Origin of the sequence: Microcoleus sp. CAWBG640 (assembly GCF_020883015.1) — a bacterium.
Classification (GTDB): Bacteria; Cyanobacteriota; Cyanobacteriia; order Cyanobacteriales; family Microcoleaceae; genus Microcoleus; species Microcoleus anatoxicus.
This window is the reverse complement of sequence record NZ_JAHRFC010000005.1, coordinates 57672-173014: the sequence shown is the minus strand read 5'-3', so window position 1 is coordinate 173014 and position 115343 is coordinate 57672. Positions and strand designations below refer to the sequence as shown.

Annotated in this window: 82 protein-coding genes, 23 tRNA genes and 1 pseudogene (2 of these 106 cut by a window edge); 38 read left to right on the top strand and 68 right to left on the bottom strand. The window is 44.6% G+C overall.

Going from position 1 to position 115343, the window contains the following annotated elements; translation table 11 throughout:
• The 5 genes from AAFP11_RS04805 to AAFP11_RS04785 form a co-directional block, all read left to right on the top strand.
• Nucleotides 1–313 carry the final stretch of a nitrate ABC transporter ATP-binding protein gene (locus tag AAFP11_RS04805; RefSeq protein WP_341735989.1) on the top strand. Its footprint begins 1739 nt before the window's first position, so the window shows 313 of its 2052 coding nt (coding positions 1740–2052); its start codon lies beyond the left edge, outside the window; the stop codon is at nucleotides 311–313.
• 205 nt (nucleotides 314–518) lie between these two features.
• On the top strand, nucleotides 519–2489 hold the full coding sequence (locus tag AAFP11_RS04800; protein ID WP_341735988.1) for a nitrate ABC transporter ATP-binding protein: 1971 nt from the start codon (nucleotides 519–521) through the stop codon (nucleotides 2487–2489).
• A gap of 90 nt (nucleotides 2490–2579) precedes the next feature.
• Nucleotides 2580–4763 (top strand): nitrate reductase, encoded by a 2184-nt coding sequence (locus tag AAFP11_RS04795; protein WP_341735987.1) that lies wholly within the window; start codon nucleotides 2580–2582, stop codon nucleotides 4761–4763.
• 373 nt (nucleotides 4764–5136) lie between these two features.
• Entirely contained in the window at nucleotides 5137–5448 is a 312-nt protein-coding gene (locus AAFP11_RS04790; RefSeq protein WP_341735986.1) for an RNA-binding protein, read from the top strand.
• A 259-nt stretch (nucleotides 5449–5707) separates the two neighbouring features.
• On the top strand, nucleotides 5708–6166 hold the full coding sequence (locus AAFP11_RS04785) for a phosphate-starvation-inducible PsiE family protein (protein ID WP_341735985.1): 459 nt from the start codon (nucleotides 5708–5710) through the stop codon (nucleotides 6164–6166).
• Nucleotides 6167–6381: 215 nt separating this feature from the next.
• Here AAFP11_RS04785 and rimM read toward each other — a convergent pair whose 3' ends face one another.
• The 3 genes from rimM to glp all read right to left on the bottom strand — a co-directional run bounded on the left by rimM (nucleotide 6382) and on the right by glp (nucleotide 9020).
• On the bottom strand, nucleotides 6382–7023 hold the full coding sequence (gene rimM / locus AAFP11_RS04780) for a ribosome maturation factor RimM (protein ID WP_341735984.1): 642 nt from the start codon (nucleotides 7021–7023) through the stop codon (nucleotides 6382–6384).
• Between the two features lie 79 nt (nucleotides 7024–7102).
• A complete protein-coding gene (locus tag AAFP11_RS04775) occupies nucleotides 7103–7735 on the bottom strand; it encodes a response regulator transcription factor (RefSeq protein ID WP_341735983.1) in 633 nt (210 codons plus the stop codon).
• A gap of 10 nt (nucleotides 7736–7745) precedes the next feature.
• Nucleotides 7746–9020: a gephyrin-like molybdotransferase Glp gene (gene glp, locus AAFP11_RS04770; RefSeq protein WP_341735982.1), complete on the bottom strand. Its 1275-nt coding sequence runs from the start codon at nucleotides 9018–9020 to the stop codon at nucleotides 7746–7748.
• Nucleotides 9021–9312: 292 nt separating this feature from the next.
• On the opposite strand from glp, the gene AAFP11_RS04765 reads away from it, so the two are divergent.
• From AAFP11_RS04765 to cobO, 3 genes are all read left to right on the top strand, one after another.
• Nucleotides 9313–9747, top strand: coding sequence for a hypothetical protein (locus tag AAFP11_RS04765; protein ID WP_341735981.1), 435 nt, complete (start codon nucleotides 9313–9315; stop codon nucleotides 9745–9747).
• A gap of 143 nt (nucleotides 9748–9890) precedes the next feature.
• On the top strand, nucleotides 9891–10469 hold the full coding sequence (locus tag AAFP11_RS04760) for a Uma2 family endonuclease (protein ID WP_341735980.1): 579 nt from the start codon (nucleotides 9891–9893) through the stop codon (nucleotides 10467–10469).
• 236 nt (nucleotides 10470–10705) lie between these two features.
• Entirely contained in the window at nucleotides 10706–11329 is a 624-nt protein-coding gene (gene cobO, locus AAFP11_RS04755) for a cob(I)yrinic acid a,c-diamide adenosyltransferase (RefSeq protein ID WP_341735979.1), read from the top strand.
• Between the two features lie 35 nt (nucleotides 11330–11364).
• On the opposite strand, the gene AAFP11_RS04750 is transcribed toward cobO, so the two are convergent.
• From AAFP11_RS04750 to AAFP11_RS04735, 4 genes are all read right to left on the bottom strand, one after another.
• The gene (locus AAFP11_RS04750; protein WP_341735978.1) at nucleotides 11365–13944 is read right to left on the bottom strand and encodes a CHASE4 domain-containing protein; all 2580 of its coding nucleotides are present in this window, start codon (nucleotides 13942–13944) and stop codon (nucleotides 11365–11367) included.
• 246 nt (nucleotides 13945–14190) lie between these two features.
• Nucleotides 14191–14874: a hypothetical protein gene (locus tag AAFP11_RS04745; protein ID WP_341735977.1), complete on the bottom strand. Its 684-nt coding sequence runs from the start codon at nucleotides 14872–14874 to the stop codon at nucleotides 14191–14193.
• Nucleotides 14875–15178: 304 nt separating this feature from the next.
• Complete coding sequence (locus tag AAFP11_RS04740) at nucleotides 15179–16183, bottom strand: RNA polymerase sigma factor, RpoD/SigA family (protein ID WP_341735976.1); 1005 nt, start codon at nucleotides 16181–16183, stop codon at nucleotides 15179–15181.
• Nucleotides 16184–16957: 774 nt separating this feature from the next.
• Nucleotides 16958–17698: a hypothetical protein gene (locus tag AAFP11_RS04735; RefSeq protein WP_341735975.1), complete on the bottom strand. Its 741-nt coding sequence runs from the start codon at nucleotides 17696–17698 to the stop codon at nucleotides 16958–16960.
• Between the two features lie 226 nt (nucleotides 17699–17924).
• On the opposite strand from AAFP11_RS04735, the gene AAFP11_RS04730 reads away from it, so the two are divergent.
• The 3 genes from AAFP11_RS04730 (at nucleotide 17925) to AAFP11_RS04720 (ending at nucleotide 19862) form a co-directional block, all read left to right on the top strand.
• On the top strand, nucleotides 17925–18764 hold the full coding sequence (locus tag AAFP11_RS04730; protein WP_341735974.1) for a pentapeptide repeat-containing protein: 840 nt from the start codon (nucleotides 17925–17927) through the stop codon (nucleotides 18762–18764).
• Nucleotides 18765–18897: 133 nt separating this feature from the next.
• Nucleotides 18898–19326 carry a hypothetical protein gene (locus AAFP11_RS04725; RefSeq protein WP_341735973.1) on the top strand — a complete coding sequence of 143 codons (429 nt, stop codon included), beginning with the start codon at nucleotides 18898–18900 and terminating at the stop codon, nucleotides 19324–19326.
• Nucleotides 19323–19862: an IS630 family transposase gene (locus tag AAFP11_RS04720; RefSeq protein WP_341735972.1), complete on the top strand. Its 540-nt coding sequence runs from the start codon at nucleotides 19323–19325 to the stop codon at nucleotides 19860–19862. Before AAFP11_RS04725 ends, AAFP11_RS04720 begins: the two co-directional genes overlap by 4 nt.
• A gap of 234 nt (nucleotides 19863–20096) precedes the next feature.
• On the opposite strand, the gene AAFP11_RS04715 is transcribed toward AAFP11_RS04720, so the two are convergent.
• Together AAFP11_RS04715 and AAFP11_RS04710 are read right to left on the bottom strand one after the other, a co-directional pair.
• Complete coding sequence (locus AAFP11_RS04715) at nucleotides 20097–20735, bottom strand: hypothetical protein (RefSeq protein ID WP_341735971.1); 639 nt, start codon at nucleotides 20733–20735, stop codon at nucleotides 20097–20099.
• 56 nt (nucleotides 20736–20791) lie between these two features.
• A complete protein-coding gene (locus AAFP11_RS04710) occupies nucleotides 20792–27640 on the bottom strand; it encodes a DUF4114 domain-containing protein (RefSeq protein ID WP_341735970.1) in 6849 nt (2282 codons plus the stop codon).
• Nucleotides 27641–27945: 305 nt separating this feature from the next.
• On the opposite strand from AAFP11_RS04710, the gene AAFP11_RS04705 reads away from it, so the two are divergent.
• Both AAFP11_RS04705 and AAFP11_RS04700 read left to right on the top strand, forming a co-directional pair.
• Entirely contained in the window at nucleotides 27946–28659 is a 714-nt protein-coding gene (locus AAFP11_RS04705) for a hypothetical protein (RefSeq protein ID WP_341735969.1), read from the top strand.
• A gap of 50 nt (nucleotides 28660–28709) precedes the next feature.
• Nucleotides 28710–29390 (top strand): OmpA family protein, encoded by a 681-nt coding sequence (locus AAFP11_RS04700; protein ID WP_341735968.1) that lies wholly within the window; start codon nucleotides 28710–28712, stop codon nucleotides 29388–29390.
• 76 nt (nucleotides 29391–29466) lie between these two features.
• On the opposite strand, the gene AAFP11_RS04695 is transcribed toward AAFP11_RS04700, so the two are convergent.
• The 28 genes and pseudogenes from AAFP11_RS04695 to AAFP11_RS04560 form a co-directional block, all read right to left on the bottom strand.
• Entirely contained in the window at nucleotides 29467–31203 is a 1737-nt protein-coding gene (locus tag AAFP11_RS04695; RefSeq protein WP_341735967.1) for an ATP-binding protein, read from the bottom strand.
• Between the two features lie 259 nt (nucleotides 31204–31462).
• On the bottom strand, nucleotides 31463–32902 hold the full coding sequence (locus AAFP11_RS04690) for a pentapeptide repeat-containing protein (RefSeq protein ID WP_341735966.1): 1440 nt from the start codon (nucleotides 32900–32902) through the stop codon (nucleotides 31463–31465).
• A 214-nt stretch (nucleotides 32903–33116) separates the two neighbouring features.
• Complete coding sequence (gene ribBA / locus AAFP11_RS04685) at nucleotides 33117–34892, bottom strand: bifunctional 3,4-dihydroxy-2-butanone-4-phosphate synthase/GTP cyclohydrolase II (protein WP_341735965.1); 1776 nt, start codon at nucleotides 34890–34892, stop codon at nucleotides 33117–33119.
• An 84-nt stretch (nucleotides 34893–34976) separates the two neighbouring features.
• Nucleotides 34977–36171 (bottom strand): annotated as a pseudogene (locus AAFP11_RS04680) (transposase).
• A 205-nt stretch (nucleotides 36172–36376) separates the two neighbouring features.
• Nucleotides 36377–36450: transfer RNA gene (locus tag AAFP11_RS04675), tRNA-Lys, on the bottom strand.
• A 170-nt stretch (nucleotides 36451–36620) separates the two neighbouring features.
• On the bottom strand, nucleotides 36621–37187 hold the full coding sequence (locus tag AAFP11_RS04670) for a 3'-5' exonuclease (RefSeq protein WP_341735964.1): 567 nt from the start codon (nucleotides 37185–37187) through the stop codon (nucleotides 36621–36623).
• 419 nt (nucleotides 37188–37606) lie between these two features.
• Nucleotides 37607–37679 (bottom strand) — tRNA-Ala (locus AAFP11_RS04665).
• Between the two features lie 5 nt (nucleotides 37680–37684).
• Nucleotides 37685–37761: transfer RNA gene (locus tag AAFP11_RS04660), tRNA-Ala, on the bottom strand.
• Between the two features lie 5 nt (nucleotides 37762–37766).
• Nucleotides 37767–37843, bottom strand: a tRNA-Ala gene (locus AAFP11_RS04655).
• A 6-nt stretch (nucleotides 37844–37849) separates the two neighbouring features.
• Nucleotides 37850–37923: transfer RNA gene (locus AAFP11_RS04650), tRNA-Arg, on the bottom strand.
• Between the two features lie 618 nt (nucleotides 37924–38541).
• Nucleotides 38542–38613 (bottom strand) — tRNA-Thr (locus AAFP11_RS04645).
• Nucleotides 38614–38708: 95 nt separating this feature from the next.
• Nucleotides 38709–38782 (bottom strand) — tRNA-Leu (locus AAFP11_RS04640).
• A gap of 112 nt (nucleotides 38783–38894) precedes the next feature.
• Nucleotides 38895–38967, bottom strand: a tRNA-Pro gene (locus AAFP11_RS04635).
• Nucleotides 38968–38971: 4 nt separating this feature from the next.
• Nucleotides 38972–39046, bottom strand: a tRNA-Leu gene (locus AAFP11_RS04630).
• A 6-nt stretch (nucleotides 39047–39052) separates the two neighbouring features.
• A tRNA-Leu gene (locus AAFP11_RS04625) sits at nucleotides 39053–39129 on the bottom strand.
• A gap of 29 nt (nucleotides 39130–39158) precedes the next feature.
• Nucleotides 39159–39232, bottom strand: a tRNA-Gln gene (locus tag AAFP11_RS04620).
• Nucleotides 39233–39237: 5 nt separating this feature from the next.
• Nucleotides 39238–39316: transfer RNA gene (locus AAFP11_RS04615), tRNA-Gln, on the bottom strand.
• 10 nt (nucleotides 39317–39326) lie between these two features.
• Nucleotides 39327–39401: transfer RNA gene (locus tag AAFP11_RS04610), tRNA-Asn, on the bottom strand.
• A 6-nt stretch (nucleotides 39402–39407) separates the two neighbouring features.
• Nucleotides 39408–39480: transfer RNA gene (locus AAFP11_RS04605), tRNA-Phe, on the bottom strand.
• A gap of 3 nt (nucleotides 39481–39483) precedes the next feature.
• Nucleotides 39484–39570 (bottom strand) — tRNA-Ser (locus AAFP11_RS04600).
• A 219-nt stretch (nucleotides 39571–39789) separates the two neighbouring features.
• Nucleotides 39790–39871, bottom strand: a tRNA-Tyr gene (locus AAFP11_RS04595).
• Nucleotides 39872–39884: 13 nt separating this feature from the next.
• Nucleotides 39885–39959: transfer RNA gene (locus AAFP11_RS04590), tRNA-Lys, on the bottom strand.
• Nucleotides 39960–39964: 5 nt separating this feature from the next.
• Nucleotides 39965–40038: transfer RNA gene (locus AAFP11_RS04585), tRNA-Glu, on the bottom strand.
• Nucleotides 40039–40044: 6 nt separating this feature from the next.
• A tRNA-Trp gene (locus AAFP11_RS04580) sits at nucleotides 40045–40119 on the bottom strand.
• 3 nt (nucleotides 40120–40122) lie between these two features.
• A tRNA-Met gene (locus AAFP11_RS04575) sits at nucleotides 40123–40197 on the bottom strand.
• Nucleotides 40198–40255: 58 nt separating this feature from the next.
• Nucleotides 40256–40329 (bottom strand) — tRNA-Cys (locus AAFP11_RS04570).
• A tRNA-OTHER gene (locus AAFP11_RS04565) sits at nucleotides 40330–40408 on the bottom strand.
• A gap of 5 nt (nucleotides 40409–40413) precedes the next feature.
• Nucleotides 40414–40486, bottom strand: a tRNA-Asp gene (locus tag AAFP11_RS04560).
• A gap of 666 nt (nucleotides 40487–41152) precedes the next feature.
• Here AAFP11_RS04560 and AAFP11_RS04555 point away from each other — a divergent pair.
• The 4 genes from AAFP11_RS04555 to AAFP11_RS04540 all read left to right on the top strand — a co-directional run bounded on the left by AAFP11_RS04555 (nucleotide 41153) and on the right by AAFP11_RS04540 (nucleotide 45547).
• The gene (locus AAFP11_RS04555; protein WP_341735963.1) at nucleotides 41153–42082 is read left to right on the top strand and encodes a polysaccharide deacetylase family protein; all 930 of its coding nucleotides are present in this window, start codon (nucleotides 41153–41155) and stop codon (nucleotides 42080–42082) included.
• Between the two features lie 406 nt (nucleotides 42083–42488).
• A complete protein-coding gene (locus AAFP11_RS04550) occupies nucleotides 42489–43463 on the top strand; it encodes an Npun_R2821/Npun_R2822 family protein (RefSeq protein ID WP_341735962.1) in 975 nt (324 codons plus the stop codon).
• On the top strand, nucleotides 43460–44332 hold the full coding sequence (locus tag AAFP11_RS04545; RefSeq protein ID WP_341735961.1) for an Npun_R2821/Npun_R2822 family protein: 873 nt from the start codon (nucleotides 43460–43462) through the stop codon (nucleotides 44330–44332). Before AAFP11_RS04550 ends, AAFP11_RS04545 begins: the two co-directional genes overlap by 4 nt.
• 192 nt (nucleotides 44333–44524) lie before the next feature.
• Nucleotides 44525–45547, top strand: coding sequence for an Npun_R2821/Npun_R2822 family protein (locus AAFP11_RS04540; protein WP_341735960.1), 1023 nt, complete (start codon nucleotides 44525–44527; stop codon nucleotides 45545–45547).
• Nucleotides 45548–45791: 244 nt separating this feature from the next.
• Here AAFP11_RS04540 and AAFP11_RS04535 read toward each other — a convergent pair whose 3' ends face one another.
• From AAFP11_RS04535 to AAFP11_RS04520, 4 genes are all read right to left on the bottom strand, one after another.
• Nucleotides 45792–46742 (bottom strand): NAD-dependent epimerase/dehydratase family protein, encoded by a 951-nt coding sequence (locus tag AAFP11_RS04535; protein WP_341735959.1) that lies wholly within the window; start codon nucleotides 46740–46742, stop codon nucleotides 45792–45794.
• Between the two features lie 182 nt (nucleotides 46743–46924).
• Nucleotides 46925–47266, bottom strand: a complete 342-nt coding sequence (locus AAFP11_RS04530; RefSeq protein WP_340517878.1) for a hypothetical protein — start codon at nucleotides 47264–47266, stop codon at nucleotides 46925–46927.
• 206 nt (nucleotides 47267–47472) lie between these two features.
• Nucleotides 47473–49149: an AarF/ABC1/UbiB kinase family protein gene (locus tag AAFP11_RS04525; protein ID WP_341735958.1), complete on the bottom strand. Its 1677-nt coding sequence runs from the start codon at nucleotides 49147–49149 to the stop codon at nucleotides 47473–47475.
• A 170-nt stretch (nucleotides 49150–49319) separates the two neighbouring features.
• Nucleotides 49320–50489 carry a DegT/DnrJ/EryC1/StrS family aminotransferase gene (locus AAFP11_RS04520; protein ID WP_341735957.1) on the bottom strand — a complete coding sequence of 390 codons (1170 nt, stop codon included), beginning with the start codon at nucleotides 50487–50489 and terminating at the stop codon, nucleotides 49320–49322.
• Nucleotides 50490–50616: 127 nt separating this feature from the next.
• Here AAFP11_RS04520 and fetB point away from each other — a divergent pair, with 127 nt between their 5' ends.
• Complete coding sequence (gene fetB, locus AAFP11_RS04515; protein ID WP_341735996.1) at nucleotides 50617–51396, top strand: iron export ABC transporter permease subunit FetB; 780 nt, start codon at nucleotides 50617–50619, stop codon at nucleotides 51394–51396.
• A 448-nt stretch (nucleotides 51397–51844) separates the two neighbouring features.
• Nucleotides 51845–52486: a Uma2 family endonuclease gene (locus AAFP11_RS04510; RefSeq protein WP_341735956.1), complete on the top strand. Its 642-nt coding sequence runs from the start codon at nucleotides 51845–51847 to the stop codon at nucleotides 52484–52486.
• Nucleotides 52487–52561: 75 nt separating this feature from the next.
• Here AAFP11_RS04510 and AAFP11_RS04505 read toward each other — a convergent pair whose 3' ends face one another.
• The 7 genes from AAFP11_RS04505 to AAFP11_RS04475 all read right to left on the bottom strand — a co-directional run bounded on the left by AAFP11_RS04505 (nucleotide 52562) and on the right by AAFP11_RS04475 (nucleotide 61714).
• The gene (locus tag AAFP11_RS04505) at nucleotides 52562–53329 is read right to left on the bottom strand and encodes a hypothetical protein (RefSeq protein WP_341735955.1); all 768 of its coding nucleotides are present in this window, start codon (nucleotides 53327–53329) and stop codon (nucleotides 52562–52564) included.
• Nucleotides 53322–54458 carry an AAA family ATPase gene (locus AAFP11_RS04500; RefSeq protein ID WP_341735954.1) on the bottom strand — a complete coding sequence of 379 codons (1137 nt, stop codon included), beginning with the start codon at nucleotides 54456–54458 and terminating at the stop codon, nucleotides 53322–53324. Before AAFP11_RS04500 ends, AAFP11_RS04505 begins: the two co-directional genes overlap by 8 nt.
• A 147-nt stretch (nucleotides 54459–54605) precedes the next feature.
• Nucleotides 54606–56519 carry a hypothetical protein gene (locus AAFP11_RS04495; protein ID WP_341735953.1) on the bottom strand — a complete coding sequence of 638 codons (1914 nt, stop codon included), beginning with the start codon at nucleotides 56517–56519 and terminating at the stop codon, nucleotides 54606–54608.
• Nucleotides 56520–56745: 226 nt separating this feature from the next.
• A complete protein-coding gene (locus AAFP11_RS04490) occupies nucleotides 56746–57408 on the bottom strand; it encodes a nitroreductase family protein (RefSeq protein WP_341735952.1) in 663 nt (220 codons plus the stop codon).
• Between the two features lie 85 nt (nucleotides 57409–57493).
• Entirely contained in the window at nucleotides 57494–58477 is a 984-nt protein-coding gene (locus AAFP11_RS04485) for a GntR family transcriptional regulator (protein ID WP_341730758.1), read from the bottom strand.
• 76 nt (nucleotides 58478–58553) lie between these two features.
• Entirely contained in the window at nucleotides 58554–60245 is a 1692-nt protein-coding gene (locus tag AAFP11_RS04480; RefSeq protein ID WP_341735951.1) for an adenylate/guanylate cyclase domain-containing protein, read from the bottom strand.
• A gap of 59 nt (nucleotides 60246–60304) precedes the next feature.
• On the bottom strand, nucleotides 60305–61714 hold the full coding sequence (locus tag AAFP11_RS04475; RefSeq protein WP_341735950.1) for an aminopeptidase P family protein: 1410 nt from the start codon (nucleotides 61712–61714) through the stop codon (nucleotides 60305–60307).
• A gap of 67 nt (nucleotides 61715–61781) precedes the next feature.
• On the opposite strand from AAFP11_RS04475, the gene AAFP11_RS04470 reads away from it, so the two are divergent.
• Complete coding sequence (locus AAFP11_RS04470; protein ID WP_341735949.1) at nucleotides 61782–62225, top strand: DUF4332 domain-containing protein; 444 nt, start codon at nucleotides 61782–61784, stop codon at nucleotides 62223–62225.
• 175 nt (nucleotides 62226–62400) lie between these two features.
• Nucleotides 62401–62763: a Spx/MgsR family RNA polymerase-binding regulatory protein gene (locus tag AAFP11_RS04465; protein ID WP_341735948.1), complete on the top strand. Its 363-nt coding sequence runs from the start codon at nucleotides 62401–62403 to the stop codon at nucleotides 62761–62763.
• A 2-nt stretch (nucleotides 62764–62765) separates the two neighbouring features.
• On the opposite strand, the gene AAFP11_RS04460 is transcribed toward AAFP11_RS04465, so the two are convergent.
• The 5 genes from AAFP11_RS04460 to AAFP11_RS04440 all read right to left on the bottom strand — a co-directional run bounded on the left by AAFP11_RS04460 (nucleotide 62766) and on the right by AAFP11_RS04440 (nucleotide 64739).
• Nucleotides 62766–63194 (bottom strand): GNAT family N-acetyltransferase, encoded by a 429-nt coding sequence (locus tag AAFP11_RS04460; RefSeq protein WP_341735947.1) that lies wholly within the window; start codon nucleotides 63192–63194, stop codon nucleotides 62766–62768.
• The gene (locus tag AAFP11_RS04455; protein ID WP_341735946.1) at nucleotides 63175–63402 is read right to left on the bottom strand and encodes a hypothetical protein; all 228 of its coding nucleotides are present in this window, start codon (nucleotides 63400–63402) and stop codon (nucleotides 63175–63177) included. Before AAFP11_RS04455 ends, AAFP11_RS04460 begins: the two co-directional genes overlap by 20 nt.
• Nucleotides 63403–63493: 91 nt before the next feature.
• Entirely contained in the window at nucleotides 63494–64093 is a 600-nt protein-coding gene (locus tag AAFP11_RS04450; protein ID WP_341735945.1) for a Uma2 family endonuclease, read from the bottom strand.
• Entirely contained in the window at nucleotides 64077–64340 is a 264-nt protein-coding gene (locus AAFP11_RS04445; RefSeq protein ID WP_341735944.1) for a hypothetical protein, read from the bottom strand. Before AAFP11_RS04445 ends, AAFP11_RS04450 begins: the two co-directional genes overlap by 17 nt.
• Before the next feature lie 216 nt (nucleotides 64341–64556).
• Nucleotides 64557–64739, bottom strand: a complete 183-nt coding sequence (locus AAFP11_RS04440; RefSeq protein ID WP_341735943.1) for a hypothetical protein — start codon at nucleotides 64737–64739, stop codon at nucleotides 64557–64559.
• Between the two features lie 66 nt (nucleotides 64740–64805).
• On the opposite strand from AAFP11_RS04440, the gene AAFP11_RS04435 reads away from it, so the two are divergent.
• The gene (locus AAFP11_RS04435; protein ID WP_341735942.1) at nucleotides 64806–65417 is read left to right on the top strand and encodes a Uma2 family endonuclease; all 612 of its coding nucleotides are present in this window, start codon (nucleotides 64806–64808) and stop codon (nucleotides 65415–65417) included.
• 154 nt (nucleotides 65418–65571) lie between these two features.
• Here the strand turns inward: AAFP11_RS04435 and AAFP11_RS04430 are convergent, their stop codons facing one another.
• The 3 genes from AAFP11_RS04430 to AAFP11_RS04420 form a co-directional block, all read right to left on the bottom strand.
• Complete coding sequence (locus AAFP11_RS04430; RefSeq protein ID WP_341735941.1) at nucleotides 65572–67146, bottom strand: NAD(P)H-quinone oxidoreductase subunit N; 1575 nt, start codon at nucleotides 67144–67146, stop codon at nucleotides 65572–65574.
• Between the two features lie 334 nt (nucleotides 67147–67480).
• The gene (locus tag AAFP11_RS04425; protein WP_341735940.1) at nucleotides 67481–67777 is read right to left on the bottom strand and encodes a hypothetical protein; all 297 of its coding nucleotides are present in this window, start codon (nucleotides 67775–67777) and stop codon (nucleotides 67481–67483) included.
• Nucleotides 67770–68057 carry a BrnT family toxin gene (locus AAFP11_RS04420; protein WP_341735939.1) on the bottom strand — a complete coding sequence of 96 codons (288 nt, stop codon included), beginning with the start codon at nucleotides 68055–68057 and terminating at the stop codon, nucleotides 67770–67772. The genes AAFP11_RS04425 and AAFP11_RS04420 overlap by 8 nt, the downstream gene beginning before the upstream one ends.
• A gap of 58 nt (nucleotides 68058–68115) precedes the next feature.
• Between AAFP11_RS04420 and AAFP11_RS04415 the strand changes: the two genes are divergently transcribed.
• From AAFP11_RS04415 to AAFP11_RS04395, 5 genes are all read left to right on the top strand, one after another.
• Complete coding sequence (locus AAFP11_RS04415) at nucleotides 68116–71211, top strand: tetratricopeptide repeat protein (protein WP_341735938.1); 3096 nt, start codon at nucleotides 68116–68118, stop codon at nucleotides 71209–71211.
• A gap of 923 nt (nucleotides 71212–72134) precedes the next feature.
• Nucleotides 72135–75008 (top strand): type I DNA topoisomerase, encoded by a 2874-nt coding sequence (topA, locus tag AAFP11_RS04410; RefSeq protein ID WP_341735937.1) that lies wholly within the window; start codon nucleotides 72135–72137, stop codon nucleotides 75006–75008.
• A gap of 242 nt (nucleotides 75009–75250) precedes the next feature.
• Nucleotides 75251–76321, top strand: coding sequence for an AAA family ATPase (locus tag AAFP11_RS04405; protein WP_341735936.1), 1071 nt, complete (start codon nucleotides 75251–75253; stop codon nucleotides 76319–76321).
• Nucleotides 76305–77054: a HEPN domain-containing protein gene (locus AAFP11_RS04400; protein ID WP_341735935.1), complete on the top strand. Its 750-nt coding sequence runs from the start codon at nucleotides 76305–76307 to the stop codon at nucleotides 77052–77054. The genes AAFP11_RS04405 and AAFP11_RS04400 overlap by 17 nt, the downstream gene beginning before the upstream one ends.
• 487 nt (nucleotides 77055–77541) lie before the next feature.
• Nucleotides 77542–78417, top strand: a complete 876-nt coding sequence (locus AAFP11_RS04395; RefSeq protein ID WP_341735934.1) for an Rpn family recombination-promoting nuclease/putative transposase — start codon at nucleotides 77542–77544, stop codon at nucleotides 78415–78417.
• Between the two features lie 53 nt (nucleotides 78418–78470).
• Here the strand turns inward: AAFP11_RS04395 and AAFP11_RS04390 are convergent, their stop codons facing one another.
• The 3 genes from AAFP11_RS04390 to AAFP11_RS04380 all read right to left on the bottom strand — a co-directional run bounded on the left by AAFP11_RS04390 (nucleotide 78471) and on the right by AAFP11_RS04380 (nucleotide 83414).
• The gene (locus AAFP11_RS04390; protein WP_341735933.1) at nucleotides 78471–78818 is read right to left on the bottom strand and encodes a DUF5615 family PIN-like protein; all 348 of its coding nucleotides are present in this window, start codon (nucleotides 78816–78818) and stop codon (nucleotides 78471–78473) included.
• A gap of 4 nt (nucleotides 78819–78822) precedes the next feature.
• Complete coding sequence (locus tag AAFP11_RS04385) at nucleotides 78823–79182, bottom strand: DUF433 domain-containing protein (protein ID WP_341735932.1); 360 nt, start codon at nucleotides 79180–79182, stop codon at nucleotides 78823–78825.
• A 422-nt stretch (nucleotides 79183–79604) separates the two neighbouring features.
• Nucleotides 79605–83414: a phytase gene (locus AAFP11_RS04380; protein ID WP_341735931.1), complete on the bottom strand. Its 3810-nt coding sequence runs from the start codon at nucleotides 83412–83414 to the stop codon at nucleotides 79605–79607.
• A gap of 971 nt (nucleotides 83415–84385) precedes the next feature.
• Between AAFP11_RS04380 and AAFP11_RS04375 the strand changes: the two genes are divergently transcribed.
• Nucleotides 84386–86863, top strand: a complete 2478-nt coding sequence (locus tag AAFP11_RS04375; RefSeq protein ID WP_341735930.1) for a phosphoketolase family protein — start codon at nucleotides 84386–84388, stop codon at nucleotides 86861–86863.
• Nucleotides 86864–87065: 202 nt separating this feature from the next.
• Here AAFP11_RS04375 and AAFP11_RS04370 read toward each other — a convergent pair whose 3' ends face one another.
• Complete coding sequence (locus AAFP11_RS04370; RefSeq protein WP_341735929.1) at nucleotides 87066–87290, bottom strand: DUF433 domain-containing protein; 225 nt, start codon at nucleotides 87288–87290, stop codon at nucleotides 87066–87068.
• Nucleotides 87291–87393: 103 nt separating this feature from the next.
• Between AAFP11_RS04370 and AAFP11_RS04365 the strand changes: the two genes are divergently transcribed.
• The 3 genes from AAFP11_RS04365 (at nucleotide 87394) to AAFP11_RS04355 (ending at nucleotide 89927) form a co-directional block, all read left to right on the top strand.
• Nucleotides 87394–88491, top strand: coding sequence for an AAA family ATPase (locus AAFP11_RS04365; protein WP_341735928.1), 1098 nt, complete (start codon nucleotides 87394–87396; stop codon nucleotides 88489–88491).
• Nucleotides 88484–89170: a DUF3226 domain-containing protein gene (locus tag AAFP11_RS04360; protein WP_341735927.1), complete on the top strand. Its 687-nt coding sequence runs from the start codon at nucleotides 88484–88486 to the stop codon at nucleotides 89168–89170. The genes AAFP11_RS04365 and AAFP11_RS04360 overlap by 8 nt, the downstream gene beginning before the upstream one ends.
• A 118-nt stretch (nucleotides 89171–89288) precedes the next feature.
• Nucleotides 89289–89927: a histidine phosphatase family protein gene (locus tag AAFP11_RS04355; protein ID WP_341735926.1), complete on the top strand. Its 639-nt coding sequence runs from the start codon at nucleotides 89289–89291 to the stop codon at nucleotides 89925–89927.
• A 36-nt stretch (nucleotides 89928–89963) separates the two neighbouring features.
• Here AAFP11_RS04355 and psaK read toward each other — a convergent pair whose 3' ends face one another.
• A complete protein-coding gene (psaK, locus tag AAFP11_RS04350) occupies nucleotides 89964–90224 on the bottom strand; it encodes a photosystem I reaction center subunit PsaK (RefSeq protein ID WP_341735925.1) in 261 nt (86 codons plus the stop codon).
• A gap of 302 nt (nucleotides 90225–90526) precedes the next feature.
• Between psaK and AAFP11_RS04345 the strand changes: the two genes are divergently transcribed.
• The gene (locus tag AAFP11_RS04345) at nucleotides 90527–91732 is read left to right on the top strand and encodes an acetate kinase (protein WP_341735924.1); all 1206 of its coding nucleotides are present in this window, start codon (nucleotides 90527–90529) and stop codon (nucleotides 91730–91732) included.
• A 5-nt stretch (nucleotides 91733–91737) separates the two neighbouring features.
• On the opposite strand, the gene AAFP11_RS04340 is transcribed toward AAFP11_RS04345, so the two are convergent.
• The 6 genes from AAFP11_RS04340 to AAFP11_RS04315 all read right to left on the bottom strand — a co-directional run bounded on the left by AAFP11_RS04340 (nucleotide 91738) and on the right by AAFP11_RS04315 (nucleotide 100749).
• On the bottom strand, nucleotides 91738–94431 hold the full coding sequence (locus AAFP11_RS04340; protein WP_341735923.1) for a hypothetical protein: 2694 nt from the start codon (nucleotides 94429–94431) through the stop codon (nucleotides 91738–91740).
• Between the two features lie 228 nt (nucleotides 94432–94659).
• On the bottom strand, nucleotides 94660–95229 hold the full coding sequence (locus AAFP11_RS04335; protein WP_341735922.1) for a Uma2 family endonuclease: 570 nt from the start codon (nucleotides 95227–95229) through the stop codon (nucleotides 94660–94662).
• Between the two features lie 184 nt (nucleotides 95230–95413).
• Entirely contained in the window at nucleotides 95414–98803 is a 3390-nt protein-coding gene (locus tag AAFP11_RS04330; RefSeq protein WP_341735921.1) for a helicase-related protein, read from the bottom strand.
• 97 nt (nucleotides 98804–98900) lie between these two features.
• On the bottom strand, nucleotides 98901–99734 hold the full coding sequence (locus AAFP11_RS04325; RefSeq protein ID WP_341735920.1) for a Uma2 family endonuclease: 834 nt from the start codon (nucleotides 99732–99734) through the stop codon (nucleotides 98901–98903).
• Nucleotides 99735–99803: 69 nt separating this feature from the next.
• A complete protein-coding gene (locus AAFP11_RS04320) occupies nucleotides 99804–100574 on the bottom strand; it encodes a Uma2 family endonuclease (protein WP_341735919.1) in 771 nt (256 codons plus the stop codon).
• 7 nt (nucleotides 100575–100581) lie between these two features.
• A complete protein-coding gene (locus AAFP11_RS04315) occupies nucleotides 100582–100749 on the bottom strand; it encodes a hypothetical protein (protein ID WP_341735918.1) in 168 nt (55 codons plus the stop codon).
• Nucleotides 100750–100803: 54 nt separating this feature from the next.
• Between AAFP11_RS04315 and dnaK the strand changes: the two genes are divergently transcribed.
• From dnaK to AAFP11_RS04290, 5 genes are all read left to right on the top strand, one after another.
• Nucleotides 100804–102918, top strand: coding sequence for a molecular chaperone DnaK (dnaK, locus tag AAFP11_RS04310; protein ID WP_341735917.1), 2115 nt, complete (start codon nucleotides 100804–100806; stop codon nucleotides 102916–102918).
• 246 nt (nucleotides 102919–103164) lie between these two features.
• Nucleotides 103165–103494 (top strand): four helix bundle protein, encoded by a 330-nt coding sequence (locus AAFP11_RS04305; RefSeq protein WP_341735995.1) that lies wholly within the window; start codon nucleotides 103165–103167, stop codon nucleotides 103492–103494.
• Between the two features lie 64 nt (nucleotides 103495–103558).
• Complete coding sequence (locus AAFP11_RS04300; RefSeq protein ID WP_341735916.1) at nucleotides 103559–104620, top strand: DnaJ C-terminal domain-containing protein; 1062 nt, start codon at nucleotides 103559–103561, stop codon at nucleotides 104618–104620.
• A gap of 260 nt (nucleotides 104621–104880) precedes the next feature.
• Nucleotides 104881–107349, top strand: a complete 2469-nt coding sequence (locus tag AAFP11_RS04295) for a dynamin-like GTPase family protein (protein WP_341735915.1) — start codon at nucleotides 104881–104883, stop codon at nucleotides 107347–107349.
• Nucleotides 107350–107559: 210 nt separating this feature from the next.
• Nucleotides 107560–107805, top strand: a complete 246-nt coding sequence (locus AAFP11_RS04290; RefSeq protein WP_341735914.1) for an HNH endonuclease — start codon at nucleotides 107560–107562, stop codon at nucleotides 107803–107805.
• A 289-nt stretch (nucleotides 107806–108094) separates the two neighbouring features.
• Here AAFP11_RS04290 and AAFP11_RS04285 read toward each other — a convergent pair whose 3' ends face one another.
• Nucleotides 108095–111952 carry a sugar-binding domain-containing protein gene (locus AAFP11_RS04285; RefSeq protein ID WP_341735913.1) on the bottom strand — a complete coding sequence of 1286 codons (3858 nt, stop codon included), beginning with the start codon at nucleotides 111950–111952 and terminating at the stop codon, nucleotides 108095–108097.
• Nucleotides 111953–112204: 252 nt separating this feature from the next.
• Between AAFP11_RS04285 and AAFP11_RS04280 the strand changes: the two genes are divergently transcribed.
• Nucleotides 112205–115343: the 5' portion of a PAS domain S-box protein gene (locus AAFP11_RS04280; protein ID WP_341735912.1), read on the top strand. 1256 nt of this gene lie beyond the right edge of the window; only the first 3139 of its 4395 coding nucleotides appear in the window; its start codon is at nucleotides 112205–112207; its stop codon lies beyond the right edge, outside the window.

The window sequence follows — 115343 nt, the reverse complement described above, 5'->3', positions numbered from 1 at the left end:
CGATCGCCTGGAAATGCTCTGGGTGACGGCGCAAATGGCCAGGTGGGGCATGATTCCATTCCCGAAAAACTGGGTGGAAGTAGTCGATCGAGTTTTGCGCCCGGATGTGTTTGGTCAAGCAGTCAGAGAATTAGGTTTGCCAGATGTCGGTCGCGATCGTCGTAGCATTGAACTATTTGATGGTAGTGTCTTTAATCTAGACGACCCGATCGAGTATCTAGAAAACGTCAAAATCAAGCGTAACGTCCGCATTGAAGAAATCTTAATTGAACCCGTAGGCAGTCAGTGTTCAATCAAACTGCCTGTCGCATAATCAGGAAGTCAGTAGTCAGTAGTCAGTAGTCAGTAGTCAGTAGTCAGTAGTCAGTAGTCAGTAGTCATTAGTCAGTAGTCATTAGTCAGTAGTCAGTAGTCATTAGTCAGTAGTCATTTGTTATTTGTTGCCGATGCTATAAAGGCCCGATGCCCATTCCAATTCTTCAACTTAAAACTCTTGCACTATTTTCATCCCATTTCCTATGCCTAATCCAGAAAACCCTAACCCCCATTCTGAAAATATGCAAACTCTCCCAAATCAAAAAACAACTAAAGCTAGCAACGACAAAACCTCGACACCATTTTTGTCGATTAAAGACGTATCAAAAGTCTACCAAACTCCCAAAGGCCCTGCCGTAATTCTCGACGGTGTAGACCTCCAGATTAATGAAGGTGAATTTATTTGCTTGATCGGTCACTCCGGCTGTGGCAAATCTACTTTACTCAACATGATCGCCGGATTCAACGGGCCGACAGAAGGAGAGATTACACTCGAAGGTGCGCGGATTACTGAACCTGGACCCGATCGCATGGTAGTGTTTCAAAACTACTCGCTGCTACCTTGGCTGACTGCTACTGAAAACATCCACCTCGGCGTTGAAACTGTTTACGCCGAAAAGTCCCCAGAGGAACACAATGCGATCGTTCAGCAACACCTAGAATTGGTGGGACTTACCGAAGCTAGCAACAAAAGACCAGGCCAGTTGTCTGGGGGGATGAAACAAAGAGTTGCGATCGCCCGCGCCCTAGCAACTCGCCCCAAACTGTTGATTTTAGACGAACCCTTCGGAGCTCTAGACCCGATTACGCGGGAAGAGTTGCAAGAAGAATTGCTCAAAATTTGGCGGGAGTACAAAATTACCGTCATCATGATTACCCACGATATCGATGAAGCTTTGTTTTTGGCCGATCGCATCGTGATGATGACCAACGGTCCAGCCGCTAAAATCGGGGAAGATATGCACATTCCCTTCAGCCGTCCCCGCAACCGCACGCGGATCATGGAAGATCCGAAATACTACGAACTGCGGAACTTTGCTTTAGAGTTCTTGTTCTCCCGCTACGCCCACACAGAAGGCGAGGAAGAAACCGAAACCGCCCTCCCACCCTTGCCCGAATCAGCCCTCAGACCCGCCGCTGTTCCGCAGGAAAAGTCGAGAACCAAGTTGGCGCCCGCAGAATTTGTACCTCACGCTTCGGAGCCCTCAGAAGCATCACGAATCAAAGGCGCTGTACTAGGAGTGTCTTGGCTATTCGCGATGAGTATTTTAGCTGCGGTCAATATGTCTCATGTTGGTAGTCAGCAAAAACAAAAATTAGCAGAAACTGCACCGACTGCGCCGGCGGCTGCGGTAATTAGTTCTCCTCCCACTCCGGCTGCACCAATTGCTGCGACAACCGCACCGAGTGCTGCTGCTACCACCGCGCCGAGTCCTGCTGCTACCACTGCACCGAGTGCTGCTGCTACCACTGCACCGAGTGCTGCTGCTACCACTGCACCGAGTGCTGCTGCGACAACCGCACCAATTGCTGCTACGACAACCGCGCCTAGTGCTGCTGCGACCACTGCGCCCAGTCCTGTTGCGACTACTGCACCAATTGCTGCTACGACAACCGCGCCTAGTGCTGCTGCGACCACTGCGCCCAGTCCTGTTGCAACCACTGCACCGAGTGCTGCTGGGACTACTGCACCGAGTGCTGTTGCGACCACTGCACCGAGTGCTGCTGCTACCACCGCACCGAGTGCTGTTGCGACCACTGCACCGAGTGCTGTTGCGACTACTGCACCGAGTGCTGCTGCTACCACCGCACCTAGTGCTGCTAAGACCACTGCGCCGAGTGCTGCTGCTACCACCAGCCCTACCTCACAGATTGCGGACAAAGCGCAACTCGATGCGATCGGACAGCAGTTATATGCACAAATTGACCAAAATTGGAGCACAACTCCCACCTTTACTGAAAGTTTGACTTATCGAGTCAAAGTGAAGCAAAACGGGGACATAGTGCAGTTCGAGCCTACAAATAAAGCAGCTAAAGATTTCGTCAAAGAAACTCCTCTGCCCGTTTTGCAAATTCCGGCCGGTGCCCCAGCAGGTGCTGAAAAAACTGCTGAATTTCAAGTAACTTTTAGCCCCAGTAATGGTGGTAAATTAGAAGTTAAAACTGGCAAATAGCTAATTGGTAAGATATACCGGGTTTTTTGCAAAAATTCGGTTTATCAATTACCTATTAGCTTAAAAAAACAAGCATCTATAAATTAGCAGATGGAAACTATCAAAACTCTTTGCCCTTACTGCGGTGTAGGTTGTGGTCTAGAAGTTGTTCCCGACAAAAACCAAGGTTGGAAAGTCCGGGGCGATCGCAACCACCCATCCAGTCAGGGCATGGTTTGTGTCAAGGGAGCAACGGTAGCAGAGTCAATTCGCACCGATCGACTACTTTATCCGATGATGCGAGATACTCTCGATCGACCGTTCCGCCGCGCTAGCTGGGACGAAGCACTAGATGCGATCGTCAACCGCATCCAAACAATTCGCAGCACTACCGGCACCGATGGTATCTGCGTTTATGGTTCCGGTCAATTCATCACAGAAGATTATTATGTGGCCCAGAAATTGGTTAAAGGTTGTCTGGGAACTAATAATTTTGATGCCAATTCTCGTCTGTGTATGTCTTCAGCAGTGTCTGGATACGTGCAAAGTTTTGGTGCTGACGGGCCGCCTTGCTGTTACGACGATTTAGAATTAACAGATTGCGCTTTTATTATTGGTAGCAATACCGCAGAATGCCATCCAATTGTTTTCAATCGCTTAGCAAAATACCATAAAAAAAATCCCCATGTCAAGATGATTGTGGTAGATCCGAGGCGGACTCCGACGGCGGAAGCAGCGGATTTGCACTTGGCAATCAAACCAGGTACTGATATAGACTTACTCAATGGAATTGCCTATTTACTGTTGCAAAGCGACAGCATAGATCCAAAATTTATTCAAGAATCCACAGTTCATTTCGAGCAGTTTGTGCAAGTTGTCAACACCTATACGCCGGAATTCGTAGCCTCGCGCTGTGGCATTTCTGTGGGAGACTTGGAAACCGCGGCTAAGTATTGGCAACAGTCCCAGCGGGTTTTGTCTCTGTGGTCTATGGGCATTAACCAGTCCTCTGAAGGCACGGCAAAGGTGCGATCGCTAATTAATTTGCACTTGATGACCGGTCAAATCGGCAAACCGGGATGCGGCCCGTTTTCCCTCACAGGCCAGCCAAACGCCATGGGAGGGCGGGAAGCAGGGGGACTTTCTCACCTATTACCGGGATATCGAACTGTGAAAAATGCCCAACACAGAACCCAAGTAGAGCAATTGTGGGGTCTGACACCCGGAAGTATTTCGCCCAATCCAGGCCGCACTGCTTGGGAGATGATTTTGGGTTTGGAAACCGGCCAAGTAGAGATGTTGTGGATTGCAGCTACCAATCCGGTAGTGAGTATGCCGGATTTGGAACGGACAAAAGCGGCTTTATTGCGATCGCCCTTTACAGTTTATCAAGAAGCTTACTATCCCACCGAAACCTCCGCCTACGCTCACATCCTCTTACCGGCAACTCAGTGGAGTGAAAAAACGGGAGTGATGACCAATTCCGAACGTCGCGTTAGTCTTTGTATCGGTTTCGACACACCTTTAGGGGAAGCCCGCGACGACTGGAGTATTTTCGCTGAGGTGGGACGCAGGTTGGGTTTTGCCGAACAGTTTGCTTTCAATAACAGTGGTGATGTTTACCAAGAGTTCGTACAGTTAACGCGGGGCCAGCCCTGCGACGTCACAGGCCTCAGTCACGAATACTTGCACCAAGAAGGCCCTCAGCAGTGGCCTTGTCGGGAAAATGAACCCAAGCATTCAGCCAAAGAAGCTAAGCGGCTTTACACTGATGCACGTTTCCCAACTCCCGACCAGCGGGCGAGATTTTCAGCTTATCATTCCCGTGGACTGGCTGAACCTCCAGACCCCAATTATCCTTTTGTGTTAACCACGGGCAGAGTTTATGGACACTGGCACACCATGACGCGCACTGGTAGAACCGACAAAATTAATCAATTGCACCCGGAACCCTTTTTGGAAATTCATCCCCGCGATGCTGCTAATTTGAAGATTAAGGAAGGGGATTTGTTGGAAGTTCGATCGCGCCGTGGTAAAGGAGTGTTTCCCGCAAAAGTGACTAAGGCGATCGCCCCTGGTACTCTATTTGTACCAATGCACTGGGGTTCTCTGTGGGCCCAAGGCGCCGAAGCCAACGCCATGACTCATGCTGAAAGTTGTCCTGATTCTAAACAACCGGAGTTAAAAGCTTGTGCAGTCCAGTTGGTGAGGGTTGGGGCGGAAATTGAAGCGGAAGTAGGTGAGTTTAATTGGACCCAATCTCCCATTCCAGTCAGTTCTCGATCGCGGAGTTAATTTTTTCAGCTCAATTTTTTCCGCTTTACACCTTTAAGTCCGATCGAAGCAACCAGGTTTTCGATCGGCCTGACTCTAATTTATAGGCACAAAAATTTGCTGTTTAAACCCACAACGTTGAGTCAGAAACCCTATTTATTCATAGCTTTTGCCTCAGTTCTGTTTGCTTTTTTATTGGTTGTGTTTGATTGATTTTTGGTGGTTTTTGGTGGTTTTTGGTTTTGCCTTTCGATCGACTATCACCAAATAATTGCAGTATGGAGCGATAGGTGCTATGATCTATTCATAAGGCTTATTTTCGGCAGTATAGTTCGTTCGATCGGCGTTCCTCCGGATTTAATTCTCTACACCCTCTAATTCTGGAGAATGTTTAATGTCAATTTATGTCGGCAATTTATCCTACGAAGTTACGCAGGAGCACCTCAACCAAACTTTCGGAGAATACGGCACTGTTAAGCGCGTTCAGTTACCTGCCGATCGGGAAACAGGTCGGATGCGCGGCTTTGCTTTCGTAGAAATGTCCACAGAAGCCGAAGAAACAGCAGCTATTGAAGCCCTTGACGGTGCTGAATGGATGGGTCGTGACCTTAAGGTCAACAAGGCAAAACCCCGCGAAGAACGTGGTGGTTCTAATGCCGGTGGTAACTGGGGCGGCGGCAACAATCGCTCTTCTCGTCGCTACTAAAGCATCCAAGCTAAATTTTTAGCTTCCTTGCTTGTCCCTAGGCTGGCCGCGAGTTAGGAGTCAATAATCCTTCTCTATTGACGAAAGAAAACTGTCTCCGCGATCGCACCCAGTCTTCAAATCCTCAAAATATTGTCGTTTAGCAATAGTTTGAGGATTTTTTATGGCAAAAATTCATCAAGCAACCCCAGACACAGGGGATTGCCAAGAACAGCAGACAATGACATTATCAATAATAAATCATCATTAAGTCACGGGTATGCTGAAAAAAATACTGAGGCAACTTTCTAAATTCGGCAGCGATGAACAATTTCTGCACTTTACTGAAAATGTAGAAGTAGTCGTATCGAAAGTTTTATCTCTGGCGATGATTATGGTAATTATCATCAGCGTTTGTGATTTGCTAATTTATGTAGCAAAAGAATTAATCAATGACCCCCAGACTTTGTTAAAAGACACGCTATTTGTCATCTTTGGGTTATTTTTAAATGTTTTAATCGCGCTAGAAATCTTAGAAAATATTACAGCTTACCTGAAAAAGCACGTCATTCAAGTAGAATTAGTCATTGTCACTTCTTTAATCGCCGTCTCTCGTAAAATAATTATTCTCGATTTAGAAAAGAAAACTGCCGCCGACTTAATCGGTTTAGCTACAGCAATTTTCGCTCTTTCCATTAGTTATTTGATAGTCCGATACACGAATAAAGGAAATAATTAATATTCCGGGAATTAGGTCTAGGGAACTTTAAACCTTATTCCTTATTCCTTATTCCTTATTCCTTATTCCTTAAATCCGTTATATCAAATCCTCTCTTCATCTGAATTATTCATCTATGTATTCTCTCTCTGTGTCCTCTGTGTTCTCTGCGGTTAAATCATTCCGATGCAACGGTCAACAATATTACAAAATCCGTCACTTAACTTTCTGATTCCTTAAATTTCATCCAACAAACCAGAAGGAGGAACAATTTCAATTCGACCTTTTTCTAAATCAACAATTGGAACTATCTCTTTCACAAAAGGAATCAAAACCTTTTTTGTTTGGAGTGGTTTAACACGAGGAATTTTACGTTTTTTGCGACGACTATCTTTGTGTTCAACCTGTACAGACACAGTTTCTGCTACTTCCGATTCTGCCGCCTTTATCGCCTCAGTGGGATTTAATTCAACTTCCAAAAGGTCATTTCCGGCGGGAATAATATCACTGACTTTCCCCAACAGTTCTCCGGTTAATTGATTGAAAACCTCCATCCCAAACAAATCTTGCACATAAAACTCATCTGGTTCTAGGTAAGGTCTCGATCCTTTTTGCACAAAAAGTTTGCAGCCCCGCAGCGCCTCAGCAGCATCCCGGTCTTCCACCCCAGCCACCTCTACAGCATACAATCCTTTGCCCGGAATGTAGCGACCGCCCAAAAATTCGATCGCTTCTGGTTCTGTTTTATTAGGAAACAACAGCCACCGCTTTCCCGGTTCGACAAACCTTTCCGGGAAATCAGAATCGGGATATACTCGCACTTCCCCGTATAAACCTTGAGCTGCTACAATTGTACCGATTTCTATCCACTCAGACATAGATTATTTGTGATGTGTTATTTGTTAGTAGTTATTTGTGATTGTTGGTTAGCCAACGGACAACTGCCAACTGCCAACTTTAAACCAATCCAGTTCTAAGCGCCACAACTGCTGCTTGCACCCGATCGTCTACAGCCAACTTATTCATAATACCACGAACATGAGTTTTAATAGTATTTGGACTCAAATAAAGCGCCGCAGCAATTTCAGGATTAGTATTACCTTCCACCATCAACCTTAACACCTCCAATTCCCGCTGCGACAATTGACCAAAAGTAGTTGTAGACACAGGCGCTGGAGGTTTAAGATGTTCAATCACAGTGCGAGCGATTTGAGGATCGAGGTATGTAGCCCCCTCTGCCGCGGCCGCGATGGCTGCTAACAACCTATCCACAGAAGCACCTTTAATACAATAAGCATCAGCACCGCTAGAAAGAGATGCAATAATTTCAGTTTCTGCCATATGGGAAGTCAACATCACTACTCGAACATCGGGTAATTGCGCTTTAATTTGTTGCGTCGCCGCTATCCCATCCAGCCGTGGCAAACCGATATCCATGACAATAATATCAGGTTTGAGTTTCAGTGCGGCTGCTACTCCTAAATAGCCGTCTTCTGCTTGTCCTACTATTTCTATATCTGGGGCATCCGCTAAAACTTGCTCTAGCCCCAGTTGCATCATCGGATCGTCTTCAATAATTAAAATTTTCATAGTTAAATAACTAATGACTAACTTTTAAAACATCAACAAATTCCCCTGCTAAAACCCAGGTTTCCGTTGGTGGCAAAACTGCCAAACCAGTCGTATTTGCCAAGTTAATTAAATTCGCTGAATTTTGGCTGCCACTGGCTGGTTCAAATTCCCATACTCCGGCCACTAAATACAATTTACCCCAAACATAGGTCTCCCGCTGACCTTGCGATCGCAATTCAACATGACATCGAGCCCGCACCAACTCCGGCCCCCAAGCATCCGCGCCCATTCCAGCAATCTTTCTCAAAGCAGGTACCACAAACCGCCAACAACATACTAACGCTGAAACCGGATTTCCCGGCAAACCAAAATAAAGACAATCAGAACTCATCATCGCCGAATCCGATTTGTTTTCATCTCCTTTAAACTTAGCAACAGTTAAAGGTTTACCAGGTTTAATCGCTACAGCACGAATGTAAATTTCTCCTCCCAAATTCGCCAATATTTTCTCAACATAATCATATTCTCCCACCGAAACTCCACCAGTAGAAAGCACTACATCGGCTGTTAAAATAGCTTTACTGATTGCCTTTGCTAGTTCCTGCTGATTATCGGCAACTATCCCCAATCTTATCACTTCACATCCCATTTGCGTCAACAAAACGGTTAAAGCATACTGGTTTGAGTCTACCAGTTTTCCTGGTGACAAAGGTTGGTCTGGTGATACCAATTCGTCCCCAGTAGAAAAAACAGCCACCCGCACTCGCCGATACATCGGCACTTGAATACACTGTGCAGTTGCTAACACTGCCATTTCCGAAGCATTGATAACAGTACCTGGATTTAATAAAGGAGTTCCTGCTTGATAAAAAGCGCCTTTGTGGCGGACAAAAGCTTGAGGTTTACCAGGGGCAACCAGGATTAAAATGCGATCGCCCTCACGCCTAGTTTCCTCCTGCATTACCACCGTATCAGCACCTGCGGGCATCATCCCACCCGTAAAAATCCGCGCCGCTTGTCCCGGTTGTACAGCATATTGAGGCTGATATCCCGCCGGAATCTCTTCAACTATCTCAAGGGCGACAGGTTTGTCACTGTTGCAATTTTCCACATCAGCAAACCGCACCGCATAGCCATCCATTGCCGAATTATCCCAATAGGGAAAATCCAGGGAACTTGTGACAGTTGCGGCCAAAACTCGCCCCGATGCAGCCAGCAAGTCTACAGTTTCTACATCCCGCTGATTGTCAAGGGGTTGGGCTAAATTTAGTACGATCGCTTCTGCTTCTTTCACTGACAGCATCACTGTCTCCTGGTTTTGATAACACTCTCATTAGTTTAGCAAAAAAACGACCTAGTGGAGTGATATAATTTTTTTGTACTTCGACGGTCAAATCGCAGTTTTCTGTAAAGTGCTTATGACTATCTCTCGCTCTGTTGTCAAACTAAACTGTTTATCATTATTGCTGGTTGTAGGGCTGATAATTATCACTCAATATTCGGGTTTTAAAGTCAGCGATTTATTCTTTAACCCTTATTTTTCCCCCAATCCAAATGTCGCATTACTAACTCGGACATTCCAGATTTTATGCGCAGTGCCAGTCATTGTTTGTACTTTCACCTATGGATTAGCAAAAAGTAGCCACCCCCGCAATTTAGGAAATAAATTTATTTTATTTTCTGCCTTGTTAACTGGTGGATTTTTGCTAAATGAAATTTACCGAATCCATATATATATGATAGGGGTAGGGATTCCCAAACTGGGAGTATGTCTTCTGTATGCTATTGTTTTGTCTTCCTATGGATGGTTTTTTCAGCGAGAACTTCAGTTGACTCCCTACAAAATATTGTTAGTTGGTTTGGGATTGTTGTTTTTGGCGATCGGGATTGATACTCTCAAATTAAAAAACCAGATACTTGCCAGTTTACTAGAAGGAGTTCCTAAATTGTTTAGTGAAATCAACATTGCCTTTTATTATTGGTATGTCTGTAAGTGTTTACTGCAAAAAACTGCTCTATCAATCGACTGAAAACAAAGTATAATCATGTGATACAATAGAATAGGTAAGGACAAAAAGTCAACTCAAAACCTTTTTACCAGATTAATATTTACAGTATCTGCATCGTCATTCATCTGCGTCCCAAAAAATCCAACGCATCCCTATAAAATACCATGATAGCAGCCACCATCAACTTTAATGCGATCGCCCAAATCACCGATGACCAATTTTATCAACTGTGTCGCCAAAACCCCGATGTCAAATTTGAACGCAACGCCCAAGGAGAAATAATCGTCATGTCACCGACTGGAGGAGAAACCGGAAGTTACAATTTTGAAATAGCAACGGATTTTGGAATTTGGAACCGACAAACCAAACTGGGAATTTGTTTCGATTCTTCAACTTGCTTCAAATTACCAAGCGGTGCAAATCGTTCTCCCGATGTCTCTTGGATTAAACAAGAAAGATGGGACGCACTAACTGCCGAAGAAAAACAAAAATTTCCTCCGATAGCCCCAGATTTTGTCTTGGAATTAATGTCACCGACAGACAGTCTCAAACAAACCCAAGACAAAATGCAAGAATACATGAATAATAGAGTAAAATTAGGCTGGTTAATTAACCGCAAAACCCGCAGAGTCGAAATCTACCGTCAAGGACAAGCAGTAGAAATACTGGAATCTCCCGCAGAACTATCAGGAGAGGATGTTCTGCCCGGTTTCGTGCTAAACTTGCAGCTAGTGTGGCAATAACCATAAATCTGGCATCTATAATAGACCTCTCCCATAATTAATTGTTGTGGAACAGGCATCCTGCCTGTTATTGACTATCTTTTTGGGATATATCTAGTGAGTCGTGAAACTCTATTCTCTTTCCGTTCTTCGCGTTCTTCGCGTCTTCGCGGTTCGTTTAAAACTTTTTTTTCACAACTCCTGCAAGACTGGCTGTATCAGCATTTATTTGCATTCATCTGCGTTAAAAAAATCCAATGGAAACTAAAGACACAAATTCCCTAACAGCGGAACAATACAAGCAGAAAATGCGCCGCCGCCAAGAAGTCCAATCTGAGCGCATCGCTAATTCATCAAAAGAAAAAGGTTTAATTATAGTCAATACTGGTAACGGGAAAGGGAAAACTACCGCTGCTTTGGGTATGGTAGTGCGATCGCTCGGTCACGGATATCGCGTCGCCATAGTACAATTTATCAAGGGAGCCTGGGAACCAGCAGAAAAAGCCGTGTTTGAAATGTGGGAAAATCAGCTAGAATTTCATGCCATGGGAGAAGGCTTTACCTGGGATACGCAAGACAGGGACAGAGATATCGAAACAGCTCAAAAAGCCTGGAATAAAGCTCTAACTTTTATCTGCAATCCCGAATTCCGATTAGTCCTCCTAGATGAAGTTAATATAGCATTAAAGCTGGGTTATTTGCAAATAGAACAAGTATTAGCAGGATTAGAACAAAAACCCGAAAATACTCATGTTATTTTGACAGGTAGAGGTGCGCCTTCTGCACTCATTGAATGTGCGGATTTAGTGACAGAAATGAGTTTAGTTAAGCATCCATTTCGAGAACAAGGAATTAAAGCTCAGGCAGGTATTGAGTATTAATCAATGTGGGATAAATTCTGCTATCTCCACTCGATTTATAACCCAGCGGATAACATTACAGTAAAAGTTGAACCCTTACCAAGCTCACTCTGCACCGTAATTTCTCCCCCCAGCATCTGAGCATATTTCTGGCCTATGGCTAAACCCAAACCAGTACCTCCGTACTTGCGGGTAGTCGAAGTATCAGCTTGAGTAAAAGGTTGAAATAACTTCTTTACCTGTTGGGCATTCATCCCAATCCCAGTATCGATACACTTAAAAATTAAACAGTCATAATCCCATGGATTTTCTGCGTTTTTAATTCTTTCCACCCTGAGTGTCACTGTCCCATTCTGCGTAAACTTAGCTGCATTACTAAGTAAATTTAATAAAATTTGAATAAGTTTAGTTCGGTCAGAGTTGATGACACCTATATTGACTTCAAATTCTATGTTTAAGCGATTTTTGTTCTTCAAAAATAAAGGCTCAATAGTTGTTTTTACTTGTTGAATAGCAGCCGACAAGTCAAAAGTTTCTAAAACAAGTTCCATGCGCCCTGCTTCAATTTTTGATAAATCCAGAATATCATTGATTAATCCTAATAAATGATTCCCTGCACTGTGAATTTTTTCCAAATCTATCACAAAATCATCTTCCCCCAATTCCAAGGCATCTTCTTGTAGAATTTCACTGTAGCCAATAATTGCATTTAGAGGAGTTCGCAGTTCGTGGCTCATATTAGCCAAAAACTGACTCTTAGCCAAATTAGCTGCTTCTGCGGCTTCCTTCGCCTGATAAAGTTCTGTCTCAGCTTGCAAGCGCTCCGTAACGTCCTGAGCTAACACTAACTCAGCTTTCCTGTTGTCAAATACTAACTCGTAAGAATTAATTTCTACATCAATAATCTCACCATTTTTCTTTTGGTGTTGACCGACGCTTATCGAAGTTATTTCCCCATCTACTAGAGGTAGATTTTCGAGAAATTTAGGTGAATTTTCAGGAGCCATAATTTCCACAACTGTCATGGTGAGAAACTCCTCGCGAGTGTAACCGTAGTGTTCAATAGCCGCCTGATTGACAGCTATAAATTCAAGAGTTTTTAAATCGTAAACCCACATCGGATGGGGATTTTTTTTAAATAAAAGTCGGTAGCGTTCTTCCGATGCTCGCAGTTCGGCTTCAGCCTGTTTGCGTTCGGTAATGTCGCGGACAACGGTGCAAATAATCTCCCGGCCACCGTAGGAAATCACACTCCCGCTTACTTCTACATCCACGCAGGAACCGTCTCGGCGACGGTAGAGAACTTCGCCAATTCGGAATTGTTTGTCCGCTAGTAGGAACTCAATATTGGTGTCAATCAGCTCTTTCGAGTAGGCCACTATATCGTAAATAGTCAGTTGCGAAATCACATCGGGGCTGTAATCTAGCAATTTTCTAAATGCTGTATTCGCTTCCAAAAGGCGTTGGGTTTTAGCATCCCACAGGAAAATACAGTCTGTAGCCTGCTCGACTACGGCTCGATACCGTGCTTTTTCCTCTATTTGCTCGTTTTCAGCGGTGGCGATCGCGCTGAGCATTCCATTGATATTATAAGCAAGGTCGGACAACTCATCTTCACCAACCACCGGTAGTCGCAGCGACAAATCTTGGCTAGCACTGACGCGATTCACTCCTTTCCCCAAATCGCTCAGCCGAGAAAGCACCAGATACTCCAACAGCAGGAGAGTGCAGCCGATAAAACCGATTCCCGCCAACCCTACAGACACCAGAAGATATAGCAGACTTTTTTGACCTTGGCGATAGGTTTCTCTGGGGATGTCCACCCGTAATATCAGCGCGGGTTGGTTGTAAATATCATGGACTAAAGCGTAACCCGCGATCGAGTCTTCGTTCACAGCACGCACAAAAATCGATTTTTTTCCCGAAAATTTCGCCCGCGCTTTTTGGAAGTCAGCAGGCAAGTCCGGCTCATTAATACTGTGTACAATCAACGGTAGGCGAGTTATTTTAGAAAGCTTCGCAATGCCAACAGCGTCCAAATTTCGCCCAAACAGCAGGGTCCCTCGAATCGGTCCTGTGCTTTTAGTAGTAACAATTGGTCGGGAACTAATCAGCATTGGCCCGGAAGGCACCAACATGACACCAGCTAGGCTGCTGTCGGCGTTGGGGTGCTGCAACAATGGGTCTTTTAGAGAAATGTGCTGTTTTAATGTCTCTGGAACAGGTCTTAGTTGCAGCTTTTTGGTGTCTAAACCAGTACCGTAGACAATCTTGCCAGAAGTATTGACAAATATGGCAATATTAACTCTCAAATTAGCCAACCCTTCTGGTACTAGATTTGAGGCAATGAATTCTTTGTTGCGATTTTGGATGAAAACATAGGTATCATCCCACGCTGACCAGTCTGCAAAGCGGGAGTTGAAGTCATCTGCGGTTTGACTGAAGACATTGAGCACTCCTTGGACAACCTGAGTGGCTTCTTGTTCTTCGGCTTTGACTAAGCTGCGCAACAGGATGGTTGAGGATGTGGCGTACAGAACACCAGTCAATCCAGCAATGGTAATCCCAACTATAGATAGTGTCTTCCGACGCAGTTTCATGTTGCCGAGTATAGTTTGTCGGTCTGAAAGTTTCAACTTAGGAGCAACTTTACCGCAGTTAGTTGAACTATGACTGCTGGTTTGCCCAAGTTTGACTTGTTAAGCAGTATACAGTTTAAATATTGTGACTTCAGGTATTCCCATGAGAGCGATTATATCGATCGAGAAAGCCGTTTTTAGGAAAAATCAGGAATTTGACCAGGAAGCATCCAGGAATTAACGGGGTTTGTCAGCATTTTTGAGAGAACCAACTTTCCGCTGACTCAGATGGTAATGCCGGGGCTACTTTCCCCACACTTCGTCCTGGTGAGCTCTCTTGCAAATGCCCAAGATTCGCCGATCGTTGTCACTGACGGTGGAAATGTGGTGATACTGTTGCAGGTTTACCGAGTAGGGAGAGCGACTCCCATCGTAGGTATCTACTACTGTTAAATTTAACTGATTTACCTCTATACTGCCGTAAAAACAGTAAAAAGCAGAGCGAGGTAGGTAAAAAGCGCCGACTAACTTGCCCTGACGCACTTCAAATACAAAATACTCTTGTTTAATTTGTTCTGGCTCAGCAGACTGACCGTAGAGGTAAATACTCTGTGTGGCGTCTATCCTAGCTGCATCGGGCGTTGAATTTGGGACAGTTCGATCGCCCACAACGGGTTTTAACTCCCTCTCCTGTGCCCCATCTGGAGTTGACTGGCCTACTAGGAGTTGCGCAGCAGGGAATGGGTGGCTGAAGTTACTGGGGGAAAAGGCAAGGGCGATCGCCCATAGTTGTAGACTGACACTGTAGCAGAATGCCGAAGGCAAAAGTCGATTTGAAAATGCAATAAAATTAATGATTTCAGGAAGTAAAAATGTCTTAATTACCGACAAGGTGGCTATAAGTATCACATTTAAAATAAGTGCAAGATTTGGGTTGACAAATTTGGCGATATAAGTAGAAGGAAGAAGGAAGAAGGAAGAAGTCATATCGTTTCCGGCTGCATCGGAATGATTTAACCTTACTAGAACGCAGAGAACACAGAGGGAGATAAGAGAGATGAATACAGGACGATGTTACCGGATTTGATATCACCCCCCCCTACCCCCCCCAAGGGGGGATGGGGGAAATTCAGGAAGAAGGAAGAAGACTTATGCAGTCAGCTTTTCGGTCATCCGTATTTTACGTTTAATTAAGTGGATTTACTTACCATTGAAATAACAATATCCCAACCCCAGCACCCATCGGTAAAAAGAGTTTAGATTTTGGGGATAATCTAAACTCTTTTAGGTGCTAGCTAGCTAGGTATTCTCGGACTTGAGCTTGGCGGCGTCGGAGGTGGGCGAGGGCTTGATGTTCTAGTTGCCTCACCCGTTCCCGGCTGAGATTGAGCCGTTCTCCAACTTTTGCTAGAGACATTTCTATGCCGTCTTCTAAACCGAAGCGCAGAATTATGACATCTCGTTGCTGAGGCGTAAGTTCTGATATCAAAGTATCGAGGTCTTGCCGCAACAATTCTGAAGTAATGTAATTGTCGGGAGATGCGGTTTCGTCTTCTAGAAGTTCTTGCAGTTCGGTATCTTGGTTGTCTCCTACCCGCAAGTCCAAGGAAACTGGATGCCTAGACATTAGTAGGTATTCCCGAATCTGGGATGGGTGCAGTTCCAACAAGTCGGCAATTTCTGTTGGTGTGGGAGACCGGCCCAATTGTTGGGTGAGTTCCCGCTGCACTTTTTTGATTTTGTTGAGTTTTTCGGTGATGTGAATGGGTAAGCGAATGGTGCGGGCGTGTTGGGCGATCGCACGGGTAATTGCTTGCCGAATCCACCAGTAGGCGTAGGTAGAAAATTTGTATCCCCGCATCGGGTCAAATTTTTCGACTCCTCGTTCTAAACCGAGGGTGCCTTCTTGAATTAAATCCAAGAATTCCATGTTGCGTTTCTGGTATTTTTTGGCGATCGCGACTACTAGACGCAAATTCGCTTCAATCATCTTTTGTTTGGCGCGCCGTCCTACGTGCAATATCCGGCTCAGTTCAGCTTCGGTCAACTCCATTTCGGCGGCCCACTCTTCGGGAGTCAGATCCCGCTGCCATTCTTTAGCAAGTGCTTGTTTTGCTTCAATTAATTTCATCATTTGCTGCACTTGCTTCCCTAAAATGATTTCTTCTTCTCGGGTGAGTAGTGGCACGCGACCGATCTCGTGCAGATAGGTACGAACCGTATCCGTTGAGGAGTATGACCGAGTGCTAGTGCGATCGGCTTTCACTGTTTTGGTTTTAGGGGTCGTGGTGGACATGGTGAGTATTGCACTCCTTGTAACAACAGATAAAAAGTTGGTGATACCCTGTCCCACTTTTGCAAGTGGGATACGGACTGCTACAGGGGGAGATGTTTCCCCTCCTGTTCATCGGTAACGATCGGTAGAAGCTTTTTGTTGGGGATTACTTTTAAGCTTGATTTTCCAGCAATCCTCGTTGATTTTCGGTAACTCGCTAGCTTTAACGGCTAGTTCAAGGCGAAGTGAATTTCAGTTTACTTTGCTCAATATTATTCCAAATTTTGAGGTTAGTAAAGGGCGAAAACCTCTGTCTTAAGGTGAACATTCTACATTTTTCCTTAAGGTTTTAAATTCCCTGCTACTTTTGACCGTAATTCCACTTCACAATACTCATGCAAACAGACTCATGCAAATCGAGAGGTTTTTTTTGCTCTATGTATCTATCATCGCTTGAAATTTTCGTGCTGCCTAGATGCTGGGATGTGAGATAACCGAACCCGATCGCGTCGTAGTATGGCAAGAATGGGTGAGGGGGTGAAGGGGTGAGGGGGTGAAACAGGGTGAGGGGGTGAGGGGGTGAGACTAAGATCAATATGAAAGCTAGCTGTTGAGTTGTTTAAGTTTAATTATGGCGATCGGCTCAACAATACTTAACTTTATTCAAACATTTATGGATGAGGGGTGAGAGGGTGAGGGGTAAAAGCTCCTTACACCTCCCTTGGGAATCATTTTATTTTACTTTTTCAGTTAGTAGGCACTTTGGTAAAAAAAGCCATCCTTATGGAGGAAGTTTTAAACCGAATTTTTTGATATTAATTCTAATGCACTAATTCGCAGAGGGTGATCTACCGCTAAATTTGTTAATTCGGCGATCGCCCGCTGCTGCACTTCTCCTCTGCCCAACATCCTCAACCATAGAGTTTCCGATATTTCTGGCAATTCATGAATGACGACAATTGCCGATCGAAAAGCAGATGGCAAAAAATACATTCCCTTCATCCAATTTGCTTCGTCTGGGAAAGCCCCAAATCCTGTTAAAAAATTGTCTGAAGCCGTAGGAGTCAGAATCCAAAGCATTGGGAATGCAGATAGATCCCAGGGAATATTTTCTTTTTTGAATTTCTCTTCTAATTCAACACGTAGCTTGAGGTATTTGCCCATACAATCCCACATATCATTTTTGATAATTGGGTTGCCCAAAGGTTCAAAAATTGCTGTCTGGCTGGCCATTGTCCCCAATAGTCCCAAATTTTCGATATGTTGCGGTTGGGAAGTGGTTTGAGTAAAGTAAATAGGGATTTCGCGGATTTCTGAAATGACATCGCGCTTAACATTAACCGTTCCCAGGGGAGACAATAATTCCTGTAATAAGTTTTTGGCAAAGCGATTGTGAATCACTTCTGTTTCTGGTTTTTCTTGATTTATTTCCCCATCATTTGAATTGGTGCATCGATGGACATGAACCGTGCCGATGGTAGATAGTAAAGTTGTGAGATATTCTTTGGCAAAGCGATCGTGAATTAATTCTATCATTGGATTTGTGATTTGAGATTACTGCGGTATATCAATTAAGCTGTTACGCATTTAAACCACTAACGAGGTCTGTAGGGTGCCACGGCTGGAGCGCTTACTATACAAGGGAAACGTTTGTTTTCCGGTGTATTACCGCTCACAAGCGAATTTCCATTTCAGAGTAGGAGTCAGGTCAGAGGATGATTGTACTATAATTCAGAAGTTAAATTAATTGAATAGATAATTTATGAATGCTGAAGAATTGCTCCGACTATATGCTGCTGGAGAAAGAATTTTTGCTGGGGTTGACCTCAGTGGTGTCGATTTGAACAAGGCAAATCTCCTTGAGATCAATCTCGCCAATGCTAATTTGATTAATGCCAACTTGAGTGGCGTTAATCTGAGGGAAGCGAATCTTAGTGGAGCCAACCTAGAGAGGGCGAACTTGAGCGCTGCCAGCCTCATTCACTCCAACCTCAGCAACGCTAACCTGGAACACGCTGACCTAAATGATGCTGATTTACTAGAAATTAACCTGAGCGGTGCCAATCTCAGTCATGCTAATTTGTGGGGAGCTGATTTGAGTAATGTATATTTTCTTGAAACTAATTGTACAGGAGCTAATTTCAGCAACACATTCTTGGTGGATGCGGTTATCGAAGGTGCTAACTTTCAGGGCGCACAAATAGATACTGCTATTTTCAAAATGCCAAAGATTCGATTTCGAGAAATCATCAGTCGATATGCCGCAGGGGAAAGAAATTTTAGCGGTTTTATGGTGGAGAGGGATGATATTGCTCCCGGCGAGCATTGGGATCTCGGACAATTTAAAGGCTTGGATTTAAGTGGCATTATTTTGCGTAACAGTAGCATCCAAGATATTGGTCTCTACATGGAGGGAGTGATTTTGCGCGGGGCTGACTTGACTAGGGTCGATTTGGGTGAGAGTCATTTTGAAGGAGCAGATTTGAGTAATGCTATTTTGCGGGAAACCCGCATTTTCCAATCGGTTTTTGAGTTTGCCAATTTGAGTGGAGCTGACTTGACGGGAGCTGGGTTAACCGAGAGTATAGCCTTTCTCAGGTAGATGAGGTACAATATGACCAACGCGAATTAGCTGGAAAATATAAAATAACAAAAATCAGTTCGCTATAATTCAATCGGTGAGTATACGCCCCGCGTGGACGCGAACCAGGGTTGACTAGCAGCCAATCGGATTAGTGCAGTCGATCGGGCTAGTGCAGTCGATCGGGCTAGTGCAGTCGATCGGGCTAGTGCAGTTGATCGGGCTAGTGCAGTTGATCGGGCTAGTGCAGTTGATCGGGCTAGTGCAGTTGATCGGGCTAGTGCAGTCGATCGGGCTAGTGCAGTCGATCGCGCAGATCACAAAAAATATCAGACATCAATCAAAAATGAAATTTTACTCTGTTGACTTGCGGCAAAAAATAATTAATGTTTACGAAAACGATGCTACTCTCGAAGAACTCTGCGAATTACTCCACGAAAAAATCGGTGTTACTGTCAGCCGAGCCACAATGGGAAGAATGACCCAACGGTTGAAAATGACTTTCAAAAAAAAACGCTCTTTCCGTCAGCCAAGGGCAGTGAAAGAGTTCAAAACCTCCGATATGAGTTCTGGAAACAAGTGAACAACCTGAACGTACAGGACTTAATCTTTATTGATGAGTCCGGGGTGAATCTAGCTATGGTTAGGTTGTATGCCCGATCGTTAAAAGGTTCAAGAGCTAGGGGACCCAAACCGAATAGACGTGGCAAAAATGTATCGATATTGGGAGCAATATCCGTCAAAAAAGTTTTAACATCCGTGAATTTAGTAGGTTCAATAGATGGCATTACTTTCGAGGCTTTTATTATCAGAAAACTCGTTCCCCAACTCTGGAAAGGTGCTTGTGTATTAATGGACAACTATGGCATTCACAAAGGGGAAGAAATAGAAAAAGCCATTAAAAAAGCGGGGGCAAGGTTAATATTTTTACCCCCATATTCTCCGGATTTCTCCCCAATTGAAAATTTCTGGTCTAAGGTTAAAGGCATTCTCCGTACTTTGGGTGCGAGAACTTATAAAGCATTGTCTGAAGCAATAACGAGAGCCTTTGAGCAAGTTGAGGAGCAAGACTTCTGGAATTGGTTTACTCACTGCTGTTATTGTACCTCATCTACCTGAGAAAGGCTATATAATTCAAGATGTAAACTAATTTAGACAATAATTATGAATATTCAAGAAATTGCTAAGGGACTCATCGCTGGCTCTGATATGATTCAACGGTATAGAGCCGGAGAGCGAAACTTTATAGGGATTGATTTAAAATACGCTCGTCTTGACTGGCCTTGTTTCATTGATATTAATCTCAGCCGGGCAGATCTGAGATGGGCTAACTTTAAGTTGGGGCGGACTCGTCTAATTAACGCCAAGACTCCAAGTATTGTCAACTTGCCAACTAACCCAGTTAGGTAATCCAGTGACAGCATTATGAGACGATGTGTACTGTGGTTTCTCAAGCAATAAATTGGTTTGATAAGGATTTTGAGCAGGTTCGTTCATATCCCATCTAGCTTCAGTGGGATTACCAAAATTAAGAGAATCGCTCTTAAAGAAAACATTATCTAGGTAAACGGGTTCACCCCCTTCTAATTCAAACCTCAAAATAGCTGGTTGTCCTCGATACTGTTTTGTGATATCGTTTCTAGTTTGCAAGTTCATCTGAAAAGTTTCAAAACCGTCTCGACCAAATCCTACTGCATTAACGTTATTTAAGTAGGCGCTCGTAACCTGAGAAACATCAGTCATACCGTTAGGTGTAGGTATTTGAAGTTCTTTGGCTAGGTATATTTCGTTTGTCTCTTTATATTTACCATCAAGTGTTTCCAGTGTAACACGCAGTTTACCACGAGCAACTGGGGCATGAATATCAAATCGTAAATTTCCCCAATCAGGTACAACAAAGCGATTGTGCGTAATGCTCTCGCCCGCACCTAATTTTAGAGCATAATTGGGTTGATAATTTTGAGCTTGAGAGTTAATACCTAATAAGCTCAAGTAATTGGAAAAATTGGGAGATTGTTGAGCAATTTGACTCCACTCTACAAGGTTGTTTAATCGCCATTAGTTTTAGGAAAATTCAGTCCAGCAGGTTTGGGATTCTTATCCAATTCCTCTTGTGGAAGTAGACCCAAAGCACGACCATTAGGAGTAGCAGTAACACCATTCGGGTCAGCCACAGTCTGATAATAGTTATCAGCCCATGTCACATTATTCCAAACCTGAACTTTGGGTTCGTAGAAATCGCTGAAATTTGTGCTGATAAAACCAGGTAATTGTAAATTCAAACTAGGTTGGTAAAAGTCGTGCGGGTCGATTGTTGTCATTTGCAAGTCACGATTGTTAGAACCCTGTACCCCGCCAGCTTGGGGGAAGAAAGTCCCTAAACGCTGTAGGATTTCGCTATTGACAACAGTGCCCCGACTGAAACCCATGAAGTGCATGGGCGAATTGAACAAATCTCCCTGCTGGCGAATCAGCTTCCCTTGGCTATCGTACAACCGCTTTAATTGATTGCCTTCATACTCTCCAACGCCACCCCCCAACGCCAAATCTAACTGCACCATAGAAGCAAATATTGCATCAGCCGCGCCCTCAGAAAAGCCAACGTCAGGAATAACTGATTCTCTGTCCAACGACCATTCATTCAGCAATACTAACGGTTTGTTCTTGTTGAGGTATTTAATCTCCTTTCCATCTATAAATACCCCGGCTTTTAAGTTATTGACCAAAGTAGACAGATAATTAGGTTCGCTGGTGTTAAGCCCCCCCGTCAAATTAGTTATCACCCGTCCCTGTAAATCTATAGGAATCCAGTTACCTGTAGGCTTGTCGTAGCGCATAATTAACCCGCTGTTTTCCGGTGTATTGCCGCTAACAGTGGCAATTTTATTTGCCATTTGGAAAAAGGAATCAGGAATCCCAGATTGGTTAGGCAAAAGTGTAAAACCATGAGTCAATACGCTCACGCTGCTGAAAGGACTGTTGCTATCAGGAGGTATGGTTTTAAACTGCCCCAAATCTTTGGTCACAGCGCCGCTATTACTCACAGCTTCAACAGCAAAATTGTAGTTCTGCCCCGCAGTAAGACTCCTCGGTAGCGTGAAGTTAGTGCTAGTATTTGCGGGGTCATTTAAAGGTTGGTCAAGAGGCGTAATCCCGTCATGACCGTACCACTTACCAGTATCTTTCTTCCAAGTCGCAGTCAGAATTCGGTTGGGATTGAAATCGTCATAACCGTTCCAAGGCTTGGAAAGAAGTTGACGCTTTTGTGTTTCCGAGAATCCGGGAAGGAGTGCCGAATCTGATAAATTGACAACCTTATCCCAAGGCAATAAGCCCTTCCCTTGCTCGAAGGTACTGACAAAAAGATTAACCTCTTTCACATCCTCCCAACCAGGAGCAAACTGCCATTGAAAAGTAGGAGTCAGGTCACTTGTAGTTGCACCAGGCCCCTTCAAATTCAGCCAGTCAGTCGGTGCAGAACTCAAATCCCGTAAATTACCTCCAGTACCGACTGGTGCGCGTTTTGTACCCAACGGCACCCCATAAGTAAACTGATTAGCAGGTCGGTTCTCCTGAAGAATCCCATAATCAGCAGCAATACTAATAGCCGGATTTATATCATCAATAGGAACCCTTGTGAAATCAGCCGCAGTCACAGACCTCGCCGTAGTAGCATTGAAGAAAGGAGACTTAACACCCCTGTCAAGACTATCAATTTTGAATTGACCAGGATTGTCCAGAGTTTTAATCATTTCCTCAACATCGAAAGCATAAACGCTCCCGCTACCACTCAGAGAAGGATAAGAGCCATAAAGGTATTTGTTGTCATTAGAAAGCACTAAATCGTTAGTAAGAGTCTCTGGAATAGGTCTGGTAGCACCGATTAATTGAGGATTTGGCCCCAAGGGGTCTTTAATAATCCCAATATTTCCCCCAGAACGCACATCTGCAGAAGGGCCAAGACTTCCAGAATTGCGACCAGCCACAAACCCATACCGCCCATCCCGCGTTACAGTGACAGATACCCCCTCATTCACATCAAAATAATCAGTAGGAAAACCCAAACTTAAAGGGGCATAACTCACAGAAGCAGTAAAGTTAAGAGGATCGTCCGAAGTAATTTCCAACACCCCAAAACCAGGCCCGTCATTCTGGTCAGGATTAATCCGATTCAATCCGTTTGTGAACACCATTTTCGTCGGCTCATTCGTAGCTGATATTCCCTCGGTCTCCGAAATAGTAGGAATAACTCCGATTTGTTGATGCCACTTACGAGGATTAGAATCTTCATCCTTCGGTCGATCTTTCGAGTCAATATTGATTGCATAAATCCGACGATTAGGCACTTGCTCATTATTATCAGAACCCGTGCCGAACAGCCGCCGCCCGTCACTACTAATTGCCAACTGACTCAACCCTAATGGTGAAGTGACGTTAATAGTCTCAACTACTTTGTGATAAGTTGCCGAGTTAGGGTTGATGTCAAGGACGTAAATTTTCGCTTGATTCAAGTCGCCAATGTAAGCATAATCGTCTCTAGGACTGATGACTATTGACTTGGGTCTAGCGCCCGCCGGCAGAACAATGGGATTGACGCCTGGGGTATTTGGCTGAGTATCTACCTGTCGCAGTACCATTGCATCGACCAATGCCACTTGACCTGAATTCCTCAAGGTTGCGTAAACGCGATTTCCGTCGCTAGTCACGGCTGTTGCTTCTGCCCAATCCGTGACACCGCTAGTCCCCACAGGAATTTGAGCCAACAGCAAGTCCTTGCTGTTTGTAGTATTAACCACTGATTCGGGGTTTTTACCGTTGAGAACCGCTACTCGGTCAGAACCGCCCAAGGCTGCAAAGACGTACTCTGCCCCCTCTGGCAGCCGAATTGGATTGCTGTTGTACTGGATTTCTTTGTATACTTGTGTAACGCCTTTTTGCTCGACGATCTGGTTCTGCTTCCTCTCCAGCACTACGTTTGAAGCGCCCAGCACTACTGTATCAGGCACTTTAACTGCTACTTCATACTGATTGCCTCCAAGAGAGCGACTGCGTGTCGGTACTACAGTCCCCTCATACATAGAGTTGCCTGCATAGAACTTAACTGTCAAATCTTCAAACTTACTGCCTTTGGAGTCGCTGGCATTGTTGACCAGAATGTTGCCCCCCGTCAGGAATAAGAGGGGCTCATTGTTCTCAAATTGCTGGTTGTTCTCATCCTTGAATTTCAGCTCAGCTTTTTGGAGGACAGGAGGTGTTGTGGGGTCAGAAGAAGTCGGGGCTGGCATATTCAAAGCTGCCTTAAATGTGGCGGTGCCGTCGTCGTTTCGCTGGACACCTACCTCTGTTATGACGGGAAGTCCCACCTTGGGGATTGCTACTACCTGTACTGAAGATATGTCGCGAGTTACGGTAAAGGCTGGGGTGGTAACGAATTTGTCCGGGTCGATTAACTGACCGATATTTCCCAGGGGGTCAATGATGCCAAAAAATGCTAGGGGGAAGTTGTAGTTGAGGGTAAGCTGACCTTTGACTAAGGTGGCGCTGCCTGTCGGACTGGCGTAGACTACTGCGTATTCGCCCGGTCTGACCACACCTGGATAGGGAGGAGACTGGGTGCGAATGTTGCCGTCATCTCCGACTATGCCTGATTCTTCTTGCAGCCAAATCGGATTCCAAGTGCCGGTTGCGTCAGGAATTGCTCCTTTTCGCAGGAAGTATGCCACAGTTCCTGGTGCTAATCCGGCTGGTGCTGGTATTGCTAACTGGGCGGGTATATTCAGGGAGTTATCGCTAAAGTTTAAGTTGAAGGCTCCTGCAAATTCAAATCCCGGTGGTAGCGGTAGGGACAAGTTTTGTTGGTTGACTGGGGCAATGCTGACGGTTGCATTCTGTTTGAGAGCGCCCGGAGGTATCATGACTGCTAGGGTTCCGTCGCTTGAGTTGATGATGCCACCGTCGGTTCCCAAGGCTGTTGTGCCGATTTTCGGTGCTTCGACTCGAACTGGAATGGTGGCGGATGCGGTGCCGTGAATGGCTGTGACGGTGGCATCGCCAAGGCCTACTGCTGTAATGGTGCCGTCGGGACTGACGTTTAGGATGGTGCTGTTGTTGCTAAAGTAGCGCGTACCCGTGCTGGCTGCGGTTAGGTTAGCTTCGGTGAAGTTGGAGTTTAAGCCGAGGGACAGTTTCCGCGTTGAACCTGGTGTCAGGGAGACGGCATCTGGGTATGGGTCTAGTCCGTACATTTCGGCTAGTATCTGATGCAGTTGAGCGTCTGTTGTCGGTGCTGGCATCGTCCCAATCCGAATTGGGGTCACTGCTTGCAGGTTATTTCGAGATGCGCTCAAAATCGAAGTGCCCTTGGTTAAACCTGTCACTTTACCAGTTGGATCAATTGGTGCTACTTCTGGATTTATTGAAGTGTAAGTTAGATAAGAATCTGGCAGCACTACACCTTTTTGGTCGGCAAAATCTCCGAGCACAACTAATTCCGTATTTTCTCCTGCATTGAGTCGCGGATTTCGCTTCACAAAATCTAGATTCAGCAGGGGAACGTCGCTGACATTGACTGTCACTCGCGCGGGAGTAGAACTCCCAAAAGCGTCGCTGGCAAGGAAATCAAAGCTGGCAATTCCAGAGAAGCCGATTGCTGGTTTAAAGGATGCTTTGTTAGTTAAGGGATTGAAAATTACGGTGCCGTTTACTGGATTGAGGACGCTAATTGTCAGAGGGTCGCCCTCTGCATCTGTGGCAAGATTTTCTAATGAAATAGTTGTCTCTAATTCTGTATAAGTTCGAGCGCTTGTCGGTGAAACAACGGGCGGATTGTTGTCAGAATTCGGGGGATTGGCTTCGCCGAGCAATTGTTGTCCTAGGGTCGTATTGCGCCATTCTCTATCAGGATTAATTACTGTATCTAGCAGCGGTGCGTTTCCTGTTGCGCCACTAATTTTAAAGATTAGGTCATTGTAATCTCTGTCTGAGTTAGGAGGCGACATATCTTCCAGGGCGAAGGTGTTGCCGGTGCCGGTAATGTCGGCTATTTGTAGCAGATGAGCGGTATCGTTGGGATTGGCTGTGGCGATACTGAATAAGGGACGGTTTTCGGGAAACAAATTTCCCGAATATGAGGATTGGAAGGATGATTGTATTGTAGCGTTGGGGACTAACATGACGGCAAAGGTGTCGCCTGGTAGCATGGAGAAAGTTTTGATACCCTGATATTCGCCGCTGCCCCAATCCCCGTCGAAGGGCATCGCACCGGTGAATTTGGCTCCTTCTGTACTGTCGCTGATGACAATATGTCCGTCGGTGGAATTGCTTAAAACTCTACGGGATGCTTCGGCGATGAATTCTGGAGTTCCGGGTATAAATGCTTCCATTCCGGCTAGGCTGAAAATGCCGACTTCGCCAGTAAAGTAGCCGCCGTCAAACTGATAGTCAAATTTGACTTGTCCTTGGTCATCTACAAGGAAAGTGCCACTGGGTGAGTTGGCTGCTGCTGTTATTGATAGATTTGTTGGGGAATTTGTATGGCTTTGAAAGTCGCCAGTACGCTGTGTTGAATTGGGTTGAAATTCTGCAATATAGTCGGGGAATAGTGCTGGTATTGAGTTATCGGTTTCTAATTGGGCTGTTATTTCAGCGACAGTGATATCATGTTCAACCGTATCAGCAGCTTCAGGTACGGCAATAATTGACTCAGTTTTTGTTGGCAGTTGTTCGGTTTCAAGTTCTCCTGTTATTTCAGCGACCGGGATGTCCAGAACCACCGTGCCAGAATTGATTTCTGCGGTAATAGTAGTTGCAGTTGTGTCGGTTTTTTTAATTAATTCAGCACCTACTGATTGGTTGACAATAGATTCTGTTTTAACTGGCTGTTTAATTTCCGAAACTGAGTCAGTATTATTCGGAGAGCTTTCTGGGGTTTTAACTGCTGCTATAGCTGTTGTCACCGCTACATTTTCACTGGCTGCTGTTTTTGGTATTGCAGCAGGTTCGGTTTTTAATGGGTCAACTTTTTGTGAATCATTCGGTTTGTCAGTTAAAGATTGAGTAGGGGTTTGTACTGGGTTTTTTGAATCGGTTGATTTGACTTCTGCGCTGATATTACCGTCAGGTTTTACTGGGTTAGATGTGGCTAGAATTAATGGGGCTGTTGGGGGCTGTGTTGTCGGCAGTTGAGAATTTGAAGTGGGTTTTTCGGTCGCTATTGCATTGACTGTTGGGGATTTTTTGTCTGAGTCTATTTTGGTGGTAGCTTCGGCAACTGGAAGCTGTTTGTCTGAGTTTTTTGTTTCTGAAGTCGGGGCAATTGGAGCTTTTTTATCGGAGTCTATTTTGTTGGAAACTTCGGCAGTACGAGATTGTTCGTCTGAGTTGGCTTTCTCTACAATTGTGGAGTTTTGAGATTGCTTGGCTGAGTCTATCTTGTCGGAAGCTGTGGTAACTGGGGACTGTTTTTCTGTAGGGGTTTTATCAGTCGAGGGTATGTTTGGGCTAGCTGCAACTGTTTGGGTTGAATTTGTTACTGCAATTTTATCGGATTTTTCGGATGAATTTGTACTGCGCTCTGGTATTATGGTTGATACAGTTGCGGGTGCTGTTTTGTTCGGTTCTAGTTTATCAGTCGGCGATACAGTTATAGGTACTGTTTTGTTCGGTTCTAATTTATCAGTCGGTGATACAGTTACAGGTGCTGTTTTATTTGGTTCTAGTTTATCAGTCGGCGATACAGTTATAGGTACTGTTTTGTTCGGTTCTAGTTTATCAGTCGGTGATACAGTTACAGGTGCTGTTTTATTTGGTTCTAGTTTATCAGTCGGTGATACAGTTGCAGGTGCTGTTTTATTTGGTTCTGATAACAACGCTATGATGCGGGTTCCGACTTGCGACATGACTTCGGCGTCGATGCCGATTCAATCAATATAAAAGCTAGCTATTGGGCTGTTTAAGTTTAATTATGGCGATCGGCTTAATAATACTTAACTTTATTCAAACATTTATGAATGAGGGGTGAGAGGGTGAGGGGAGGGGACTCCTTACAGAAAACTATGACTAATTTTTTTGATAGTCGATAGTTAGAGATGTTACTGCGCGATCGCACTTTGTCGCTTATGTAATTTTCAAGCCTAAATTAAATTCGTAACAAAAGCTACCACTCTATATTAAAATTAGCGCAAAAGCTCGATCGAGTGCAGCAATGAAAGCTAAAAATTTCCTACAATTAGCATTACTATCGCTGGTGTGTGTCGCCTGTGTGCAAAACCCATTGGCACAAGCACCCGCCGCGTCCGCACCCAATACCTCAACTCCTACGCCAATTCAAACTCCATCCATTTCACCTCCCGCTCAAACACCAATAGCACAAGAACCCGCCGCATCGCCCGCACCCAATACCCCAACTCCTACGCCAATTCAAACTCCATCCATTTCACCTCCTGCTCAAACACCAATAGCACAAAAAACTCAAATTTCCACACCAATTCCGACTCAAACGAGTTTAGAGGTTGCCCAAAAACCTACAAACTCTCTGCCACCTGCACAAACTTACGACCTGCGCGTTATTGATAAACAACTATGGAGGCGGCTGACAAAAATCACCTTTGGTGAAGATAGCATTATAGTGACTATGGCGATTACAAATGGTAGCAAGGAAGTTGTAATACTTAATGGTGAAAATGGTATGTATCTCTACGACGAATATGGACAAAAATATAATTTATTACCTCCCTTAAATAATACCCAAATTATGATTAAACCAGGTACTACGCTCAAAGGGCAGTTTGTATTCGTAGGTTGGTTACAACCGAAAGCAAATAATTTGGGGATACATTCCACTATCAATTATTCTGGGCGCTCTATTACCCTATTCGACAATATTCCAATTAACAAGACATCTCCCAAAAAGAAATAGTTGGTTGATCGCTCTTACATTATAATGAGATGTCTACAGGTAATTGAGAAATGACAAAGCTAATTAGACTAATTAATACTACGATAATCTCATCATTGTTTTTCGCGACCTTATCCTCTCAGTTGGCGGCCAGTAACTCTACAAAAGTCGATACTGTTGAATCAGAATCAACAGCAGTTACAACCTTAGAAGTAATACCAATTAGTCCTACTACCGTAAAAGTTGAAATTATTGCTCAGACTACAGTAAAAATTGAGAATATCACCGCTAATCAAACTGCCACAGAGGAGCAGCTACCAACTCAAATAACAACCGAGACTGTCAAAAAGATTGAAACAGAGTTGAATGCCGAAAAAGTACCTGAAGGCATCAGAATTAATGTACCAGAAACTATTTTATTTGATTTTGACAAATATAACGTCCGCGCCCAAGCTAAACCCACTCTCACCAAGATCAATCTACTGCTGAGACATTACAAAAATGCCCAAATATTCATCAACGGACACACCGACAACCACGGGGAAGATTCCTATAATCTAGAACTTTCTCAGAAGCGATCCGCAGCGGTAAAATATTATTTTATAAACGTTTTCAAGGTACAGAATACCCGAATGCAAACTAAAGGGTACGGCAAAACTAAACCGATTTCTCCTAATAATAATTTAGACGGCTCAGACAACCCCACGGGGAGGGAGAAAAACCGCCGCGTTGAATTAATTATTAAAACATAGGAATTAGATTTTTTTACCACAGATGCACGCAGATTAACGCTGATAAAGAGGGATTTTATAATGGTTTAATCTCTTGTTAAAACCCCAGATCCATCTTAGCAGCTTCAGCCTCTGCAAACACCTCTGCGTCAGGCATTTCTTGCCAATCAATATCACCGATTTCCCTGTAAAATTGTTCATCATAAGGACGAGTTTGCACAACCACCGGCATCGGTACAGCGTGCCCCAAAACTAATGCTTGCTGCTTCGAGTCCAGTTTCGACAAAACCGATCGCAAACTTTGGCCTCCCGAAACACCCGTAAAGATAGCATCGATGTCCTTATCGTCGTTTAACAACGCTGTGATACGGGTTCCAACTTGCGACATGACTTCGCCGTCGATACCGGATGGACGTTGGTCTACAATTAACAGAGTTACGAAGTATTTTCGCATTTCACGGGCGATCGTACCGAAAATAGTCGATCGCACGATCGCCGGATCGAGAAAACGGTGAGCTTCCTCAATGGTAATCACTAACGGCTGCGGGCGATCGCACGGATTCTTACTCTGCAAAAACTTCTCAGCTTTCCGCACATAAGCTTGGTGAATGCGGCGAGTAATCACATTTGCTGCTAACATATAAGATAGCAAATCCGAGTGGGAACCAAACTCAATTACCACATTTTTGCCACCATCCAAACACTGCAAAACTTCACTCACATAATTTTTGGGACAGCGTTTGCGAATATATTTTAAATCATTTAATCTCTCTAATTTCCGCTGCAAAGCCATGATCGAAGACTTATTTCCCCGCTTCTCATCGCAAAACATGGAAATATCTTCATTGCTCATTTCCAGCAACTTATTAATCCAACCAGCGCCCAACTCGTTCCTTAAAATAATCGCATTTTCGATACTAGCTTCAGACAGATTCAACTCCCGCTGTACCAAAGAGATATCTTCCACTTCAATCTGATCGAAACTCAAATACAACTCTTGAGCATCGCGGACTCCTCGGCGTTTTGTCGATTCTGGATCGAGGGTATAAATCTGAATTTGACTGGGAAATAACTGCCGTAAACCTTTGACAGTGCTAAATTGTTTCCCTTCCGAAACGGCTTCCCAGCCGTATTCGGAGTGCATATCAAAAATTAGATTAACCGCAGCTTGCTTCCGAATAATTCCCGACAATAGCAAGCGCGCTAGAAAAGATTTTCCGGTTCCAGATTTGCCAAAAATTCCGTTACTGCGTTCGACAAACCTATCTAAATCTAAGCATACTGGAACGTCCATGTCAATGGGTTTGCCGATCGCAAAATTGCGGCGATACGGGTCATCTTCCCAGCCAAAAACTGCCCGAAAATCGGTTTCTTTGGCATCAAACACCTGAGAAAAGTGGCTGGGAATAGTTTTAACTGGCAATAGTTCCATGTCAGCGCTGCTTTGTGGCTGCAAAGATCCTAAGTTTTGGGTACTGGATTTTTTACCGTTAGTTTTGCTGGAGTTTGGATTGAAAATTGCCTGCTGTTTTTCTCGTTCCGCAGTCAACATTAGCATCGGCGCTAGTTGAATTGTACCGTAGGTGCTGCTGCCGGCGAGGACTGCAATCAGAAAATCGTCGTTGGGGTTGGGAGGATTGGATAAAATGCGATCGCTGGATGTTCCGAGAGACACGTCGGTGAGCATACAGAAAAAGTGCGATCGGACTCCGCGCACTACTAAAAATTTCCCTACTCTCATATCTTCTACCGAAACGTCGGCGTGCAGTCGCACTTCCAATCCCTTGCTGAGGGAACCTTGAATAACAGAGCCTAAAGGTTTGTCAGTAGTCATTAGTCATTAGTCATTAGTTATTGGTCATTAGTCAGTAGTCATTAGTCATTAGTCAGTAGTCAGTAGTTATTGGTCAGTAGTTATTGGTCAGTAGTCATTAGTTATTGGTCAGTAGTCATTAGTTATTGGTCATTAGTTATTAGTTATTAGTTATTAGTCATTAGTCATTGGTTATTAATATTTAGTTTTTAAGAAGTAGCATTAGTTATTGATCCTTAACTTCTTAGCTAATGACTAATGACTGCTGACTAATGACTAATTACTCTTCTGATTCCCATGGCAGTTCAAAGAAACTCGGACTCAGATGGATATCAGTCAAATCCGTTTCGCTCAAATGAGCATCAGTTAAAAATACTACCTTAAAATTTGCCCCTTTCAGGTTTGCCCCTTTTAGATTAGCACCTTTGAGATTAACTCGAAATAAATGAGCATCGCTCAAATCTACCTCAGTTAAATCGGCTCCTTCTAAATTTACCCTCACTAAATCTGCTTTTCTGAGGTCGGCTTCGTTCAACTTAGCGCCACTGAGATCGGCTTTTGTCAAGTCTACACCTCTCAAGTCGGCTCCGCTTAAATTAGCAAACAACAAAGTCGCCCCGGTTAAATCTGTCTCCCTCAAATCGGCATCGCTCAAATTAGCACCGCTGAGGTCAGCCCTAGTTAAGTCTACACCTCGGAGGTCTGCTGACCTCAAGTTTACTTCGTGCAAAATTGCGCCGCTTAAATCTGCTCCTCTCAAATCGGTTCCCTCCAAGTTGGCACCTTTGAGGTAAGCTTTTTTCAGGCTAGCTCTGCTGAGGTCTACATTTTTGAGGTTGACTGAACTTAAGTTAGTTCCGCTCAAATTAGCTCCGCTTAAATCCAATCCGTTCAAGTCGGCTCCGGTCAAATTTAAACCTTGTAGCGATGCATTGGGAGCAATTAAATAAGCGCCGGCAATCCTGGGGTCAATACCTTCTGAAAATAATGTTTTGTTGCTATAAACAGCTTTTTCCAAAATCGCGCCATTCAAATTAGCTTCTCTCAAGTCTGCTCCGCTGAGGTTGGCTCCTGTTAAGTTGGCTCGCTCCAGTTTGGCTCCAAATAATATAGCTTGGCACAGGTTTGTCCGGCGCAAATCCGAGCCTTTTAAATCAACTCCAGTTAAATCTACCATAGACAGATTTAAGCCTGGGAGTGAAGCATTGGGAGCTAGTAAAAATGCTCCCATGGCACTGGGGTCAATATCGTAGGGAAAAACCGTCCGATTGTTGTAGACAGCTTTGTCTAAAATTGTGTCGATCAACTGGGCACCGCGCAAATCTGCCCCACTGAGGTTGGCTCTGGTGAAGTTGGCTTCTTGGAGATTCGCTCCAACTAAATTGGCTTTAATTAAACTTGCTTGTTGGAGGTTGGCTCCCAACAGTTCAGCTCCTACTAGAGTAGCTTCTCTAAGCACCGCACCAGTCAAGTCGGCTTTGGTGAGGTTGGCTAAATTAAGAAATGATTCTGCTAAATCGGCCCCCCTGAGATTGGCAAGGGTGAGGTCGGCTTCTATTAGGTCTGCATACCTCAGAATAGCATCGCTGAGGTTGGTTTCTCTGAGGTCAGTTCCTCTGAGGTTTGCTCCTTTGAGTTCTGCACCGCTGAGGTTGATGCCTTTGAGGGCCTGTCCTCTGAGGTCGAGCCGATTGAGAAAGTCACCAACGTTCATTTCCATTAGCGATAAGTAGTCTGGTCTGCTGTTTTTTGACACCAGGAATATGCTGGCATCAACTAGCATTATTCTGGAACTTACACTTATTTTTGCTGGATTTTTGCCTAGATTCTGCTATACAAAGATTTGTCTACAAGTGTACCACCTTGTCTATTTAATCGCTAGCTAGGTACTAGCTCCCCTGGGCGGGAGGGGAGTTTCATTCTACATTCTCGGTTCAGGGAACAGGGGCAAAACTGTAAATTTTTTGAGGTTTGAGCCGATCGCAAATTCCGACTAATTCTGACCAAGGGAATGTCTCGCGATCGAGCTGGACTTGCAGGATTTTGAGCGGATCGGAACCGGAGGAAACCATGAATTCTAATGTTTGCAAGTCTTCCCAGGTACTGATTTCGCTGAGAATTTGGGCGATCGCCTTGACATAAGGGTGACTTGGTTCTTTGTACCAGTCGGTGGCCGCGAGTCCAGCTTGGTCGAAGCCGAGGTGAAAGATTAAGGAACCTTCTCCAAACAGGGCTATCCCCACGGGGCGCGCTTCTTCTTGCAACAATAAATCCCGATTTGCCGCCAGATGTCGCAGTTTTGCCAGGTGTTCGTACCTCCTGGCAATTCGAGATTGCAGTCCTGGAATTAAAGCTTCTTCTCCTTCCTGCTTCTTCCCTCGATGTACCGTTGGCGTAGTCGAAGGGCTTTCTTCCTTCTTCCCTCTACCTTCTTCCTTGGTTTCGTCCCACTGAATTGCCACTGTGACTAGATAAGTTTGCAATAGCATATGACCTAGTTTTTCAGCTTTTGTTGCCAGATAGATAGAGTTATAATCTGTGGCTTCAATTAATAGGGGAAGGCGATCGACAACTTCTATGCCATAACCTTTCAAACCTGCTATTTTTCGTGGGTTATTGGTAATTAACCGGATTTTTTGAACTCCCAAGTCATTGAGCATTTGTGCTCCCACGCCGTAGTTCCGCAAGTCGGCAGCAAAACCCAAGCGCTCGTTGGCTTCTACGGTATCAAACCCGATATCTTGTAGCGAGTAAGCTTTGAGTTTATTCACCAGTCCAATGCCCCTACCTTCTTGGCGCAAGTAAACTACGATGCCAGAACCCGCATTTTCAATCATTTTCAGTGCGGCTTGCAGTTGCATTCGGCAGTCACAGCGCAGGGAACCCAAGGCATCGCCGGTCAGGCATTCGGAATGCACCCGCACCATCACGGGTTTGTCTTTAAATTCTGCTGGATCGCCCTTGACAACGGCAACGTGTTCGGAGTTGTCTTGAGTATCGCAATAGGCGTAAATCATAAATTCGCCGAATTGAGTTGGCAATTTGGCGACGGTTTCGCGACGGACAAATCGATCGTGCTTCAGTCGGTAGCTAATTAAATCAGCAATGCTGATGATTTTCAGGTTATGGGTTTTGGAATACTCGATTAATTCTGGCAACCTGGCCATGGAACCGTCGGGGTTTTGAATTTCGCAGATGACACCGCTGGGATAGAGGCCTGCGAGTCTGGCGAGGTCAACGGAGGCTTCGGTGTGGCCGGCGCGTTTAAGGACGCCACCATCGATCGCCCGCAGGGGAAAAATATGACCGGGACGACGCAAATCTTGAGGTTTGGTGTCGGGGTGAATGGCTACTTGGATGGTGCGAGCTCTGTCTTCGGCGGAGATGCCGGTACTAACGCCATGGACTGCATCAATGCTGACGGTAAATGCGGTTTGGTTGTTGTCGGTATTTTTGGTGACCATCAGGGGCAGTTCCAGGCGATCGAGTCGATCGCCCGTCAAGGCTAGACAAATCAAACCCCGTGCGTTCACTGCCATGAAATTGATATTGTCTGGGGTGGCGAATTGGGCGGCACAAATGACGTCGCCTTCGTTTTCGCGGTTTTCGTCATCGACTACTACCAGGGCGCGACCTGCTTTGAGGTCTGCGAGAGCGCTGTCGATGGAGTCAAATTGAAAGGATTGAGTTGAGGTGTGGTTATTGGGCACTGAGAAGTTCAAACTATAAACAGTAATATTATGGAATCAGAATTTGACACTCCGGGTGCGTGAACGCACAGGGATTCTTTAAATCTACGAGTCAACTTGCTTGCCACTAGATTTCTCCAGCTCAAGTAGAGGTCGATTCTCAAGAGAGCGTTGCTTGCATAAGCGTGCAAAGGTTCCGGTATGCCCTACCGTACCCAATCCCCGACTTAAGATATTTCTAGCTGCATTGAAGTCTCTATCAAGCGTACAGCCACATTTACAAATATGAGTTCTTGTGGATAGAGTTTTTTTGACCATAGCACCGCAGCTAGAGCATTCAGAGCTGGTATATTGCGGATTTACCGCAACAGTTACTCTCTCAAATACCTTTCCAAAGTATTCAAGCCAGAGCCGGAACTGATACCAAGAAGCATCGTTAATCGACTTAGCTAGACAGTGATTTTTAACCATATTTTTAATTCTCAAATCTACGCACAGCTATCAAGTCGTTAGACTGAACTACGCACCGTGCTAATTTCACAGCATGGTCTTTACGCTGCCTACTTATTTTGAGATGGCGATTACCTAAAATTTGCCTAGCTTTGCCTCTATTTTTTGAACCTTTTACTTTTCTAGATATTCGGCGCTGACACCGCTTCAGAACTTTTTCGCCGGCTCTGAGGAACTTGGGATTTTCAACCATTACTCCCTTTGAATCGGTGTAATATTCCTTCAATCCCATGTCTAAACCGACAGTCTTTCCTGTGGGTTCAGTATTCTCTTTTCGCTCAGCGTCAATACAAAACTGAACGTATACGCCTTCCGCCCTTTTTACCAATCTCACCCGTTTGATTTGGCTAATTTGGTAGAAATGCAGGTCGCGAGTACCTTTCAATTTAAGTTTCCCAATCCCTTTTTTGTCGCTAAAGGTTATAGACTTTCTATCTTCAGCGAGTTTCCATCCGCTAGTTTTATACTCGACAGAACGACAGTCTTTTTGAAACTGGGGATACCCTTTTTTGCCGGGAGTTTTCTTTTTGCAGTTGTCGTAAAATCGAGAGATGGCAGACCATGCCCTTTCGGCACTAGCTTGTCTGGCCATTGAGTTGAGTTCTGATGCAAACTGGAATTCATGAGCCAGTACGGCACAGTATTTCTGCAAGTCGTATTGCCCAATCTTTTGATTATCCATCCACAGCCGAATACAGCTATTTCGGACAAATTGCGCTGTACGAATTGCTTCATCTACCGCAGAGAACTGATCGGATTTCCCGTAGGCTTTAAACTCAAAAACTAGCATGATTTTACCTCCTACCTTATACTAATCTATTCGATATAATATTTGATCGAGGTTTGCAAAACTTTATGAAGCCGTCCTCCAAAGACGGGGCTTTATAGCCAATTTTCCGGTAAACTTGCGATGGAAGCGCCACGCTCAAATCAGGAATAAGCGAAAGATGAGACAATAAACCTGAAACTATTGACTCGCCAAGCCTAGAAATTGATGGGAGTAGAAGGACTTGAACCTTCGACCTTGAGATTAAGAGTCACCTGCTCTAACCAACTGAGCTATACTCCCGCATCTTCGTTAAGATAACATAGCTAGTTTATTTTGGCAATACTTTTTCAAATTTAGTGCGATCGCCCCGCAGAGAATTGCCCTATCTAGCTGTGCTTGAGAGTCTGATAGGGTGATGGGCATTAGGTTTGCGGAAGTGCGATCGGGCAAACACCTCCTTTGATAGCAAATCAGGAAATCCGTTTTGGCTCCAGAATATAAGGCAACAATTTAGCAATATTTCTCGCATCATCTATACCTCGGTGATGAGTTCCTGCTAGCGGTAAACCCACAATTTGCAAAGCTTTCGCCATGCCAAGTCGTTTTTGCAAACCTTGTTTTTCCGAAAACAATTGTTTGAGATTGACATGAGGATAAGCAATGGGAAAAGGTACTTTGTGAAAGTTGCTGTCTTGTTGGAATTGTTTGCGATCGTAATCGCCCCAGGAACCAAACACGCCATTTGAGTAACCAGACAGCCATTTTTTCAGAAGTGCGATCGCCTCCTGGTAAGTCGGAGCTCGATCGACTTGTGCTTGAGAAATAGATGTTAGCGACTTGCAGAATTCAGTAAGAATGGGATGGCGAATCGGTTTAATAAAGCTTTGAAACTCATCAATAATACTTAAAGATTCTGGATGCACCATCACCGCTCCAATTTCGATGATTTCCATTTCCTCTCTTCTGAGATTTCCGCGATCGCAGCAAGTCGCTTCGAGGTCAAGCACCAGATAGTAATTATAATGTTGTAAATTCATCTAAATTTAACCTTAAATAATCTCTAGTGAATTTCAATGAGTTGTGAAACTCTCTTCTCTTTCCAATCTTCGCGTTCTTTGCGTCTTCGCGGTTCGTTTAAAACTATTTTTAATGACTGATATAGTTTTTATGTTGAATAACTAGCAAATCTAAACTTATTATAAACCAACCAATCCACCAGGGAGGTACTGCCCCTCCTATCCCCGCGTTATCAGCACGGAATCTCGCTTTTCGACTTCTGGTGGTTGGAAGGAAGATGAAGGAATCGAACCCTTACAGTCACCTGTACCCTGGTTTTCTTGCGCCAGTTGCCGGCCATTCAGCGGCATCTTCCGAGGGGTGTCTGACGGGACTTGAACCCGCTAATAACTAGCTTCACGGGCTAGAGTCTGGACCGCTTCGACTTCAGACACCGCAGTGGAATCAAGGAGAATTGAACTCCTAACCTCTTGCGTGCAAAGCAAGCGCTCTACCAATTGAGCTATGACCCCTTTTTTGGTGGATACTGGTCAGAGTCGAACTGACATTTTCCTAGTTGCGAACTAGGTGCTTTTCCCATTAAGCTACAGACCCAAATTTGGTGGATTGCGATCGGATTTGAACCGATATCTTTCTAACAGCCAGTTAGATGCTTTACCAATTAAGCTACGAACCCATTCAGCAGGAGCGGTAGGACTCGAACCCACAACTTTCGAGGTAGAAGCTCGACACTCTGTCCAGTTGAGTTACACTCCCGTATTGTTTGTTAATAGAACTTGAGAATTGGCTCCAAGGGTAACATTATGCGATCGCACTTGGCGTACAAGTTATCAGAGCATTGCGTTTTCTCAGTTACTAGAGGGACTGGGCCGATGAGTTACTACACACTCTTTAAAGGATGGCTACTTTCAAGCCAACCTGCCGGGTTCAACGCACTCCTCGTTCGCAAACGCCCGCTGCACAAGACAGCGTTACCTTTCCTCTCGTACTAAAGTATGTAGGCTCCCAAGATTGGGATACGCAAAGGGCGATCGCTGTTACTATAAAAAACTAATCATGCAATGGAATCAACCTCCTTAAATCAAAGCAAAAACAACGAGAGAGGTAGGACTCGAACCCACAACATCCGCGTCCGTTAGCGAAGCGTGCGCGGTAGCGCATAGCGCGGCGCTCTAAGAGTGTCGTTTGTCCGGGTTTAGGAACTGGAATCGGCAGAGTTCCTTATCGCGAAGCCGCGCGACAAATGGCGCTAGCTTACGATTATTTTGTTTATCCCACGCCGTATGTTAACTGTTTTGTTGCAGCAGAAAGACAACTGCAAATTTGGGAAGGTGGCGATCGCACTTCTGCCTAAAGAGCGATCGTATTTACCCAAGCAGGTGACAGGAGTTGAACCTGCAAGAAAGCTTTACAAGAGCCTCATGTTGCCAGTTACATCACACCTGCAATTTTGGTGGCGGGGATAGGAGTTGAACCTACTAAAAAGAGGCTTATGAGACCTCCAAGCCTACCCAGGCTACTTCACCCGCGATGTCACCAAATACTCCTGACTGGCATCGAACCAGCACTAACTAGATCCTAAGTCTAGCGCCTCTACCAATTGGGCTACAGGAGCAAAATCCATCGCACTTTTGGGTTTTGATACCCAATACCCCTAGTTGGATTTGCACCAACAAAACTCTTGCACTCAACAAGAGATGTCTACTAATTGCATCACAGGGGTAAAGTCGGGATGGTTGGATTTGAACCAACGACTCCATGCTCCCAAAGCATGGCTTCTGGCCGCTGAATTACATCCCGTTGATGCTCCTGGCTGGATTTGAACCAGCATCATCCGATTTTTAAGACCGGCGCCTCTTTCCAGTTGGGCTACAAGAGCAATTTTTGGTACTCCTGGTGAGATTTGAACTCACACAACACAATTTTTGAAATTGCGGCCTCTACCAATTGGGCTACAGGAGTATAATTGATCTGCTTTGGTAATAGCAGAACTCGGAAGGCAGGGCTTGAACCTGCATTTGTCCGCTTTCAAAGAGCGGTGCCATACCGATTAGGCGACTTCCGAATAATTGGATGCCAGGGTAGGCTTTGAACCTACATAAATTCCTGTTTCAGAGACAGGTGACTTTACCAATTTGTCTACCCGGCAATTTAGAAAATGGCTGCCTCAGTAGGACTCGAACCTACAACCTAGCGGTTAACAGCCGCTTGCTCTACCATTGAGCTATGAGGCAACGCAATCCCCCAAGTCAGTATCGAACTGACGACTTCTTGTTCTTCAAACAAGCACTCTACCAACTGAGTTATCGGGGGAAACGGAGAAGGTGGGATTTGAACCCACGACGGGTGTTAAACCGCTCTTTCTTAGCAGGAAAGCGCCATAAGCCGCTCGGCCACTTCTCCATAGCGAGAACGGAGGGATTTGAACCCTCAAATCTTCAGTCGCGCTAACTGAGTTGTTGTCCTGTCACAACACATTCTCAAGATTGCAACTATATATTAAATACACAAGACTCACCCACGGGGGTCCAAAACCCGTTTTCTATCTCAATATCTCTGGTAGAGATGCAAGATTTTTCTCAGAAACCGGGTTTTTTGTGTACGTCATAATACAGTTACAAATGGGTCGGGCTGGAATCGAACCAGCAACGCTTTAAGCTACTATTTTACAGACAGCTACCCACACCAATAGGAGGGCCGGCCCAAGATAGAAGGTTTGGTAGGTCGCCGAGGAATTGAACCTCGATCCATCCGCTTAAAAGGCGGCTGCAAAACCATTCTGCCAACGACCCACGCAAAGTGCTGACGGGATTTGAACCCGCAATCACTTGGTTGAAAATCAAGCGGCTTATACCGTTTGCCTACAGCACTATAAATTGGCACAGGGACTGAGATTTGAACTCAGAAAATCAGTTTTGGAGACTGAGATGTTGCCAGTTACATCATCCCTGCATTTGGTGGCAGTGGCGGGATTTGAACCCGCATTAACCAAGGTATGAACTTGGGGCTTTACCGTTAAGCTACGCTGCAATTTTATCTGATTTGAAATTTCAGATTTGAGGTTGTTCCTATTAATAAATAGGAACAAAGGTTAGAGTGAGATTTGAACTCACGAAAATCGCTTTTGCAGAGCGATGCCTTAAACCACTCGGCCATCTAACCTGGGAGTCCCGACGAGGTTTGAACTCGCAATCTTCACGCCAGAGAGGGTGACGGCTTCAACCAATTTGCCTACGGGACTATCGACGGGGCTGACGGGTTTCGATCCCGCTACCTTCGCTGTGACAGAGCGACGCTCTCCCAATTGAGCTACAACCCCACAGATTTTTGTTGGGAATTTCTGTTTGGACGGGGTGGCGGTTGATTCCGCGTACTACAACTCAAGGGAGTTATTGTTGCCGGAGTCTACACCGCCAAGGTCCAAAAGTCTGTGACATGATTAATTATCTATTTGGTTGTCAAGGTTCATATTGCTCTTGAGATAAAGCTTTGAGGCTCTTTCCCCTTCGCCATACATTTATACTACATTATGTATTACAAAACTGTCAAGGGGGTAATACAATTTTTTTTTCGATCTGCTGCTTGGCGGGAAAGCCGAGGGGCTGTTTTGGGGCTGAACCTCTGATAAATCAAGAGATGTGGGAGCTAAAGTGGTAGTGTCACGGGAGGTAAATTCAATGCTGAAGCTGTACTACACTCCCATTTCTCTGAATTCTCGCCGCCTGTGGGTGGCCCCTTCTGGAAAAGCAGATGGCTTGTGAGCCGATCGAACTTAACCTAGATAGGATGTTTGGGATATTTTGCGATCGGTGTCGGAACTTGCAGGCTTGGTGCGATCGAGCCGGCAGTAGACACAGGATATTGCTGTTAGCACTGCGACTGGTTACAGAAGTCGGGGTTCTGAGATCTATATAGATCGGCTTTAGATTTTTTCGCCACAATTCCCTTTATCATATTGGGCATTGTGGAGTGAAAGGAATCTGAAGTGAGCGGAAATCATTTATTTCAAATACTAAGAAAAAAATGGCGTTTTGTGGCGATCTTACTGACAGGAGCAGCCATTAGCTTGGTCCTGGGTGCCCTACTGCCGGAGTTCCAGCCGAATGACCATCCGGGCACTGCTGTGGCTCAGGTGCAAAATCTTAACCAATCTTTAACCTCCAATCCTTTATTTCATGAGGTAGGAGACAATCAAACAGGGTTTAATCTCGATCGCCAGATTCAACAACTTCTCACTGTATTAGAATCGAAAGAAAAACTGCTGACCTTTGTACCGCCAGAAAAATTTCAAGGAACCACTATTTTTGAGGGACAAGTCAACAAGTCAGATAAAGTTATTGCCTTAACCGTTGATGACGGGCCATGGCCGGAAACGACGGCACAAATGCTAGATATTTTTCAGCAAAATGATGTGAAAGCCACATTTTTTTGGATAGGTAAATCTCTGGAAAGTTCGCCGGAAATTGCTCGGAGAGTTGTGGCCGAAGGTCATGCGATCGGCAATCATACATGGCATCATCCCTACGATCCAATGGATGCGGCGACGGCTGCTGACGAAATCGATCGCACGGCCAAACTGATTTACGAAACAACGGGAGTTAAGACAACTTACTTTCGCCCACCTGGGGGAGTTTTGAATAACGGCTTGGCCAAGTATGCCAAAGAGCACAATTATTCTGTGGTAATGTGGTCTGTAACTTCCGCAGATACCGATCGGCGGGCTCAACCAGAAGCTTTTGTGGAGAATGTGCTCAAGGGTGCGAAACCGGGTGCGATTGTGTTGATGCACGACGGCGGGGGCGATCGATCTCGTACTATTAAAGCCTTACCTGATATGATTGCTGGTTTGAAAAAGCAGGGATATCGGTTTGTGACGATTCCTGAGTTGCTGGAAATGCCAGAGCAACAAGCGTAGCTCAAACCATGAGAATTCTCCCATAATTGTGGAACAGGCATCCTGCCTGTTCTTCACGGACTGTTTAGTTAAACAGACTCGAATCCCTCCTACGGCTGCGGTAGGAACGTCTAAATAGGCGATCGTTTCTGGTTGGAGGGGGATTTTTTTAACCGCAGAGGGCGCAGAGGACGCAGAGAGATTTCTGAGATTATTTTTTGGTCGATACGTGCTTGTTTCTGGTTGGATTGGGATTTTTTTACCGCAGAGGGCGCAGAGGACGCAGAGAGATTTCTGAGATTATTTGTTGGTCGATACGCGATCGTTTCTGGTTGGATTGGGATTTTTTTACCGCAGAGGGCGCAGAGGACGCAGAGAGATTTCTGAGACTATTTTGCGATCGAGAGGGGAATTGAGAGGTGCTTTTATGAATGGAATTTGCACGTTAGCTAATGATACAGTTTACGACCAACTTGTTGCTTTGCTCAACAGTATTGAAGTTATTTTAGGTTCAAGTATTCCCGTTTGTATTTATCCTTTCGATGACAAAATCCAGCAAATTAAAGGGGAAATTGTTAACCGTCCCAATGTTTTTATTTATGAAGATAGCGCTTCTATTGAGCGATGGGACAAATTTATGGAAGCTGCTGCGCCAGAGCGTTTGAACCGCAAAAAGTTTCGGCTTTACGGCGCACACCGACGCTTTTGTGCTTTCGACGGTCCGTTTGCAAAGTTTATTTATATGGATGCTGATACTTTGCTGATGAATTCCCTTGATGCAGTTTTTCGGCAGTTAGATAAATCGGATTTTGTAGTTTATGATTTTCAATTTAGCGACCCTACTAAAGTCTACAACATTAACTCACCCAAACTGGTTAAAGTATTTGAGCAAAAGCGGATAGAATTGGAAATATTTTGTTCTGGATTTTATGGCAGTAAGCAAGGATTTTTTGAGCAAAATACTAGAGCATGGCTGGTATCTCAACTGCAATCTGGCGATGGGGAAATGCTCTATGAAGGTGCGGGAGAACAGCCTTTGCTCAATTATATGGTGATGAAAACTGGCATGAGTAGTTATAATTTTGCTTATAGTTTACCGGAGGATGCAAAAACTGGGTGTTGTGTCAGTTCTCAACATTTTGAAGAGCAAGATAAAATTTTGTATGATAAGGGAAACCGACTGACTTACATTCATTATATTGGGGTGCCGCCGGATTTAATTCGGAGAGTTTGTGCGGGGGAAAATATTGATTTTCCCTATCGCGATTTGTTTCTGCATTATCGCTATCTCCGGGAACCCTCCCAGAGTCCAGTTTTTCGGGAAGCGCCGAAGTCTTATACTGAGGTTTCTAGGTCGAATTTGTTAACAAGGGTATGGAGAAGGTTGAGGATAAATACATGAATCGCGGTATTTATATTGTGGCGAACGATCGGGTGATGGAAAGTGCGATCGCACTTATGAACAGCATAGGTTTGTACAATTGTCAAGTACCAATTTTTCTGATCCCCTTCGATGAGAATTATCAGCAAGTCGCCGCCACACTCAGCCATCTCCACGGAGTCCAATTGTTCCCAAATCTGGAGTTTGTCGAACAGTTTACCAGAGAAATTGGGCAAATATTCGATCGCAATTTTTTGGCCCTCCCTAACAAAATGCGAAAACTCGTCGCCTGGTTTGGCCCTCTCGACGAATTTCTGTACATCGATACCGATATCATCGTCTTTGAAGACATCGCAGCCAACCTCAACAAACTATCGGAAGTAGACTTTTTTTGCTGCGACTACCACCACCTCAGCGAAAAACTGCGGAATGTATTTTCACCCATTGTCAAAGCACAAAATATTTTCACAGATTCCGAACTTCAAGATGTCTTCAACAGCGGCTTTTGGGCTTCGCGGAAAGGAACTATTTCAGAATCGCAAATGTACGAAATATTGCGCGAATGTTCGCAGCATCGAGAATATTTCGACTTCACTCAAAATGTCACTGACCAACCTATACTAAATTACCTGATTCTTAAACTAATTCCCAAACGCTGTAACCTGGTGAAATCGACCGAATCAGAACCGGGAAGCTGGGCTGGTTCCAAGCATTTTCAGGAAAGAGATTATGTGCTTTATGACAAAGGTAAAAGGTTAAAATATATTCATTGGGCCGGAATACCGATTAAATCTGGTAGTCCTTACTGGAAACTGTGGAAACATTATCGTTATCTGAATGAGGAAAAACCAAATTTAGTGCAAAGAATATTTCGATATTTGCATGGATAATATTGTTTGTAGCATGGGAGGGGGCGGGTTTACGAGATAGTTAATTTTCCCCATAACTGGTTCCCAGGCTCTGCCTGGGAACCGATATCCAGAGGCTCTGCCTCGCTTATTGCGGAGTGAAATTGGAGGTAGATCCTCCGGATCAGCGTTACCAGCCAATCAACAGAACCTGATATAATTTATTTTCAAATTATGACCAATGGTATTTATATACTAGCAAATGATGTGGTTTTCGACCACTTAGTCGCCTTATTAAACAGTCTGGAAGTGAATGGGGCAAAAGATATTCCAGTTTGCATCATTCCCTATGATGAGAGACTGCAAAAAGTGCGCGTAGAAATTGCAACTCGTCCTCATGTCACCTTGTTTGAAAATACCGATTCAATCATGTTTTGGGAAAAATTTGCCACTCAAGTTTGGCAAACTCATGGAAAAGCTCAAAAAGTTTGGAAATCTAAAGGTTGGAAACCAGTTCAATGTTTGGAAATGCACCGAAAGTTATGTTGTTTTGACGGCGATTTTGATAAATTTATCTATTTTGACGCAGACACTCTGTTAATGGGAACTCTGGATTACATATATCAAAAACTTGATGACTTTGATTGGGTAGCTAACGATTTTCAATACAAATCAGACCTCAATTATATATTTGATTTATCGTCTCCCAAATTGCCACAAATTTTAAATATTGACCAACTGCAATCTCATACTTTTTGTGCGGGTTGGTTTGCGTCAAAATCAGGGATTTTAAATCGTAATAATTGCTCTCAATATTTAGAATATTTAACATCAGGAGAAGCGGAAATTATGTCCTTGCGGGGGGCTGACCAATCTTTACTTAACTATTTAGTCGCCCGCAGCCAAATCTCTTTTTACAACTTTGCCTATGCTCAACCAGAACAGGTGACGGGGAATCATTGGTCTTCTCAATTTGATGTGATAGATAATGTTCTATACGATAAAGGACGGCGGCTGACTTATTTGCACTACATGAGTATTTCGGCGGCCAGAATTAATAGATTGTGTGCTGGCGAAGATGTGGAGATTCCCTACCGAGATATATTTCTGCACTACCGTTATTTGAAGTCGCCGGAAACCCAGCCAAAACTCACCCCTCCAAATTTGCTAGTTCGCTTCCACAGAAATCTCAAAAGTTGGGGAAATCAAAAAGTTAATAATGTTCAATTTAAGTTGCGGAATTTCTGGGATAAATAGTATAATATCAAATCCTCTCATCATCGTAATTATTAATCTCTCTCTCTTCTCTTCCTTCGCGTCCTTTGCGCCTTCGCGGTTAAATCATATCAAATCCAGTTGTATCGGAATGATATAGAGGACACAGCAATGCCGTGTCCCTACTTGATAAACCGGTCAAAAACCCGGTTTCTGCATCAATATCTCTCGGATATAGCGACGATTTTTCCAAGAAACCGGGTTTTTTGGGTAAGTGTTATAGGATTTAACCGTACAAAGACTGAATCCACTCCCATTCGCGCCTTAAACCTGCTTCTAAACTAACTTGTGGCTGATAACCCAATATTTTCTTAGCTTTAGATACATCAGCGCTAGTGTGTCGCGCGTCACCCCGCGCCGTTTCGGTAAATTCGATCCGAAGGGGTCGATCGACAATCTGCTCTATTGTATCAATAACTTCTTTCAAAACCACCCGACTTCCCCCACCAATATTAAAAACTTCCCCCGCAGCTTCTGCAACCTCAGCCGCCGCTAAATTAGCAGCAACGCAATCGCTGATAAAAGTAAAATCCCGCGTTTGTAATCCATCGCCAAAAATAGAAATCGGCTGGTCCAACAAAATCGACTTAAAAAACTTGTGAAAAGCCATATCAGGGCGCTGTCGAGGCCCATAAACAGTAAAATAACGCAGCGAAGTTGTGGGAACACCAAAATTCTGATAGTAAAGCCCGCACAAACGTTCACCAGCTAACTTGGTAATTCCGTAGGGAGAAACGGGCTGGGGACAAGCATTTTCACTCGTGGGGAAAGATTCAGCATTTCCGTAAATTGAGGAAGAAGAAGCGTAGACAAACTTTTGCAGTCTTGGTGCATTTTTAGCAGCTTCTAATAATACTTGAGTGCTGTTAATATTGCGATCGGTATAGCTGCGAAAACCCTCGCCCCAGCTAGCACGAACTCCCGCCTGGGCGGCTTGATGAAAAATCACCTTAGCATCGGACAAAAGCGATGACCAATTTAGAGACAAAATATCTCCTTCCACTAATTCAAAACCAGGATAGTTTTCAAATCGTGCAATATTCTTACGTTTTAGCGAAGGATCGTAATAATCGTTGAACTCATCAACACCTATTACTGTCTCCCCTCTATTTAAAAGAGTTTCTACTAAGTTAGAACCAATAAATCCCGCGGCACCCGTAACAATAAAAATACTCATTCTATTTTAGATTTTAAAGCTTTTACAAAAATTATTGAATAAATTGCGAGTCTCTTCTGCCTCTAACTCTGCGTTCTCTGCGTCCTCTGCGGTTCAAAAATCATCTAAATTAATTAGGCTCAAAGATTAGAGAACAATTAACCCCCTTTTTTATCTAAAAAAAGGGGGGTAATTGTTAACTATCATCCTTCATAGGAATCTAAGTCAAGGGCTTGGGAGCCTCCCCGTTCTAACTCCAACAATAGCTTACCTAGCTGTCTCCAAATTAGCCAGCCGGTGAGTACGGTTAGTGGGAAAGATAAAGCGTAAGCGAACAATTTGGGAAGTCCAAAAATCTCTACACCAGAAGCTAAAAATACGCAAATTCCTCCGGCCATTCCCAGGAAAGGTATGAATAATTGCAATCCTTGCAGGTTTGCTAAAGTGCGAGTAGCACGATTTTTTGACCACAGCTTTACGGCTTCTTTGAGGGTTCCTTCAAAGGCTAAGCCAGAGGCTATTCCTGCTAGGAGTCCAGCAGTCATAAAAAAATAGGGAGGTTCGGGGAAATAATACACGAATAATTCTTTTGGGGTAATGGGAATTGGGAATTGGGAATTGGGAATTGTTGACTGTTGACTGTTAACTGTTGACTGTTAATTGTTAACTGTTGACGGCGTTGAGTGACAACTGCTTTCCTGTCAACTGACAACTGACAACTGTCAACTGACAACTGACAACTGACAACTGACTAAAATCGAGTGAGGGCGGCGGCTCCTTCTGTGGAAAGTTCTGCTAATGCGCCCAGAGCAACGTTGAATAGGCGGCTTGGTTGCAGGTCTTCCTTGACTAGGTTCCACAGGCTGCCAACTTCTGCTGTGTGGATGCGATCGTCCTCAATCAAAGCTAGCATTAGCTGGCGTCGCAAAAACGAGCCTTCCTCGGATAGCAAGAATTGTAAACCTAGTTGTGCAGTCGGCAGTAGATCGAAACTCCGATCGGACCTAGCGATCGCGATCATCTCCTCTAATCTATTCCACTGGAATTTGCCATCCTTGAATAATACCTCAATCAAGCGCCGCCGCAGTGCCGGAGATTCCCCGTTCAACAAACGTCGCGCCACGTAAGGATAGGCAACCTCAACTATCTTGAAATCTGGATTTAGCGTCAAGGCCAAACCTTCTTCCGTTACCAGAGAGCGAATAATTAAGGCAAATTTCGCCGGGACTCGGAAAGGATAATCGTACATCAATTCCGAAAACTGGTCTGTAATCGTTTTGAAGTTAAAATCTCCTACCTTTTCGCCGATGATATCACCCAGTACAGATTCTAGGGCCGGGACGATCGGCATAATATTTGTATCTGGAGTCAAAAAGCCGAGTTTTACAAAATCTTTGGCTAACTCTAAATAATCTTTGTTGATTAAATGAACGACGGAATCAACCAAAGTTTCTTTAGTTGTTTCTTCCATCTGATCCATCATCCCAAAATCGATATATGCCATGCGGCCGTCCGCTAGAGCAAATAGATTTCCTGGATGGGGGTCTGCGTGAAAAAATCCGTGTTCTAGCAACTGTCGTAAACCGCTGCGGACTCCGACTTCAATTAAGCTATTGGTATCCAAACCTGCGGCTTTAACGCTTGCCATATCGGTCAGCTTGATGCCGTCAATCCACTCAAGAGTGAGAACGGATTTTGAAGTATAGCGCCAGTAGATGCTCGGTACTTTTACTGTCGGGTCATCGGCAAAATTTGTCGCAAATTTCTCGGCGTTGCGGCCTTCATTGATGTAGTCGATTTCCTCGAACAATTTAATGCCGAATTCATCGACAATTAAACTGAGGTCGTGACCGAGATTTAGTGGCAATAATGGGCCTAATAATCCGGCGGCCTGGCGCATTAAGTAGAGGTCAAGACTCAAGATGGGGAGCAAGTTTGGTCGCTGAACTTTGACGGCGACTGCTTCTCCGGTGATGAGACGAGCCCGGTAGACTTGGCCGAGACTGGCTGCTGCGACTGGTTCTGGGGAGATTTGGCTGTAAGTGTCGCTAATTTTGCGATCGAGTTCTGCTTCAATAATCTCAAAAGCCAGGGCAGAGTCAAAGGGCGGTAACTGATCCTGGAGTTTGATCAGTTCTTGGAGAAAGTCTTTGCGGATCAAGTCTGGTCTGGTCGAGAGCGCTTGACCGACTTTAATGAAAGTGGGGCCCAAGCGAGTCAGTATTTGTCGCAGGTGTGCCGCTCGTTCCGGCTGGTGTGCGGCGACTTCGTGCTGCCAACTGTCCCACAGCATCCCCATGACGAAGCCTGCAAAGGACCAAATAACGGTGATGGCTCGCCAAATTGCTTTCCAAGGACGGTTGCGGTAATACTGAGCGATCGCTTGTGGATCGTAGCGTCTAGCTTGAGTAGATTGATACTGACGCACTCGTTTATTTTCCTCTTAGTTTCCGAAATTGACAATTAATAGGGTATTGGGCATTGGGTATCGGGCATTGGGCATGGGTAGTTAAAACTTTCTTCCCTCTTCCTTCTTCCTTCTTCCTTCTTCTAAATTTGTTTCTTTTCATTAACTATAGTACATAAAAGTACAAGTGCTTAGTCAAAAAACCTCGCTGATTGAGCTAAGCAATCTTTGAGTCCATAAATCGCGCGCTCTTGTTGATCCCTCGACAGTTCTGGGAACATGGGCAAAGACAAGACTTCGCCACAAACTTGCTCCGCGACGGGCAACTGACCAGGCTGATAACCTAAAGATTTGTACACAGGTTGCAGGTGCAAAGGTAACGGATAGTAAACCATGGAACCGATGCCGTTTTCCTGTAACTGAGTCCGCATCCAGTCGCGAAAATTTCTAGAGGGAGAAATAGGGGAGTGCGGGTTTTCTGGACTGGTGAGCCGGATGGTGTATTGATTCCATACTCCTTTTGCTTTGGGCAATTCTTGTGGTACGGCTACTCCGGGGATGTGGCAGAGAATTTCGCTGTAGAATTCGGCTTTCTCGCGCCGCTGAGCATTCCAGGTGTCGAGATATCGCAATTTAATGCTGAGAATCACTGCTTGTATGGCATCTAAACGGCTGTTGTAGCCGATTTCTTCGTAAAAGTATCTGGAGGACTGGCCGTGTTCTTTGAGCATCCGCATGGATGCTGCCAGGGCCCGATCGTTTGTGGTGACTGCTCCGCCGTCGCCGCAAGCTCCTAAGTTTTTGGTCGGATAAAAACTGAAGCAGCCTACATGGCCGATGCTGCCGACTTTTTGAGATTCCCATTGGGCACCGACAGATTGGGCGCAATCTTCAATGACTGCTAGATTGTGTCTGTTGGCAATGTCCATGAGCTGTGTCATGTCTGTGGGTTGCCCGAAGATATGCACGGGCATAATTGCCTTGGTTTTTTGGGTAATGGCTGCTTCTAGGCGATCGACATCCATGTTAAATGTCCCAGAGTCAATATCGACAAACACTGGAGTTGCACCGACGGCGCTAATTGTCTCAGCCGAGGCAAAAAAGGTAAAAGGAGTGGTGATGACTTCATCGCCAGGGCCAATTTTGAGCGCCCGCAAAGCTAAAATCAGGGCATCGGTGCCGGAGTTACAGCCCACGCAGTCGGAAACTCCGGTGTAGTTGGCGAACTCTTGTTCAAAATTCTTCACCGCCGGGCCGCCGATGTAGCCACCAGAGGCAAGCACTTTTTGTACCGCAGCAGCTATTTCCTCGCCAATCAGGGCGTATTGGCTGGTTAAGTCGAGGGGGGGGACATTATTCACTCTTCACACCATAAATTTCAACCATTATCAAACCAAATTCTTGCAGCAAAACTGTTTCCCAGACACCTTTATTGCAATATCTTATATTTTGACGCGCCAACAATCACTTTATCGAAACGGAGTTCCTGTGTTAATTTTGCTAGATTTTACGGATTTGGGTTGGGCTTTGGGCATGGTGGCGATCGCGATCGGGCTTTCGGCTTGGCAGGAATTGGGAATGTCCGGGTCGATCGCGATCGCCGCGGGGCGCACCCTGATCCAGTTAATCTTAGTCGGCTACGTGCTGGCAGTCGTATTTGACCCCAATGCTAAAAATCCTTGGCTGGTTTTAGCAGTCTTAGCAATCATGGTGACAACAGCTAGCGTAGTCGCCACCAACCGCATCAGCAAAAAAATCAAAAATTTACTACCTTTAGTTTCGGGTTCAATTTTGACCGGCACAGCCTTGACTTTGGCCTATACAAATTTGCTAATTCTACAACCTGAGCCTTGGTACGAACCACAATACCTGATTCCTTTAGCGGGGATGATACTAGGAAATGCCATGAATTCCGGGGCGATCGCCGGTGAAAGACTCGTGAGTACAATTAATGGTAGTCAGTTAGAAATAGAAACCCATCTGAGTTTAGGATCCACCCCCCAGCAAGCAGTCAAGCAGTATCGCAAAGATGCTATTAAAGCTGGATTAATCCCCACTTTAAATACAATGACGGTTGTGGGAATTGTGACTTTGCCTGGCATGATGACAGGTCAAATGCTCAGTGGTGTTGCCCCTCTGGATGCAGCATCTTACCAGATTTTGATTATGTTTGTGTTAGCGCTGGCAACTTTAATCGCAACTTTGCTATTGACTGAGGGATTGTGTCGCAGGTTTTTCAATCAAGATGCACAATTGATTAAATGGTAATTGGGAATTGGGCATGGGAATTGGGCATTGGGAATTGGGAATTGGGCATTGGGCATTGGGCATGGGGAATTGGGAATGAGGAGACTGCACGTGCCGTTTCCCTACTATGATTAATTGTAGGGACACGGCATTGCCCATTAGTGTCAACTTAACGTCAAACCCAGTCAGAGACTTTTGTTTGACTATTAAATCTAGATCCCCCCTAGCCCCCCTTAAGAAGGGGGGGACAGGAGTCTTCTCAAAGTCCCCCTTCTTAAGGGGGATTTAGGGGGATCTAGACTCAGGCAAAAACCAGATTTCCCAAGGCTTTCAGGCTTAAGTTGACACCAATGGGCATTGCCGTCTCCTGGCTGTGAGTAATATCAATTCCGATGCTACCAGATTTGATATGAGTTATCTTGTGGGGTGGGCTTCTAGCCCGCCCTAATCACCACTAAGGAGAATAACCATGATTCAAATAGCAACTAAAACACTAAGTTTTGAAGAATTTGCGGAATGGAAGCCAGAAAACGGACGCTATGAACTGCACAATGGAGAGATTGTTGAAATGTCACAGCCATTAGGAGACCATGAAGAAGTTATCGGTTTTTTAGCCTCAGAGTTAACCGCTGAGTTTAGAAAAGTAAAACTTCCCTACTTCATCCCCAAACAAGCATTAGTTAAGCCCCCAGAAAACGAATCAGCTTATTCGCCCGATATTCTGATCTTAAATCGTCCGAATTTAGCATCAGAACCTCTGTGGAAAAAATTCTCCACTGTGACTCAAGGGGCATCAATTCCGCTGGTTGTTGAAGTCGTGAGCACGAATTGGCAAGATGACTACATCAAAAAAGTAGGTGAATACGAACTAATCGGGATTCCTGAATACTGGATTGTGGATTATCTCGGTTTGGGCGGCCGCAGATTTATTGGTAATCCTAAGCAACCGACTATTTCGGTTTATCGGTTGATTGATGGCGAGTATGAAATTAGTCAATTTCGGGGAGATGATCGGATTGAGTCGCCAACTTTCCCAGAGTTGAATTTGACGGCGCAACAAATTTTTCAGGCTGGATTGATTGCGGATGAGATTCCTGGGGATACTGATTAGTTTGGAATTAACTGGACTTATTCAAAAAGTGGTTTTACGCGCTACTTATAGCTGTAAGGTGTTTAGGTTCCACTTTTACTCAGGAGATCCAATGATGGGAATTAATCGTTCTTCGATTTCATCAATATAGGCTGTTAACCCTGTCTGAACACCTTTTTTTCGCAGAATTTCCAGATCCGTGTCTTCCCAGCACTGTTGTTCCCGTTCCATATTGCCACCTGTTAGCTTTTCGACAACAACTTTAGGATTTCTAATGCGATCGGATTCTGTCAATGAGTTAGAGCGTAATCTGTGTGATTCTTCGCAAGGATTAAACGTCAATTCGGTGGTTATCTCTTTCAGGATTTGTGCTTCCTCTTGATTTGATGGAACAAACCCATTCAAAACCCAGGCTTCCCGCATTCTGTCTGCTGTACCAATAATAATTGCTAATTTAGGTTGTCGATCAATATTCTCTAAACGTACTTGCTCGATATGTTCTCTTCGCTGAGGTTGATTGTCTAAATCACGCATCAAAATAACGGCTTTAATATCTCTCTTTTGTTTGTATTGTAGAAAACTGATTAACTTGATAATTTTATTAGCTGATTGACCATCACTTTTAAATTTTCCATTTGATCTGATGGTGGGGAACTTAAATTTATCTGAAAGACGTTTAGTTATATCATCAATATTTTTCCAGCAAGAATTCTCTGTACCAGCTTCTAAACCACTCCATTCAAATAGGTGTTGCAGTGTCTCACACTCTAACCAATCAATTTTATCTACTAAAACGCGATCGGCTAATTTAGTAGCGGTTCGTGCGTCTGCACTACTTTCGACAATCACCACAAACTCAATCATTAATTTCTCCTGCAACCACCCAATCTTCTCCCTCCGCATCCCAGAATTCTCCGGTGGTTAAAGTTTGTTTTGCCCATTCTACATCAGGATGTTCATCTAATCGTTTGGAACGAGTAACACCTGAGTTGTTGTTGCTTAATACATGAACTTGAGACGGAGTAAGTTCATCGACAATATAAGGAGAATGGGTGGAAAAAATAATTTGCAGGTTGTTGTTGTCTTGAATGATTTCTTTGAAAACAGCGATCAATTCTCGTTGTGCTTTTGGATGAAGTCCCTGTTCAATATCATCCAGTAATACTAAATTAGGTTGATTAGGATTCATCAAAACAGTCAGTAATCCGAGGGCGAGCATTGTTCCTTCGCTAATCGCATGGGCTGGAATACGCTTGCCAGTATTCATGTCTAGGACAACTTCTTGCCCTGTCATTTCCTGACTTTCTTCGTAAGAGATAGATTTGCCATCGACTTCGATTAAGCGTTGGCGATTTACCATGACCTTGGCTCGTTTTACACCGACTTCGCGTACACCTGGTACAATCCGTTTCAACATTTCTTGTAAAGATTGAAACTTATCTGGAGCTTCGTCACGAAGATAGTCTAAGGTAGGTGCTAACCCTGAACCATCGAACTCAACTCGCGGCGTAATTGCATCGCTGTAAGCAGCTTTAGCAAGATTACTGGCTACGAGCTTCAGATGAACTGCGTTTCTCAAAGATTGCTGAATTGGCTCTTCCGTAGTGATTAAGGAAGTTTCGGATATTACTTCCCTATAGTCCTGGTTTTTATCGGCCTTCCATAATACTCTAGGATGCCAAGAATGATTAACTCTTTGTCTCCAGTCATAAGAAGCTTCCCAATCATTTCGATCTGGGTTTTTCCAAAAACCACTTACAGTAACGGACATATTATTTTGCCCAATTGTTGTAAGAAATTCAGGCGCTCTTTCATACTGAAAAATGTTTGCAAATGATGAATTAGCAAGCAGACTGAGATAATGTAATGCTTGCAAAACAGATGTTTTACCGGAACTGTTTTGTCCTACCAGTGCGTGTAGGCGTGAACTATCTAAACTAAGTTCTGTATCTTTATGACTTTTGAAGTTATGAAGTTTGACCTTTTCTAGCATTTAATTTATAACATCCTTTTTATAGCGTTCTTTACAGGATTTGCGATCGCATATTTTGACTTTGCGTGGCGGTTGGTGGATTAGTCGCGGTTAAATATTTACTTCATCGCCTCCGCCAACCCACGCTAAAATCTGTTCCAATCCCAACTACTTGCCGTGAGTGCCAATCCGCTTGCCTTCGGCATTGTACACTTGCATGGGAATATTGGCGTTATCGCCGATCGCCTCCAAAGCGAGTTGCAGAGTTTGAACGTGCTTTTCTACAGCTTGACGAGTCTTGGTAGCATTGTTATAGTCGGCTTGAATGAAAATTTGTTGCAGTTTCTGCACGTAATCGGGCGTCATCTGCACCGCAATCAAATCTTTGCTAACAGTATAGTCGCAAATCTTGGGATTTCCCTTGCAAGTTTTATCTAAATCAGTGCGAGCTTTTTGTAAAGTCCTTTCTTCCTGCAACTTAACTTCTGCTTCGTGCAAATAAGTTCTATAGGAAGGCATCAGTGGTTGGGTTTTCAAGTAATAAGAAGTTGTGGGAGGAACTTTGGCGGCGTAACTCAAGGCTCGTCGCCAGTGTTCTGATGCTTGAAACCAAGCATTTCGCTCCTCAAAAATTCTCGCTTGAGCAGCTATTGTTACTGCTTGAGTATAGGCATCTTCTGCCATTGCTTCGACTTGTTTTCGCTCGCTAGCTTCTGATAGTTTGGTTTCGTATTGAGGAATCAGGGATTTCGCTTGTTCGTAAGATTCCGTATTGGTGGAAATGTCTGATAGCTTGTCGAGGGATTTTTGCCAATTTGCTTGCACTTTCTCCCAACTTTCTGCTTGCTGAGCTACTATGGCGCGGGCTTCTGCTATTTGGGCTGTCTTTTTGGCATCTAGCAGTTGGTTTTCGGCTTTTTTTTCTGTGGTTAACTGTCTATTTCCCTTTGCTAGTTTTTGGCGATATTCCTTTAACTTTTGTTGAGCAAAGGGATAAGCTGTGCTGTTTTGGGGAATTTCTTTGAGTTTGGCGATCGCACTTTGCCACAGAGACTGGGATTCTTGCCAATTCTGTGCGCTATGGGGCGGATTTTCGGTTATTTCGGCGGCGGATACTGCCAGTCTCGCGGCATCTACTGCCAAGTTTAAATTCTGACTTTGCCTGCGGTATCTGTCAAGTTCCTCTTCAGCTTTGCCGTGATGAATTGACCAAAATGGAATAGGTTCTAAAAGGGCGATCGCCTGTTTTAACTGTTCTTGCGCTGCTTCGGGAGTATTGTCAACTTTTGAAGTTTTGAGCGTCCTCGCTGAATTATCGCTTAACTGTTGAGCATCAGCCAATGGGGTACACTCGCCGATAACGCAAGGGCGACTCAGCAGGTAATAAACGCCTCCCAAAACTACGATCGCCACACTAGAAATAGCTACTACAGCTAAGCTCACAAACGGTGAATGCTTGGGTTTTTTGGTGACGGTGACAGGTTCTAAATCCAGCGGATCGAAGGGATTTAGCTCGCCATCTGTCGGTATTGCTGAGACTTTAAAGGCGATCGGTTCCTCATGGCTGGGAGTCTCCCACACATCGGGAAAAGTTTCCTCTAACCATGGGTTTCCATCCTCTGTTTCCGAGGGCGACTCAGCAGCTACATCCGGTACCTGAGTTGTCTCCGTTGTCTGCTGCGTCTCCGGTACTTTAAGTACGATCGCACTTTCCGTTGAATCTGCGGGTATTGCTGCGGCTTTTTGCGGTATTTCCACTGTTTTTGTCCTTGACAAAACAGGGTGATTCATGGTAAAAGAATGAAACGCATAGGGCTGTTTTTGCCCGGTAATTTTCAGGCAAAGTCCAATCTGTTGAATAGATTGGGGTTGCAATTCCAGAATTGCTGCTTCTAGCACCGCAAAAGTTTGTTTAGCTTTGAGAACCAAACTGCGCGGATGTTCTCCAACTACTGTTAAAGATGCTTCTTGAAAATCGCAGCTTAGATAAAGTGGTAAATTTTTAAATCCGGCTGCTTGTAAATGTTTATGTAAATCTACTTCTAGAATTTCCGCTCTGCTTTGTCGCGCTGCTACTTTCATATTAATTGTTCCTTACGTTCTCACCACACTAACAATTTTCGATTTGATATTTGAAATTTTCGATAAGTAGGTTGTCTGTGTTAAATAGAACTTACGCAGTATAACCTGTTCTGCCATAATTTGAGATGTTTGGCAACCTTTGTGAATGACAGCATTATGTTGAAATTTGTAAGTCCTATTAATTGGGCTGCAACGCACTTTTATGGAAAGTGTAAAATCTCAAATCTCAAACTTTAAATCGTAAAGATTCTCCATAACTTTCGCTGTAATAAACTCGATCCAAATTAAAACGTCCGCCGTATTTTTTGAAAGGTTCTTGTGCATAGCCAAGGGGAAGCAAACAACAAACATCTACTGCTTCGGGAATGTTAAAGGCTTCTTTCACCTTGGAGGCTACAAAACCTTCCATGGGACAACTGTCCACCCCAAAACTTTTGGCTGCAATCATTAAATGAGCTACAGCTAACATTGTTTGGCGATTTGTCCAAGCTTCTAAGGAGTCAAAACTAGGATGAGACTCGAACAATTGCGGGATTGCGCCGCGTATATAATCGGCTAAAGTATCATTTACCCCACCCACGGCTTTACCCAATTCAATGACGGCTTCAATGTTTTCGGGTTGAGAAGCGCGCCGATCGCCACAGCAAATTAATACAATGGGGGCTTCTACAACTTGGCGCTGATCGAAAGCACAGGCTTTCAATTTTTCCTTACTTGTTTGGTCTTGGAGTATGATGAACCGCCAAGGCTGTAAGTTGTAACCGGAAGGCGATCGCACTCCCAAGCGCAAAATTTCTTTGAGAATTTCTGGTGGAATTAGATCGGGTCTGAAACTGCGGGCAGCCCGGCGGCTTTCGATGGCTGTTTTGACATTAATTGAAGGCTGCATTTCAATATTCATGGGTGATGGGTTATGGGTTATTCGTTATTAGAACAACAAATAACAACTTTAACTGCTTTTCGTGTCAACTGACTTATCCTAACCCCAACTCGCGCTTGAGCAAATTAATCGACTTAGAACCGATGTAATTTTCGCAGCATACCAGTTGGGGCGGACGAATAATATCTTCTCTGGCGGCGTTAATCGCAGCTTTTACTGTAGCAAAACTTGGTTGGTCGCAAAAGATTGTTCTGGCCGATCGCACGATGGAGTTAATTTTGTAGGTGTCTGACAGCAGCGCCGTCATCACCAGCAAATCCTCTCCCCGGAAACTGTGAATGATTACTTCAGTCGATCGCAGCATACCAGGGCTGAGACTGACCAAACCCAAATAACTGTCTTTCGGCAAACCCCCCACTAACTTGATCTCCTGAACATAATCGTAAATGTCTACGGGAATAACTCGCACAGAACGAGGTGCGGCGATCGACTCAGCTTCTCCGATAAAATAGCGGCTAGTGATTACAGTACCCGAAGAGATTTGATCCAAAAAAGTACCCAAATCTTCCATCGCCACCAACTGTATGGGGATACGCAGAGCTTGTTCGAGTTCTTTCGCCATCAACTCTCCTACGCCGATGTCCTCAGCGGGGGCTGTGACGACCACCCGCGCGCTGCACCGGAGCCGCCAGTCAATTTCGGCCAAAAATAATTCCCTGGCTTGGTTGAGGGTACAGCCCTGTCCCAGCAGTTGATCCAGACTTTCTTGCACTATCTTGTTTGCCAGAGGATATTCATCCAGGATGGGAGATTTGAGTTTACTGCCGCCTTCGTGGCCTTGAGCCCGCACGTAAATCCCCGATCCGGCTTGAGCTTCCACGAGTCCAGTATTTTCTAGCTGTCGGTAAACTTTGCTGATGGTGTTGCGGTGCAAACCCGTCTGCATGGCTAGTTGTCTGGTACTGGGTAAGCGGTGTCCAGGCGGAAATTGTCGCGAGGCGATCGCAAACCTGATTTGATTGAACAGTTGCGTGGAGGCTGGAATGTCACTATCTGTTTGAATATGAAATTGAACCATCTTAAAGGCTCCAAGGACTTCAACTTAATATTTATATAGGTGAGTACCGGGCCCATTAGGGATCGGATATCTCTCTCTATAGCATAATCTTATTTGGATCATCACTTGAGGTTTTCCTTCCCTTCAGGAGATAAGTCTGCATTTCCCCCTTGCCTTTAATCTCGATCGAGCCCCGTTCTTCAAATTCATATTTTTCCTGGAGTAATTCGTAACTATAGATGCTAACTTGAATCCGACCTGGTAGGCCGTGAGATTCCATACGGCTGGCTGTATTTACAGCATTTCCCCACAAATCGTAAATAAATTTTTTAGTACCAATGACTCCCGCTACCACCGGGCCGCTATTAATCCCGATGCGGAGGTCAAATTTCGCTTCTAGCTTCACATTTAATTCTTTAATTGCTGCTAGCATATCCATGGCCATTTCGGCGATCGCCTCTGCATGATCTAGCCGTTGAATGGGAATACCAGCCGCTACCATATAAGCATCCCCGATCGTCTTAATCTTTTCTAAACCGTGCTTTTCTGTTAATTTGTCGAAAGTTGAGAAAATTTCATTGAGCAAGTACACCAATTTAGTCGCCGACATCGTAGTAGAAATTTGAGTAAAATTCACCAAATCAGCAAACAGGACAGTGGTATGTTCAAACTTGTCAGCAATCACCCCCGGTTGGGACTTCAATCTGTCAGCGATCGCCTCTGGTAAAATATTTAGCAATAAACCATTAGTTTTTTTCTGTTCTTTCCTGAGAGCCGATTCAATCCGCTTACGTTTGGTGATGTCATGAAAAAACACAGAAATGCCGTCATGGGAAGGAAAAACCCTAACTTCCAACCAAATTTTTAAATGACGATAATATTTTTCAAAACTCATTCCCACTTGTTTAGATACAGCTTCTTGAAACTCTTTGTAAAATACTGAGCTAAACAAATCTGGAAACTCTTCCCAGATATTTTTACCAAAAATTTCTTCCGGTTTGCGGTGCAAAAACTTCGCAGCTTTGTAATTGACATAGGTAAATCGCCAATGGGGATCTAAAGCAAAAAAAGCATCGCTCATTCCTTCTAAGAAATTCACGATTTGCTCATCAGAAGCGCGCAGTTTTGCTTCTACTTGTTTTTGCCTTTTGATGGAGCGATTTAACTTAACTAAATTAATCCGCAACTCCATTTGACTGATTACTTGTCTTCCTAAAACCCTGAGCGCTTCTAATTGTTCCGGGTTCAGATGCCGAGGGACTGTATCGATCGCACACAAAGTCCCAATCGGAAAACCATCAGCAGTTACTAAAGGAGTACCAGCATAAAATCGAATATTTGGATTAGAAGTGACTAAAGGATTCCCAGCAAAACGCTCATCTTCTTTAGCATCGGGTACAACTAGCAATTCATTAGGGTTTAAAATAGCATGAGCGCAAAACGCCAACTCTCTAGGAGTTTCTGTTGCTTCTAAACCAACTCTTGATTTAAACCATTGCCTATTAGCATCAACTAAACTAACTAAAGCAATGGGAGTACCACAAATGTGGGATGCCAAAGCTGTTAAATCATCAAAAGCTCCTTCTGCATCTGTATCGAGAATATTATAACTGTGAAGTGCTTGTAGCCTTTCTTCTTCATTGCTAGGGAAGATTGCAGCTTGCATGGGTGGCGGTGCGGATACAGATTTCCGAAAAATGCTCGCAACTGTCGCTGCTGCGATTTTTTGGACTTGCATTGCCAGCCTTTCCACCAGCATTAAAAAACCTACCTTCCAAGCTTTGTTCATATTTATCTTGTTTCAAACCCAATCTAACTGCACAAGTAAAACTCTATTTTGAGATATACTTACGCATTTACCGTAACTAAATTTTCAATTTCTGAAGCCTGAGTAGGCAATTTTGCAGTCAAAACTTCTCTCCCCCTGTCTGTTACGAGTATATCATTTTCAATCCTAATTCCACGAACATCTGAAAATTTTTCTAACTCGTCCCACTTTACAGAATCTTTATATTTTGTCCGAGTTTCGGGGTTGTGCAAAATAGCCGGAACCTGATAAAATCCAGGTTCGATGGATACCAGCATTCCCTCCTGTAAAACTCGATTTAACCGCAGGAATCCCAAACCAAAACGACTGCTTCTAACTCTCCCTGTTTCATAGCCAGCCAAATCGCCTAAATCTTCCATATCATGAACATCTAACCCAATTAAATGTCCGATGCCATGCACAAAAAATAGCGCGTGAGCATCCCTAGCTACCAAATCTTCAACATCACCTTGCAAAATACCCAAATCAACCAATCCCGCCGCCATCGTCTGAGCAGCTAACAGATGAATATCTTGGTATTCAACACCAGGAGTAATCTTGTCAATACAAGCATCGTGGGCTGCCAAAACCACATCATAAATGGCGCGCTGAGTAGGAGAAAATTTTCCCGAAACGGGCCAAGTGCGAGTCACATCTGCTGCCCATCCCATTGCTGTTTCGGCACCCACATCTGCTAATAGTAAATCTCCTGTTTGTAGCGAATTGTGATAATGTTCGCTGTGCAGCACTTCTCCGTGTAGGGTGACAATACTTGGATAAGCAGTGGTCATATTTTGCGATGCGATCGCACTTTCCATTGCAGCACGAACACCAGCTTCGATGTGAGCTGTGGGAGTGGCGGCCATTCCGGCTTTGTGGGCTGCCACTGTGACAGCAGCCGCTGCTCGTAATTCTGCCAAACTTGCAGCATCTTGGGTGAGACGAAGTGATATAATTGCCTTGGTTAGTTCTAGGTCAATGCCTGCGGGTGATTGAGATGGTGTCAAAGGGCGATCGAGAATTTGTGACTGTTGCCACAAAATCAAACTATCCTGAACTGGTATAGTTGCTGCATCAGTCGTTAGCGGAGCCCTCGAAGAGGATCGCGATTTCAACTGGGCCATGGGAAAATCAGCATCAGCCCCCATTAGTGCCGCAATTTCCGCTCTTTTCGGCATTTCTCCATGCCACAGGGTGCTGCTAGGAAGTGCGTCATCCATGAACAGTTCTAACTTGCCAGATTCTAAACGAATCGCCGCATTTTCTAAAGGTAAACCCGCAAAATAGAGAAAGTGACTGCTGGCACGAAAAGGGAACTTCAGAGCCGGATAATTACGAGAAATACTGCGACCAGACCAGAGAATTGTGGGAAAATCAATTAAACTCGCCAGTTTTTCTCTTCGCTGACGCAAAGCAATTGTTAACAATTCGTAATCAGGGAAAATATTCATGGCGATCGGCTCTATTGACTGTTTTATATTTATACTTTAAAATATAACTAAAATCCTTAAAAAAACCATGAAAAATCATCATAAAACCAATTATAGTTCTAGGGAAGCGCCGGATTGGCCGATCGCAAATTTGCCCGGATTAAGCAATGAAGACCAGTCTCAACTAGCAACCTGCGGAATTAACACCATCGCCCAACTAATTTGCCAAACTAAAACACCAACGGCGAAGGTATCGCTAGCGCATCAGTTGCACATTGATATTCGATACATTAACAAATGGGTAGCGATGGCCAATTTGGCTCGAATTCCCAGTGTAGGGTGTGAGTATTGCGGGCTGTTACTCCACGCAGGCGTCGCTTCTCCCGCTCAACTAGCTCAAATGCCCGTGGGGAGATTGCACCAACAAATATTGAGGCTGCACGTAGCCACAATGCAGCGGAACGATTTGACTCCTTCAGTCGATCGCGTGCAAAAATGGGTTGAAGATGCAAAATTAGTCAGTAGTTATTAGTCATTAGTCATTAGTTATTAGTCATTAGTTATTAGTTATTAGTTATTAGTTATTAGTTATTAGTTATTAGTTATTAGTTATTAGTTATTAGTTATTAGTTATTAGTTATTAGTTATTTGTGTTAATTCCAATGCCCAATGCCCAATGCCCAATGCCCAATTCCCAATTCCCAAATATGATGTCAATTCAAGTTTACGGAATCCCCAACTGTGGAACCTGCAAAAAAGCCTTCAAATGGCTAGAAGATAGCGGAGTCAGCTATGAGTTCATTAACACCAAAGAAAATCCACCCACTCGCGCAATGATTGAAAAATGGGTAAATTCGTTGGGGTTTCAACCCATGCGAAATACTTCAGGTCAATCTTACCGTGCTTTGGGCGAAGTTCGGAACAATTGGACAAACAAAGAGTGGATTGAGGCGTTTGCTAAGGATGCGATGCTGCTAAAACGTCCTCTTTTTGTTAAAGACGGAACAGCGGTTTTAGTAGGTTTCAAAGAAGACGCAATTCGAGAAAAATTGGGGCTTTCAACAACCTGAGTTTAGCCAGTTGTTCGCCGCAAAAACTTAACTCCGCCCACATCATCACTGAAACCCCACCGTTCATAAAAGGGTATCATCTTCGGCAAACAGTAAAGTCCTAATCTTTCAACAGCTTGCAATTTAGGATGATTTACCACTGCATCCATCAACTTCAAACCTAGTCCCATCTTTCGGTGTGTCGGGTGGACTATGACATCAAAAACCGTTCCTATGTAGACAAAATCGGTGATGACGCGGGTAAAAGCAATTAGCCGATCGCCCTCATCGACAAAACCTATGATAACATCAGTAGCGGCGAGCATTTTTACCACATCCTCGCGGGTGCGTTTGTCACACCAGAATTCGTTTTTGTATAATTCCATCAAATCGGAAACCTGGCTTGATGTCAGAGTTTCAACCATCCGATAATTATCCATTTTGTCGGTCATACTCTATTTTACCATAATCTAGTTTAATTGCGCGATCGGCAATATCAAAATAGCGGTCATCGTGACTAATCACAAACACCGTTTTCCCCCGCTGCTTCAACTCCGGTAACAACTGCTTATAAAAAATATCCCGGAAAAAAGGGTCTTGATCCGAAGCCCATTCATCTAATTTTACTTGAAATTTAATAGGTGTTTGTAGTGGATGCACTCAATTTTGGAAGGGCGAAGCATTCCGGGCAATAATTTATTCGTTAGAACCAGGGATTTACTGCCTGAATGCTTCGCCCCTAGGAACCAAATTACTGAGGCAATTCTGTCTCGTCTGTTTCAAATACCACTTTTGCGTAAATCTCGCTCATCGACATTTGCACTTCCACAGAAGCAAAGGAAACTATTGCTGATTCTCCTTCATATTCCCGAAATAACCACTCATTCGATTCAGTTTTAATATATTGTGCTACTAAAAATTCGTATTGGCTTACTAACACATATTCTCGGAATTCAGGAATCGATCGATAAAACCGAAACTTGTCCTCTTTATCGAAATCCTTGGTAGACTTAGAAAGCACTTCCACAATCAGCACCGGATTGAGTATTTCATCCTTGCGTCCCTCATTAAAAATAGGATCTCCTGCAATTACCATAACATCCGGGTAAGTTCCGCGTCGATACCGAGGAATCCACAACCGCAAATCATTGTGAAAAAGCTCATAGGAATTCTCCTCAAGCAAATTTCCCAAAATTCTACTCAAATTTCGGATAATCCGGCTGTGATTAATAGTACCACCAGTCATTTGTACAATTTCTCCATCGCGATATTCATTTCTAAACTCAGCAGTTTCCTCTAACTCCCGGTACTCATCTAAAGTATAAATTTTTTGCTTACTTGGTGCTAACATTTTTACCTCCGTACAAACTTTTACCTCGCAAAGCATATTTCAAGAAGGCATGGATATTACCTATAATTTGACTACGATCGATCGTACCACCAGCCATTTGTACAATTTCTCCATCGCGATATTCATTTCTAAACTCAGCAGTTTCCTCTAACTCCCGGTACTCATCTAAAGTATAAATTTTTTGCTTACTTTGTACTAACATTTTCACCTCTACACTAAGTTGCATCTGTGTTAATCTGCGTACCATTAGCGCAAACTTCACGCACACTTGCTTCCCGATCTGCTGGACAAGCAGGTAACAGAGCAATCGCTCTATTGCCTGCTATTGAGTTCTGAGAGGGATTCTTAAAAGCTTTACGCTAACTACTGGTTACTATTGCTACTGTATCTCATAAACTTGCAATCTGCTGTAAAAGCGATCGAGCTCCAGTAACCGATTGCTGGGGAGGGCGCGTGTCAGGGTCTACACTGGAAATTGGAACAGGTGTTGGAGATTTTTCACTTCGGCTAAAAGAGGAGTTGCCAGGAGACTATATTCGGTGGGTGAAGTGGCAGTCTGAACTAGGGCAACCAGGGTATCATCAAACTTTTGAACTTGATGGGGAACATCGTAAAAAGTGAGGCCTACGTCATTGCAGTTATTCATATTAAGTTAATATATGTTAAAATGGTTAGCGAATAGTTTTAAAATGCAGCTAAATGAGAGCCAACTATGACTGTATCACCAATCCAAACGAAGCAACTGCTTACTTTTGAACAATTTATCAAGCAACTTCCCGATGAAGGCCGTTATGAACTGGTAAATGGAGAAATTGTGAGAATCTTACCAATAAGACTACATGAGGATGTTGCCGATTTTCTCATCAAACAATTTGATAGAGAAGTCGATCGCGTCCCTCTAAATTACAGGGTATCTGGCAGATTTATGCTGAGAACGTTAACCCAGAATGGTAAAGAACAAGGCCGCCACCCCGATGTTACTGTAGTAGATAAAACCATCTGGAAATCTCAGCCATTCGCTTATTCAGCTCTAACTGAACCTCCACAATTAGTGGTAGAAGTTGTCTCGACAAATTGGGAAGATGATTATATCGACAAACTGGATGAATATCAGCGTCTGGGAATTGCTGAATATTGGATTGTTGATTATTTAGCGTTGGGTAGCAGAAACTATTTGGGCAACCCGAAAGAGCCGACTGTTTTTGTTTACCTGCTCGATGAAAATGGGGTTTATCAAATGAGTGCTTACCGAGGGAGCGATCGCATTATATCCCGAACTTTCCCCGAATTAGCATTGACAGCAGAGCAAGTATTGGATCTATGATATCAAATCCAGCTTAAATATTGCTTTATCTCTTAGTCTGCGAAGGCAGACTTGGTTTGACTTTCGGCCGGTTGAAACCGCCGATCGCACCCACAAAAAAAACGCCCAACTTCAAAAAGTCAGGCGCTTTCCCATCTCTCAAAACCAGGTAAACTTAATTCCGGGGAGACAACAAGTTAGATTCGATTTTTGCAGCAGCTACCACAGGCTGTACCTGACTCAAAGCCGACTGCAACATGGGAGTGTTAGCAACAGCATCATTAGCCATATTAAACAAAGGATTCGACAGGATACCCGCCAAAGTTGTCGCCACCAAAGTCAGTACAACGGTGACTTGCAAAGGCCGCATTCCTTGAAGATTCCAGCGAATTTCCGGATAATTTTTGACAACATCTGACATCTCTTGAGGCTCTTTCACCACCATCATCTTGACGACGCGGATGTAGTAGTAAATCGAAATTACGCTGGTAACTAATGCCAAGATAACTAAGCCATAAAGTCCAGCTTGCCAGCCAGCCCAGAATAGATAGATTTTGCCGAAAAATCCAGCTAGTGGCGGAATTCCACCGAGGGAAAGCAAACAAATACTCAAGGCCAAAGTTAACAGCGGGTCTTTTTGATACAAACCGGAGTAGTCGCTAATTTGGTCGGTTCCAGTCCGCAATGAGAACAGAATGATGCAGGCGAAAGCGCCTAAATTCATAAACAGGTAAACCAACAGATAAAAGATCATGCTGGAATAACCGGCTTCGGTTCCTGCAACTAAACCAATCATGACAAAACCGGCTTGGGCGATCGAGGAATAAGCTAAAAGCCGCTTCATGCTAGTCTGGGCAAGGGCGACTACATTTCCCAACACCATGCTGAGAATTGCTAGGGCTGTGAATACGAAGTGCCACTGTTCGATAAGTACGGGGAAAACCGTAGTTAACAAGCGGATTGCTAGGGCAAAACCTGCTGCTTTTGAACCGACAGAAAGGAAGGCCACAACGGGTGTTGGCGAACCTTCATAAACGTCTGGAGTCCATTGGTGGAAGGGAACTGCTGAGATTTTGAAGGCAATTCCGGCGATCGCAAATACCAACGCAATTACCAAACCCAGAGATTGACCCTCATTAACAGTAGAAAGATGAGAGGCGATCGCACTTAATGTAGTTTCGCCACCAGACAATCCGTACAACAGCGACAGCCCGTAGAGAAACACCGCCGAAGAAGAAGCACCAATTAACAGATATTTCAAAGCAGCTTCATTGGAACGCGGGTCGCGTTTTGTGTAACCCGTCAGCAAATAAGACGAGATACTGAGGGTTTCCAACGAAATAAAAATCATCACCAATTCATCAGCACCGGAAAGGAACATTCCCCCCAAAGTAGCGGTGAGCAAAATGCCGATAAATTCTGCTAAAGCAGTCCCAGTTTGCAATACATAGCGGACGGATATCAAAATAGTGACAGCCGCCGTCAAAGCAATAATTCCGCGAAATACTAAACTCAAGGCATCGCTATTAAAACCGCCTAGAAACGAGATAGTATTAGTGTTGTCCGCTTGCAAACACAAGGCACCGACGGCCGCTAGCAAACCGGCAACAGCCACGTAGGGAGTCCAACCAGAGGAACTGCGGCCGACGATTAAATCGCCGACGAGGACAACCAAGAGGGTGACAATGATGATTCCCTCTGGCAATATAGTTCCAGCATTTAGCTGGGCGGCAAGAGTAGCAAAATCCATATTTTCAGACAAGTTGGGTAATACAGGCCCCAAAGCCTGTAATGGGCAGTGAAATGTTAGAAATTCTTTACCAAATTGGATTGTAGACGATTACAGCCTCCCGTTCCCAGTTTTGTCCGTGTTTGTTGCGATATCTTAGGTTCAACTGGTTCCCCGGCTCTGCCTGGGAACCCATGTCTACAGGCTCTGCCTGGTCGATCGCACGCGCAAACAGGAGGTAGAGCCTCTGGATGATATTCGTCCCCAGACAGAGCCTGGGGACGACCAAAAAAAGCCAATTGGTTTGGGTTCAAGAGCAGTAGATTTTCCTGATAGATCGATCGCACATAATTCATTAACGCGCCGCTTCAGCTTTAATTTCTCGGAGAATGGTTGATACTTCTGCTTCCGAATCAAGGTGTCTGGCCAGAACTTGAGCAGTTGTATCCAGCAGGCGTTCTGAAAAGGCTTTAGTTAAGTCTGCCCGCAGGCCTTGCCCTATATAAAACTTCAGCAGTGCTTCTACAGAGATATCTCGATTCGCCGCTATTTTTTTAAGTGATTCTAAAGTATCTGTTGGGATTTGAATCGAGACTGTTTCTGTTATACGCGATCGCAATTGCAATTTAATTTCTGATTCTGGATTATTCATATAATTTTCTTTCTGTGCGGGTAGCAGGACGGGAAGAAATGATGCGGCTTCGCAGACCGCGTTCTACATAAACTACGAGTAATAGGCGTTGAGAAAGGGAGTAGCCAAGGATAAAATCACGCTGTTCGTCATTGGTAGTAGCGTCTCCCTCCTGATAGAATGGATCGAAGAAAACTTCTGCTGCTTCTTCAAAACTAACGCCATGTTTTTCTAGATTGCTCTCGGCTTTGTTTGTGTCCCATTCAAACTCAACACCTTCTAGTATGTACACTTTATCCATGTTTCAATTTTAACATCGCTTTAAGGTACTTTGAAAATAATACCCAAAGTTCGGGCTAATGAGTAAGATTGAAGAAAATATAAAAGGGGTGGTTATGCTCGATCGCACTAAATTAGTTTTGGCTGGTATGTCGATCGCGCTTTCGCTTCAGTTAAGTCCGCCAGTTTCAGCAGCCGTGCCGGTTGGCAAAGTTGTAGAAACGGCACAAACTAATAGTAGCGAGGCTGGTGAAAAAGCATTAAAGGAAGGACTACAACTCTATAAGCAAGGAACGGCGGAAGGTTTAAGAGGTGCGATCGTCCTGTTTGAAGAAGCATTAAAACTGTATCGGGAAGCGCGTGATAGTCACGGGGAAGCGATCGCCCTGATGGGCATCGGCAAAGCCTACTCAGATTTGGGAGAAAAACTCAAAGCAAGAGAGTATTACAGCCAGTCCCTTCCCCTATTTCGGGCTGCGAGCGATCGCTCTGGGGAAGCTGTTAACCTCAACAACATCGGCCAAGTCTACTCAGAATTGGGAGAAAAACAGAAAGCGCTAGAGTATTACAGCCAGTCGCTTCCCCTGAGTCGGGCAGTAGTCGATCGCCGTATTGAAGCTACCACCCTCACCAGCATCGGCGTTGTCTACTCAGAATTGGGAGAAAAACAGAAAGCGCTAGAGTATTACAGCCAGTCGCTTCCCCTGTTTCGGGCAACAGGCGATCGCTCTGGGGAAGCTGGCACCCTCAACAACATCGGCTTAGTCTACTCAGAATTGGGAGAACAACAGAAAGCGCTAGAGTATTACAGCCAGTCGCTTCCCCTGTTTCGGGCAACAGGCGATCGCGGTGGGGAAGCTGCCACCCTCAACAACATTGGGTTAATTTACAAAAATTTGGGAGAGCAACAAAAAGCTTTAGACTATTACAATCAATCCCTTCCCCTGAGTCGAGCAGTAGGAGATCGCTCTGGGGAAGCTACCACTCTCAACAACATTGGCTCAATTTACAACAATTTGGGAGAGCAACAAAAAGCTTTAGACTATTACAATCAATCTCTTCCCCTGCGTCGGGCTGTGGGAAATCGCAGCGGGGAAGCAATCACCCTTAACAACATTGGCAAAATATACTCTGATTTGGGAGAGCAACAGAAAGCTTTAGACTATTACAATCAATCTCTTCCCCTGAGTCGGGCTGTGGGAAATCGTCGTCTGGAAGCAAGCACCCTCAACAACATTGGCTCAATTTACAAAAATTTGGGAGAGAAACAAAAAGCTTTAGACTATTACAATCAATCCCTTCCCCTGAGTCGGGCTGTGGGAAATCGCAGCACAGAAGCTTCCACCCTTAACAACATTGGGGCTGTCTACTCTGATTTGGGAGAGCAACAGAAAGCTTTAGACTATTACAATCAATCCCTTCCCCTGACAAGGGCTGTGGGCGATCGCTCTGGGGAAGCAACCACCCTTAACAACGTAGCTTTTGTCAAACGCGATCGCGGAAATCTTACCGAAGCTCTCAACGACATCGAAGCATCTCTCAAAATCATCGAAAACCTCCGCACCAAAATAGCCAGCCCAGAACTCCGCAGCTCATACTTTGCCACAGTACAAAACTACTACGAATTCTACATCGATTTGTTAATGCAACTGCACAAAACTAACCCTAAATCCGGTTATGATACAAAAGCCTTAGAAGCCAGCGAACGTTCTCGCGCCCGCAGTCTCCTCGAACTCCTCCAAGAAACAAACGCTAACATTCGCGAAGGCATTTCCCCCGATTTACTACAACAGGAAAATCGCGCCAAACAGCAACTAGATGCCATTGAAAAACAGCGCATTCAAGAACTCAGCAACCTTAACCCCAATCCAGCTAAAATCGATGAAATCGACAAACAGCGCCTCGCACTTTTGCAACAATATCAGCAAATTCAAACCCAAATTCGTACCACCAGCCCCCGTTACGCCGCCCTCACCCAACCCCAACCTTTAACACTCCCAGAAATTCAGAAACAGATTCTTGATGAAAACACTATTTTATTGCAATATTCCCTTGGTAAAGACCGCAGTTATCTTTGGGTGATTAGTCAAAAAGGACTAACTAGCTATGAATTGCCAAAACGCGCCGACATTGAAACAGCCGCCCGGAATTTCCGAGACACCGTTACCAACCCCCGTTTACGAAATGTTCCCGAAAAAGTTGCCGAAGCGAGTGCAAATCTCAGTCAATTAATTTTACAACCCGCCGCAGCCCAATTAGGAGAAAAACGCTTATTAATCGTTCCCGATGGTGTTCTACACTATACCCCTTTTCCAGCTTTAAATATTTCCCAAACAGCCGGACAAAATCCCAATATTCCCTTAATTACCAAACATGAAATTATTATCCTGCCTTCCGCTTCAACTCTCGGAATTCTCCGACAAAATTACGGAGATCGAAAACTACCCGATCGCAGTTTAGCCATTTTAGCCGATCCAGTTTTCAGTCCAGACGATGAAAGAATCAAAGGAAAGCTTACCAAAGAAACCACGGAAAAGTTAGAATCAAATAACCTCGGATTAAATCGATCGCTCCGTGCTTCCAATCTGGGCTGGCCGCCCAGTCGCCTACCCTTTACCCGCCAAGAATCCCAAATAATATTAAGTTTAGTGCCTTCAGCTTCTAACAGTGAGAAAATTGATTTTTCAGCCAGTCGTACCATTGCTATAGATGGTAGTTTAGCCAATTATCAAATCGTTCACTTTGCCACCCACGGCATTGCCAATAGCCAAAATCCCGAACTGTCAGGAATTCTGATGTCGATGGTTGACGACAAGGGAAATCCTGTAAATGGCTTTTTGCGCCTCAATGATATTTTCAACTTGAAACTGTCAGCAAATCTAGTAGTTTTAAGTGCTTGCCAATCTGGACTAGGGCAGAATATTAAAGGTGAAGGAATGGTGGGATTAACCAGGGGTTTTATGTATGCGGGTGCTCAGCGGATGGCGGTGAGTTTGTGGAATGTGGATGATGAAGGAACTTCGGTATTAATGGAAAAGTTTTATCAGAAAATGCTCCAACAAAAGTTAGCACCGGCGGCTGCTTTGAGGGCAGCGCAGATGGAAATGATGCAGCAGGAAAAATGGAAGTCACCCTATTACTGGTCTGCTTTTACCCTTCAGGGCGAGTGGAAATAACAGTCAGGGTGGTGTGGCTATCGATTTCCAGGAACTATCAGCCCGTATCCAGCAGTCTCAGCATCCAGTGCATCTTGTAGAGACGCGATAGTTAGGAGACTGCACGTGCCCAAGGAGTGTCAACTTAAGGTACAACCCATAGTCCGGCAAGGGTTGAAACCCCTGCCTCAAAGCGAAAGTCCTCTCTCTCTTGACTCATGAGTTCTTCAGTCCTCTTTGAGAGGACTTTCGCTATTAGACAGGGGTTTTAACCCCTGTCGGACTGGCGAGTCCACTAACAGATTTTGCGGGTTGACAGCTTAAGTTGACACTTATGGGCATTGCAATCTCCTAATTTCTTGTCATCTTTAAGGCGATCGGCAATAACTTACAAATTAAGGTAGTTTGAAAATAAGCCCTCAATTTCCCCATAAGCCTTGACATCTGACATACACTCTGTGACATACCCGACACTCATTTTGTAAACAAATAGAGTGCGGGCTTCCTCTTTCAACGGGAGAGCCTTGTTAGAGCCATCTCTAAGCTGGTCTTATCCTCCCTCCGTAGGTTTTACTCACCCGAAGGTCGTACTAACTAGCAAGATCATTACTGATCTTCGAGGCAGACTCCCTGTGTCCCAAGGAGTAGAATTGTTGATTTTTTCACCCATCCATCAGCTCTTTTACGGCTGAGCGGGATATTGGGGCTACCAATAAGAAACTGATAGGTGGTGTCTAGCCTTTATACAACGGAAAGTTCGCCCACCACGGCTACTCTTATCATCCCCGCTTAGTTCGATCCTATCATGGATTCGCTATCGCTCAATTTGTTTGCTGCTCGTTTTCATCCCGTCACTCATCCTGTAAATGGATAGAGTGCGGGACTTCCCACTCGTATTAGTTAAACACTCACTTCTGCGCCGCCATCCATATATAAAAGATGCCATGTCAACCTTAGTCATCGTCGAATCTCCCACAAAAGCCCGTACCATTCGCAACTTCCTGCCCTCAAACTACCGTGTAGAGGCATCAATGGGCCATGTGCGCGACCTCCCATCCTCCGCCGAAGAAATACCAGAAGCCGTTAAAGGAGAAAAATGGGCGCAACTCGGCGTAAACGTGGAGGCAGACTTTGAACCCCTCTACGTCATCCCGAAAGATAAAAAGAAAATAGTCAAAGAACTCAAAGACGCCCTCAAAGACGCCACAGAACTGATTCTAGCCACTGACGAAGACCGCGAAGGCGAAAGCATTTCCTGGCATTTGCTGCAAATCCTCAAACCCAAAGTTCCCATCAAACGGATGGTATTCCACGAAATCACCCGCGAAGCCATCCGCGACGCTTTGACTCACTGTCGCGACATCGACAATCGAGTCGTACAAGCCCAAGAAACTCGGCGGATTCTAGACAGACTCGTCGGTTACACCCTTTCTCCGCTACTGTGGAAAAAAATCGCTTGGGGCTTGTCCGCAGGGCGGGTACAATCAGTGGCGGTGCGCCTGTTGGTATGCCGCGAACGGGAACGCCGCGCCTTCCGCCAAGGTAGCTACTGGGATTTAAAAGCGACTTTGACCCCCCCCAACCCCCCCCTTGGTAAGGGGGGGGCTTCGGACAATACCCCCCTTGGTAAGGGGGGGGCTTCGGACAATACCCCCCTTGGTAAGGGGGGGGCTTCGGACAATACCCCCCTTGGTAAGGGGGGACAGGGGGGTGCATTTGAAGCAAAACTGGTAACAGTAGCCAATGTAAAAGTTGCCAACGGTAGCGATTTCGATGAAAATACTGGCGGGATTATCGCAGGCCGCCGTGTACTTTTGCTGAATGAAGAACAGGCGCGGGCTTTACTGTCGCGTATTCAAAACAAACCTTGGACTGTCACCAATCTCGAAGAACGGCCAGTCACGCGCAAACCTTCGCCACCATTTACAACCTCGACTTTGCAGCAAGAAGCTAACCGCAAGCTGAGGCTGGGGGCGCGGGAAACCATGCGAATTGCCCAAAGTCTCTACGAACGCGGTTTTATCACCTATATGCGGACGGATTCGGTGCATTTATCCGAACAGGCGATTACCGCTGCCCGCAGTTGTGTCCAAGAACTGTACGGTAGCGAATACCTCAGCCCGCAACCCCGCAAATACACGACCAAAAGCAAAGGTGCTCAGGAAGCCCACGAAGCTATCCGCCCTGCTGGTAGCACTTTTCGGACTCCGCAGCAAACCGGACTAGATGGCGTTGACTTCCGCCTCTACGATTTGATTTGGAAGCGGACTGTCGCTTCTCAAATGGCTGATGCGCGCCAAACTCACGTCACGTTACTGACTCAGGTGGAAGATGCCGGTTTCCGTTCCAGCGGGAAACGCATCGATTTTCCCGGCTTTTTGCGGGCCTACGTGGAAGGTTCCGATGACCCAGATGCGGCTTTGGAAGACCAAGAGGTGATTTTGCCGGCGCTGAAAGTGGGTGATAAGCCGGTTTGCAAAGACTTGGAAGCAGTTGGCCACGAAACTCAGCCTCCCGCCCGTTTCACCGAAGCTTCACTCGTTAAAATGTTGGAAAGCGAAGGGGTAGGTCGTCCGAGTACCTATGCGAGTATTATCGGCACTATAGTCGATCGCGGTTACGCCAAATTAATCACCAACGCCTTAATTCCCACATTCACCGCTTTCGCCGTCACTACTTTATTGGAAACGCATTTTCCTGATTTAGTAGACACCGGTTTTACTTCCAGAATGGAACAAACCCTGGATGAAATTGCCACCGGCGAAGCTAAATGGCTGCCGTATTTGGACAAGTTTTATCGAGGGGAAACTGGACTTCAAACCCAAGTCAAAGAACAGGAAAGTCAAATCGATGCCAAAGTTGCCCGAACTGTGGTATTGGAGAATATTTCTGCTAAAGTTTGCATCGGTAAATACGGCGCTTACCTGGAAGCTGAAAGGGAAGAAGGGCCGGTAAAAGCATCGATTCCTCAAGATTTGACTCCGGCGGATTTAGACCCGGAACAAGTCGAGTTTCTGTTAAAGCAAAAGACTGAAGGCCCGGAACAATTGGGTCTCCACCCGGAAACTGGGGAACCGATTTTTGTGCTGATTGGCAGTTATGGGCCCTACGTTCAGTTAGGAGAAATCACTGAAACTAACAAGAAACCGAAGCGGAGTTCTTTGCCGAAGGGGACGGACAAGGATAATGTGACGTTAGAGATGGCTGTGAGCTTGCTGACACTGCCGCGCTTGTTGGGGACTCACCCGGATACGGGGGCGAAGGTGCAGGCTGCTTTGGGGATGTACGGGCCTTATGTGGTGCATGACCAGGGTAAGGTTGGTAAGGATTATCGATCGATCAAGGTTCCTGATGATGTTTTGACTATAACGCTCGATCGGGCATTGGAACTATTAGCGCAACCGAAAGCAGTTCGGGGTAGCAGCAAAACAGCGACACCTTTGAAGGAATTGGGCGCGCATCCAGAATCGGGGGAACTCCTCAATGTTTACGACGGCCGTTATGGGCCCTACGTCAAACACGGAGATATCAATGCGTCTTTGGCTAAGGATGAATCTCTGGAGAATTTCACCTTACAAAAAGCATTGGATTTGTTAGCAGCGAAGGAAGCAGCGGGCGGCGGAAAATCTAGCAAGTCGAAGAAGTCAACGAAGACAACTGCGGCGAAGTCGGAAACTGCTGCGAAGAAAACAACTACTGCGAAGAAAACCACTGCGGCGAAGAAAACAACTACTGCGGCGAAGTCGGAAACGGCGGCTAAGAAAACCACTGCTGCTAAGAAAACGACGACGACTGCGACTAAGAAGAAGACAACTTGAGTTTAGTGTAGCTTTCACTCATCGAGAAACCCGGTTTGCACGGGGGGAATGTCCCCAAGTGCGATCGGGTTTCTTTGTGGGTAAGAGACTTGACAAATTTAGGTTTGTAGTAAGGACTTCAGTCATTAAAATTTGGTTTTAGTCTATGTTATACTTATTGTTAGAGGTGAAATAATTCTTCGCCTTCTGGGTTCTGTTTGGGATGAACAGCGATCGCGACATTTACCAAAAGGCTTGATGCAATGGTTCAGAAAATTGCCCTATTCAACCACAAGGGCGGGGTTAGTAAGACCACAACTACGTTTAATCTAGGCTGGATGCTTGCTGAGAAAGGAAAAAGAGTGATTCTTGTGGATACCGATCCACAATGTAACCTCACTGGCATCGCTCTGGGAGAAGCAACTGAGGATGATGAGGCAAGAATTCAAGAAATCTACAATACCACCTCAAACATAAAGACAGGACTCGCTCCCGCTTTTGAGTCACAACCAAAAGCAATTGAAGCTGTGGATTGTATCCCAATACAACGTCGGGATGATTTATTTCTTCTACCTGGTAATGTTGGTTTGGCTGAGTATGAAGTGACACTAGGTATTGCTCAAGAATTAAGTGGCTCAATTCAAACTCTGAAGAATTTACCAGGTTCTATCAATGATTTGCTTGAAAAGACAGCGACTAAGTTTAATGCAGATTATATGCTGATTGATATGAGTCCAAGCTTAGGTTCAATTAATCAGAATCTGCTGATGATCAGTGACTTTTTCTTAGTGCCTACTACTGCTGACTTTTTCTCCGTGATGGCAATCGACTCTTTGGCTAAGGTCTTGCCAAGATGGTATGCCTGGGCAAAGTCGGCAAGCTCACTCCAAATCCTGAAAGAAGCAAATTATCCGTTTCCTGACATTACTCTACGTTTTTTAGGGACAATTGTTCAGAACTATCGAATCATTCGAGGCAAAGAAACTGCTGCTTTCCAAACCTGGATTGAGAAGATTGAGAAAACTGTTTCTGACAAATTGATTCCCACCCTACGCCAAAGCAATATGATGCTGCCAGACCAGGCTTACCGGGAGCAGAAACTTAATGACAGCCTCTCCCTTGCGAAGATTTCAAACTTTAACAGTCTGATTGCTCTGTCTCAAGAACATCGAACACCAGTTTATGCCTTAACGCCTCAGCAATTGGTACAACAAGGGGTTGTCTTGGAGCAAAACCAGAAGAAGCAGGAAGAGTTTAGACAAACTTTTTCAGACTTAGCAGATAAAATCATTGCATTAAGTTCAGAAAGCTCCGTATATGCAGTCAGCGCTTGACCAATTTCGTATTAGCATTAGTCGCGTCCGAGACCTAATTGCCCTTCATAATTCCGTTAAAGCTCAAGCTACTGGTGCGCTAGATGTGTCAGATATGCTACGAGCCGCGCTAGTTCTTGCAGTGAGCGCGTTGGATTATTACGTGCATGAGGTTGTAACGTTAGGAATGTTAGAAATTCATCGAGGAGAACGTTCTGAACCAACGCCTTCAGCAAATACTACTCAGTCAGCATTCTCACGTTTTCAAGTGTCGTTGGGTGGCGCTCGTCAGGAGCGATTAGCGGCGATTGATATTGCCTCATGGCTTGAAACTGAAATTGAACAAACTCACGGTTATGCTTTTCTCCAACAATCTTATACAGTTGCAGCCTTAATCCCTGCAATATCAAGTAGCGTTGTGAAGAGGCTGAATAATGCCTCTTGGTTGGAAGATGAGATTAGGGAACGTCTGGGATATCAGAGCTTCCAGCAGGCAGACAAAATTGCTGATGCAATCAGATATATTTCAGACAAAAAGTTGTGGGATGAGGTGGCTAAGAAGATAAGCAGACCAGCACAAGATATTAAGCAACAACTCAATTCCATAGTTGATCGGAGAAATAAGATTGCTCATGAAGCTGATATAGATCCAAGTTTTAACATCGGAGATAGATGGAATATTGATGAGGTGCTTGTTGGGGATGCAGTAGACTTTATTGAACAGATTGTTGAGAGCATTCATCAAGTCCTGTGAATGTAAAAAGAATTGACACGATCCTAGAGCTATATCAGGAAGTTGCTTTAACTCGTGACTTACCAGAATAGGACTTACGCATGGGGCCTCACAAACCGGGTTTTTTAGAGAATCTGTCACTGGAAAATTTTCATACTTTTCCTGGTTAAAAATTGACACATATCCAAACCATGAACTATATTAAAGACATGGATGCAGCAGACACGATCTAATCATGACATCCCGTTACCTACGAGGGTCGAGGAATTCCGGTAAAGACGTTCTGAATACCAAAATTTATATTTTGGCGAAGGCTCATTAACGAGCCTTTGTTATTTTAGGGCTTCGGTTTTTGCATATCGAACTTTTAATAAAATTTGAATTAAGGGCGATCCTCTTCGAGGGCTTCGCTAACGCATATTTCGAGATTTGGATTGAGGCCGATCGCATATTTTGCGCGAACCATTATGCAGTAGTATGAATTTGTCTCTTTGAGTGCAAATCTTTCATGCGGCGGGATTCAATCTTCTACAAACTGTTCGGACAAGCGCCCACTTTGCTGTTCGATCTACTGGCGACAACTCCAGCAAATGCTGCCAATTATCGCTTTGACTCGGTTGCAGTCAAAGAACCTAAATTTGAAATTGACGGCGTATTTTTGCCCCCAGAATCTGAGGAACCGGGCATTGTCTATTTTTGTGAAGTTCAGTTTCAGAAAGACGAACAGCTTTACGAACGGTTGTTTGGCGAATCGTTTTTATACTTTTACCGCAATCGCAGTCGTTACAGCGATTGGCAAGCTGTGGTAATTTATCCATCACGCAACGTCGAACAAAGCGATGTTTATCCTTATCGAGCTTTGCTCAACAGCAATCAGGTGCATCGGGTGTGCTTGGATGAGTTGGGGGATATTCGCGCTTTGCCTTTAGGGATTGCGCTGATGGTGTTGACGACTGTCGGGGAGACTCAAGCACCAGCAGAAGCAAGATATTTGCTGGGCAGAGTGCAGCAAGAAGTTCCACCAGCAGCAGGTCGCGAGATTATAGATATAATAGCAACTATTATGTCGTACAAATTTACATCGTTGAGTCGAGCCGAGGTGGAATCAATGTTGGGAATTACATTACAGGAAACGAGATTCTATCAAGAAGCTAAGGCGGAAGGACGGCAGGAAGGACGGCAGGAAGGACGGCAGGCAGAAGCCTGTGCCCTGATTGTCCGACAATTAACCCGTCGGTTGCGGCAAGAACTTTCTGAGGAAATGCGATCGCGCCTTGCTAATCTGCCCTTGCTAGTGCTCGAAGATTTGAGTGAAGCGCTGTTGGATTTTGCTACTATGGCGGATTTGGAGGCTTGGTTGGAGGTGCAGCAGTCGGAAAGATAAGAATTTAGCGAGTTATTGAGGGCTTAAATAGCTAATTCACTTTACTCGCTAAATTAAGATATGGACGGCGGCCCAGAACGATAGACTCGAATCACTTTTCCCGTCAATGTCTCAGCAGTAGATATTGCATCATGAATATTGGCAGTCAGTTTAGCAATATCGTCATCTCGCGTGCAGGCAATAATACCAGAGTGGTCAGGTTCCAGCTTATGCAGTTGAAAGAAATCGCGCCGATTGACGGTCAAAACAGCCCTATTTTGAGTGATCGCAAATGCTAATACATCCTCATCAGGTAGTCCAGCATTTCCTGCTTCTTGAACAGTCAGGACATCATGCCCCAAAGACCGCAGATTTTGCACAACTTGTCGGGGAAATTGTTCGTCTGCATAGATACGCGCCATAGGTTTATTTGAGATTTGCAGGTGTATCTAAGATTTCGTCAGCATCATCTTGCTGTCGAATTGCTTCCTCAATTTCGTCTGGATAAGCTTCAGTATAAGCCCAAACATTTACTAAATCAGCAGCACTGAGCTGGGGATAGCAATCTAGGATAAAAGCATCGGTAGCGCCGTCATTTCGATAGCTGGCGAGTAACCAAACGGGAATGCGAGTGTTGTCAATACAAGCATCACCGCCCATCACGCCGGGAGTTTTTGCGATCGGGCGGCCGCTGTTTTTCAAACTCTGGGTTAAGATGCTGATGGCCTCAGCTTTTTCGATCGGCGTTAAGGCCAAAAGTTGTGCTTCTAATTCTGGGATTGTCATAAAGCTTATTTGATTTAGGAATTAGGTATCTATTTGATATTGTAGGGCGATCGCCCGCATCAGTTTTTTATCCTGGTACGTTGACTCCGCCTACAATGAAGACGTGTGATATCAAATCCGGTAACATCGGAATTATTCATCTCTCTTATCTCCCTCTGTGTTCTCTGCGTTCTAGTAAGGTTAAATCATTCCGATGCAGCCGGAAACGATATGACCTCCTGCAAAAATCCTTTTAATTAAATTTCAGGACGAACAAAATGCCCATCCCACAACAAAAAAAAGATTTGTGTGGGATGGGCATTTTGCCCGTCTTAGCTATTTTTGCGAGAGGTCTGTGATTTGATTGATGACAGACAAGGTTGCCAGATATTATATTAACCGATCGCTCTTTTTACTCAAAAAGCGCGATCGGCAAAACGATATTAGATCAGGATTGGGGTGAAATCAGTCGAGGCGATCGCACTTGGAATCACGCCTTTGAGAGTTGCTAACAGTTGATCGCTATTTGCAAGGCGGATTAATGTATCGCTGCCACTAGCAGTAATACTTAATTGGTTAAAGCCCAAACCGCCAGACAATCCAATTAAATCTTGACCTTTTCTGAAGTCAAGAATTATATCGCTTGACTGATTGCCTACTAACACAAAAGTATCATTACCACTGCCACCCGTTAGCGTATCATCGCCAGCACCGCCGTACAGCAAATCATTGCCAGCGCCACCGGTGAGGATGTCATTGCCCTTGCCCCCGTACAGCGTATCGTTGCCAGCGCATCCGTCAAGAACATCGTTGTCGCTGTCGCCGGATAACCAGTCGTTGCCATCACCGCCACAGAGAGTGTCCTTACCTTGACCACCAAAGAGAGTATCGCGATCGCCTTCACCTAATAGTAGATCGTTGTCTTTGCCACCAAAGATAGAATCGCTGCCGCTGCCGCCCAAAATCGTGTCGTTACCTGAGTCGCCACTTAGCCAATCGTTGTCAGCGTCGCCCAGAATGACATCGTTATCTTTGCCACCGTATGCTGTGTCGTCGCCCGGGCCACCAGTTATGCGATCGCTGCCACCCAAGCCAAAAAGCCTGTCATTGCCCGCCAAACCGCTGATCGCATCTTTGCTTGCGCTGCCTGCGATCGAGTCGTTACCAGCAGTCCCGGTGCGAGTAACATCAGTCACTAACAAGGTGATGTTACTCAAATCCAAGCTATCGCAGAGGCAAGTATCTATATCGGGAGTGGGTGTTGGTGTTGGTGTTGGTGCAGGTGTTGCTGTTGTTGGTACAGTCGTCGGTGTTGGTGTAGGTGTTGGTGCAGGTGTTGGTGTAGGTGTTGGTGCAGGTGTTGGTGTAGGTGTTGGTGCAGGTGTTGGTGTAGGTGTTGGTGCAGGTGTTGGTGTTGGTGTTGGTATTGGTATTGGTATTGGTACAGTCGTGGGTGTTGGTGCAGGTGTTGGTATTGGCGTTGGTGCAGGTGTTGGTGTTGGTGCGGGTGTTGGTGTTGACAACGCCGTAACATTCCGAGGGTTGAAACCAGTTGTATCTATGAGTAGCGATTGAGGGAAACTCGTCGCTACGTTTTGCCACGGCGTCAACTTGAAATTCGTGCTGAAATTCTCGTTTTGACTATCAAAAACCTGCGGATCGTTGAATCCATCCTGAGTCACCAACAAACCGGAGGGGAAATTAGGTCCTAAAGGCACATTAACAACATCAGCGCCGTCAGATTGCTGGTTGCTGTCGATCGCACCATTAGTACCGATCGCAAATTCACCGATAAATCCATTACTGCCACCGCGATCGTACACTGCAAACGTGTTGCTTCCCTGGCTGGAGGCGAGAAGATAACCTTTACCGTTCTCTCCGTAATAGATGGTCAGTCCTTCCACATCATCTACCAGTACAGTACCGCCTTGCGCCCGCGTGCGATCGATTAGCGTGCCAGTAGAACTGCCAGTAGGTTCTGCCGAGTATTTCCAGATGCCAACATCTTCCTGTCCGACATACAGGAATCCTAATTGTTGGTCGGCAACCATACCTTCTAGTTGAGGCGATCGTCCAGCCGGTACTGCCGGTGGATTAGCTACAGTAAAATTCCGTACTAGCTTAGCACCTACTTGACCGGAAGCAGTTGCAGACAGTTCAAACTGTGCGACATCTCCAGTATTGCGGCGGTTGACAAAAACGTAAGATTTGCCAGTCGTCAGAGAACGGTACGAAGTTAAACCGTAGGCATTACTTTCGTCAGTAGAAGCTGCGGCGCTAAACGTCGGCGTGCGGAAGAGAGTACCAATGCTAGGATCGGTGATATCTTTGAGAGTCTGACCTGGAGTAGCCGGATTGGGATCGATCTGGAAAATAGCTAATTTGTCATTGCGCCGATCGCTAGCGATCGCCAAATCCACCGTGCGATCGCCAATCTTGAAACCATACACCAGATCGACATTGTTATAGCGAATGCGATCGGTAGCTGAAACCCCAGGATTAATCGACTGCAACAGATTTCCCTGCAAATCGTACACCCGCAACCCAGCATTTTTCGCCGTCGCCACCACCAAACTCTTACCAGGATCTGTAGGGTGAACGTAAATCGCCGGATCGTCCGCATCTGCCCGCAGTTGTGCCGACACATTCGGATCGTCCAACAGTGGAGGCGTTGTTTCCACCGTTGGTTTTGCCACCCCTACCGGAGTAGCTAAAACTAACTGACCGCCTTCTGCGTGGTTCCCCCGCAAAATTGTAGTGCTAGTTCCCGAATTTCTGATCGTGTGGGCCTGAACGTCAAACAGATAAGAACTTTGGCTGGAGTTCGACCCAAAAGCAACAATCCCAGAAGATTCCCATTCACCGGGCGTGGTGAAGTTATTAAAGTTGGCACCTCCGGCATTTTCGTTAATCTCAAACAGCGGTGACACCGTTCGAGCACCTAAAGCCAGACCATTATTGGCAGCAATATTGTACGACCAGACCCGGCCGTCGCGTTTTTCTGCCTTCATCACCTCACCGCCAAATGCCGTCTCGTCTTCCTGAAGCAAGACATTGCCTTGGGCGTCTACAGTAATGTTGTCGTAGCTGACACCCTTACCAGGGCCTCCTTCCAGCAACAATTCAAAATTGCTAATTTGGCCTGTCGGATTAGTAGCATTTAAACTGAAACGATAGAGTTTGCCGTAAGGATTTTCCGCCTGACTGGCGGTAGTCGTTGTAGTGCTTACTCCGGGCAAATTATTCGTCCCAGTAGTAACAAAGTAGAATGTACCGGGGTTTTTGGGGTCTTCAGCAATATCTTCCAATCGGCGGAAGTTAGTTGAACGTCCAGAGGCATTCACCCAATTACTCAAGGCAGTACCATCAGCAACCACGCTAGGGTCTACCTCAGTCCAAGTTCCAGTCATCGCGCCAGTTTTGGAAACTTGTCCTTCGTTGTCAATGGTTCCCACACGCAGGACATACAATTTCCCGTTGTTAAATCCGTTGGGGTCAGCAGCGGTTTGATCTCCAACGAACATATAAAGTTCGCCGTCGCTGGAGTCTTCAGTAGAGATCAGAACCGTCTTTTTGCTGGCGTTACCAGCGCGGTACTGAGAAGCAGAAACGACATTTTCTTTAGAATAGCGTCCCAAGCCATTAAGGGCGATCGCAGTTCCATCCGGCCTGACTGCAAAACCACGGCTAGCCGAATCAGTTTCTTCTGGCGCAAACCAAATCGGTGTAGAGTTACCACTGCTGTCAACAAACCCAGAATCAGCCAAGTATCCCGAACAGAAGCGGCCAAAATTCAAAGTTTCCGGGCCCGTGCTACTTTGGAAGCTGTAGTTTCCGCTTGTTAAATCCAGGGCAAATGTTTTTGTACCGTCTTGAACTCGTTCAATTAAATTCCGACCGCCGATCGCCTTCCAATTTGAGTCAAACTCAAATAACGAGACTCTGGCACCTTTGATTTTGGAACCTGCTGCTGTGCTAGAAATGTCTGTGGTTGTTGTATTACCTAATTCGTGGTTGACCCAGACATAGAAGTTACCGTTGGGACGTTGTTGAATACCTAAACCATCGGGAATGCCTGTGAAAGCATAGCGATTGGTTGTGTTGGCGGTGTAGCTGCCAAAATTTCCAGTCAATTGGGGAATTTCGTCGCCTACTGTCAAGAGAGGGGTCAGTTTGTAACCTGCACTCAGATTGCTGTCACTGATATTGTTGACGTAAGTAGGGGCGGCGGTATTGCCGTTAATATTAGTCATAGGTTTGCCGATTAGTTCTTAAGAAATGACGTGGAAATTTTGCTCTGATCTGCCTAGCTGCCAGGATTTGACGCCCGTCGCATCCCAAAACCGGGCATATCAATAATCAATATCCACAAGAAGTTTCCCATACTTTTATTAAAAATAAGTACAGATTTAGGTTAAGTTATAGTTATATAAACGCTCACCTCATAGCAGGTTGTAACTCCACTTGACCGGAATTCGTTAAATGTTAAATCGAGAGTTTAAATATAGATTAATTTCCTGGAGCGTATCTATCTTTGACTAATAACTGTCTCCCCCTCCGCCTCAACTCATCGACTTTTAAACTTGTATCCGGCTGACAAAACTCATCCAGCAACTAAAAAAAATACTCAAATTTCTCCCTTTCATCCACTTAGTAAATCATGATAATTTTTGACTTACTATAGCAATCGATGCCGAATTGGTGCACATTCCTCTTTCTCTCTACTCTCTAATCTCTTCCTCTGCGCCCTCTGTGCCTCTGCGGTTCATTAAAAACAAGCCAGTTCACCATTAAAATAGCATTGCTATATCTTTTGAAGTTGTTGATAAATTTCTGATGGTAAATCATTCTGACATCTACCTTAAGAAGTATCTTTTGGGAACTTGCAGAACACATCCAACGAGGCGCAGCACCTGCGGAGAAGACGCGCAGTACGCACCATAAAGTTATAAGTCCTATTTTCTATTGCCAAATTCCTTGAACCCTCGCAAATTGTCGCTTTTCTTCCCTCAATATTGAGTGATGTTTAGACAAAAATTAACCTTAATTTAAACTTTGATTTAGACAAAAACAAGCTACAATTAACTTGTATACTGGCCAAACATGGAGTCAAAATAAACAGTGTTACAAGTAACAAAATAATATCCCACGTCAGTGAAAATAACGATAAAACTTCAAAACAAAGTCGAACGATAAATAACCAAAACACAGGATTGAATCGCATATGATGCTAGGAACCACCGAAATCCCGCAATTAAAACCGCTTTCCGACTCAGAACTAGGCAAAATCAACGCTTACTGGCGGGCCGCCAACTACCTTTCCGTCGGACAAATCTATCTCCTCGACAATCCACTACTCAAAGAACCCCTCAAACTCGAACACGTCAAACCCAGACTCCTCGGACATTGGGGCACCACTCCAGGCCTCAACTTCATCTACGTGCACCTCAACCGCCTCATCAAAGCCCAAGACTTAAACGCTATCTACATCGCAGGCCCAGGACACGGCGGGCCAGGCTTGGTGGCCAACACTTACTTGGAAGGAACTTATACCGAGTATTATCCGAATATTTCCCAAGATGCTGAGGGGATGAAACGACTGTTCAAACAGTTTTCCTTCCCCGGCGGTATTCCCAGCCACGTCGCGCCGGAAACTCCGGGTTCGATTCACGAAGGCGGCGAACTAGGCTACGCCCTCGTCCACGCTTATGGGGCGGTATTGGATAATCCCGACTTGATCGTGGCGGCAGTTGTCGGCGACGGGGAAGCAGAAACCGGCCCGCTGGCTGCTAGCTGGCATTCTAACAAGTTCCTCAACCCGGTTCGGGATGGGGCCGTGTTGCCGATTTTGCACCTGAATGGCTACAAAATTGCCAATCCAACGCTGTTGGCCCGCATTCCCCGCGAGGAGTTGGAAAGTTTGATGGTCGGTTATGGGTACAAACCTTATTGGGTGGAAGGATCGGACCCGGAAACGATGCACCAGTTGATGGCTGCAACGATGGATACGGCGATCGACGAAATTAAGGCGATTCAGGAGAAAGCCCGGAATGAGGGCTATGCCGATCGCCCGCAGTGGCCGATGATTGTGATGAAAACTCCCAAAGGCTGGACAGGACCCAAGGAGGTTGACGGTAAGAAAACTGAGGGCTCGTGGCGATCGCACCAAGTTCCATTAGCTGAAATGGCTTCTAAGCCTGGCCACGTCCAACTCCTGGAAGATTGGATGAAAAGCTACAAGCCGGAAGAACTGTTTGATGACAAGGGTAAACTGATTGCAGAATTAGCAGAATTAGCGCCCAAGGGCGATCGACGCATGGGGGCAAATCCGCACGCTAACGGCGGTCTGCTGCTGCGAGACTTGAAAATGCCAAAATTTGCAGACTACGCCGTAGACGTGCAAAAACCAGGCACTGTAATGGCAGAAGCAACCCGCGTGACTGGTCGCTTTCTGCGTGATGTGATGAAACTCAATCAGGAGAACCAGAATTTCCGCATTGTCGGGCCCGACGAGACTGCGTCAAACCGCCTCGATCCAGTGTTTGAGGTGACTGGCCGGGAGTGGATGGGTAGTGTTTTACCGGAGGACGACGAGCACTTGTCTCCCGACGGGCGGGTGATGGAAGTCCTCAGCGAACATCTGTGTCAGGGTTGGCTGGAAGGCTATTTGCTAACAGGAAGGCACGGCTTTTTCTCCTGCTACGAAGCATTTATTCATATCATTGATTCGATGTTCAACCAACACGCTAAATGGTTGAAAACTACTCGCGATATTCCTTGGCGCAGACCGATCGCCTCTCTCAACTACCTGCTAACATCTCACGTTTGGCGGCAAGACCACAATGGTTTTTCGCACCAAGATCCGGGTTTTATCGACCACGTAATTAACAAGAAAGCGGAGGTTGTGCGGATTTATTTGCCACCGGATGCGAACACTTTGCTATCAGTAACTGACCACTGTCTCCGCAGCCGCCACTACGTGAACGTAATTATTGCTGGGAAGCAGCCGGCTTTGCAATATTTGGATATGGATGCTGCGATTAAACACTGCACGGCTGGTATCGGGATTTGGGAGTGGGCTAGCAATGATAAAGGCGGCGAACCGGATGTGGTAATGGCTTGTGCGGGTGATGTTCCGACGCTGGAAACTTTGGCGGCTGTTGACCTTTTGCGCCAATATTTCCCCGATTTGAAAGTGCGGGTGGTGAATGTGGTGGATTTGATGACGCTTCAGCCTTCGACAGAACATCCTCACGGTTTGTCTGACAAGGATTTTGATGCTTTGTTCACGACAGATAAGCCGGTGATTTTTGCTTTTCACGGCTATCCTTGGTTGATTCACCGATTGACTTATCGCCGCAAAAATCACCCGAATATTCACGTTCGGGGTTATAAGGAAGAGGGTACGACTACGACGCCCTTTGATATGGTGGTGATGAACGATCTCGATCGCTTCCATTTGGTTGGAGATGCGATCGATCGCGTGCCTAAACTGGGTTATGGTGCGGCTTATGTCAAACAGGCGCTGCGCGACAAGCTGATCGACCACAAGCAATACATTACCAAACACGGCGACGATATGCCGGAAATCCGCGATTGGAAGTGGCCGCACGGGGGTGCGGTTGAGTCGGAAACGCCCAAGGAAACGAAAGATCCGACGGCGACAGGAGATCAAACAGTGCGATCGGGTGCACCTGGGTAATTTTGATTAAGAAATCTCTCGTTAGTCCGCGAGTCCGCCAGGGGTTGAAAACCCCTGTCTCATAGCAAAAGTCGGTTGAAACCGACTATCGATTTTAGGAATTAAGTGGTTTATTTAATTGGCTTTTCAGTCCTCTTTCAGAGGACTTTCGCTATGAGACGGGGGTTTTTAACCCCCGACGGACTTGCGGGTTAATCAATATTCATGCCGCCATCTGCGTTATTGAGGCTAACGCGCGATCGAGTAATACCTCAACTTGGGCGCGAGTTACTCCCGGAAACCATTCGAGAAACTGGTCAATAGAGGCTCCATCTTTAAGATTCTCGAAAAAGGCGGCAACAGGTACGCGCGTTCCCCGAAATACCCATGCACCACTCACCTTGGTTGGATGACGTTCAATGACTTCAAATAGGTCTGTAGTCTGCATGACATTCCTCGCTTGTTGCGGATGAAGTAAAACAACTAAGATATAATTAATCTTAGCATAAATCAACGGTGATTTAGGATGAGTACATTCCAAAGAGGCGGTAATGCTTAAAGAAATAGAAATCCAAAATTTTAGGTGCTTTGAGCAAATTAAAATTTCTGGGTTTGAAAGAGTCAATTTAATCGGTGGTAAAAACAATGCTGGCAAAACAGCCTTGCTAGAAGCAATTTTTCTCTATGTTGCTCCAAAACCTAGCAGCATACTATTTCTAAGAGAGCTTAGAAAGGAATCATCATTAGTAATGAAAGCTATGCCTGACAAAGCCTGGGACAACTTATTTCATGTACGGGGAAAAGAAAAATCTATACTAATTATTGGAACAGATGACAACAATGATACCGATCAATTTACCATCCAACCATGTATAGATCCGACAACTATTTATCGGAAAGATATTGATCCGAAAACTATTGATCCGACAAGTATTCATTTAAGTAGATCGCGCACAAACAAATCAAATAAATTTTCACTCTCGGTAAGTAATACTGGTTCTAACGACTCTTTAATTGCTAGTTCCAAAGGTTTAATAAATGGTAGTAATACCATAATTACTGATGCCATTCCTACTCCTGGTGAACTACCGATTATTCCCTCTTTTACCAGAATTTCAGGAATAGAACTCACAGAAGCCTACGATCGCGCTCGTTTGAATGAAAAAGATAGCGAAGTTTTGAAAGCTTTTCAAGTTATCGATCCGGCGATCGAATCAGTAGAGAGTTTTTATATTGGCGAACCAACACTATACTTGAGAAGAAAAGGAGAAAAACGTTTACCTCTCTCATTGTTTGGAGATGCTATGAACCGAGTTGCAGAAATTATTCTTAAACTGATAAACAGCGAAGATAAAATACTGCTAATTGATGAAATAGAGAATGGCATACACTATAAAAGTCAGCCGGAGTTTTGGAGAGTGTTATTTCGGTTAGCGGTTGAACTGGATACGCAGATTTTTGCTACAACGCACAGTTTAGAGATGCTTCAAGCATTTGCTAAGGTGGGTTTAGAACAAAATCAGGAATGCAGCAGCGCATATTTTGAACTAGCAAGGAAACTCAAAACAAATCAAATAATCGGAAGTCGGCTCGATTTGGAAACTTTGAATTACGCACTAGAGCATCAAGAAGGAGTGAGAGGTGAGTAATATTGTCATAGTAGAAAGTAAAAATGATAGGATTTTCATGCAGGCAATGGTTGAGAAACTAAACTGCGATATCCAGGTAGCATCACCTATTTATATAGATGATTATCAAAGTTTGGAAGGCTTGAGCGAAACAGAGTTAACCAAAGCTTTAAAAAATTTAGAAAGAAAGATTGACCGAAAAGATATCGAAAAGATTGGAATTATTATCGACATTGATAATTGTTCAGAGCAAGAACGGCTGCAATTCGTAGATAAATGTATAAAACAAGTGTTTGAAGCTGAAAGCTTGTCAAGCACTAAACAATTTATCGATATTTGTACAAAACTTGGCACAAAGGCAAAATTGGCTTGTTACTTTACAAATGTTGGAGGTAGAGGGGAACTGGAAACGCTTTTAAAGGCAATAAAAGCTAAAGATTCGACCTATGCTGATTGTTTGGATAGCTGGAAAACTTGCCTAGAAAACCAGGGAAAGAAAATCAACCAGAAAGAGTTTGATAAATTCTGGATTAGCAACTATATTAGATTTGATACTTGCTTAAAGAAGGAACAGAAACGAGCAGGAGAGAAATGCAGTATGTCTAAGTTTGATTATGTTATGGAACACAAAAAAGATATTTGGGATTGGGATAATCCTGCTCTTGATGATTTGAAGGAGTTTTTTAAACTCTTTTGTTAATATGATAAAATTCACATAAGTAGGCATCGGAATTACTCATCTCTCTCTTCTCTAACTCTGCGCCCTCTGCGCCCTCTGTGGTTAAAAAAAAATTCTATTCACCAAATAAGACATCTATATGAGCTTAAAAATCTACTTTCTGCGCCACGGTGAAACAGTTTACAGCAAAACAGGCGGTTTCTGTGGCGACCTCGACCCAGAATTAACGCCCGAAGGTTCTCAAATGGCAGAACAGTTTGGCGCCGCTTACGCAAAATTGCCTTGGGATGCTGTTTATGTCAGTCCCATGAAACGCACGATCGCAACTGCAAAACCTTTGTGTGATACTCTGGGAATTGAAATGCAGCTTCGCGACGGCTTGAGGGAAATTAAGTACGGCAAGTGGGAGGGTCAAACAGTTGAATTTGTCCGGGAAAAATATGCCCAAGAGTACATTAATTGGTTGACGGAACCGGCTTGGAATCCACCGACTGATGGCGAAACTTCTGTGCAAATTGCTAGCCGATCGTCCTTAATTATCGCAGAAATTCAGGAAAAATACAAAGATGGTAATGTTTTGGTAGTTTCCCACAAGGCGACTATTCGGATTATTCTGTGCAGTTTGTTGGGAATCGATCTGGGAAGTTACCGCAATCGCATTGCTGCTCTAGCAGCTTCTGTTAGTATTGTCAAGTTTGATGTGCGCGGGCCGATGCTGGAGGTTTTGGGCGATCGATCGCACATGGATGAAACTCTGCGCAACTTACCCGGTACTTGAAATTGCCGGTAAGCTGCGCCACAATCATCCTAGATTCTAAATTGCGCCTATGTAAGACAATCCTAAAATAGTACCTGCTCCCAAAATATGACCAAATGCAGTAGTTCCCAAAACAGCACCCAAACTCAAACCACCAAACATACTCGATGAGGGCATGGCTGGGCCTGTGCTCGGATTTTGGATGGTTGATTTGCCGATCGCGATCGCTAGAATATTACAAGCAATCATGATCAAAGCAATAGTAGGACTCCATTCTACGGTTCTGGGGGCAACAGCAAGTAAAATTGGTGTAAACATCGATTTGACTCCTTAAATTTTAGTAAATGAAAATCTAATCAGAAGATATATCAAACTACCGCAACTGTTAGCTACTAATTGCATTAAGAGTTAACATTTCGACATTTTTCTTCATAAATTTTGTATGGTTATCTACTCGTTATACTTGTTCCCAGGCTCTGCCTGGTAACACATATCTGGAGGCTCTGCCTCCCATTTCCTCCACCAGCGAGGCTACTGAGCATTGATGAAGCGAGGCAGAGCCTCTAGGCATAGGTTCCCAGGCTCTTCCTAGGAACCAGTTAAACCGGACAAAATAAACCATGAAAATATTAGTCTTAAACGCAGGTTCTAGCAGTCAAAAAAGCTGTCTTTATGAGTTAAAAGATGTGCAATCCGATCGCCCTTTGCAACCTCTGTGGGAAGCAAAAATTGATTGGACTCACCAGCAGAATGTATCTGAATTGAAAGTCGAAACAGCAGCAGGTAGTCAGCTAGAGGAGGAGTTAGCCTCAGAATCTCGCCAAGCTGCTATTTATCGAATGCTGGAGACTCTGTGGAAGGGGAAAACTCAAACCATTAACAATCTAAACGAGATTGATATTGTCGGGCACCGCGTCGTACACGGCGGGCAAGAGTATCAGCAAAGTACGTTAATTTCACCCGATGTTAAAGAGGCGATCGCCAGTTTAGCAGTTTTCGCCCCCGTACACAATCCCGTCAACCTAGAAGGCATTGAGGCGATGGAAAAAATCCTCCCAAATGTGCGGCAAATAGCAGTATTTGATACAGCTTTTCACGCAGGATTAGCACCCGCCACCTTTGTGTATCCAGGCCCCTACGAATGGCTGGAAAAAGACATTCGCCGCTACGGTTTTCACGGGATTAGCCATCAATATTGCGCGCGTCGGGCTGCCGAAATTCTGGGGCGTGATTTGGCAGATTTGCGGCTGATTAGCTGTCATTTGGGCAACGGGTGTTCTCTGGCTGCTATTCGCGGTGGCGTCAGTGTGGATACGACGATGGGATTTACGCCCTTGGAAGGTTTGATGATGGGAAGTCGATCGGGTTCCATCGATCCTGGTATTATAATTCATCTGTTAAGGCGATCGGATTTAACTGCGGAAAAACTTGACAATATGCTCAATCGCAATTCTGGCTTGAAAGGGATTTCTGGGGTGTCTGCTGATATGCGACAGATTGTGGAAGCGATTTCCCAAGGTAATGAGAGAGCTCAACTAGCATTGGATATTTACATCCACCGTTTGCGTGCCGGTATCGGGGCGATGTTGGCGAGTTTGGGAGGATTGGATGGTTTGATTTTTACGGCGGGTGTTGGGGAAAATTCTCCTATTGTGCGGGCTGCTGCTTGCGAAACTTTTGGATTTATGGGTTTAAAATTGGATGAAGAGCACAATCTACAGTCGCCCATTGATGCAGATATTGCGACGGCGGATTCTGCGGTGAAAGTTTTAGTAATTCACACCCAGGAAGATTGGGAAATTGCGCGGGAGTGCTCGAAATTTTGATGATTTCAGGTTGGCCCAGATGATAGTGCAAAGGTGCGATAGGCGGCTAATGCTGCTTGTTTCACGGTTTCGGGGACGATGGGAAAAGTAGTCAAAATGTAGGCGAATTCTGCTTCCGTTAAGCCGTAAAGGTGGGCGATGATGCCATCTAATTCGGCTCGCAATTGAGCCCGTTCTGTTTCATCGGTAACGCCTTCTTTGTGGGAGTTCAAGCCGACTTCTTGGGCTAATTCGTCAAATTCTGGGGCGGTGCAGATTAGTTTGGCGGCGCGTTGTACGATATCGGTGAAGTATTTGTCACCAGTTGTTAATCTTGGGACAGGCATTTGATAAATGAAGAAAAAGGTAAGATTTGTCGTTACTCGCTGTCTAAAAGCACAATCAATTACATAGCTATTCATCACTGACATAAAAAATAGTTCAGCTTGACAATCTGGTTTTAGCTGTTCGCTATATCTGATGACCGCCGTTGGCAACTTATGATTGCAAAAAACTTCTCTCGACAACATAGTCATAATCATTGTTCGAGAATCGGTATTTCTAGCAATATCTCTAAATGCCAGACGATAAGTTTGATAATCTAGCTTTTGTCCTATATCCGTTTCATTGCGTTTCAATAATGCTTTGCGTCCTTCATCCTCATTTATCCAGTATTTTGGTTGTCCCCATAGATGAGTAAACTGATGAATCATCTTACCTTCATAAAGTGGCAGTCTCCCTTTCCCTGGTTCTTGCTTGAATAAATGACTATCATTCGTCATGTGAAATTCCGCCGTTAACCGCAGATTCCATTTCTCCTCAATCTGTTCGCCCAGTAACGGGAATTGCAGCATTTTCTCAGCAATCCGAATATCTCCCTCATTTTTAAACTCCATCACCGACAGAGAGTCAGGAGATAACTTTCGCACTAATTCAACGTTAATTTGCAAGCTATCAGCACTAGGAAATCTTTGCAGTTCATCCACATCAAGACGCATAAAAGCTGAGGGAAATTCAGTGGTTATCCCATCCTTCTCAAAAGTAAGGACAACTATTTTAAAACTCTTATGAACTCCTTCAAAAATATTTTTTCGATTTTCTAAACAAAATAACCCCGTGACTTTGGTTTGACTAAATAACATCTCCCGCAGTTGCTTCGTACCCAAGTCAGTGTAAATTCCACTAGGGATCACAATCCCACACTCGCCACCTCTGCGTAAGAGATTAAAACATTGTTCTACAAATAGTTTATAGAGATTAATATCCGTACCTGTGACTTTTGAATAGATGTAAATCAGCGTTTTCATCGCTGCGACTAAAAACGCGCCGGAACCGCAGGATGGGTCTAATAATGTGAGGTTTGGGAGGATTTCTGTTAGTAGGTGGCGGCAGAGATTGGCGTCGAGATTGGTGAGGAGTTCGGTGATTGTTTCAAAGTGATGGGGAGAAGAACCCCCCCGGCCCCCCTTGCTAAGGGGGGAGAAAGAGGGAGATTCCCCCTTGCTAAGGGGGGAGAAAGAGGGAGATTCCCCCTTGCTAAGGGGGGAGAAAGAGGGAGATTCCCCCTTGCTAAGGGGGGAGGAAGAGGGAGAGGGGGAGGAAGAGTTGGAAGAGTTAAGGGATTGGTTGACTCTATCGAGGATTAGTTTGTTGATTGTGCGATCGCACAAATATTCAGTAATCTCTGGTCTGGTATAATAAGCACCAAAGGCTTTTTGGTTAATGTATTTCTCAAAGATGTATCCCAAAACCGCTGGATTAATTTCGTTTTCCTTCCCACCCACTGTATCGTCGAGATTCCAAGAATAGCGCGCAAATAAATCTAAGATTTTCTCAAACGCAGCATCGGGTATGGCAATATTTGGATAATTCTGTTCGATGGGATGTTCCAGAAACAGTCCCCCATTCAAGTATTTAATATCGCCGATAAATTCTTTAACGTCATCCGCCCGCAAATCGAGAGGTTTAGCAAATCCCTCAAAAAACAGTGTTTTCAAGAATTCTGAGTAAAATAAATCGGTTCCTCGCTGTTTGCTTGCTGCTAATTTTTCCTGCAAGTACAGCATTTTACCGCTGTCGATAAATCCTTTGCGCTGCAAAAAATAAACAAACATCAAGCGGTTGAGTAAAACCGAAGTATACCAGCGCCTATCTGTTTCTTTTTCTATCCCGGAAATCACACTTAAAAATTCTACGTGTTGCTGTTTAAATTCTTCAAAAAACTTCTTAGTAACTGGTTCGACATTCAATCCAGCCTGCAATCTTTGGGCGACATCAATCACTGACAGGGTTTCTAATTCTGCTAATTCAACTTTTAAAGCTGTGACTTTACTCAACAGTAAATCGCAGGGTTCCCGTTTCACGTATACATGATCGCGAGGATAAAGTTTTGTACCTTCTTGCTTCACCCAATACCAGAGAGATTTGGTGCGATTTTTGTCAATAAAAATCAATAGGTTTTCGGCAGAAATGTGGACGATTTCGCGATAAATTGTCAGTCTTTGGGCGCTGTTGGGGATATTTCCGCTAGCGCTGATAATTTCATATACAACTACTTTGTTAAGTTGGGAAATGGCCTTTCGGGAATAAGTCTCGCCTTCTATTTCTAGAGGTACGGTTTTGTGGGATGATGGATTGTCCCAACCGAGTTTTTGGACGAATAGTTTGTTGAATTCAAAGTCTTGGAGAAGTTGGCGGGATTCTGTAAGTGTTTGTGACATAGTTATATATGAAGGAAGAAGGGATAGGAGAGTCCGACAGTCCGGCAGGGGTTGAAACCCCTGCCTCAAAGCTAAAGTCCTCTGAAGAGGACTGAGAAGAAGAATTTTCAACTCATGAGTCCTCTTTCAGAGGACTTTCGCTATTAGACAGGGAATTCATTCCCTGGCGGACTGGCTGGATAACGAGAGGAGTGGCGGACTGACAGCTAATGCCATGTCGCTACTGGATTAATTAACTTGTAAAAAACTAAAGATATCTGCAACTCGCAATTGCCAATCGCTTAACACATTCAAAACTGGTATAATATCACTATCATATTTCACTTCTGGCAACTGATTTGGTTGAAATACCATCACAGAACGATCGTTTGTATCGATAAATAAACCTAATTTGGTTTGGTGCTGAATCGAAAAAATAATTTTGTTAATTACACGATTGGGAGACTGTTCTGGTGACAGAATTTCAATTACCCAATCGGGATGACTTTCAAATCGATTAGCAATTTCTCCATTTTCATCAACGGGGATGCGAGACCATTCAAAAACGGCAATATCTGGTACTAAGGAACGTCCCCCAAATGTGCAGCGTAACTCAGTCAAAGCTAAAGCTAGTTTTTTGGGTTTACCCTGTTGATTAATCGTTGAGGCAAATTCAGTTTGAATCAGACTATGTTTTCCTTGGGGCATCGTTTTCTGATAAATTTTACCGTCGATGTATTCACTCGCCGGTTCCGTTTCTGATAAATTCAAGAATGCTGCCAGAGAAAGCTTGGATTGAGGCTCAATTGATAGCGTCATAATCTTAAAATAAAGCTATTATGCCAATTTTTCATGAGGCTGCATAGAATTTGATCCCCCCTAACCCCCCTTAATAAGGGGGGGACAAGAAATATTCTCAAAGTCCCCCTTGTTAAGGGGGATTTAGGGGGATCGGGATATGTGCAACGACCAATTAAATTGATATTACTGATTGTACATCTTATTAGTTCTGAAACAAGCCTAAAGAACAAATAATCATCGGTTCCCGTTTGTCTCCATCTTCACTAACTATACAAAAACGGTCGTCCATTCTTAATGCTACGACTAATTCTGCTAAAGCGCGATCGCCAATACCGCTTTTTAATTGCCGATTTAACGTGTCAATTGCCGACTGGCGCAGGGGATAGCGGTAAATTTCATCAATGGCTTTTGCCAATTCCTCGGATGCAAATATTGTACCACGCATGGACTGCGCGTAACTCTTCAAACGTTCGTAAGTTCGGAACCTGGCCCCGGAAGACCGGCCCAATTGTCCGCCCGCTGTTGACTCTTCTTCTGCTATCAATTCTGCACCTTTTGTGACTAATTCGTGATGTTGTTTGTCTCTGGGAATTGCTGGTGTCGATTCGTCGCAGGCGGCAATTTTTAATATGGCTAATTGCGATTGAGTGACGCTGTTTCCATCGCGATCGACCCAAATTAACGAATCATTACCCTCCGTAGTTTTCATGTACAATAAAACCCCTTCTGGCTGCAAGGGTTCGGGTGTATGAGCGCGAGTTGAGTAAACTACATTTGGCATTGATTCAATGGTTTTCTTCAAAGTTGGATTGTTGTCTGTCGCATTTTTCCAAATTTGAAATGCTTCCGATGTTAAGTCAACTTCGGCATCTTCTTCGCCATCTAAAATCCCGGATTTTTCATTGTAAATATCCAGAATGACTTGTGGTGAATCGTCCTCAAAAAATGTCTCGTCAGTCCCGACAACTTCGGCATTTTCCTGCAATCGCCGCCGCAGTCTTTCCCGCAGGTTGATAATCCGTTCTACTCCTTCGTCTGGCAAAAATGAATAGCACAAAATGCGATCGGCTGTTTGTCCGATTCTGTCTACTCTTCCCGCCCGCTGAATCAACCGAATGATTGCCCAAGGTAAGTCATAATTAACGATAATCGCACTGTCTTGTAAGTTGTGACCTTCACTCAGAATATCGGTGGTAATTAAGACGCGCAATTCTTGTTCGGGTGAGATTTTTTCACGCTTACCGTTGCTAGTTGGACTAAACCGGAATGTGAGTTCGGTGGGGTCTTTTGATTTGCCTGTCACTGATGCAACGCCCGCAATATTTAACTTGGTTAAGTTGTCGGTTAGATAACGGACTGTATCGGCAAATTGAGTAAAAATTAATACTTTCTCGTGGGGGTGAGTTTCTGTCAGCAATGTCACCAAAGCTGCTAACTTTTGATCTGGTTGAGAATGCCATACACTGCAAGTTTGCAATACTTCAATTAAACAGCGGGCATCTGCTAGCAAATCCTGTTTTAACTTCTTGCTATCAAAAAAGTCTGATTTTAACCATTTAAACCTGCGCTGGTAGCGGGTTTTATATTCTTGATAAACTAATTCTGCCCGCTGTTTAAAGGTTTTTTCGTTGAGTAGCAATTCGGCTGCAACATCTAAAAGTTCCCCCGAATTATCTTCTGTTTCTTCGCTATCAAAATTGCTCATCACAACTGAATCTGCATCTTCGTCGCTGTTGCGGGTATCCAATAATTCTGCATCCTGAGTGCCGATCGGGATATCGGAGTTTTGGTCGATCGCATATAAGTAGATAAAATTCCGCAGGATGTGCCGCTCGATCGACTGAATAAAGGCACTGCCACTGCTTTCTAGGCGCTTAAACAGGTTTGTCCGCGAAAATCCCATCAACCGCCGACCGCCACGGAATAGGGCATCTAGCTGTCGCTGTTCTGCTTCAGTCGGCTGTTGTTTGGTTTTTTTGGCGATGTAATTTCCCAGTCCGTAACGGGGCAGATTTAGGGCGTTGATGACTTCGACAATTTCTGGGAAGTCAAGCTGGGCTTTGGTTGCAGGATTTTCGGAGGAAAACTTAATGGTTCTTGGAAGGCGATCGGGAAAATAGGAGCGCGTGCGATTGGCAAATTCTAGATATTTGCGCGGGTTTTCTGCATCAGTTGCCGCATAATTTTCTTTGATAAACGAGCGAGTTCGCCTCACCATGTAGCGCTTCATCAACTCTCGCCAATCATCAGGATGTTCGCTTTTTTCAAAAGCAGCTAAAGAGCGCACGGAACATTGATGCCGCTTCATAAATTCTAACTCTCCTTTGCTACCACCGCCTAATTTATTTAGCAAAGCTTCCGGGCGCAATCCTAAATTTTGGTCTTCAGGAATAAACAGCCGCAATTGAGCAGATAAATCTAAATAGGTTTTGTTATAGGGAGTTGCTGAAAGTAGAATACATTTACTTTCATTGATGGCAATATATTCTTGAATGGCTCGATATCGCTTGCCTTCGCGGTTTCTGAGGTTGTGACTTTCATCGATTAAGACAACTCGGTAGCGGCGCAATTCCGGCAATTCTTGCTGTACCCGACTGATGGATAAGACTTTCGCCAGCAGACGATATTTATCTGCATACTCTTGCCACATTTTGACCAAGTTTTTCGGACAAATAATCAGAGTTTCCAAGAGACAATCTTCTTGGAGAATTTTGGCAATAGCCGTACCGACTAAAGTTTTGCCCAAACCTACCACATCGCCAATAATCACGCCTCCCCGTTTGGTAATGTGACGGGCTGCTAGCTTAACGGCTTCTTCTTGAAACTGAAATAAACCCTTAAAATCGCGGGGAATCTGAAATTCGGAAATACCTGCGATCGCCTCGCGGGACAAATGATAGACAATGTTGAGATAGATGTGATAGGGTGGAATTGGTTCGGATCGCGCCCAACTGCGATCGAGAATTTCTGCAAGTTCTTTAGAAATATCAACACAGCCGTATTCTTCCCAGCGATCGTCAAACCATTTTTGCAACTTATTACAAGCATCAAAATCTAAAATATCAATGTTCAATTCTCCTTGTTTCGATAGTCCCGATAAAGTCAGATTGCTGCTACCCAAAAAACCGACAATCGGACTGTTTGGATCGTGACGATGAACGAGATATAGTTTAGCGTGTAGGGGATAAGCTAAAAATAATTTAACAATGACTTTTCCAGTTTTAATCTGATAACTTAACCTGCGTAATCCTGCTTCATCGATATCACTAGGAGCCCCTATTGTCAACTGTTGGCGAAATTCCTCAGCCATCCGTTTTTTGAGGCGAATAATTGCACTATTGTCAATCCCCCGGTGATGGGAAATCAGGCTAAAACTAGCATTCAATTCATCGGATGGCAAACTTTGCATTCCCACCAAAAGACGACAGCAAGCTCCTTGATTTCCCACATATGCTTCGATTAAATCGCCAATGCTCCGCCATCCCCGGAGGTTGAAATAGCCCACGCAAAAATCGGCACGGTAGGAGAGTTTAATGGTTTCTCGTAATGCTGGTAGCAGCCACTGTTCGATGTTGTCAAAAATGCGAGGCACTTGGTTTCCTCTGTGATGATTAATGTTGGTGAAAAATGTGAGATTCCCGACTTCTTCAATAAGTCGGGAATCTGGGTATTTTGTTGTTTAGGCTGGGTTAAAATTGCGGTTCAATACCTGCCGATCGCAACTGAGCGCGTAATTGCTCTAATTCGTCTTCGGCGCGATCGGCTCTTTGTCGTTGTTGTTCTGCTCTTTGTCGCTCTTGTTGGGCGATTTCCTGTTCGCGATCGGCTCTTTGTCGCTCTTCTTCGGCTCTTTCAGCTCCAGATAACAACAGATTCCCTTCACTATCCCACCAGCGCAACCAAGGTAACTCAACATTTTGATACATTCCTTGCCAAATTCCCAATTCCACTCCTAACGGTGCAATGGGATAATGACCGCGCTCATTTGCAGCAACTAATTGATACCTATCTTGGATCAGATTATAGACTTCAACGCTAGCCTTTGTGACTTCATAAATTCCATAAAATGCCGGATGGATGACATTTTCATAAATCCAGAATTTGCCAGCCTTAGTTTCCTGTTTTCCCGATCGCAATAAAGGAGTTCTGTCCCGTTCTTCCGTCCCATTCCCGGATACAAACTCTAACACAATCAACGGCGATACAAACTCTTGCCACATCACATAAGAACGGCGCGATTGACCGTCTAGTGTTGGCGGGACATTGGGGACATAGAACCAATCAGGCGCTTCTGCACCCCGTTCTAGCGGGTCAGTTAATCGCCAATAAATACCGCTATCTTGACCGATACAATAATTACCGTCAGCGTGAATTCTTTCTAAAATGGGAGTAATTGAATCAGTTAGTAAGATGCTTTGGGGATGTTCTTGAAAGTTCTTCACAAAAGTACCATCAGATTCGGGTAGTTGAGTGTGGTCTGGCCAGCCTGTGGGATTGTTTTCTACATCGAGGGTGAATTTCATAGTTTTATTTTGATTGGAGGTGTTTTTGAGACAATAACAGCAATGAGTTCGATCGCACTTTCAGACAATTTACAATTCCGGTTCAAGGCCGGCCGATCGCAACTGAGCGCGTAATTGCTCTAATTGGTCTTCGGCGCGATCGGCTCTTTGTCGCTCTTTTTCAGCTCTTTCAGCTCCAGATAACAACAGATTCCCTTCACTATCCCACCAGCGCAACCAAGGTAACTCAACATTTTGATAAGTACCTTGCCAAATTCCTAATTCCACTCCCAACTGCGGAATCGGATAATGAGCGCGATCGTTTGCGGCAACTAATTGATACCTATCTTCTATAAAGTGATAAACTTCAACACTAGCCTTACTGACTTCATAAATACCATAAAAAGCCGGACGGATGACATTTTCATAAATCCAGAATTTCCCCGGCTTAGTTTCCTGCTGACCCGATCGCAATAAAGGCGTTCTGTCCCGTTCTTCCGTCCCATTCCCGGATACAAACTCTAACACAATCAACGGCGATACAAACTCTTGCCACATCACATAAGAACGGCGCGATTGACCATCCAGTGTTGGCGGGACATTGGGGACATAAAACCAGTCTGGCGCTTCTGCACCCCGTTCTAGCGGGTCAGTTAATCGCCAATAAATACCGCTATCTTGACCGATGCAATAGTTACCGTCAGCGTGAATACTCTGCAAAATGGGAGTAATTGAATCAGTTAGTAAGATGCTTTGGGGATGTTCTTGAAAGTTCTTCACAAAAGTACCGTCTGATTCTGGTAGTTGAGTATGATCTGGCCAACCTGTAGGATTGTTTTCTACATCGAGGGAGAATTTCATAGTTTTATTAGGTATAACTTTTGCTCTCCATTCTAATCAATTTGCTTCTCGGTTGCTGCGCCAAAGCCCATCGAACCAAGGGCGATCGCACCCAACCAACCCCAGCCGCTAGCCCCAAGTGAGGCAATCCCCCCGCAGCCCCCGCTTCTCGACGCGGTACAATAAATGCAATCATATCTACGCTTATATTGAAAAAGCTAAACACAACGCCACAGGAGATAACAGACGCATGGGTAAAGTAGTTGGCATTGACCTCGGAACAACAAACTCAGTAGTAGCCGTCATGGAAGGCGGCAAACCGGTTGTGATTGCCAATGCAGAAGGGATGCGGACAACTCCCTCGGTAGTTGCTTTCACAAAGGAAGGAGAACGGCTTGTCGGACAGATGGCCAGACGCCAAACAGTTTTGAATCCCCAAAACACCTTTTACGCAGTCAAACGGTACATCGGACGCAAATACACCGAACTGACTCCAGAAGCAAAGCGCGTCCCTTACACAACTCGCCGCGACGACAACGGGAACATCAAAGTCAAGTGTCCCCGGATGAAAAAAGATTTCGCCCCAGAGGAAATTTCGGCGATGGTATTGCGGAAGTTGGCCGATGAAGCCAGCCGCTATCTCGGACAAGAGGTGACGGGGGCTGTAATTACTGTTCCTGCTTATTTCAACGACTCCCAGCGACAGGCGACACGAGATGCGGGACGAATTGCCGGACTTGATGTCAAACGGATTTTAAATGAACCCACAGCAGCTTCTTTGGCTTACGGTTTGGAAAGGCGAGAAAGTCAAACTATTTTAGTGTTTGATTTGGGAGGTGGCACTTTTGATGTGTCGATTTTAGATGTCGGAGATGGAGTATTTGAAGTTAAAGCAACTAGCGGCGATACTCAATTGGGAGGCAATGATTTTGACTCCAAAATTGTCGATTGGTTGGCAGAACAATTCTTAGAAAAAGAAGGCATCGATCTGCGGAAAAATCGCCAAGCTTTGCAGCGCCTCATCGAAGCAGCAGAAAAAGCGAAAATAGAGCTGTCTGGAGTTGGAGTCACGGAGATTAATTTGCCTTTTATTGATGCCAATGAAGATGGTCCTTTGCATCTGGAAACGAGGCTGACTCGCGGTCAATTTGAGGGGCTGTGTAGCGATTTGGTGCAGCGGCTGCGCCGTCCGGTAAAACAAGCTTTGGCTGATGCCAATTTGAGTCCTTCTCGCATTGATGAAGTTGTGTTAGTTGGTGGTTCGACTCGCATTCCTTTGGTTCAGCAAGTTGTTCGCAGTTTGATTGATAAAGAACCAAATCAAAATGTCAATCCCGATGAAGTTGTGGCCGTGGGTGCGGCAATTCAGGCAGGAATTTTGGGCGGCGATGTCCGGGATGTGCTGCTGTTGGATGTCACTCCCCTGTCCCTGGGTTTGGAAACCATCGGCGGTGTGATGAAAAAATTGATTCCTCGCAATACTACTATTCCAGTCAGGCGATCGGATATTTTTTCCACTGCGGAAAACAACCAAACTGTCGTGGAAATTCACATCATCCAAGGCGAACGGGAATTAGGCCAGGATAATAAGTCTTTGGGACGGTTTAAACTAACGGGAGTTCCACCGGCACCGCGAGGGATTCCGCAGATACAAGTAGCTTTTGATATTGATGCTAACGGGATGCTGTTGGTGACAGCTTTGGACAAAACTACTGGCCGGGAACAAAGTATTACTGTGCAAGGTGCTTCGACGCTTTCTCAGCAGGAAGTGAATCAAATGATTCGCGATGCTGAACAGTTTGCTCAAGCTGATAAGTTGCAGCGGGAAAGGGTGGAAAAACGCAATCGCGCTGAGGCTTTAGCTTATCAGGCCGAGCGGCAGTTGCGGGAAGTTGCGCTCGATCGCGGAATGCAGTTTGCTCAAAGAAGCCGCCAACGCATAGAAACTTTAATTCGAGAATTGCGAGACAGTTTGGAACGCAATGATGAGCGCGGAGTTGACCAAGTTGGTTCTGATTTGCAGGATGCTCTTTATGATTTGAGCCGGGAAGTTTCAGCTTTTGCTGACGATGATGACGATGATGATTTCTTTGAGTCGGTGAAGCGTACTTTTTCCGGCGATGGTAGCAAGCGACGCAGCGATGACAACAGCTATTATCAGAATGCTAAGCCCTATCGGCGATCGACTGTCGATCCAATTCCCGACCGACCCTACGACCGACCCTACGACCGACCCTACGACCGACCCTACGACCAACCCTACGACCGCGATCGAATGGGCGATCGTAGAAGTAATGCTAATCGCCCAACTCGCCCTTATCAAAATCAAAGTGACGATTGGGATGATGACGACGATTGGCTGTAATTGAAGGAAGAAGGAAGAAGTCACCCCCCCCTGCCCCCCCCCAAGGGGGGAAGGAAGAAGGAAGAAGGAAGAAGGAAGAAGCAGATTTTCCGCAAACAATATCTGATGGCTTTTTTCTAACTTCTTCTAGATTTCTTTTTTCTCTCCTCTCTCCTCCCTCCTCCACTACACTAGACTTCTTTGAAATAGATAGAGATTACTATAGTAAGCAAGGAGAAAATCATGTTGTATGACCCATAGAGAACAATACATCTGGCAGCGGGTATTTATCTTTGTCAACTTTGCTACGAATTAACGAAATCATTTCATTCATCTGAACTTTATGGTATTACCAGTCAAATCCGTCGTGCATCTGTATCAGTACCAGCTACCATTGCTGAGGGATATGGACGTGTTACCAGACAAGAGTATATTCGATATTTGCGAATAGCTCTCGGTTCGCTCAGAGAACTGGATACTCATCTAGTCATTTCTGAAAGAGTCGGGTTAGCAGCACCAGATAAAATTTCACCCGTTATTAAAGAAGTAGATGAGCTAACACGATTAATTGTCAGTACAATCAACAAACTACAATAATAAAACTCCTTCTTCCTTCTTCTTCCTTCTTCCTTCTTCCTTCTTCCTTCTTCCTTCTCTAACTATGCAGAACTTTCGCAATTACTATCAAATTCTGGGAGTACCCAGAGATGCTTCCGCCGATGAAATCAAAAAAGCCTATCGACGGCTGGCGAGACAGTTGCACCCTGACGTCAATCCAGGGGACAAATCTGCTGAAGATAGGTTTAAGGATATTAATGAAGCCTATGATATTCTTTCAGATATCGATAAGCGCGCTCAATACGACCAGTTTAGTAAATTTTGGAAGCAAAAAGGCTTTCAAAGCAAACAAGGCGTGCGAATCCCCAATTTTTCAACTTGGGGAAACAGTAAAGCTAGCAGCAGAAAAACTGCCGATAATGTCGATTTTAGCGACTACTCAGATTTTAATAAATTTTTCGACCAAGTGCTCGGAAGACGCCGGGAAGTGAGGATGGGCACAGCCAATGATGCACAGCGAGTTAGTTCCCCGGAACCGTGGAGTACGGCTTCTAAGAAAACGAGTTATGTGGCTAATTCTAGGGAACCTAGAAGAGATATGGAGGAGCGGGAAATTAGAAGGGAAGTTAGAGAAACAGTAGAGCGAGAAATTAGAAGAGATATTGAGGCAACGCTGACTTTGAGTTTGGAAAAAGCCTATGCTGGAGGCCTAGAGCGAATTCCTTTAGAAGACGGGCGGACAATCGAAGTAAATCTGCCTGCTGCTATGGTATCTGGCCAGCGAATTAGATTGCGAAATCAAGGCATTGGCGGCGGCGATTTGTATTTGAAAATTACGATTTCTCCCCATCCATTCTTTCGCTTAGAAATGTCGGATATTTGCTGCGAATTGCCACTGACTCCTAGTGAAGCCGTGCTGGGTGGAGAGGTGGAAGTACCCACGCTAGATGGTAGGGTGAAAATGAAATTACCCCCTGGAGTTCCTTCGTCCAAGCGCTTGCGGCTGGCGGGAAAGGGCTATCCGACGGGAAATGGCGATCGGGGCGATCAATTGGTAGAAATCTTGGTATTAATTCCCAAGGAAATTAGCGAGGAAGAACGAGAATTATACCAGAAATTGCGAGAGGTTGAGTCTTTTAAACCACGTCAAGATTTATCTGTATAATAGAGTTAAATGGTACTCCTTACTAGGCTCTACCTAGTAAGGAAAATTAGGAGGATAAGCCTCCTGTTTTTCTGATAGCTTGCGATGGCGAGCAAGAGTGACATTATTTCCCAGGAAGAGCATCGAAGTTAAACCAGTTAATAGGCGATACTTTCAGCAACCCTGGATAATATAAGTGAAATTACTGTTGTGATGAACTCTGAACTAGCTGATAATTAACACTAAGATAATTATGAGATAATCAGGATCGTTCTACCACAATGACTCAAAATTCGCCTCAATGCCAAAATCTACAAGAACACGTAGAGTCTTTATTGCAACTGCTGCGTCAAGAATCCTCTTTGCGACAACAAGATATTACAGCAGTGCAAGCTTCTTTGAAAAAAGCAATTGCTCCCGAATTTGAAATTGTGTTTGCGGGTGCTTTCAGTGCTGGAAAATCCATGTTGATTAATGCTTTATTAGAGCGAGAATTGCTCTACAGTGCAGAAGGACACGCCACAGGTACTGAATGTTATATCGCCTTTGCTGAGCCAGACAAAGAGCGAGTAGTTCTCACATTTTTGAGCGAAGTGGAAATTCGAGAGCAAGCCTATGCTCTTTGTGAAAAATTAGGGTTAACTACTGAACTTAATATTAATCAAACAGATGTAGTGCCACTTTTGTCTCAAGGTTGTAAAATAATTATTGAAAAAGAAGGCGGCGAAAACAAATCGGAATTAGCCAAACAAGCCAAGGCTTTGATGCTGCTGTTAGAAGGTTTTGAAGCCAATCGCGATCGCATTCACACCCTCGAAAACGCCACCTACTCGATGGAACAGTTTAACTTTTCCAATCTCAAGGAAGCTGCTAGCTATGCTCGCCGCGGTAGCAACAGTGCGGTGCTCAAGCGCGTCGAATATTATTGTTATCATCCCCTGCTACAAGATGGCAATATAATTATCGATACGCCGGGAATTGATGCGCCTGTACAACGAGATGCAGAATTAACTTATAATAAAATTGAAAGCCCGGATACTTCGGCAGTTGTTTGCGTTTTAAAAGCAGCTTCGTCAGGGGAAATGACGACGGAAGAAACCGAATTGATGGAAAAAACCAAGGGAAATCCGGGAATTCGCGATCGCCTTTTTTACATTTTCAACCGCATCGACGAAACTTGGTACAACACCCAACTGCGACAGCGCTTAGAAAATCTGATTAATTCCGACTTTCGCGATACTACCAGAGTTTACAAAACTAGCGGATTGTTGGGATTTTACGGGAGTTTGATTAAAAATACCACAACGCGCGATCGCTTTGGCTTAAATACAATATTTGCCGAAAGAGGGCGGGTTGATGTAGATAGTAACTTAGATTCAGAGTCGATCGGTAAAACCCGCCCCTACAATACGGGTAATGGTAGCGAGAATAGCGAAGAAACTCCACAATTTATCAGCGAATTTAACCGCTACTGTGCCAATTCTGGCAAGTTATCTCCCAGCCAATTTCGGATTTCAGTTAACAGCTACGAAACACCGAACGAAAACTACGTGCGGATTCTTGCAGAACAAGGAAGACCATTAATCGAGCAATTAATTCAAGATAGTGGCATCGAAGATTTTCGCAGGGGAATTACCCGCTACCTCACCGAAGAAAAACGCCCGCAACTGTTCAAAAACCTCGCCGACGATTTAGAAGACTTGTGCATTCAACTGCGGAAACACTACCAAACAATCCAGCGGAATTTGGACAGTCAGCCCCGCGAAATTGAGGCGATGAAAGCACAGGAACTTCTGCGGTTAAATCAAGAATTGCAGCAAGTAGGGCAGGATTTTCGGGAACATATCGCCACAGAAATCAATGAAATGATTATGAATAAATGCGATATTTTTGATAACGATTTTCGGCAACTGCAATCTCGCATGATTCGGCGCTTAGATGAATTATTAGATAGTTTTTCCGTTGAGGCGGCTTACGGGCGCACTGTGATTGCTCATCCCCGCAATGCTACAGCACCTTTAATTGCTGTTTTAGTTGAGGCGCTTTACTATTTAGCCAATCAGTTAGAAGATATTTTAGTAGAGTCTACTGCTTCATTGGTTGCTAATTTTTTCCAGTATTTGAAAGACAGCGTGCGCAAGTCTGAATATTATCGATTACTTTATCGATTGTTGGGGAATGACGGGGGAATTGAACAGCAGTTAGATGAGTTGTCAAAGCAAGTTTCTGATGCTTTGGTGAATGCGGCCGGCGTTGAGTGCGATCGCTACGTGCGAGAAAGTCCCCGTTTTTACGACGAAGACACGTTTTCCATTTATCAATTCCGGCAAACATTGCAGCAAACATCCCAAGGTTACGACTGCGAAAACATGGTAGATGCCCAACCAGCAATTCGGCAATTATTGCGCCTAGATTTCGAGCCAAAAGTATCGCAAACAATTCGCAAAACCTTCCGCCAAACTGTTAATAAAACCCTGAAAGATCATTTGTTACCGATGGCCCAAAAGCAAGCGGATGATATTTTGCAGAAATACAGTCAAGCCCGCGATTATGTAGAGCAAACTTTAGCCCAGGAAGCGGAGGAGAAGATTGCTAGGAATCAGCGGCTGCAAGGGGAGAATGAAGAAAAGATGGAAAAGTACGATCGGGCGGTTTCTGGGATTAATAGCTGTTTGCAGGCGATGAAATTGCACGAGCATTTGTTACCTGCGATCGGACAAAATGATAACGTTTCGATGGATTGTGAATGATTGCAATTTTGGCGATTGAAATTCCGGCGATTGGAAATCGCACCTACACAGACAAAACCCGCCTTCGCGGGTTGAAAAAACATTCTTAGTCCGCGGAGGCGGACATTGTTTGTGTAGACGCGAATTCTATTCGCCGGGATTATTGCTAAAGTCGTTTCTCCCCTCGATGATTTGCGTCAAAAAATGCCTAAAGAGAGTTAGCCAAACAAGATGACTAAAACCCCCAGAATTCCCATTCCCCCAGAAGTCAGAAAATATGTATTCACCCGCAATAAATACCAATGCCAAAGCTGCGGCCAAACCAAACAAGAAACCCAACTGACGATCGATCATATCATCCCCCTAGCCCGCGGCGGCAGCAACGACATCAGCAACCTGCAAACCCTATGCCGCACCTGCAACCAAAAGAAAACCGACAAACTAGACCCCCGCTTCCGGCGTCACTTTGACCTTTGATATTTAACAGTATTAAGCATAATACATAGGCGGGGGCGGGTTTTTGAGATTGTCGGTTTTTGGCAAATATTGTTGGTGAACCCGCCCCTACAGGAATCATGGTCAATTGACCGGACATGATATTACGCATGGGACTCCAGAAACCGGGTTTTTTACGAAAATACTTCGTTACAAACCACAGATTTAGTAAAAAACCCGGTTTCTTTGGTCGAAATGCGTCCAGGACTAAAATATTCATCTCTCTCCTCTCTTCCTCTGCGCCCTCTGCGCCCTCTGCGGTTAAAAAATCTTACCATCGATAATAGCGATAAGGATTATCCCCATTCTCAAAATCCGTCCTATAATCCGAGTGATAAAACTGATTACTCGAACCATTAAACACCACCCCATCCTCCTTAAAACTAGCCCCCAAATTCGCCAAAATCTGAGCATTCGCGCGAGTTTGTCGCCAGCGAGTAAAACGCAAATAAGTCTTAGTATCAGCATTCAAACCATCCGGGTCAATCTGAGAAAAAATCGCCACACCCTTACCTACAGCAACCCGACTTAACAAACCGTCAGCACCAATTTCACCCCCAGACTTAATCAACCAAGTATCATAAAAAGAGCGCGATCGCAAATCCGAACCACTAACCCCCTTCACCTCATCCCAACTCGGAACCGCCAGCGAACCACCGAAATTTTGAACAGGCTGCAAACCCACACCCAAACCAGCAACAGGCACTTTTCGCGGCAAGAAAAACACCTTGCCGCCAGCATTCAAATAACCCCGCAAATCAGCATCTTTCACATTGGCCTCGGCCCCGATAATCGCCAAACCAACATCTGGAGAAAGCCCATTAGCCCGCTGATAAATTACCCCCAAATCATCCAACTTCTTCCTATCCCGATCTCCCCCAATTAAAACCACTTTATCCGGCTTCCCAGAAACAATAGAATTCATCCCATAACTCACAAGTTTTTGGACTAATTGCGCCGCCCCAGCATCCGCAGCAAAATGGTCCTCCAAATCCAACTCATTTAAAATCAATCGCCCTTTTCCATAATCCAATTCCATCAACGGCGAATAAGCTAAATCAAACTCCGACTCCAAAATTGGTCGCCAAGAAGTGCGGTGAGGCTTCTCAATAGAAGCGCTGCTGACACCCCCATAATTTCCCCAATGCCAGCCATACCAATGTGAATTTTTCTCGCTCAATTTTCCGACCGTATGAACAGTATCTGGATAAGCTTCAATCAAAGTGCTTTGTCCTATCCAATCCCGCAAATCAGCCTCGTCCAAACCGCTAACTGCCTGGTGGTTGCTATTAATTGGATAAACTCGACGGCTGATGTGTTGTGCAATCCGCAAACCCATATTTCGCAGCCATTCCCTGCTTTGGGAAAACACAATTACCTTACCACCATTCCGCACAAAAGTTTCTAAATTTCCTGGCAAATTTTGCCCGCTAGAAAATGCTTCCCTACCAATAATTAGTAGGGGCAATCCCCCCGTGGTTGCCCCTCCCGTGGTTACCCCTCCCGTGGTTACCCCGACATTACCATTCCAAGGCACAAGTTCATAACCTAATTGTTTTAACATCGCCGATGTTTTGCCCACAGGATCGAAGATTGTCAGCTTATCCTTGATTTTGCTTGGATTGTCAAATACCCGGAACGAAAAATTATCAACGTGGGGGCGATCGCCCACCCTCGTACTCAGACGAATTTCGCCATCAACCTTGCCCGAAACCTTCTGAGGTAAAATCACATCAATGGGGAAAAACAGCGTACCTGCGGTGTCAATAGTTCCCTGTTTATCGCCTTTTTTCACCTCTTTCCCATCCACCAAAACTTGCCAATTAAAACTAAAATTTTGTTGAATCCTAGTATCGTTAATTAATACTATTTGCTTAGCCAGTTTTCCCCCAGCAAAAAAACTGTGGTCTTTGGTGACAAAAGCGGGACTAGCACCAGCAATCCAAGCCAAAGTAGGACCATTATTATTCATAATTGCCTCGCCACCAGGATAAATATTGTAAGCTTCTGGCTGCAAATAATACATCAGACTCTTCGACATCTGCTTCAAATAGACCCCCCGCTGTCCCGGTTGAAATTCTCCAACATCTACCTTAGTTTTACCAACATCCGAAACTTGCCAACCATGGCCATCACTCCAAGGAATCATCCCCCCAGACATCCCAAAAGTCCGCCAACTGCGCCAAGTATTTGTACTGAATAACTGCTGCAACTTTTGAAAAGCCGGTGCAAAATCTAACTCTGGATTCAGATACCAGTTTTGATACTCCTGGGCCTTAATAAATTTTTCTCTAATTTTATTTTTATAACTCTGACTTTCTAACTCATAAGCCTGTTTACCAAAATAAATCGCTGCAAACTCTGTCATCCAAGGTTCGCTGACAATAACGCGATCGAAACCATCGCGATTTCGCATCATGGTTGCTTGTAGTGGAGTCCCAAATTCCACCACCATGTAGGGCATTTCTCCTGTTTTGCTCCACTCAGAAATCCACTCTTCTCTTTCTTGCAAGGGAATCATATTTAAATAAGAATTAAGCGCATAAACATCACCAAAGTTTGCACCTTGATGTAACATTACCCGTCTAGTTGGATCGACTTTTTTGAGAGCAGAATACAGCTCCTTTGCCAAAGGTGTGTTTTCCCGCAAACGTTTGTCATCAATGGTTCCCAGGGTTCCTGTTACTTTTTTATTACCTATGCGACGAGGATTTTGGTCGTCATTGTTGCCAAAAAAATTAGGACTGGTTGCCCACATTAAGACTGAGGGATGATTGCGATATCGTCTCATTTCCGTCGCCATTCGTCCTTGCCAGCGTTCTCTTGTTTGGTGGTTTTTCCACTGGCCGTTCCAACCTATGGAAGTAATATCTAAAGCGGGAGCCATAATGGGAAAACCTTTGATGTCTGCTATTTCCGAAAACAGTTCTCGGAAATGCCACCGTCCCCGTTCGTCATGATCCCAAGGCCACATTTCTATGATATTAAAACCGGCTTTAAGGTAGCCGTCAATTAATTTTTGGGCTCCGATGACACTGCCACCTTCCCATGTATCGGAATGTAAGGTTGGTCGCAGCCGTAATTCTGTTCCATTTAAGAAAAATTTACGCCCTTCTATCCAAAATTCTCGGAAGCCAAAAGGTTGGTTGTACTGTGTATTAATGCCAGTTCCTGTTACTTCTAATTGCAGGTTATAAAGGTTTGGTTGACCTAGGTCCCAAATCCGAGGGTTTTTCCAGTCCCACTGGATGTTTACGGTTTGAGTTGGTTGAGCTTTAACTTGGGCTGTTCCGGTAAATTTTTGTTCGACTTGACCCTTTTCATCGAACATTTGAGCTACTAACTGAATTTGACCGTTTTGTTTAATATCTTTGAGTTCTATATCTAATTTTATTTGGTGGTTTCGGGTGGAAGTTTGAACAAAGACATCGCTAATTAACGGACCTGGGGGTCTGCTAAAAATTCTGACTTCACCAATGATTCCTCGCGAGAGGAGGTTGGATTCTTTGGTGTAGATTTCACTCGGTCCCATAATCACTACTTTCTCTTTTTCTTCGGAGATAGCAGCGACTAAAATCGATATCGTATTTTGACCTGGTTTGGCTACTTTAGTAATTTCAATAGTGCCGTAGGGCCAATCAATTTGACCGCAGTTAATCCCGTTGATAAAGATGACTGCATCGGTGCTGACTCTGGCTAAATCAATGAAAATTCGGCGGTTTGTCCAGTCACTGGGAATGTCTATTGTCCGCTGATACCAGGCTTTTGATAGTTGTTTGTTTTTGAAGTTTTCCCACTCTTTGCCAGTGCCACGAGAGATGATTCCTGGTATGACTTCGCTGTTTTCTTCCATCCAGTCTCCGGGTACCTGGATGGAGCCCCAGCTTGGGGATGAGGGGGGATTTTGGGAATTGCCAAGGGCGGGGACAAATTGCCAGGTGCCGTTGAGATAAATCCGATCGCCTGTATTGTCGATCGCACTGGGGTTGGCGATGGTAAAATTGGGAAAGCCGATCGAGATCCCTGAGTTACTCGCAGAATTTGGATTTTGAAGTGTATAACCCATGAATCCGAACATGATTGCGGCTGCCAAAAATAACCCCATCGTTTTTGCCAGCTTATTATTCACGCTCAGTTAGTCCCCAAAAATCAGCTTATTTGTCTGTCGATCATAACAAAGAGATGCGCAGATGGGTAGATGGCGAGAGGCCCCGATGGGGAGGTAGCAGCAGTTAACTCTTAACAAACAACCGACTTCTTCAAATCTGTCTCAGGGATGATGGCAAGTCGCCCAAAATTATGATTTGCTAGATAAAAAAACAATTATTAATATCTTTTTAAGTAGTCAATAATTTAGCGCCCTCGCTATAGGTCAACCAAAATGAGTCCGCTTCAGGTACTACCTTTACCCATTAAACCTTACAAAATTGCTGGATTTGCCACCAGCACGGCGTTACTGCTGACTATTTTGTTACTGTTTGCATTTAAGGCAACTTCTGCGATCTTATTTTTGGTCACTGCAATGGTCGCGACTTGGTATGCTGGTCTCAAGTCCACAGAAAAAGAACTACAAACAGAACGAGATATTATTGCCAAAGTCATTAACATAGCCGCCTGTTTGATTGTAGTTCTTGACAAGGAAGGACGGATCGTCCGTTTTAACGAAGTTTGCGAAAAAACCACAGGCTACTCCTTTGCTGAGGTCAAAAATAAATTTGTTTGGGATTTATTCTTGGTTTCCGAAGAATTAGAGCAAGTTAAAAATATTTTTAATCAACTAAAGACCGAAGATTTGGTTAGTAAATATACTAATTATTGGCTCACAAAAACTGGTGAGAGGCGCTTAATTAATTGGTCAAATACAGTCATTGTTGATGGCAACGGCTTGGTAGAATATGTCATCGCAACTGGTGTCGATATTACTGACTGTCGCATGGCAGAAATGGCCTTAGCTTTATCCTACAGTGAGCTAGAAACTAGAGTCAAACAGCGAACGGCAGAATTGACAGTAGCGAAGGAAGCGCTGCAAGCTCAAGAAGAACGATTTCGCTCTTTAAGTTCCTGTTCGCCGATGGGGATTTTTATGGCGGATATTCAGGGTCGCACTACCTATGTAAACCCCCGATGTCAGGCTATTTATGACATGACTTTTGAAGAAATTTTAGGCGATAGCTGGCAAAATTACATTCACCCAGAAGACAGGGAGCTAGTGTTGACTCAGTGGCATAATTATACCCGCGAAGGTGGAGAATATGCGATGGAATATCGCCTGCAAATATCCGAGGAAATTTGCCCTTGGATTAATGTTAGTTGCTCCCCCATGTTTTCTGACTCTGGGGAATTGATGGGACACGTTGGGACTGTTCGAGATGTCACAGAACGTCAACAAACACAAGCAGCTTTATCCAGCAGCGAACAGCAACTGAGAACACTGTTAGAAAATACGCCAGATATCATTATCCGTACTGACAAACAACAGCGTTATGTCTATGTCAATCAAGCAGTAGCCAAAAGCCAAGGACAACCGGTTTCATTTTTTATTGGTAAAACCAGTGCCGAAATCGGCATAGATCCAGAAGTGTGCCAACTCTGGGAAACAACTCTTCACAAAGTTTTTGCATCTGGTAAAGAAGCAATCATTGAATTTCAAGCACCTTCAGCCAACGGCCTCAGAACTTATCAATCTCGCGTAGTTCCTGAATTTGACAAAGCAGGTGTAATTCAATATGCCTTAATTGTAGCGCGAGATATCACCGAATTGAAAGTTGCAGAAGTTCAAAAAGCGCAACTGACTATAGAACAAGGCGCTAGGGAAAAAGCGGAAATAGAACAACAACGATCGCGCTTTTTAGCAGAAGTCAGCAAAATGCTCGCAGCGAGCTTTGATGGCGAAACTGTGTTGCAAAATATCGCCGAATTAGCCGTGGAAATGGTAGCACAGGGTTGCTGGATTCATCTGAGGGAAACCGATGACCAAGTTCGCCTAGTCGCTGTTGCTCACGCAGAAGCATCCTGGATGGATCGGAGGAATTTGTTGACGGTGGGAAATATTGATAATCATGTTTTACATGGTTATCCCTTAGTAATTCGCACGGGAACATCTGAATTAATTAGTGAGTTAAATCCAGAAATCTTAGCAACAGTATCTGGAAATGAAGCAGAACTAGAAGTATTACGCTCGCTCAATATCGGCTCCCAAGCTTGCGTACCGATGACGGCGCGGGGACGAGTCATCGGTGCTATTACTTGCTTTACATCTGAGTCCGATCGCCACTACAATTCGGCAGATTTAGCCATGCTAGAAGACCTAGCTTACCACGTCGCCCTAGGTCTTGATAATGCCAGACTTTATGCAGAAGCCCAGCAAGCACTGGCTCAAACATCCGAATCCTTTGCCTTAATTGACTCGCTATTGGAAGCATCTCCTTTGGGGATTTGTTTTTTGGATCGCGAAATGCGCTACATCCGCATCAATCAAGTCTTAGCGGAACTCAACGGTTTGTCAGCCGAACAACATTTGGGTCAAGACTTCCGCCAACTGTTGCCAGAATCCGCAGCCCAATTTGCCTGGATAATTCAGCAGGTTATAGATACTGGTGAGCCAATTTTGAACGTCGAAATTAGCGGTGAATCTAAGGGAGAAATGGGTGTTTTTGGCCATTGGGTAGGTAATTACTATCCAGTGAAAAATGAAAATGGAGAAACCATAGGAGCTGGCCTAATTCTGACAGATATTACGATAGCTAAACAGACAGAAATAGCTTTGCGAGAAAGCGAAATACGGTTCCGCAGTGTCGTAGAATCAAACATGATCGGTATCGGTTTTTGGGATAGAGAAGGCGCAATTACTGAAGCTAATGATGCCTTGCTAAATATGCTGGGATATAGCAGGGAAGACTTGGTTTTGGGAAACCTGTATTGGTCGCAAATTACGCCACCGGAACAGGCCGATCTCGATCGCATAGCCTTGGAGCAAATCTCAGCCTTCGGGAGTTGCACGCCTTTTGAAAAATTCTACATCCGCAAAGATGGCACGCGCTTGCCAGTTTTGATCGGCGCGGCACATTTCCAAGGATGCCAAGACAAAGGTTCGTTCTTTGTTCTCGACATTAGCGATCGCAAACAAGCAGAAGCAGCGCGATCGGCAATCAATCAAACTTTAGAAGCCTTGGTTCAAGCCTGTCCTCTGGCAATTACCGTTTTCAACTCCGAAGATGGTGTGGTAACACTGTGGAATCCAGCGGCAGAAAGAATTTTTGGTTGGAAGGAATCAGAGGCACTTGGTCACTTTTTGCCCAATGTTCCTGCCAATAAACGGGACGAATTTACCGCTAAGTTGAAAGGTATTCGGGAAGGAAATGCGATCGCCGGAGTGGAAACTAAGCGCCAAAGGAAAGACGGTACACTGATCGATATTGGTTTGTGGGCAACTCCCATACATGATGGCAAGGGCAATATTAATTGTATGTCGATCGTCGCTGATATCAGCGATCGCAAACAAGCCGAGGCAGAACGCACCG

Coding starts and splice junctions, on each gene's coding strand:
- AAFP11_RS04460 (WP_341735947.1), bottom strand. CDS start 63,194: ATGACCGACAAAATGGATAATTATCGGATGGTTGAAACTCTGACATCA.
- AAFP11_RS04760 (WP_341735980.1), top strand. CDS start 9,891: ATGATAGCAGCCACCATCAACTTTAATGCGATCGCCCAAATCACCGAT.
- AAFP11_RS04375 (WP_341735930.1), top strand. CDS start 84,386: ATGATGCTAGGAACCACCGAAATCCCGCAATTAAAACCGCTTTCCGAC.
- AAFP11_RS04710 (WP_341735970.1), bottom strand. CDS start 27,640: ATGTCGCAAGTCGGAACCCGCATCATAGCGTTGTTATCAGAACCAAAT.
- AAFP11_RS04700 (WP_341735968.1), top strand. CDS start 28,710: ATGACAAAGCTAATTAGACTAATTAATACTACGATAATCTCATCATTG.
- AAFP11_RS04695 (WP_341735967.1), bottom strand. CDS start 31,203: ATGACTACTGACAAACCTTTAGGCTCTGTTATTCAAGGTTCCCTCAGC.
- AAFP11_RS04300 (WP_341735916.1), top strand. CDS start 103,559: ATGCAGAACTTTCGCAATTACTATCAAATTCTGGGAGTACCCAGAGAT.
- AAFP11_RS04395 (WP_341735934.1), top strand. CDS start 77,542: ATGCGGCGGGATTCAATCTTCTACAAACTGTTCGGACAAGCGCCCACT.
- AAFP11_RS04385 (WP_341735932.1), bottom strand. CDS start 79,182: ATGACAATCCCAGAATTAGAAGCACAACTTTTGGCCTTAACGCCGATC.
- AAFP11_RS04400 (WP_341735935.1), top strand. CDS start 76,305: ATGCAGTCAGCGCTTGACCAATTTCGTATTAGCATTAGTCGCGTCCGA.
- AAFP11_RS04690 (WP_341735966.1), bottom strand. CDS start 32,902: ATGGAAATGAACGTTGGTGACTTTCTCAATCGGCTCGACCTCAGAGGA.
- AAFP11_RS04670 (WP_341735964.1), bottom strand. CDS start 37,187: ATGAATTTACAACATTATAATTACTATCTGGTGCTTGACCTCGAAGCG.
- AAFP11_RS04340 (WP_341735923.1), bottom strand. CDS start 94,431: ATGTCACAAACACTTACAGAATCCCGCCAACTTCTCCAAGACTTTGAA.
- dnaK (WP_341735917.1), top strand. CDS start 100,804: ATGGGTAAAGTAGTTGGCATTGACCTCGGAACAACAAACTCAGTAGTA.
- AAFP11_RS04505 (WP_341735955.1), bottom strand. CDS start 53,329: ATGATTGAGTTTGTGGTGATTGTCGAAAGTAGTGCAGACGCACGAACC.
- AAFP11_RS04320 (WP_341735919.1), bottom strand. CDS start 100,574: ATGAAATTCTCCCTCGATGTAGAAAACAATCCTACAGGTTGGCCAGAT.
- AAFP11_RS04495 (WP_341735953.1), bottom strand. CDS start 56,519: ATGAAAGTAGCAGCGCGACAAAGCAGAGCGGAAATTCTAGAAGTAGAT.
- AAFP11_RS04550 (WP_341735962.1), top strand. CDS start 42,489: ATGAATGGAATTTGCACGTTAGCTAATGATACAGTTTACGACCAACTT.
- AAFP11_RS04735 (WP_341735975.1), bottom strand. CDS start 17,698: ATGATAGAATTAATTCACGATCGCTTTGCCAAAGAATATCTCACAACT.
- AAFP11_RS04390 (WP_341735933.1), bottom strand. CDS start 78,818: ATGGCGCGTATCTATGCAGACGAACAATTTCCCCGACAAGTTGTGCAA.
- AAFP11_RS04325 (WP_341735920.1), bottom strand. CDS start 99,734: ATGAAATTCACCCTCGATGTAGAAAACAATCCCACAGGCTGGCCAGAC.
- AAFP11_RS04705 (WP_341735969.1), top strand. CDS start 27,946: ATGAAAGCTAAAAATTTCCTACAATTAGCATTACTATCGCTGGTGTGT.
- AAFP11_RS04785 (WP_341735985.1), top strand. CDS start 5,708: ATGCTGAAAAAAATACTGAGGCAACTTTCTAAATTCGGCAGCGATGAA.
- AAFP11_RS04430 (WP_341735941.1), bottom strand. CDS start 67,146: ATGGATTTTGCTACTCTTGCCGCCCAGCTAAATGCTGGAACTATATTG.
- AAFP11_RS04380 (WP_341735931.1), bottom strand. CDS start 83,414: ATGACTAATATTAACGGCAATACCGCCGCCCCTACTTACGTCAACAAT.
- AAFP11_RS04450 (WP_341735945.1), bottom strand. CDS start 64,093: ATGTTAGCACCAAGTAAGCAAAAAATTTATACTTTAGATGAGTACCGG.
- AAFP11_RS04510 (WP_341735956.1), top strand. CDS start 51,845: ATGATTCAAATAGCAACTAAAACACTAAGTTTTGAAGAATTTGCGGAA.
- AAFP11_RS04470 (WP_341735949.1), top strand. CDS start 61,782: ATGAAAAATCATCATAAAACCAATTATAGTTCTAGGGAAGCGCCGGAT.
- AAFP11_RS04435 (WP_341735942.1), top strand. CDS start 64,806: ATGACTGTATCACCAATCCAAACGAAGCAACTGCTTACTTTTGAACAA.
- AAFP11_RS04800 (WP_341735988.1), top strand. CDS start 519: ATGCCTAATCCAGAAAACCCTAACCCCCATTCTGAAAATATGCAAACT.
- AAFP11_RS04405 (WP_341735936.1), top strand. CDS start 75,251: ATGGTTCAGAAAATTGCCCTATTCAACCACAAGGGCGGGGTTAGTAAG.
- AAFP11_RS04335 (WP_341735922.1), bottom strand. CDS start 95,229: ATGACGCTATCAATTGAGCCTCAATCCAAGCTTTCTCTGGCAGCATTC.
- AAFP11_RS04790 (WP_341735986.1), top strand. CDS start 5,137: ATGTCAATTTATGTCGGCAATTTATCCTACGAAGTTACGCAGGAGCAC.
- AAFP11_RS04370 (WP_341735929.1), bottom strand. CDS start 87,290: ATGCAGACTACAGACCTATTTGAAGTCATTGAACGTCATCCAACCAAG.
- AAFP11_RS04345 (WP_341735924.1), top strand. CDS start 90,527: ATGAAAATATTAGTCTTAAACGCAGGTTCTAGCAGTCAAAAAAGCTGT.
- AAFP11_RS04745 (WP_341735977.1), bottom strand. CDS start 14,874: ATGACTTCTTCCTTCTTCCTTCTTCCTTCTACTTATATCGCCAAATTT.
- AAFP11_RS04540 (WP_341735960.1), top strand. CDS start 44,525: ATGACCAATGGTATTTATATACTAGCAAATGATGTGGTTTTCGACCAC.
- AAFP11_RS04415 (WP_341735938.1), top strand. CDS start 68,116: ATGAGTAAGATTGAAGAAAATATAAAAGGGGTGGTTATGCTCGATCGC.
- AAFP11_RS04530 (WP_340517878.1), bottom strand. CDS start 47,266: ATGACTGCTGGACTCCTAGCAGGAATAGCCTCTGGCTTAGCCTTTGAA.
- AAFP11_RS04730 (WP_341735974.1), top strand. CDS start 17,925: ATGAATGCTGAAGAATTGCTCCGACTATATGCTGCTGGAGAAAGAATT.
- AAFP11_RS04465 (WP_341735948.1), top strand. CDS start 62,401: ATGATGTCAATTCAAGTTTACGGAATCCCCAACTGTGGAACCTGCAAA.
- AAFP11_RS04425 (WP_341735940.1), bottom strand. CDS start 67,777: ATGAATAATCCAGAATCAGAAATTAAATTGCAATTGCGATCGCGTATA.
- AAFP11_RS04290 (WP_341735914.1), top strand. CDS start 107,560: ATGACTAAAACCCCCAGAATTCCCATTCCCCCAGAAGTCAGAAAATAT.
- AAFP11_RS04740 (WP_341735976.1), bottom strand. CDS start 16,183: ATGTCCACCACGACCCCTAAAACCAAAACAGTGAAAGCCGATCGCACT.
- rimM (WP_341735984.1), bottom strand. CDS start 7,023: ATGTCTGAGTGGATAGAAATCGGTACAATTGTAGCAGCTCAAGGTTTA.
- topA (WP_341735937.1), top strand. CDS start 72,135: ATGTCAACCTTAGTCATCGTCGAATCTCCCACAAAAGCCCGTACCATT.
- psaK (WP_341735925.1), bottom strand. CDS start 90,224: ATGTTTACACCAATTTTACTTGCTGTTGCCCCCAGAACCGTAGAATGG.
- AAFP11_RS04420 (WP_341735939.1), bottom strand. CDS start 68,057: ATGGATAAAGTGTACATACTAGAAGGTGTTGAGTTTGAATGGGACACA.
- AAFP11_RS04365 (WP_341735928.1), top strand. CDS start 87,394: ATGCTTAAAGAAATAGAAATCCAAAATTTTAGGTGCTTTGAGCAAATT.
- AAFP11_RS04795 (WP_341735987.1), top strand. CDS start 2,580: ATGGAAACTATCAAAACTCTTTGCCCTTACTGCGGTGTAGGTTGTGGT.
- AAFP11_RS04535 (WP_341735959.1), bottom strand. CDS start 46,742: ATGAGTATTTTTATTGTTACGGGTGCCGCGGGATTTATTGGTTCTAAC.
- AAFP11_RS04295 (WP_341735915.1), top strand. CDS start 104,881: ATGACTCAAAATTCGCCTCAATGCCAAAATCTACAAGAACACGTAGAG.
- AAFP11_RS04445 (WP_341735944.1), bottom strand. CDS start 64,340: ATGGTACGCAGATTAACACAGATGCAACTTAGTGTAGAGGTGAAAATG.
- AAFP11_RS04545 (WP_341735961.1), top strand. CDS start 43,460: ATGAATCGCGGTATTTATATTGTGGCGAACGATCGGGTGATGGAAAGT.
- AAFP11_RS04500 (WP_341735954.1), bottom strand. CDS start 54,458: ATGCTAGAAAAGGTCAAACTTCATAACTTCAAAAGTCATAAAGATACA.
- AAFP11_RS04775 (WP_341735983.1), bottom strand. CDS start 7,735: ATGAAAATTTTAATTATTGAAGACGATCCGATGATGCAACTGGGGCTA.
- AAFP11_RS04355 (WP_341735926.1), top strand. CDS start 89,289: ATGAGCTTAAAAATCTACTTTCTGCGCCACGGTGAAACAGTTTACAGC.
- cobO (WP_341735979.1), top strand. CDS start 10,706: ATGGAAACTAAAGACACAAATTCCCTAACAGCGGAACAATACAAGCAG.
- AAFP11_RS04475 (WP_341735950.1), bottom strand. CDS start 61,714: ATGAATATTTTCCCTGATTACGAATTGTTAACAATTGCTTTGCGTCAG.
- AAFP11_RS04480 (WP_341735951.1), bottom strand. CDS start 60,245: ATGAACAAAGCTTGGAAGGTAGGTTTTTTAATGCTGGTGGAAAGGCTG.
- glp (WP_341735982.1), bottom strand. CDS start 9,020: ATGCTGTCAGTGAAAGAAGCAGAAGCGATCGTACTAAATTTAGCCCAA.
- AAFP11_RS04440 (WP_341735943.1), bottom strand. CDS start 64,739: ATGAATAACTGCAATGACGTAGGCCTCACTTTTTACGATGTTCCCCAT.
- AAFP11_RS04315 (WP_341735918.1), bottom strand. CDS start 100,749: ATGATTGCATTTATTGTACCGCGTCGAGAAGCGGGGGCTGCGGGGGGA.
- AAFP11_RS04490 (WP_341735952.1), bottom strand. CDS start 57,408: ATGCAGCCTTCAATTAATGTCAAAACAGCCATCGAAAGCCGCCGGGCT.
- AAFP11_RS04485 (WP_341730758.1), bottom strand. CDS start 58,477: ATGGTTCAATTTCATATTCAAACAGATAGTGACATTCCAGCCTCCACG.